Annotated in this window: 108 protein-coding genes, 5 tRNA genes and 2 pseudogenes (1 of these 115 running past the window's edge); 58 read left to right on the forward strand and 57 right to left on the reverse strand. The window is 73.0% G+C overall.

Going from position 1 to position 112,205, the window contains the following annotated elements; translation table 11 throughout:
- Positions 1-265 precede the first annotated feature (265 nt).
- The 3 genes from HCJ94_RS15155 (at position 266) to HCJ94_RS15165 (ending at position 2,116) form a co-directional block, all read left to right on the forward strand.
- Entirely contained in the window at positions 266-1,012 is a 747-nt protein-coding gene (locus tag HCJ94_RS15155; RefSeq protein ID WP_168001668.1) for a GntR family transcriptional regulator, read from the forward strand.
- A gap of 382 nt (positions 1,013-1,394) precedes the next feature.
- On the forward strand, positions 1,395-1,577 hold the full coding sequence (locus HCJ94_RS15160; RefSeq protein WP_168001669.1) for a hypothetical protein: 183 nt from the start codon (positions 1,395-1,397) through the stop codon (positions 1,575-1,577).
- 110 nt (positions 1,578-1,687) lie between these two features.
- Positions 1,688-2,116 (forward strand): hypothetical protein, encoded by a 429-nt coding sequence (locus HCJ94_RS15165; RefSeq protein ID WP_168001670.1) that lies wholly within the window; start codon positions 1,688-1,690, stop codon positions 2,114-2,116.
- Between the two features lie 127 nt (positions 2,117-2,243).
- Here HCJ94_RS15165 and HCJ94_RS15170 read toward each other — a convergent pair whose 3' ends face one another.
- On the reverse strand, positions 2,244-2,687 hold the full coding sequence (locus tag HCJ94_RS15170; RefSeq protein ID WP_168001671.1) for a GNAT family N-acetyltransferase: 444 nt from the start codon (positions 2,685-2,687) through the stop codon (positions 2,244-2,246).
- Positions 2,688-2,761: 74 nt separating this feature from the next.
- Between HCJ94_RS15170 and HCJ94_RS15175 the strand changes: the two genes are divergently transcribed.
- Positions 2,762-3,274: a potassium channel family protein gene (locus HCJ94_RS15175; protein ID WP_168001672.1), complete on the forward strand. Its 513-nt coding sequence runs from the start codon at positions 2,762-2,764 to the stop codon at positions 3,272-3,274.
- Here HCJ94_RS15175 and HCJ94_RS15180 read toward each other — a convergent pair.
- Both HCJ94_RS15180 and HCJ94_RS15185 read right to left on the reverse strand, forming a co-directional pair.
- Positions 3,201-4,814 carry an alpha/beta hydrolase gene (locus HCJ94_RS15180; RefSeq protein WP_168001673.1) on the reverse strand — a complete coding sequence of 538 codons (1,614 nt, stop codon included), beginning with the start codon at positions 4,812-4,814 and terminating at the stop codon, positions 3,201-3,203. The two genes, HCJ94_RS15175 and HCJ94_RS15180, sit on opposite strands and share 74 nt — an antisense overlap.
- Before the next feature lie 51 nt (positions 4,815-4,865).
- Positions 4,866-5,975, reverse strand: a complete 1,110-nt coding sequence (locus HCJ94_RS15185; RefSeq protein ID WP_168001674.1) for an ATP-dependent DNA ligase — start codon at positions 5,973-5,975, stop codon at positions 4,866-4,868.
- A 136-nt stretch (positions 5,976-6,111) separates the two neighbouring features.
- On the opposite strand from HCJ94_RS15185, the gene HCJ94_RS15190 reads away from it, so the two are divergent.
- Positions 6,112-6,324 (forward strand): hypothetical protein, encoded by a 213-nt coding sequence (locus HCJ94_RS15190; RefSeq protein WP_168001675.1) that lies wholly within the window; start codon positions 6,112-6,114, stop codon positions 6,322-6,324.
- A 55-nt stretch (positions 6,325-6,379) separates the two neighbouring features.
- On the opposite strand, the gene HCJ94_RS15195 is transcribed toward HCJ94_RS15190, so the two are convergent.
- Entirely contained in the window at positions 6,380-6,862 is a 483-nt protein-coding gene (locus HCJ94_RS15195) for a GNAT family N-acetyltransferase (RefSeq protein ID WP_168001676.1), read from the reverse strand.
- Between the two features lie 78 nt (positions 6,863-6,940).
- On the opposite strand from HCJ94_RS15195, the gene HCJ94_RS15200 reads away from it, so the two are divergent.
- A complete protein-coding gene (locus HCJ94_RS15200; RefSeq protein ID WP_168001677.1) occupies positions 6,941-7,441 on the forward strand; it encodes a DUF1990 domain-containing protein in 501 nt (166 codons plus the stop codon).
- Between the two features lie 69 nt (positions 7,442-7,510).
- Here the strand turns inward: HCJ94_RS15200 and HCJ94_RS15205 are convergent, their stop codons facing one another.
- From HCJ94_RS15205 to HCJ94_RS15250, 10 genes and pseudogenes are all read right to left on the reverse strand, one after another.
- Positions 7,511-8,428 carry a DNA-3-methyladenine glycosylase family protein gene (locus HCJ94_RS15205; protein WP_168001678.1) on the reverse strand — a complete coding sequence of 306 codons (918 nt, stop codon included), beginning with the start codon at positions 8,426-8,428 and terminating at the stop codon, positions 7,511-7,513.
- A gap of 338 nt (positions 8,429-8,766) precedes the next feature.
- The gene (locus tag HCJ94_RS15210; RefSeq protein WP_168001679.1) at positions 8,767-9,426 is read right to left on the reverse strand and encodes a COG4315 family predicted lipoprotein; all 660 of its coding nucleotides are present in this window, start codon (positions 9,424-9,426) and stop codon (positions 8,767-8,769) included.
- Between the two features lie 205 nt (positions 9,427-9,631).
- Positions 9,632-10,417 (reverse strand): anti-sigma factor family protein, encoded by a 786-nt coding sequence (locus tag HCJ94_RS15215; RefSeq protein ID WP_168001680.1) that lies wholly within the window; start codon positions 10,415-10,417, stop codon positions 9,632-9,634.
- The gene (locus HCJ94_RS15220; protein ID WP_168001681.1) at positions 10,414-11,109 is read right to left on the reverse strand and encodes a sigma-70 family RNA polymerase sigma factor; all 696 of its coding nucleotides are present in this window, start codon (positions 11,107-11,109) and stop codon (positions 10,414-10,416) included. The genes HCJ94_RS15215 and HCJ94_RS15220 overlap by 4 nt, the downstream gene beginning before the upstream one ends.
- Positions 11,110-11,187: 78 nt before the next feature.
- Positions 11,188-12,045 carry a spermidine synthase gene (locus HCJ94_RS15225; protein ID WP_168001682.1) on the reverse strand — a complete coding sequence of 286 codons (858 nt, stop codon included), beginning with the start codon at positions 12,043-12,045 and terminating at the stop codon, positions 11,188-11,190.
- Between the two features lie 83 nt (positions 12,046-12,128).
- Positions 12,129-13,103 (reverse strand): annotated as a pseudogene (locus HCJ94_RS15230) (hypothetical protein); the annotation flags it as partial.
- A 34-nt stretch (positions 13,104-13,137) separates the two neighbouring features.
- Positions 13,138-15,612 (reverse strand): AAA family ATPase, encoded by a 2,475-nt coding sequence (locus tag HCJ94_RS15235; protein WP_168001683.1) that lies wholly within the window; start codon positions 15,610-15,612, stop codon positions 13,138-13,140.
- Complete coding sequence (locus HCJ94_RS15240) at positions 15,612-16,760, reverse strand: exonuclease SbcCD subunit D (RefSeq protein ID WP_168001684.1); 1,149 nt, start codon at positions 16,758-16,760, stop codon at positions 15,612-15,614. The genes HCJ94_RS15235 and HCJ94_RS15240 overlap by 1 nt, the downstream gene beginning before the upstream one ends.
- 12 nt (positions 16,761-16,772) lie before the next feature.
- Complete coding sequence (locus HCJ94_RS15245; RefSeq protein ID WP_168001685.1) at positions 16,773-18,527, reverse strand: ATP-binding protein; 1,755 nt, start codon at positions 18,525-18,527, stop codon at positions 16,773-16,775.
- A 217-nt stretch (positions 18,528-18,744) separates the two neighbouring features.
- Positions 18,745-19,491, reverse strand: coding sequence for a pyrimidine reductase family protein (locus HCJ94_RS15250; protein WP_168001686.1), 747 nt, complete (start codon positions 19,489-19,491; stop codon positions 18,745-18,747).
- Between the two features lie 150 nt (positions 19,492-19,641).
- Between HCJ94_RS15250 and HCJ94_RS15255 the strand changes: the two genes are divergently transcribed.
- From HCJ94_RS15255 to HCJ94_RS15280, 6 genes are all read left to right on the forward strand, one after another.
- On the forward strand, positions 19,642-20,187 hold the full coding sequence (locus HCJ94_RS15255) for a plasmid pRiA4b ORF-3 family protein (protein ID WP_168001687.1): 546 nt from the start codon (positions 19,642-19,644) through the stop codon (positions 20,185-20,187).
- A gap of 318 nt (positions 20,188-20,505) precedes the next feature.
- Complete coding sequence (locus HCJ94_RS15260; RefSeq protein ID WP_168001688.1) at positions 20,506-21,798, forward strand: ABC transporter substrate-binding protein; 1,293 nt, start codon at positions 20,506-20,508, stop codon at positions 21,796-21,798.
- Between the two features lie 118 nt (positions 21,799-21,916).
- On the forward strand, positions 21,917-22,888 hold the full coding sequence (locus tag HCJ94_RS15265; protein WP_168001689.1) for a carbohydrate ABC transporter permease: 972 nt from the start codon (positions 21,917-21,919) through the stop codon (positions 22,886-22,888).
- Positions 22,889-22,899: 11 nt separating this feature from the next.
- Entirely contained in the window at positions 22,900-23,742 is an 843-nt protein-coding gene (locus HCJ94_RS15270) for a carbohydrate ABC transporter permease (RefSeq protein ID WP_168001690.1), read from the forward strand.
- Entirely contained in the window at positions 23,739-25,172 is a 1,434-nt protein-coding gene (locus HCJ94_RS15275) for a GH1 family beta-glucosidase (RefSeq protein WP_168001691.1), read from the forward strand. Before HCJ94_RS15270 ends, HCJ94_RS15275 begins: the two co-directional genes overlap by 4 nt.
- 79 nt (positions 25,173-25,251) lie before the next feature.
- Positions 25,252-26,298, forward strand: a complete 1,047-nt coding sequence (locus HCJ94_RS15280) for a LacI family DNA-binding transcriptional regulator (RefSeq protein ID WP_168001692.1) — start codon at positions 25,252-25,254, stop codon at positions 26,296-26,298.
- A gap of 208 nt (positions 26,299-26,506) precedes the next feature.
- Here the strand turns inward: HCJ94_RS15280 and HCJ94_RS15285 are convergent, their stop codons facing one another.
- Both HCJ94_RS15285 and HCJ94_RS15290 read right to left on the reverse strand, forming a co-directional pair.
- Positions 26,507-27,727, reverse strand: coding sequence for an acyl-CoA dehydrogenase family protein (locus tag HCJ94_RS15285; RefSeq protein WP_168001693.1), 1,221 nt, complete (start codon positions 27,725-27,727; stop codon positions 26,507-26,509).
- Positions 27,727-28,797, reverse strand: a complete 1,071-nt coding sequence (locus tag HCJ94_RS15290; RefSeq protein ID WP_168001694.1) for a phosphotransferase family protein — start codon at positions 28,795-28,797, stop codon at positions 27,727-27,729. Before HCJ94_RS15290 ends, HCJ94_RS15285 begins: the two co-directional genes overlap by 1 nt.
- 146 nt (positions 28,798-28,943) lie before the next feature.
- Between HCJ94_RS15290 and HCJ94_RS15295 the strand changes: the two genes are divergently transcribed.
- Together HCJ94_RS15295 and HCJ94_RS15300 are read left to right on the forward strand one after the other, a co-directional pair.
- The gene (locus HCJ94_RS15295; RefSeq protein WP_168001695.1) at positions 28,944-29,642 is read left to right on the forward strand and encodes an ACT domain-containing protein; all 699 of its coding nucleotides are present in this window, start codon (positions 28,944-28,946) and stop codon (positions 29,640-29,642) included.
- 106 nt (positions 29,643-29,748) lie between these two features.
- Complete coding sequence (locus HCJ94_RS15300; RefSeq protein ID WP_168001696.1) at positions 29,749-30,804, forward strand: GNAT family N-acetyltransferase; 1,056 nt, start codon at positions 29,749-29,751, stop codon at positions 30,802-30,804.
- A gap of 216 nt (positions 30,805-31,020) precedes the next feature.
- Here HCJ94_RS15300 and HCJ94_RS15305 read toward each other — a convergent pair whose 3' ends face one another.
- Positions 31,021-32,586 (reverse strand): aldehyde dehydrogenase family protein, encoded by a 1,566-nt coding sequence (locus HCJ94_RS15305; protein WP_168001697.1) that lies wholly within the window; start codon positions 32,584-32,586, stop codon positions 31,021-31,023.
- 378 nt (positions 32,587-32,964) lie between these two features.
- Entirely contained in the window at positions 32,965-33,663 is a 699-nt protein-coding gene (locus HCJ94_RS29655) for an LPXTG cell wall anchor domain-containing protein (RefSeq protein WP_205801335.1), read from the reverse strand.
- Positions 33,664-33,944: 281 nt separating this feature from the next.
- On the opposite strand from HCJ94_RS29655, the pseudogene HCJ94_RS15315 reads away from it, so the two are divergent.
- A pseudogene (locus HCJ94_RS15315) lies at positions 33,945-34,223 on the forward strand (glycoside hydrolase family 9 protein); the annotation flags it as partial.
- Positions 34,224-34,387: 164 nt separating this feature from the next.
- On the opposite strand, the gene HCJ94_RS15320 reads toward HCJ94_RS15315, so the two are convergent.
- The 3 genes from HCJ94_RS15320 to bioB are packed head-to-tail and all read right to left on the reverse strand — an operon-like array spanning position 34,388 to position 36,138.
- The gene (locus HCJ94_RS15320) at positions 34,388-34,894 is read right to left on the reverse strand and encodes a GNAT family N-acetyltransferase (protein WP_168001698.1); all 507 of its coding nucleotides are present in this window, start codon (positions 34,892-34,894) and stop codon (positions 34,388-34,390) included.
- 4 nt (positions 34,895-34,898) lie between these two features.
- Positions 34,899-35,135, reverse strand: a complete 237-nt coding sequence (gene bsaP / locus HCJ94_RS15325) for a biotin synthase auxiliary protein BsaP (RefSeq protein WP_309227290.1) — start codon at positions 35,133-35,135, stop codon at positions 34,899-34,901.
- A gap of 7 nt (positions 35,136-35,142) precedes the next feature.
- On the reverse strand, positions 35,143-36,138 hold the full coding sequence (gene bioB / locus HCJ94_RS15330) for a biotin synthase BioB (RefSeq protein WP_168001700.1): 996 nt from the start codon (positions 36,136-36,138) through the stop codon (positions 35,143-35,145).
- Positions 36,139-36,325: 187 nt separating this feature from the next.
- Here bioB and HCJ94_RS15335 point away from each other — a divergent pair, with 187 nt between their 5' ends.
- The gene (locus HCJ94_RS15335) at positions 36,326-37,462 is read left to right on the forward strand and encodes an 8-amino-7-oxononanoate synthase (protein WP_168001701.1); all 1,137 of its coding nucleotides are present in this window, start codon (positions 36,326-36,328) and stop codon (positions 37,460-37,462) included.
- Between the two features lie 85 nt (positions 37,463-37,547).
- The gene (gene bioD, locus HCJ94_RS15340; protein WP_168001786.1) at positions 37,548-38,252 is read left to right on the forward strand and encodes a dethiobiotin synthase; all 705 of its coding nucleotides are present in this window, start codon (positions 37,548-37,550) and stop codon (positions 38,250-38,252) included.
- Between the two features lie 53 nt (positions 38,253-38,305).
- Here the strand turns inward: bioD and HCJ94_RS15345 are convergent, their stop codons facing one another.
- Entirely contained in the window at positions 38,306-39,478 is a 1,173-nt protein-coding gene (locus HCJ94_RS15345; RefSeq protein ID WP_168001702.1) for a cytochrome P450, read from the reverse strand.
- A 1-nt stretch (position 39,479) separates the two neighbouring features.
- The gene (locus tag HCJ94_RS15350; RefSeq protein ID WP_168001703.1) at positions 39,480-40,148 is read right to left on the reverse strand and encodes a class I SAM-dependent methyltransferase; all 669 of its coding nucleotides are present in this window, start codon (positions 40,146-40,148) and stop codon (positions 39,480-39,482) included.
- Between the two features lie 149 nt (positions 40,149-40,297).
- Here HCJ94_RS15350 and HCJ94_RS15355 point away from each other — a divergent pair, with 149 nt between their 5' ends.
- Positions 40,298-41,158 carry a hypothetical protein gene (locus HCJ94_RS15355; RefSeq protein WP_309227291.1) on the forward strand — a complete coding sequence of 287 codons (861 nt, stop codon included), beginning with the start codon at positions 40,298-40,300 and terminating at the stop codon, positions 41,156-41,158.
- A gap of 153 nt (positions 41,159-41,311) precedes the next feature.
- Entirely contained in the window at positions 41,312-42,460 is a 1,149-nt protein-coding gene (locus HCJ94_RS15360; protein ID WP_168001704.1) for an alkane 1-monooxygenase, read from the forward strand.
- Between the two features lie 74 nt (positions 42,461-42,534).
- Here HCJ94_RS15360 and HCJ94_RS15365 read toward each other — a convergent pair whose 3' ends face one another.
- Complete coding sequence (locus HCJ94_RS15365; protein ID WP_168001705.1) at positions 42,535-43,110, reverse strand: TIGR03086 family metal-binding protein; 576 nt, start codon at positions 43,108-43,110, stop codon at positions 42,535-42,537.
- Positions 43,111-43,163: 53 nt separating this feature from the next.
- The gene (locus HCJ94_RS15370; protein WP_168001706.1) at positions 43,164-43,766 is read right to left on the reverse strand and encodes a TetR/AcrR family transcriptional regulator; all 603 of its coding nucleotides are present in this window, start codon (positions 43,764-43,766) and stop codon (positions 43,164-43,166) included.
- A 253-nt stretch (positions 43,767-44,019) separates the two neighbouring features.
- On the opposite strand from HCJ94_RS15370, the gene HCJ94_RS15375 reads away from it, so the two are divergent.
- From HCJ94_RS15375 to HCJ94_RS15385, 3 genes are all read left to right on the forward strand, one after another.
- A tRNA-Gly gene (locus tag HCJ94_RS15375) sits at positions 44,020-44,092 on the forward strand.
- A 34-nt stretch (positions 44,093-44,126) separates the two neighbouring features.
- A tRNA-Cys gene (locus HCJ94_RS15380) sits at positions 44,127-44,197 on the forward strand.
- Positions 44,198-44,209: 12 nt separating this feature from the next.
- Positions 44,210-44,284: transfer RNA gene (locus HCJ94_RS15385), tRNA-Val, on the forward strand.
- Between the two features lie 71 nt (positions 44,285-44,355).
- On the opposite strand, the gene HCJ94_RS15390 is transcribed toward HCJ94_RS15385, so the two are convergent.
- Genes HCJ94_RS15390 through HCJ94_RS15400 form a run of 3 tightly spaced genes read right to left on the reverse strand, consistent with a single transcriptional unit; the run spans position 44,356 to position 46,558 of the window.
- On the reverse strand, positions 44,356-45,231 hold the full coding sequence (locus tag HCJ94_RS15390; protein WP_168001707.1) for an NAD(P)-dependent oxidoreductase: 876 nt from the start codon (positions 45,229-45,231) through the stop codon (positions 44,356-44,358).
- Between the two features lie 11 nt (positions 45,232-45,242).
- Entirely contained in the window at positions 45,243-45,695 is a 453-nt protein-coding gene (locus tag HCJ94_RS15395; RefSeq protein ID WP_168001708.1) for an anthrone oxygenase family protein, read from the reverse strand.
- Positions 45,696-45,700: 5 nt separating this feature from the next.
- Positions 45,701-46,558, reverse strand: a complete 858-nt coding sequence (locus HCJ94_RS15400) for an LLM class flavin-dependent oxidoreductase (protein WP_168001709.1) — start codon at positions 46,556-46,558, stop codon at positions 45,701-45,703.
- Between the two features lie 189 nt (positions 46,559-46,747).
- Here HCJ94_RS15400 and HCJ94_RS15405 point away from each other — a divergent pair, with 189 nt between their 5' ends.
- The 3 genes from HCJ94_RS15405 (at position 46,748) to HCJ94_RS15415 (ending at position 49,964) form a co-directional block, all read left to right on the forward strand.
- Positions 46,748-47,893, forward strand: coding sequence for a nucleotide disphospho-sugar-binding domain-containing protein (locus HCJ94_RS15405; protein ID WP_168001710.1), 1,146 nt, complete (start codon positions 46,748-46,750; stop codon positions 47,891-47,893).
- 111 nt (positions 47,894-48,004) lie between these two features.
- On the forward strand, positions 48,005-49,354 hold the full coding sequence (locus HCJ94_RS29660; RefSeq protein ID WP_205801336.1) for a phosphopantetheine-binding protein: 1,350 nt from the start codon (positions 48,005-48,007) through the stop codon (positions 49,352-49,354).
- Positions 49,332-49,964, forward strand: a complete 633-nt coding sequence (locus HCJ94_RS15415; protein ID WP_168001711.1) for a helix-turn-helix transcriptional regulator — start codon at positions 49,332-49,334, stop codon at positions 49,962-49,964. Before HCJ94_RS29660 ends, HCJ94_RS15415 begins: the two co-directional genes overlap by 23 nt.
- Positions 49,965-50,132: 168 nt before the next feature.
- Here the strand turns inward: HCJ94_RS15415 and HCJ94_RS15420 are convergent, their stop codons facing one another.
- Together HCJ94_RS15420 and HCJ94_RS15425 are read right to left on the reverse strand one after the other, a co-directional pair.
- Complete coding sequence (locus HCJ94_RS15420) at positions 50,133-51,197, reverse strand: beta-ketoacyl synthase N-terminal-like domain-containing protein (protein ID WP_168001712.1); 1,065 nt, start codon at positions 51,195-51,197, stop codon at positions 50,133-50,135.
- The gene (locus tag HCJ94_RS15425) at positions 51,194-52,522 is read right to left on the reverse strand and encodes a beta-ketoacyl-[acyl-carrier-protein] synthase family protein (protein ID WP_309227292.1); all 1,329 of its coding nucleotides are present in this window, start codon (positions 52,520-52,522) and stop codon (positions 51,194-51,196) included. Before HCJ94_RS15425 ends, HCJ94_RS15420 begins: the two co-directional genes overlap by 4 nt.
- A gap of 253 nt (positions 52,523-52,775) precedes the next feature.
- On the opposite strand from HCJ94_RS15425, the gene HCJ94_RS15430 reads away from it, so the two are divergent.
- From HCJ94_RS15430 to HCJ94_RS15475, 10 genes are all read left to right on the forward strand, one after another.
- On the forward strand, positions 52,776-53,102 hold the full coding sequence (locus HCJ94_RS15430) for a TcmI family type II polyketide cyclase (RefSeq protein ID WP_155333338.1): 327 nt from the start codon (positions 52,776-52,778) through the stop codon (positions 53,100-53,102).
- Positions 53,095-53,550, forward strand: coding sequence for a cupin domain-containing protein (locus HCJ94_RS15435; protein ID WP_155333337.1), 456 nt, complete (start codon positions 53,095-53,097; stop codon positions 53,548-53,550). Before HCJ94_RS15430 ends, HCJ94_RS15435 begins: the two co-directional genes overlap by 8 nt.
- The gene (locus HCJ94_RS15440; RefSeq protein ID WP_168001713.1) at positions 53,547-54,824 is read left to right on the forward strand and encodes a beta-ketoacyl-[acyl-carrier-protein] synthase family protein; all 1,278 of its coding nucleotides are present in this window, start codon (positions 53,547-53,549) and stop codon (positions 54,822-54,824) included. The genes HCJ94_RS15435 and HCJ94_RS15440 overlap by 4 nt, the downstream gene beginning before the upstream one ends.
- Entirely contained in the window at positions 54,821-56,041 is a 1,221-nt protein-coding gene (locus HCJ94_RS15445; protein WP_168001714.1) for a ketosynthase chain-length factor, read from the forward strand. Before HCJ94_RS15440 ends, HCJ94_RS15445 begins: the two co-directional genes overlap by 4 nt.
- Before the next feature lie 58 nt (positions 56,042-56,099).
- Entirely contained in the window at positions 56,100-56,576 is a 477-nt protein-coding gene (locus tag HCJ94_RS15450) for an SRPBCC family protein (RefSeq protein ID WP_168001715.1), read from the forward strand.
- 24 nt (positions 56,577-56,600) lie between these two features.
- Positions 56,601-58,223 carry an FAD-dependent monooxygenase gene (locus HCJ94_RS15455; protein WP_168001716.1) on the forward strand — a complete coding sequence of 541 codons (1,623 nt, stop codon included), beginning with the start codon at positions 56,601-56,603 and terminating at the stop codon, positions 58,221-58,223.
- Positions 58,220-58,915, forward strand: coding sequence for a TenA family protein (locus HCJ94_RS15460; RefSeq protein WP_168001717.1), 696 nt, complete (start codon positions 58,220-58,222; stop codon positions 58,913-58,915). The genes HCJ94_RS15455 and HCJ94_RS15460 overlap by 4 nt, the downstream gene beginning before the upstream one ends.
- 207 nt (positions 58,916-59,122) lie before the next feature.
- Entirely contained in the window at positions 59,123-60,634 is a 1,512-nt protein-coding gene (locus tag HCJ94_RS15465; RefSeq protein ID WP_168001718.1) for a right-handed parallel beta-helix repeat-containing protein, read from the forward strand.
- Between the two features lie 101 nt (positions 60,635-60,735).
- Positions 60,736-62,070, forward strand: coding sequence for a cation:proton antiporter (locus tag HCJ94_RS15470; RefSeq protein ID WP_168001719.1), 1,335 nt, complete (start codon positions 60,736-60,738; stop codon positions 62,068-62,070).
- Positions 62,071-62,129: 59 nt separating this feature from the next.
- Positions 62,130-63,515, forward strand: a complete 1,386-nt coding sequence (locus HCJ94_RS15475; RefSeq protein WP_168001720.1) for an NAD(P)/FAD-dependent oxidoreductase — start codon at positions 62,130-62,132, stop codon at positions 63,513-63,515.
- A gap of 83 nt (positions 63,516-63,598) precedes the next feature.
- On the opposite strand, the gene HCJ94_RS15480 is transcribed toward HCJ94_RS15475, so the two are convergent.
- A complete protein-coding gene (locus HCJ94_RS15480; protein ID WP_168001721.1) occupies positions 63,599-64,627 on the reverse strand; it encodes an LLM class flavin-dependent oxidoreductase in 1,029 nt (342 codons plus the stop codon).
- Between the two features lie 277 nt (positions 64,628-64,904).
- On the opposite strand from HCJ94_RS15480, the gene HCJ94_RS15485 reads away from it, so the two are divergent.
- From HCJ94_RS15485 to HCJ94_RS15495, 3 genes are read left to right on the forward strand one after another with little or no spacing between them, the layout of a single operon-like run.
- Positions 64,905-65,762: an LLM class flavin-dependent oxidoreductase gene (locus tag HCJ94_RS15485; protein ID WP_168001722.1), complete on the forward strand. Its 858-nt coding sequence runs from the start codon at positions 64,905-64,907 to the stop codon at positions 65,760-65,762.
- Between the two features lie 7 nt (positions 65,763-65,769).
- Positions 65,770-66,999, forward strand: a complete 1,230-nt coding sequence (locus HCJ94_RS15490) for an FAD-dependent oxidoreductase (protein ID WP_168001723.1) — start codon at positions 65,770-65,772, stop codon at positions 66,997-66,999.
- A gap of 15 nt (positions 67,000-67,014) precedes the next feature.
- Positions 67,015-68,028 (forward strand): methyltransferase, encoded by a 1,014-nt coding sequence (locus HCJ94_RS15495; RefSeq protein ID WP_168001724.1) that lies wholly within the window; start codon positions 67,015-67,017, stop codon positions 68,026-68,028.
- 184 nt (positions 68,029-68,212) lie between these two features.
- Here HCJ94_RS15495 and HCJ94_RS15500 read toward each other — a convergent pair whose 3' ends face one another.
- A complete protein-coding gene (locus HCJ94_RS15500) occupies positions 68,213-69,220 on the reverse strand; it encodes a methyltransferase (protein WP_168001725.1) in 1,008 nt (335 codons plus the stop codon).
- A 183-nt stretch (positions 69,221-69,403) separates the two neighbouring features.
- Between HCJ94_RS15500 and HCJ94_RS15505 the strand changes: the two genes are divergently transcribed.
- Positions 69,404-69,592: a ferredoxin gene (locus HCJ94_RS15505; protein ID WP_168001726.1), complete on the forward strand. Its 189-nt coding sequence runs from the start codon at positions 69,404-69,406 to the stop codon at positions 69,590-69,592.
- A 121-nt stretch (positions 69,593-69,713) separates the two neighbouring features.
- Entirely contained in the window at positions 69,714-71,294 is a 1,581-nt protein-coding gene (locus HCJ94_RS15510) for a multicopper oxidase family protein (RefSeq protein WP_205801338.1), read from the forward strand.
- 16 nt (positions 71,295-71,310) lie between these two features.
- On the opposite strand, the gene HCJ94_RS15515 is transcribed toward HCJ94_RS15510, so the two are convergent.
- From HCJ94_RS15515 to HCJ94_RS15535, 5 genes are all read right to left on the reverse strand, one after another.
- Positions 71,311-71,775, reverse strand: a complete 465-nt coding sequence (locus tag HCJ94_RS15515) for a VOC family protein (protein ID WP_168001727.1) — start codon at positions 71,773-71,775, stop codon at positions 71,311-71,313.
- Positions 71,776-71,872: 97 nt separating this feature from the next.
- Positions 71,873-72,046 carry a hypothetical protein gene (locus HCJ94_RS15520; protein ID WP_168001728.1) on the reverse strand — a complete coding sequence of 58 codons (174 nt, stop codon included), beginning with the start codon at positions 72,044-72,046 and terminating at the stop codon, positions 71,873-71,875.
- Positions 72,043-72,261 carry a hypothetical protein gene (locus tag HCJ94_RS15525; protein ID WP_168001729.1) on the reverse strand — a complete coding sequence of 73 codons (219 nt, stop codon included), beginning with the start codon at positions 72,259-72,261 and terminating at the stop codon, positions 72,043-72,045. Before HCJ94_RS15525 ends, HCJ94_RS15520 begins: the two co-directional genes overlap by 4 nt.
- Entirely contained in the window at positions 72,258-72,476 is a 219-nt protein-coding gene (locus tag HCJ94_RS15530; RefSeq protein WP_168001730.1) for a hypothetical protein, read from the reverse strand. Before HCJ94_RS15530 ends, HCJ94_RS15525 begins: the two co-directional genes overlap by 4 nt.
- A 126-nt stretch (positions 72,477-72,602) precedes the next feature.
- On the reverse strand, positions 72,603-73,799 hold the full coding sequence (locus tag HCJ94_RS15535; protein ID WP_168001731.1) for a helix-turn-helix domain-containing protein: 1,197 nt from the start codon (positions 73,797-73,799) through the stop codon (positions 72,603-72,605).
- A 305-nt stretch (positions 73,800-74,104) separates the two neighbouring features.
- Between HCJ94_RS15535 and HCJ94_RS15540 the strand changes: the two genes are divergently transcribed.
- A complete protein-coding gene (locus HCJ94_RS15540; protein ID WP_168001732.1) occupies positions 74,105-76,123 on the forward strand; it encodes a hypothetical protein in 2,019 nt (672 codons plus the stop codon).
- Between the two features lie 707 nt (positions 76,124-76,830).
- On the opposite strand, the gene HCJ94_RS15545 is transcribed toward HCJ94_RS15540, so the two are convergent.
- Together HCJ94_RS15545 and HCJ94_RS15550 are read right to left on the reverse strand one after the other, a co-directional pair.
- The gene (locus tag HCJ94_RS15545) at positions 76,831-77,148 is read right to left on the reverse strand and encodes a helix-turn-helix domain-containing protein (protein WP_168001733.1); all 318 of its coding nucleotides are present in this window, start codon (positions 77,146-77,148) and stop codon (positions 76,831-76,833) included.
- Positions 77,145-77,510: a type II toxin-antitoxin system RelE/ParE family toxin gene (locus tag HCJ94_RS15550; RefSeq protein ID WP_168001734.1), complete on the reverse strand. Its 366-nt coding sequence runs from the start codon at positions 77,508-77,510 to the stop codon at positions 77,145-77,147. The genes HCJ94_RS15545 and HCJ94_RS15550 overlap by 4 nt, the downstream gene beginning before the upstream one ends.
- A 139-nt stretch (positions 77,511-77,649) precedes the next feature.
- Between HCJ94_RS15550 and asnB the strand changes: the two genes are divergently transcribed.
- The 3 genes from asnB to HCJ94_RS15565 are packed head-to-tail and all read left to right on the forward strand — an operon-like array spanning position 77,650 to position 81,509.
- On the forward strand, positions 77,650-79,509 hold the full coding sequence (gene asnB / locus HCJ94_RS15555) for an asparagine synthase (glutamine-hydrolyzing) (RefSeq protein ID WP_168001735.1): 1,860 nt from the start codon (positions 77,650-77,652) through the stop codon (positions 79,507-79,509).
- Positions 79,510-79,525: 16 nt separating this feature from the next.
- Complete coding sequence (locus HCJ94_RS15560) at positions 79,526-80,122, forward strand: nitroreductase family protein (protein WP_168001736.1); 597 nt, start codon at positions 79,526-79,528, stop codon at positions 80,120-80,122.
- A 28-nt stretch (positions 80,123-80,150) separates the two neighbouring features.
- Positions 80,151-81,509 carry an NAD(P)/FAD-dependent oxidoreductase gene (locus HCJ94_RS15565; protein WP_168001737.1) on the forward strand — a complete coding sequence of 453 codons (1,359 nt, stop codon included), beginning with the start codon at positions 80,151-80,153 and terminating at the stop codon, positions 81,507-81,509.
- Positions 81,510-81,572: 63 nt separating this feature from the next.
- Here HCJ94_RS15565 and HCJ94_RS15570 read toward each other — a convergent pair whose 3' ends face one another.
- The 4 genes from HCJ94_RS15570 to HCJ94_RS15585 are packed head-to-tail and all read right to left on the reverse strand — an operon-like array spanning position 81,573 to position 84,996.
- Positions 81,573-82,355, reverse strand: coding sequence for an SDR family NAD(P)-dependent oxidoreductase (locus HCJ94_RS15570; RefSeq protein WP_168001738.1), 783 nt, complete (start codon positions 82,353-82,355; stop codon positions 81,573-81,575).
- Between the two features lie 51 nt (positions 82,356-82,406).
- On the reverse strand, positions 82,407-83,084 hold the full coding sequence (locus HCJ94_RS15575; RefSeq protein WP_168001739.1) for an SDR family NAD(P)-dependent oxidoreductase: 678 nt from the start codon (positions 83,082-83,084) through the stop codon (positions 82,407-82,409).
- Positions 83,081-84,283: a cytochrome P450 gene (locus HCJ94_RS30215; protein WP_168001740.1), complete on the reverse strand. Its 1,203-nt coding sequence runs from the start codon at positions 84,281-84,283 to the stop codon at positions 83,081-83,083. The genes HCJ94_RS15575 and HCJ94_RS30215 overlap by 4 nt, the downstream gene beginning before the upstream one ends.
- A complete protein-coding gene (locus tag HCJ94_RS15585) occupies positions 84,280-84,996 on the reverse strand; it encodes a TenA family protein (protein ID WP_168001741.1) in 717 nt (238 codons plus the stop codon). The genes HCJ94_RS30215 and HCJ94_RS15585 overlap by 4 nt, the downstream gene beginning before the upstream one ends.
- Before the next feature lie 177 nt (positions 84,997-85,173).
- Here HCJ94_RS15585 and HCJ94_RS15590 point away from each other — a divergent pair, with 177 nt between their 5' ends.
- Positions 85,174-85,926: an SDR family NAD(P)-dependent oxidoreductase gene (locus HCJ94_RS15590; RefSeq protein WP_168001742.1), complete on the forward strand. Its 753-nt coding sequence runs from the start codon at positions 85,174-85,176 to the stop codon at positions 85,924-85,926.
- Positions 85,927-86,145: 219 nt separating this feature from the next.
- On the opposite strand, the gene HCJ94_RS15595 is transcribed toward HCJ94_RS15590, so the two are convergent.
- On the reverse strand, positions 86,146-87,981 hold the full coding sequence (locus tag HCJ94_RS15595; protein ID WP_168001743.1) for an AfsR/SARP family transcriptional regulator: 1,836 nt from the start codon (positions 87,979-87,981) through the stop codon (positions 86,146-86,148).
- A 561-nt stretch (positions 87,982-88,542) separates the two neighbouring features.
- On the opposite strand from HCJ94_RS15595, the gene HCJ94_RS15600 reads away from it, so the two are divergent.
- On the forward strand, positions 88,543-88,914 hold the full coding sequence (locus HCJ94_RS15600; protein WP_168001744.1) for an antibiotic biosynthesis monooxygenase family protein: 372 nt from the start codon (positions 88,543-88,545) through the stop codon (positions 88,912-88,914).
- Between the two features lie 83 nt (positions 88,915-88,997).
- Here the strand turns inward: HCJ94_RS15600 and HCJ94_RS15605 are convergent, their stop codons facing one another.
- On the reverse strand, positions 88,998-90,620 hold the full coding sequence (locus tag HCJ94_RS15605; RefSeq protein ID WP_168001745.1) for an FAD-dependent monooxygenase: 1,623 nt from the start codon (positions 90,618-90,620) through the stop codon (positions 88,998-89,000).
- 163 nt (positions 90,621-90,783) lie between these two features.
- On the opposite strand from HCJ94_RS15605, the gene HCJ94_RS15610 reads away from it, so the two are divergent.
- From HCJ94_RS15610 to HCJ94_RS15620, 3 genes are read left to right on the forward strand one after another with little or no spacing between them, the layout of a single operon-like run.
- Positions 90,784-92,457, forward strand: coding sequence for an acetyl-CoA carboxylase carboxyltransferase subunit alpha (locus HCJ94_RS15610; RefSeq protein WP_309227295.1), 1,674 nt, complete (start codon positions 90,784-90,786; stop codon positions 92,455-92,457).
- On the forward strand, positions 92,454-92,948 hold the full coding sequence (gene accB, locus HCJ94_RS15615) for an acetyl-CoA carboxylase biotin carboxyl carrier protein (protein WP_168001791.1): 495 nt from the start codon (positions 92,454-92,456) through the stop codon (positions 92,946-92,948). Before HCJ94_RS15610 ends, accB begins: the two co-directional genes overlap by 4 nt.
- 22 nt (positions 92,949-92,970) lie before the next feature.
- Positions 92,971-94,347: an acetyl-CoA carboxylase biotin carboxylase subunit gene (locus HCJ94_RS15620; RefSeq protein ID WP_168001746.1), complete on the forward strand. Its 1,377-nt coding sequence runs from the start codon at positions 92,971-92,973 to the stop codon at positions 94,345-94,347.
- A gap of 101 nt (positions 94,348-94,448) precedes the next feature.
- On the opposite strand, the gene HCJ94_RS15625 is transcribed toward HCJ94_RS15620, so the two are convergent.
- The 7 genes from HCJ94_RS15625 to HCJ94_RS15655 all read right to left on the reverse strand — a co-directional run bounded on the left by HCJ94_RS15625 (position 94,449) and on the right by HCJ94_RS15655 (position 99,125).
- The gene (locus tag HCJ94_RS15625) at positions 94,449-94,835 is read right to left on the reverse strand and encodes a SchA/CurD-like domain-containing protein (protein WP_168001747.1); all 387 of its coding nucleotides are present in this window, start codon (positions 94,833-94,835) and stop codon (positions 94,449-94,451) included.
- Positions 94,835-95,569 (reverse strand): SDR family NAD(P)-dependent oxidoreductase, encoded by a 735-nt coding sequence (locus tag HCJ94_RS15630; RefSeq protein WP_309227296.1) that lies wholly within the window; start codon positions 95,567-95,569, stop codon positions 94,835-94,837. The genes HCJ94_RS15625 and HCJ94_RS15630 overlap by 1 nt, the downstream gene beginning before the upstream one ends.
- A 43-nt stretch (positions 95,570-95,612) precedes the next feature.
- Positions 95,613-95,951, reverse strand: coding sequence for an antibiotic biosynthesis monooxygenase family protein (locus HCJ94_RS15635; protein ID WP_168001748.1), 339 nt, complete (start codon positions 95,949-95,951; stop codon positions 95,613-95,615).
- Positions 95,951-96,676, reverse strand: coding sequence for an SDR family NAD(P)-dependent oxidoreductase (locus HCJ94_RS15640; RefSeq protein ID WP_168001749.1), 726 nt, complete (start codon positions 96,674-96,676; stop codon positions 95,951-95,953). The genes HCJ94_RS15635 and HCJ94_RS15640 overlap by 1 nt, the downstream gene beginning before the upstream one ends.
- Before the next feature lie 20 nt (positions 96,677-96,696).
- The gene (locus tag HCJ94_RS15645) at positions 96,697-97,176 is read right to left on the reverse strand and encodes an anthrone oxygenase family protein (protein ID WP_205801339.1); all 480 of its coding nucleotides are present in this window, start codon (positions 97,174-97,176) and stop codon (positions 96,697-96,699) included.
- Between the two features lie 43 nt (positions 97,177-97,219).
- On the reverse strand, positions 97,220-97,474 hold the full coding sequence (locus HCJ94_RS15650; RefSeq protein WP_168001750.1) for an acyl carrier protein: 255 nt from the start codon (positions 97,472-97,474) through the stop codon (positions 97,220-97,222).
- Between the two features lie 97 nt (positions 97,475-97,571).
- Entirely contained in the window at positions 97,572-99,125 is a 1,554-nt protein-coding gene (locus HCJ94_RS15655) for a peptide MFS transporter (RefSeq protein WP_168001751.1), read from the reverse strand.
- 325 nt (positions 99,126-99,450) lie between these two features.
- On the opposite strand from HCJ94_RS15655, the gene HCJ94_RS15660 reads away from it, so the two are divergent.
- The 4 genes from HCJ94_RS15660 (at position 99,451) to HCJ94_RS15675 (ending at position 102,937) form a co-directional block, all read left to right on the forward strand.
- A complete protein-coding gene (locus HCJ94_RS15660) occupies positions 99,451-100,047 on the forward strand; it encodes a PadR family transcriptional regulator (protein ID WP_168001752.1) in 597 nt (198 codons plus the stop codon).
- Positions 100,048-100,232: 185 nt separating this feature from the next.
- On the forward strand, positions 100,233-101,456 hold the full coding sequence (locus HCJ94_RS15665) for an FAD-dependent oxidoreductase (protein ID WP_168001753.1): 1,224 nt from the start codon (positions 100,233-100,235) through the stop codon (positions 101,454-101,456).
- A gap of 123 nt (positions 101,457-101,579) precedes the next feature.
- Positions 101,580-102,053: a toxin-antitoxin system HicB family antitoxin gene (locus HCJ94_RS15670; protein WP_168001754.1), complete on the forward strand. Its 474-nt coding sequence runs from the start codon at positions 101,580-101,582 to the stop codon at positions 102,051-102,053.
- Between the two features lie 68 nt (positions 102,054-102,121).
- Positions 102,122-102,937: a DUF4097 family beta strand repeat-containing protein gene (locus HCJ94_RS15675; RefSeq protein ID WP_168001755.1), complete on the forward strand. Its 816-nt coding sequence runs from the start codon at positions 102,122-102,124 to the stop codon at positions 102,935-102,937.
- Positions 102,938-103,009: 72 nt separating this feature from the next.
- Here HCJ94_RS15675 and HCJ94_RS15680 read toward each other — a convergent pair whose 3' ends face one another.
- Positions 103,010-103,252: a DUF6458 family protein gene (locus HCJ94_RS15680; RefSeq protein ID WP_168001756.1), complete on the reverse strand. Its 243-nt coding sequence runs from the start codon at positions 103,250-103,252 to the stop codon at positions 103,010-103,012.
- A 151-nt stretch (positions 103,253-103,403) separates the two neighbouring features.
- Here HCJ94_RS15680 and HCJ94_RS15685 point away from each other — a divergent pair.
- Positions 103,404-103,476 (forward strand) — tRNA-Gly (locus HCJ94_RS15685).
- Between the two features lie 43 nt (positions 103,477-103,519).
- Positions 103,520-103,594, forward strand: a tRNA-Val gene (locus HCJ94_RS15690).
- Between the two features lie 36 nt (positions 103,595-103,630).
- On the opposite strand, the gene HCJ94_RS15695 is transcribed toward HCJ94_RS15690, so the two are convergent.
- Complete coding sequence (locus tag HCJ94_RS15695) at positions 103,631-106,360, reverse strand: helix-turn-helix transcriptional regulator (RefSeq protein WP_205801340.1); 2,730 nt, start codon at positions 106,358-106,360, stop codon at positions 103,631-103,633.
- A gap of 98 nt (positions 106,361-106,458) precedes the next feature.
- Here HCJ94_RS15695 and HCJ94_RS15700 point away from each other — a divergent pair, with 98 nt between their 5' ends.
- The gene (locus tag HCJ94_RS15700; RefSeq protein WP_168001758.1) at positions 106,459-106,866 is read left to right on the forward strand and encodes a hypothetical protein; all 408 of its coding nucleotides are present in this window, start codon (positions 106,459-106,461) and stop codon (positions 106,864-106,866) included.
- Positions 106,867-106,948: 82 nt separating this feature from the next.
- Here the strand turns inward: HCJ94_RS15700 and HCJ94_RS15705 are convergent, their stop codons facing one another.
- Positions 106,949-108,358: a hypothetical protein gene (locus HCJ94_RS15705; protein ID WP_168001759.1), complete on the reverse strand. Its 1,410-nt coding sequence runs from the start codon at positions 108,356-108,358 to the stop codon at positions 106,949-106,951.
- A 209-nt stretch (positions 108,359-108,567) separates the two neighbouring features.
- On the opposite strand from HCJ94_RS15705, the gene HCJ94_RS15710 reads away from it, so the two are divergent.
- Entirely contained in the window at positions 108,568-109,560 is a 993-nt protein-coding gene (locus HCJ94_RS15710; RefSeq protein ID WP_168001760.1) for an NAD-dependent epimerase/dehydratase family protein, read from the forward strand.
- 106 nt (positions 109,561-109,666) lie between these two features.
- Here HCJ94_RS15710 and HCJ94_RS15715 read toward each other — a convergent pair whose 3' ends face one another.
- A complete protein-coding gene (locus tag HCJ94_RS15715; protein WP_168001761.1) occupies positions 109,667-110,641 on the reverse strand; it encodes an Acg family FMN-binding oxidoreductase in 975 nt (324 codons plus the stop codon).
- Between the two features lie 354 nt (positions 110,642-110,995).
- On the opposite strand from HCJ94_RS15715, the gene HCJ94_RS15720 reads away from it, so the two are divergent.
- Positions 110,996-111,634 (forward strand): response regulator, encoded by a 639-nt coding sequence (locus tag HCJ94_RS15720; RefSeq protein WP_168001762.1) that lies wholly within the window; start codon positions 110,996-110,998, stop codon positions 111,632-111,634.
- 131 nt (positions 111,635-111,765) lie between these two features.
- On the opposite strand, the gene HCJ94_RS15725 is transcribed toward HCJ94_RS15720, so the two are convergent.
- Positions 111,766-112,205: the end of a sensor histidine kinase gene (locus HCJ94_RS15725; RefSeq protein WP_168001794.1), read on the reverse strand. The gene runs 1,234 nt beyond the window's last position; only the last 440 of its 1,674 coding nucleotides appear in the window; its start codon lies off the right edge, out of view; it ends in the stop codon at positions 111,766-111,768.

Raw genomic sequence — 112,205 nt, forward strand, 5'->3', positions numbered from 1 at the left:
GGCACTGTCACGGCCTGGCCTGCCGAGATCGTCGCTGTTGGGCCAGACGTTCGGCAGGAGCGGTGTGTGTATGCCCACGGGAGCCTCCCATGCTCGGGGTGAGGATCACCGGCTAGCTGGTTGCAGACCGGAAGCAGCCGGTGACGGAGCTATCCCGCAAGTTAGTGCACTAACTTGCTCTAGGCAATGGATCGGCCAAGATTTGGCGCACTAAATCGGATGTGGTCGACTGAGCGCGCAGACCGGAAAGGAGGGCACTTCCTCCATGCCCACAGCCCCTGCTTATCTGCGCATCGCCACAACCCTGCGCGGCATGATCAGTGACGGGACGCTCCGTCCCGGCGACAAGCTGCCCACCGAGGCTCAGCTACGGCAACAGTTCGGCGTGTCCACGACCGTCGTCAAAGCGGCCCTGTCGATCCTGCAAGGCGAAGGACTGATCGAGGGTCGACGCGGATCGGGCAACTACGTACGCCAGGTCCGTCGACTCACCCGGCGGGCCCACGGCCGGGACCTGCGCACCGCCACCGGTCCTACCTCACCCTTCGCCCGCGACGCCACCGCCGCCGGCCAGCGGCCTGACTGGGAGCACAGCAGCGAACACACCACCGCTACTCCTGCCGTGGCGGCCAGACTCGGGATCGACCCCGGAGATCCGGTGATGCGCACCCGCTACCGGTTTCGCTCCGACGGTCATCCCATCCAACTGTCGGAGTCCCACGAACCGCTCGCCATCACTGGAGGGACCCCGGTTGAATGGCCCGAGGAGGGCGCGGCGGTGGGCGTGGTGGCCCGTATGGACACGATCGGCGTTCGCATCGACGCTTTCGAGGAGAGGGTCACCACCAGACCGGCCAGCCCAGAGGAGATCGAGGGGCTGGAGCTGACGGCGCGCGGATCGCACGTTCTCGTCATCGAGCGGACGTACTACGCCGGGCCACTGGCGGTGGAAACTGCCGATATCGTCCTGGGCCCGCACTATGAGGTGGTGTACCGGGTGCCGGTGGACTAGGGTCGGCGCTCGGCCAATCGACATCGAGCGGGGAAATCGTGGGCGCTTCGCGATGGTCGTACAGCGTTACCTACCGGCCGGACGTGGCCACCGCGCTTGAACAGCACGTCAGGACGTATACGCCGAGGGCGCGTACTACCGCGAGGAGCCCAACCCGCTGTACGCCCTGGCTGAGGACGAGTTTCGCGCCAGACTGGACCCCACCCACGACGACAACGGGATCAACGAGCACCTGCTCGCCGGCTGGCGTGCCGCCCAGCGGCGGCCGGAAGCGGTCGACCCGGACACACTGTTCGCGGCGCAACCGGAGTCAGGCACGCACTCGATCATCGATATGGTCAACGGAGCCGCGAGTGGAACGGCTCCGTTCACCGTCACTCCGTTGAACGATGAGCAGACGCTTGAGTTCTTCGGAACCCGAACGCCCACGCCGGCTCAGGTCGTCGAGTGGATGAAGGACTTCAACCCATCGTCGATACGCGAACGCTGGCAGGGCGTATACGTCGTAAGCCAGATCGACGGCCGCCCCGCGCAGATCCACTTCACCGGCTTCTCCGGCGACTGAGCCCCACCATGGGGCTTCCCGGGACACCTGGTGGGTGGCCCGCTACCAGGTGCTCGGCGTCGGCTCGGACGAGACGTTGATTCGCCGCGCTGACCGGCAGAATGGGCGGCATGACCCCCTCGACCGGTGTGATCCGACGGCTGGTCGGCGTCTACCACGCCGACGGCGGCCTCCGTGGTGAGCTGGCGTACCTCATCGGCAAGCTCCGGGGCACCACGGAGTGCGCCCTCTGCGACATCACCCACCGGGGGTTTGGGCCGAAGCGGGAGTGGCGCGACCTCGTCCCCACCCTGGGCGTTCCGGTGCACCTGGTGCACCTCAACGAGCGCAACGCCGACGTCCACGCCGCGAGCGAGGGCCGCACGCCCTGCGTGCTCGCCGTGACCGACGGCGGGCCGGTGCTGCTGCTCGGGCCGGCCGAGCTGGCCGAGCTGGACGGCAGTGTGCACCGGTTCGTCGAGCGGACCCGGGCCGCCGCCGACGGTGCCGGGCTGCGCTGGCCCGAGTCCCGGGACGGGAGGCCGGCGCCGACAACCTGACGTCCCCGGCCGGCGGTGCCGTATCCCGCGAACAAGGTCGTGTCCCGGGCGCTCGTGCGGGGCGGTGTCGCGGCGCGCGGCCCGGCGCGCCGGGCGCCTCGCGGCGCCGAACTCGTCTCGGCCCGCTTCAGAGGGCCAGCTTCATGCCCTCGTGGCTGGCCACGAAGCCGAGGCCCAGGTAGAAGCGGTGCGCGTCGTGGCGGGACTTGTCGGTGGTGAGCTGGACCAGCCCGCAGCCTCGGGCCCGCGCCTGGTCGATCGCCCACGTCATCATCTGCCGGCCCAGCCCGCGCCCGCGCTGGTCGGAGCGGACGCGGACCGCCTCGATGAGCTGCCGCTCGGTGCCGTGCCGGCCCAGCCCCGGGATGTACGTGAGCTGCATGCAGCCGAGCAGCTCGCCGCCGGCCTCGGCGACGATGAGCTGGTTGCGCGGGTCGGCGGTGATGTCGGCGAAGGCCCGCTCGTACCGCTCGTCGACCTCGCTGTGGTCCCGTGTCCGGCCGAGCACGTCGTCGGCGAGCAGGGCGATGACGGCGGGCAGGTCGGCTCGGACGGCTTCACGGAAGATCATGCCGCTGAGCCTGACACAGGGACACCGGCGGATGTGTGAGCGGTGGTTGCGGGCAGCGGGCAGCATGGTGCCCCATGGACGTCCTCCTGCTGCCGTTCCGGTGGATCTACCGGGGGCTGGTCTGGTTCGCGAACTCGCCCCGGACGTTGATCGCGTCGTACCTGCTGATGATCGTGATCGCCGGTGTCATCTACGGCGAGGTGGAGAACCGTAGCCCCGCCGATGCGGTGTGGTGGGCGGTGGTGACCGCCTCCACCGTTGGCTACGGCGACATCTCACCGACCTCCTGGGCGGGGCGGACTCTCGCCGCGCTGCTCATCTCCACCATGGTGCTGCTGGTCATCCCCCTGATCACCGCCCACTTCGCCAGCCGGCTCATCGTGGACGACGACGCGTTCGAGCACGACGAGCAGGAGCAGCTCAAGGCGGACATCCGCCGGATGCGGGCGCTGCTGGAGGAGCTGGCCGCACGGCAGGGCATCGAGCTGCCCGAGCTGCCGCCGGATCAGCCGGTCAGCGGGCCGGGCAGCGAAGCCCCTCCCTGGGAACGGTCAACGAGATCAGGTAAGCGTCGACCGCCGCGGTGATACAGGACGTCTGCGGGTAGGCGGTGTGACCCTCGCCCTCCCAGGTCAGCACGCGGCCCACGCCCAGCATCCCGGCGAGCGCCGGGGTCTGCTCGTACGGGGTCGCCGGGTCCCCGGTCGTACCGACGACCAGGATCGGCGGCGCGCCCTCCGCCCGACCGGTCGGGTACGGGTCGCGGCCGCCGGGCCACTCCGTGCAGGTGAGCATGCCGACGGCGAGCGCCGGCCCGAACAGCGGGTACGTCTGCCGCCACCGCGTCTGGAGCTGCCGGATCTGCTCCCGGCTCGGCTTCTCCTCCTCGTCGGCGCAGTTCACCGCGAGATTGGCGTCGAACAGGTTCGAGTACGTGCCGTCGGGCTCCCGGCCCGCGTACGCGTCGGCGAGGCGGAACACGTCGGTAGGGTCGCCGCCCTCCAGCTCGTCGATCGCCCGCGCCAGCTCCTGCCAGCCCGCCTCGGTGTAGAGCGAGGAGACCACGGCGTAGAAGATCCACCCCGGAGTCGCCTCCCGGCCGCCGTCGCCCTGGACGGGGGAGACCCGCGCCTTGTCGATGGCCGACGTGACGGCCGCCCGGGCGTCGGGCGCGATCGGGCAGCGGCCGGCGTTGGCCGCGCACCACCGCGAGAAGTTGTCGAACGCCCGCTCGAAGCCCTTGGCCTGGCTCTCCGACGAGGCGATCAGGCCCATTCGCGGGTCGACCGCCCCGTCGAGCACCAGTGCCCGCACCCGCTGGGGGTGGAGCTGGGCGTACGTGGCGCCGAGCAGCGTGCCGTACGAGTAGCCGAGGTAGGTCAGCTTCTCGTCGCCCACCGCCGCCCGGATCGCGTCCATGTCCCGGGCGGCCTGCTCGGTGCCGTACAGCGGCAACTGGTCGCCGTACCGCTTTCCGCAGCCGCGCCCGATGCGCTGGTTGAGCGTGACGAAGCCGTCGAACGCCGCCTGGCTCTCCGGATCGGGGTCGTAGCCGAAGCTCGCGTCGAGGTCCTTGTCGGAGATGCACTCCACCGGGCTGGACCGGGCGACGCCGCGCGGGTCGAAGCCGACGATGTCGAAGCGGTCGGTGATCGAGGCGGGCAGCCCGCCCAGCGCCGCCCCGAAGGACAGGTAGACGGCGGTGTCGACGCCCGAGCCGCCGGGACCGCCCGGGTTGATCAGCAGCGAGCCGATCCGGTCCCGTTGTTTGGTCGAGCGGGCCCGCAGCAGCGCGATCTCGAACGTCTCCCCGGCGCCCGGGCCGGAGGTGACGCCGGTGCCCCCGCCCCAGTTGCGCGGCACCCCGATGCGGGCGCACTCGTACCGCATGCCCGGCGCCGTCCGGCCGACCAGTTCCTCGGCCACCTCCGGGCAGGCCCGCCAGGTCGGTGCCGCGCCCGGGGCCGCCGCCTCGCCCTCGACCTCCGTGCGCGGGGCGAACGCCGGCACCGTGCAGCCGGCGGCGACCAGGGTGGCCGCGAGCAGGCCGGCCAGGGCTCGGGCCCATCGGGAAACGGGCGAGGTTCCCCGACGGTCTCCGGGCCGGCGGGCGGGAGTGCGAACCACGAGCGTGCCTTTCGTGATCGGATCGTGGCCGGGCTCGGGGCTGTCCTGCCCCTAGGCCGGCCCGGACGCGGGGCCGACGCTCGCCGGATCTCCCCGCAGCACCTGGTCCACATCGAAGCGGACCGGACGGTCGAGCTGGTCGTAGCGGCACGAGCGGGGGTCGCGGTCCGGCCGCCACCGGACGAAGCGGGCGGTGTGGCGGAACCGGTCGCCCTCCATCGCGTCGTAGCCCACCTCGACGACGAGCTCGGGTCGCAGCGGCTCCCACTCCAGGTTCTTCCCGCCCGTCCAGCGGCTGACCCCGCCCGGGATGCGCTGCCCCCGCTCGTGGTCGCCGTGCACCCACGGGTGGTCGGCGCCGGCGTCCCGATAGGGCTCGAGCTCCGTCAGCAGCTCCTCGCGCCGGGCCATGGTGAACGACGCGCTCACGCCGATGTGGTGCAGCAGGCCCTCGTCGTCGTAGAGGCCGAGCAGGAGCGACCCGACCACCGGGCCGGACTTGTGCCAGCGGAAGCCCGCCACCACGACGTCGGCGGTGCGCGCGTGCTTGACCTTGAACATCAGCCGCTTGCCCGGCTCGTACGGCAGGTCGGCCGGCTTCGCGATCAGACCGTCGAGCCCGGCGCCCTCGAAGAGGTCGAACCAGCGGTGCGCCGTCTGCGGGTCGGTGGTGATCTGGGTGACGTGCACCGGCGGCCGGACCCCGGCCAGCGCCGCTTCGAGCCGGGCCCGGCGCTCCGGGTAGGGCTGGTCGAGGAAGGTCTCGTCGTCCAGGGCGAGCAGGTCGAACGCGACGAAGTCGGCGGGTGTGGTCTCGGCCAGCAGTTTCACCCGGGACGCGGCCGGGTGGATGCGCTGGGCCAGCAGCTCGAAGTCGAGCCGCGGCTGACCGCCCGGCCCGTCGCGCCGGATCACGATCAGCTCGCCGTCGACCGCGCAGCGCTCGGGCAGCTGCCGGCGCGCCTGCTCGACCACCTCGGGGAAGTAGCGCGTCATCAGCTTGCCGCCCCGGCTGGCCAGCTCGACCTCGTCGCCGTCGCGGAACACGATGCACCGGAAGCCGTCCCACTTCGGCTCGTACGTCATCCCGGGCGCGGTGGGGACCCGCGGGACGCTCTTGGCGAGCATCGGCTCGACCGGCGGGGTGATCGGCAGCTTCACGGCGACCAGTCAACCAGACGGCACCGACGACCGTGAGGAGGATCACCGCCGGTGGGCGGGTGGCCTGGCCCTCGGCGTCCCCCTTCGTCATCGCCGAGGCAATCGGGAATCCGCAGGTCAGAGCTACTTTCGCGGGGTGCCGGAGTGGGTCTGTGGGTGCTGCGGGCGGTGGCGGGTGAGCGTCGAGCTGATCCGCGGCCGATACCGGTACCGGCTGGTGCACCGCTACCCGGAGCGCTACGGCGGGGGCAAGAACGTGCTCGGCGAGGTCGGCAGCGTCGACGAGTTGGCCGAGCTGCTGCGCCGGTGCACCCCGCTGGAACTGGCCGACCTGCGCGAGGCCGCCTGACGGCGAGACCGTCTCCCGCGAGACCGCCGGACCGTGGAGACCGCCGGACGCCTGGTCAGCAGCGGAGGGGCGCCGGCTTCTCCAGCAGGGCCAGCCGGACGCCCTTCGGATCCGAATCGTGCCCCACGACCCGGTAACCGTGCCGCTGGTAGAGCCGGAGGTTGTCCGCGCTGTCGGCGCCGGTGAACAGGGCGAAGCGGCAGACCCGCGCCGCCACCACCGCCTCGACCGCCCGCAGCAGCCGCCCGCCGATGCCCCGGCCCTGCTGGTCCGGCGCGACCGACAGCCGACCCACGTGCGCGACGTCGCCCTCGACGCGGATGCGGACGGACCCGACCAGCCGGCTGCCGAGCCGGGCGGTGAGGACGGTCTGCGGCCCGGTCAGCACCGCGCGCACCTCGTCCAGCGTCTCGGTGAGCGGCGGCAGGAACGGGTCGGCGTAGCGCTGTGCCTCGGTGAGGTATGCGGCGCGCTGCACGGTCAGGATCTCCCCGGCGTCGGCGGGGCTCGCTGGGGCGATCAACGGAGGTGCGGTCACGGGCCCAGCCAACCACAGCCCGCCGGGTCCGCGGTGCCCCGCGTACCGGGGGTGAGTGTGCCGTGGCACTGTGATCCTGTGCCGGACCTGACCTACGCCGAGGTGGGTGCGACCCGTGACGGTCCGCTGCCCGCCGGTTACCACCACCTGCGGCACCGGTTCCGCCTCCCGGACGGCGCCTTCGCCGGCGCCGCCGAGGCGATCCTCACCTGGCGGCTGCACCGCACGGCCGGGGTGCGGATGCGTACGCACGCCCCGCGCGCCGCACCAGGTGTCGCCGTCACTCCCGGTCTGGGCGTCGGCCCGCTGCGGATCTGGGGCCCCTGTGCGGTCGTCTGGACCGAGGACGGCCCGGAGCGGGCCGGCTTCGGGTACGGCACCCGACCGGGCCACCCGGAGCGTGGCGAGGAGGCGTTCCTGGTCAGCCGGGATGCCGCCGGCCACGTCTGGTTCGAGGTGGTGGCGTTCAGCGTCCCGGACCGCTGGTTCGTGCGCGCCGCCGGCCCGGCGGCGCGGGGCGTGCAGCACGCGTACGCCTGGTGGCTGGGCCGGACGCTGCGCCGCCTCTGCCAGCCCTAGGGTCTGGTCGGAGTCCGCCGGTCGTCGCCCGGGCCCGCCGCAGGCCGGCCAGGGACTTCGACCCAGCTCCTAGAACCGGGCGAAGGAGCGGATCGGTGCGCGGGGGCCGAACTTCGGCGCCTGGATGCCGGCGGCCTCCAGCAGGACGCAGACGCGACCCCGGTGCCCCCGGAACGGCTCCAGCAGGGCCAGCATGCGGGCGTCGTCTCCGCGTGGCTCGCCGGCCAGTGCCCAGGCCACCGTGTTCGGCACGTGGTAGTCGCCGACGCTGACCGCGTCCGGGTCGCCGTACGCGACGCGGACGACCTCGGCGGCGGTCCACGGGCCGATCCCGGCGACGGCGGTGAGCCGGCGCGTGGCCTCGGCGGAGTCCGCGCAGCGTTCCAGCCGGTCGGCGACCGCGGCGGCTCGGCGAAGCGTGTCCGCGCGCCGCTGCTCGACCCCGAAGGGGTGGAAGACCCAGTACGGGGTGGCGGCCACCGCTGCCGGCTCCGGTGGGAGTAGCAACGGCACCGGCCCCGGAGCCGTCGCCCGGAAATGGCGGACGGTGGCGGCGTACGCCCGGTAGGCCTCCTTGCCGGTGACCTTCTGTTCGAAGATGGCCCGCAGCAGCCGGGGGAACACCTGGCCGGTGGTGGGCATCCGCAGCCCCCGGTGACGGGCCGCCAGCTCGGCCACGACCGGGTGCGCGGCGGCCAGCTCGGCGAACCCGCTCAGGTCGTCCCGGAGCCCGGCGACCGCGTCGGCCCGCTCGACGACCCAGTCGGCGCCGGGGCCGTACCCCTCGGCGACCAGGTCGCCGGCCACGGGCCGCAGGGCGAGGGTCGCCGGCCCGGCGGGGGTGCGGGTGGCCCACCAGAAGGTCCCGGCGGTGACGCGCGCGCAGGGGTCGTACGGGCTGAAGGTGAGCGACCGGACCGACGCGGCCAGCCGGTACCCGGCGGGCGGGCGCAGCACCCGGCGGGCGGAGGGTTCGGTCCCGGTCACCCGGACATGCTGCCACGCGTGGAGCCCCGGACGGACGACACCGCCGGCGCCTGGGCGCCGACGGTGTCGTCCTCACCGGGCGGACCGGCCGGAATCCGGCCGTGGGTGCGGGTTAGGGGGACCACGGCGGGCCACCTGCCGGCGTGGGCGACCCGCCGCCCACGTCCGCGCCGGGGGCTGCGTGACGGCCGGGGGACCGTCGTAGTGCGGCGCCGGCCCGGGGAACGGGCCGGCGCCGCGGTCGGACGCGTGGGCGTTGCCGGTACGCCGCGCGTCCGGATCTGGCGCGGTGGCCGGCCGGCCCTCCCTCCTCCGACCGGCCACCGGGTCCGGATGGATCAGTACGAGTAGTCCGAGTCCCCGTCCTTCTCCGCGTCCGACGGCGGCGCGACGGGCTTCGGCGTACCGGTCGGCAGGCAGGTCAGGTTCTTCTTGCCGTCCGGGGCGACCACGAACCAGGTCCCGCCGACGCCCTGGCCCTTCCACTGGCCGGGCTTCTTGTCGCCGATGTAGCGGTAGAGCGGCCAGCCGTCCAGCGTGATCTGCCGGGTGCCGTCCTGCCGGGTGATCGTGCCGACCAGGTCGTCGGCGACGTTGTTGAGCTGCGGCTCGCCGTCGGTCAACGCCGGGGGCCACACCTCCGCGCACTTGTCGACGCAGTTCGAGGCCGCCGGGTCGTTGGTGTCCTTGTCGAAGCGGTAGAGGATCCACCCGTCCTGGTCGGTGACGACGCTGCCCATCCGGGCGACCTTCTTGGCGATGAGCGTCTCGGTGAGATCGACGTTGGCGGGCGGCTGCTGGGGGGCGACGTCGTCCGCCGGCGGTGCCGCGGACGCGGTCGCGGTCGCCTCGGGTTCGACAGCCGCGGTGGGCTCGGCCGCGGCGACGGCGACCGGCTCGGCGGCGCTGGAGTTCGCCCCGTCGTAGCCCGCGGGAGCGCAGGCCGTAAGTGCGACCATCGCACTCGCGACGATGACGGTCCGCTTCATCTGTGCCACGTGCCCTCCTCATTCTTGGCAGTTCACCGGGAGATACGGGTGGCGCCCTGTCAAGGTTGAATGTGGAACAGTGGCCAATTTCACTCGTGAATCATTGAACCGATCGGGGACGGTCTTCGTGTGTGGACGCGAGAAACAATTCCGTCAAGGGAACGCCTGATCGGCACCGGCCAATGCGGCCGGCGCCGATCCTTTTCGGTGCCCGTCAGTCGATCGGGATCGTGACCAGCGGGCTCGCCACCCCGTTGACGTCCACCGACTGCACCTGGAAGTGCTTGATCTGACCGGTCGGGGTGGCGGTCGCGGCACTCAGGGTCAACTTGGTGGCGTTCGTGTTGGTGCCGTATCCGCCACCCGGGACGGACCAGGTGGAGAGAACCTCACTGGTGTTGTTGTCGCGGACCACCACCAGCCGACAGGTGCGGGGTCCGGGCAGCTTCGCCAGGATGAAATTGACGTTTGTGCCGAAGTCCTTCCTCGCGACGAAGAACGTCGCCTCCACGCCGGTCGTGGCGTCCACCTCGTCGTGCTGCTTGCCCTCGGGCAGACCCTTGTCGCCACCGACACCGGGGCCGTCCGGGCCGGTGGACCGCGGTACGGCCGGGCCGGTCGGGCCGCTGGTGGGCTCCGCGACCACGTTAGGGGGAGCGCTGTCCTCCACGATGTTGGCGAAGCCGACCCCGGTCAGACCGCCGAAGACCACGACGGCGGCGGCCGTGGCGAGCACCTGCCGGAACCGCGTCCTCCGCCGGTGCGCCCGGACCGCGACAAGCGTCCGGTCCAGCAGCGCCGGATCCGTCTGCGTCTGCTCCAGGGCGGTCATCGTCTCGCCGTCGATGCCGGAGAGCAGCCCGACCACCGGCACCATCGTCTCCAACTCGGCGGCGCAGGCCCAGCAGGTGGCGAGATGCTCCTCGAACCGCTCGGTGTCGTGCTCGTCCAGCACGCCGAGCGCGTACGCGGCGACGTCCATGTGGTCCGCCCGGCTCATTCCGTCACCCCCCTCTCCTGCAGAGCCGTGCGCAGGGCGCGCAGCGCGTAGTAGACCCGTGACTTCGCCGTGCCGAGCGGAAGGCCCAGCTCCTCGGCGGCCTCCGGGACCGTCCGGCCCCGGAAGTAGGTCGCGACCAGGATCTCCCGGTGCGACTGGCTCAGCGTACGCAGCGCGTCCGCCACCGTCATCGTGCGCAGCACCCGGTCGGTGCTGTCCGCCTCGGCGAACGCGGTCAGATCCCGGTCGTACGTCTCGGCCGGCCGGGCCTGCTCGCTGCGGTGCTCGTCGATGGCGATGCGGCGCGCCACGGTGACCAGCCAGGGCCGCAGCGAGCCCTGCCCCTGCGCGCCGAGCCGGTGCGCGTTGCGCCACGCCCGCAGCAGTGTCTCCTGGACGATGTCCTCCGCCCGCTGCCGGTCCCCACCGGTCAGCCGCATGACGAAGGCCAGCAACGGCCCGGCGTGCTCGGCGTAGAGCAGCCGGACCAGATGGTCCGAGTGGCTCGCCTCGGCGGACGGCGCCGCCTGGTGGCGTCCGGGAGCGGGTCGGGGCGTCACCGGCCCATTCTGGCGAGGGACCTGTCGTGCGTCGACCCCGCGTGCAGAGGCACTGGGCCGGGACTGGGAACGTGCGGACATCCAGCCCGTACGCACCCTGTCACCGTGCCAGCCGGCCGCCACCGCATGCATGCAGACCTCCGGGAGATGACTGCGGCCGTCCCCCCACGGGCTGGCCGTCCGTTGGTACGCACCGGGCGGCCGGACGGATCAACGGCGGATCGAGAAAATTCCCGGCGGCGGTGGCGTCGAGTCGGTGGCGTCGGCGTCGTGGACCACCGAAGCGCCGCCGGCGAAGCGGTCCAGATCCTCGCCGTCCACCACCCGGCCGGGGAACCAGTCCCCGGCGGCCCGCCGAGTCAGCTCCGCCAGCGGCGGGTCGGCACGGCCGGCGAGCAGCACGAGGTTGCCGTAGCGGCGGCCGCGCAGCACGGCCGCGTCCCCGATCAGCGCGAGGCGGGGCAGCACCGACCGGACCGTGGCCACCTGGCGGCGGGCGTGCCGCAGCGGCGGGCCGTCGGCGACGTTGGCCAGGTACCAGCCGGCCGGCCGGAGCACCCGGGCCACCTCGGCCGCGTACTCCACCGACGTCAGGTGGGCCGGGGTGCGGGCGCTGGCGAACACGTCCGCGACCACCACGTCGACGCTGGAGTCGCGGGTGCCGGCGAGCACGGCCCGGGCATCGGCGACCCGGACCCGGAGCCGGGGATCGGAGGGCCAGGGCAGCTCCCGGCGGACCAGGTCCACCAGGGCGCCGTCCACCTCGACCACCCGCTGGGCCGAGCCGGGTCGGGTGGTCGACACGTAGCGGGGCAGCGTCAGCGCGCCGCCGCCCAGGTGCAGCACGCGCAGCGGCGCGCCGGCCGGGGCGAGCAGGTCGATCGCGGCGGCGAGCCGCCGCACGTACTCGAACTCCAGGTGGGTGGGGTCGGCGAGGTCCACGTGGGACTGCGGCGCGCCGTCGAGCAGCAGCGTCCACGAGCCGGCCCGGGCCGGGTCGGGCACCAGCTCGGCCCGACCGGTGTCGACGTCCGCGACGATGCGGTCGGTGGCCCGCTTCCGGCCCATCAGCCGCGCTCGCCGGCCGCCGGCGGCTCGGGAGCGGCGGCTGGCCGGCCGGGGGGCGCGGCGGCCGGACGGGACGCCGGCAACCCGGATGCGGCGGGCGGCCGGGGCGACGCCGCGCGGGCGGCGGCGGCGAGCGCCCGGTGCAGCAGCCGGACGTCGCCGAGCAGCCGGCGCAGCTGCTTCTCCAGGCCGGCGATCGGGACCAGGTTCTGCGGGGCGCGCGGGTCCTTGTACGGAGTGGACGCGAAGCGGGGGAGGGTGACCACGGACAGGTCGGCCAGCGCGACCGCCTCGGCGACGTCGAGGTCGGCGGAGCACTCCACCCGCACGATGCCCGCCCACGGGGCGCCGTGGGCCACCGGCAGCCGCAGGTACCACGACCAGCCGCCCCAGGCGGTGCCCAGCCGGAACACCGGGGACCGCTCGCCGGCCGCCAGCCCCGTGACCACGGCCGTCAGCCGTGCGTCCAGGTACTGGCTGTGCTGGGTCTTCACGTAGCCGAGAGTGCGGGGCAGCTGCCGCCGGTTGCGCAGCGGGCCGTCCACCACCAGCAGGTCCCCGTCGATGCGGGCCGCGCCGGAGACCTCCACCTCCAGCGCGGTCAACGGCCCCTGCACGGCGGCCGGCAGCTTGCCCAGCTCGCCGGTGCCGCTCACCCGGTGCACCGGGTAGTGGACGCTGCCGGCCCGCACGTCCTCGGCGGACGGGCTGGCCGTGAACAGGCCCCGCCCGACCTTCGCGCCGGCGAGCTGCGCCGCGCCGCGCTCCAGGTCGCAGCGGACCACCCCGGCCGCGTACGAGGCGGCCAGACCCGGGTACGACCCGCCGTCGTCCTCGGCCGTCCACAGGCTGGCGTCGATCCGGCGCACCCCGTCGACCAGGAGCACCACGTCCGGCGCGCGGATCCCGCTTCGCGGGCCGATCGCCCGCCAGTCCACGGCGGGCAGCTCGTGGTCCGCCTCGACCTGGGCGCTGCTCGGCGCGGCCGGGCCGGCACCGGCGGCCTCGAACGACGCCCCGTACGCCGGATCCCAGGCGTCGACGAAGAACCGGCTCACGCGGGACGCCCCCGCATCGCGGCACCGACCGCGCTCACCGGCCGGTCCGCTCGACGCGGGCCGACCGGGCGTCCTTGCGGACCTCGAACCGGACCGGGATGCGTTCCGCGAGCGCCGGCACGTGGGTGACCACGCCCACCATCCGGTCACCCCGGGCGGCGAGGTTCTCCAGCGTGGCGGCGACCGTGTCGAGAGTGGCGGCGTCGAGCGTGCCGAACCCCTCGTCCAACACGATCGACTCCAGGCTCGCCGCCGTGGTGGACATCCCGGCGAGCTGCTCGGACAGGGCCAGCGCCAGCGCCAGCGAAGCCTGGAACGTCTCCCCGCCGGAGAGCGTGCGCACCCCGCGCCGCAGCCCGGCGTCGTGGTGGTCGACCACGAAGAACTCGCCCTTGTCGTGCACCAGGTCGTACTGGTCGCCGGAGAGTTCCCGCAGGATCCGGGAGGCACCGTCGACCAGCAGGTCGAGCGCCTCGGCGAGCAGCCACCGCTCGAAGTTGTTGGCCCGCAGGTGCCCGGCGAGCGCGCGGGCCACCTGAGCCTCCCGCTCGTACCCGGCCCGCTGCTCGCGCAGCTCGCCCGCCTGCTCCCGCCGGCGGGTCAGTTCCCGCAGCTCCGCCTCGGCACGCTCCAGGGCGACCGCGGCGGCCCGGACCGGGTCGTCGGCGACCGGCACCCCCGCGGCGGCGAGCAGACCGGCGACGCGCTCCTCCACCGCCGCCACCCGTCCCTCGGCCTCGACCACCGCCGCCGCACGGCCGGCCCGCTCGCCCCGGCGGCGCCCCGCCTCGTCGCCGGCCCAGCCGGTGAGGGCGGCCCAGGCGGCCGCCAGGTCCTCCCGGTCCGCGGCTGGCGGGCCGAAGCGGGCGAGCCCGTCGCGCGTCGCGTCGAACGCCCGCCACGCCGTCCGCAGGCGATCCTCGGCCGCGTCCACCGCGGCCCGTGCCCGCCGGGCGGCGTCCCGGCCGGCGCGCACGGCCGCCGCCGACTCCTCCAGCGCCCGGCGCAGCCGCGCGTGCTCCTCCAGCTCACGACGGAGGGTTGCCGGCTCGGCCGCGCCGGCGAGCTGGGCGTCCAACTCGGCCAGCCGCCCGTCAAGCTGCTCCTGCCGGGTCCGCGCCGCCACCAGCACCCGCTCCAGGTCGCGGGCCGCGCCGTCCCGCTCCGTCACGACGGCCTTGGCCGCCTCGCTGGCGGCGCGGGCCGCCTTGCCCGCCGCGACCGCCGCCGCCACCGCCGAGCCCGGCGGCACCGCCGGAACCCGGGCCACCGTCTGCTCGCAGACCGGGCACGCGGCACCGTCACGCAGGTGCGCGCGCAGGGCCACCGCCTGGTCGGCCGCCTTCGCCTCCTCGTGCGCCCGGAAGGCCGCCTCCAGCTCGGTCTCGGCCCGCTCGGCCGCCGCCCGTGCCGTCGCCAGCGCGGCGATGGCCACCTCGTGCTCGTCGTGCGCCGCCGCCACCGCCGCCCGGACCGCGTCCGCCTCGCCGGCCAGCTTGTCCCGGTCCGCGTACGCCTTCAGCAGCAGGCGCAGCGCGCTCTCGTCACCGGCGGCCGCCAGCTCACCGCGGAGCTTCTCCTCCCGCTCCTCGGCCAGCGCCACGACCTGGGCCGCCTCGTCGGCGCCGGACCGCGCGGCGGCCACCGCCCGGGCGAGCTCGGCCATCCCGTCCGGTGCGCGCACGGCGTCGAGCACGGCCAGGTCGGCGTCGAGGGCGGCCAGCGCCGCGCCCGCCTCCCGCGCCGCGGCACGGGCCGCCTCCCGCTCGGGTACGGCCTCCGTCACCGCCCCGGTCAGCTCCCGCATCCGGTCCACCCGGCCGGACGCCTCGGCGAGCGAGGCGTCGTCGACGTCCGCCAGGCCCGCGAGGGCCTGGTCGACCGCCTCGAACTTCGCCTCTGCCTGGGCGGCCCGGGCGGTCGCCTTCTCCCGTACCTGCTCGTAGACGCCGAGGCCGAGCAGGTTGACCAGGATCTGCTGCCGGGTCGCCGGCTTCGCGTGCAGGAAGTCGGCGAACTGCCCCTGCGGCAGCACCACGCAGCTGGTGAACTGCTCGTACGGCAGCCCGACCGCCGCCTGCACCGCGTCGTCCATCTCCGCGGCGGTGCCGGCCAGCACCTCGCCGAGGTCGTCCGGGCTCAGGCCGGTGTCCAGCCTCACCGGGTCGAAGCCCGGCGGCATGAGCTGGAGCCCCGCGCCGGCGGTCTTGACGTTGCCCCGGCTGTCCCGGCGCACCACGCGGGTCGCCACGTACCGGTCGCCCCCGGACTCGAAGACGAGCCGGACCCGCGCCTCCGTCGCCGACGGGGCGAGCGCGTTCGCCAGCCCTCGCGTGCCGCCCCAGCGGGGAACGGTGCCGTAGAGCGCGAAGCAGATCGCGTCCAGCACCGTCGACTTGCCCGAGCCGGTCGGCCCGACCAGGGCGAAGAAGTCGGCGTCGGTGAAGTCGACCGTCGTCTCGTCGCGGAAGACGGTGAACCCGGCCAGGTCCAGTCGCATCGGGCGCATCAGTGCTCGACCTCCTCGAACAGCTCGTCGAAGAGGTCCCGGACGCCCTCGTCGTCGTGGCCGCGGCTGTCCAGGTAGTCGGCGAACAGGTCCCGCGGCGACCGCCCGGCCCGCTGGGCGACGCGGGTGCCGCTGCCGGGCGCGGGCACCAGCTCCGGGTCGATCCGGATCTCCAGGGCGCGGGGAAGCAGTTCCTGCACCTCCTCCCGCAGGCCGGCGCGGGGCTGTTCCCGCACGTAGACCCGCAGCCAGGCGTCCGGCGCCTCGATCTCGGCGAGCTGGGCGAGCGTGCCCCGGACCGTCCGCAGGGCGGCGGCCGCCGGGATCGGCACCTCGCGGATCTGCGCCGCTGTCGTCGCGGTCACCTCGACCACCGTCACCGACGGGACGTTCTCCTGCTCGCCGAAGTCGACGGCGAGCGGGCTGCCGCTGTAGCGGATCGGGCACGGGCCCTGCACCCGCTGGGAACGGTGCAGGTGGCCGAGCGCCACGTAGTGTGCCGTGCCCGGGAAGACCGTCGCCGGGACGGCGTAGCCCATGACGGTGTGCGCGTCCCGCTCGCCGCCGCCGGTCGCCGCCCCGACCACCGTCAGGTGGGCGGTGACCAGGTGCACCCGGTCCGGCTCGGCGAAGCCCTCGGTCAGGCGGGCGAGGATCCGGCCGAGGTGGTCGGCGTACGTCTGGGTGGCCTCCGCGGCGGTCAGCTCGTACATCTCGACGGCGCGGATGGCGTACCGCTGGGAGAGGAACGGCAACGCGGCCAGCCGCCAGCGCTCACCGCCCGCGGTGGTCCCGTCGATGACGTGCTCGTCCGGATTCTCCCGGACGCCGCCGCGCAGGCTGATCCCGGCCGCCTCCGCCCACGGGCGCAACGCGTCCAGCGCCGGGCCGTTGTCGTGGTTGCCGCCGATCGCGACGACGTCGGCGCCGGTGCGGCGCAGCGCGGTCAGCGCGCGGGTGACCAGCCGGGTCGCCTCGGGGGTGGGCGCGGCGGTGTCGTACAGGTCCCCGGCGACGATCACCAGGTCCGGCTGTTCCCGCCGGGCGACGTCGATCACCCCGGCGAGGACGGCCTTGTGCTCCTCGGCCCGGGACCTTCCCTTGAGGACCTTGCCGACGTGCCAGTCGGAGGTGTGCAGGATCTTCACGGGTGGACCACCTCAGAACGGGATGTCGTCGTCGCCGGAGCCGCCGCCCGAGCCCACCACCGCGAACGGGTCGGCCGACTGCGTGATCGACCGGAGCGTCTGCGAGGGCGCCCGACCGGCCTCGGAGACCCGCGTCGCCCAGGCGGGGAACGGGAACTCCAGGCAGAGCGGCACCGGGATGTCGGGCTGGTTGACGAACATCGTGCCCGGCTTCGCGAGCAGGGCCCGCTGCCGTTGGGCGGGCGGGAGGAAACCGTACTCCGGGCGGGACGCCTCGGCCGGGTCGAGCCGGCCGACCACGCGGATCGCCGAGTTGGTGACGATGCGGCGCTCCACCTCGCTCGCCGTCTGCTGGGCACCGACCAGGATCACGCCGAGCGAGCGCCCACGCTCGGCGATGTCGAGCAGGACCTCCTTGATCGGGGAGGACCCCTCGCGCGGGGCGTACTTGTTCAGCTCGTCGAGCACGACGAACAGCAGCGGCTTGGCCGTGCCGGCCTTCTCCTTGCGCTCGAACTCGCTCTTGAGCGTCACGCCGACCACGAACCGCTGGGCCCGGTCCGGCAGGTTGTGCAGGTCGACGACGGTCACCTGCGCCGACTCGGCGGTGTTGATGCTGTGCGGCCGGCGGGTGGCGAGGTCACCGCGGATCAGCCGGGACAGGTCCTTCTTGCTGCCGATCAGCCGCCGCGCGAACGCGTTGACCGTGCCGAGGCCGACCGCGCTGCCGGCCCAGTCGCCCCGGGTCTCGTCGTCGTTGAGCTGCTCGACGATGTGGTCCACCAGGTCGGCGTACGTGCCGAGGCGCACACCGTCGATGCTCACGCCGCCGTCGGCGGGCTGCGCGTACCGGGCCAGGTGCGCGGCGACCGAGTGCACCACCATCGTGTACTGCTGGCGCTCGTCGTCGGCGTCGGCGAACACGTACGGCAGGAGGCGGTCGGCGCAGAACTCGGTGAGCGTCCAGTAGAAGCTGTCCACCCCGCTGAGCCGGCTGCTCACGTCCGGCGTGCCCGAGGAGTCGCCGACCCGGGGCGGCGCGTACACGCGCACGTCGGGGAAGGCGCCGGCCGTCAGCCCGAGTTGCGCGTACGCCGCCCGGGTGGGGTCGTCCAGCCGCGCGTTGGGGTGGTCGAGGAACAGCAGGTCCTCGCCCTTGACGTTGAAGATGAGCGCCTTGGCGTTGACCGCGTCCCCGCCGAGCACACCGGAGCGGAAGACCGAGTAGAGCAGGAAGGTGGCGAAGCTGGTCTTGGTGGCGACGCCGGAGATGCCGGAGATGGAGACGTGCGCGCCCCGCGTGCCGTCGAGGAAGTCGGCGTTGAGGTAGACCGGCACCCCGTCGCGGCCCATGCCCATCGGGATGCGGCGCTCCATCCGGTCGAAGTGCAGCGCGCGCGCCCGGGCGTCACCCTCCGCGCGGTGCACGACCGCGCCGGGCGACGGCGGCACGTACAGCTCGGGGTCGACCCGGGTGGTCGTGATCTCGGCGGCCTCCTGCACCTGCGCGGGCAGCGTGCCGTCGGCGATGGCGAAGACGTCGGAGTCGAACTGCGCACCCTCGTGCCGGGCCCGCACCTGGGTGACCACCCCGGCGATCGTCACCGGCTCCCGGTCCGGCAGCTCGCGCCGCGTCACCACGACGTCGTCGAGCTGGAGGTAGCTGGTGGGGGAGACCGCCGTCCAGAACTGCAGCGGCGTCGCGTCGGCGGTGCCGAGCACCCGGCCGACCTCCTCGCCCGGGCCGTCGAAACCGTCGTCGGTCATCGGGCAACTCCGCGGGGCTGAGGATGGAGGTCGGCACGCACGCCCTGCATCCTGCCCGAGACGTACGACAGGCCGCCACGCGACGCGGCGGACGCCACGCGGCTCGTCGTGGCCGCGTCCGTACCGTCGCGGCGCGACCACGGTGGGTCGAGGCCGCGGTTTCCCTGAAGTCGCGGTCCCAGCGCCGCGGGAGGCGACTATTTCCCGGGCGTACGGGTCAGGCGCGGGCGTAGCGGAGCATGAGCGTGCCGTCGGCGGCGGCGAGCACGTGGCGCAGCGGCAGGTGCCGCACCGGGCTCGCCTCGCCCGCGGTGATCCGCCCCGGTCCCGGGCCGGCCAGCAGCGGCGCGACCGTCAGGCAGGCCTCGTCGACCAGGTCGGCCGCGGTGAGCGCGCCGAACAGGTGCGGCCCGCCCTCGCAGAGCAGTTGGTCGAGGCCGCGCCGGCGCAGCTCGGCCAGGCCCGCGACGAGGTCCACCCGCTCGTCGCCGCACGGGACGAGGTCGGCCACGTCGGTCAGGCCGGGCGGGGCGGTGGCGCCCGCGCGGGTGAGCACGACCGGGCGGACCGGCGCGTCGGCGAAGGCGGCCTGGCCCGGGTCGAGGTCGAGGGAGCCGGAGACGACGACGAGTGTCGGGTACTCGGCGAGGCCGTGCTCGCGGCGCCAGGCGCGCCGCCGCTCGTCGAGGCGGACCGCCCGGTACCCCTCGTGGCGCAGCGTGCCGGCGGCGACCACGAGCCCGTCGCAGAGCATCCGCAGCAGGCCGAAGACCCGCTTGTCCGGCTCGCCGGAGAGGCCGGCCGAGTAGCCGTCGACGGTGACCGCGCCGTCGACGCTGGACACGAAGTTCACCCGAAGGTGTGGGCGGTCGGTCCGGCCGTAGCGGGCGGCGATGGCGGCGTCGTCCAGCGGGTCCGCGGACGGCTCCGGCCAGAGCGCGGAAATCGGCATTCCGACGCTCATTCGCTGGCCGGACCCGTGACCGGAGGGGTGGGCCGGGGGGTACGGTGCTGGCAGTCGCACCAGTTCCGGCCCCGACAGTCGTCGTGCCGCCTCGCCCGGCACGCTCGGCAGATCATGCCCGCAGCCTATGCCGAGGGAGGATGGGACAGCATGCCGCGTCAGATCTTCCAGCTGAGGATTTCCCTGGCCGGGGTCCGGCCGCCGGTCTGGCGCCGGGTGCTCGTACCGGGCGGGTACACCCTCGACCGGATGCACCGGGTGGTGCAGCACGCGATGGGGTGGCGGGACTGCCACCTGCACTCGTTCGAGATCGACGGCCGGCAGTACGGCGAGCCCGACCCGGACGGGGAGCTGTCCCTGCACGACGAGCTGGACGTACGCCTCGACGCCGTGGTCGGCAAGGGCAGCCGGTTCCACTACACCTACGACTTCGGCGACTGGTGGGAGCACGACCTGCTGGTCGAGGACGTCTTCACCGCCGACCCGGAGGAGCGTTACCCCGCCTGTCTCGACGGCGAGCGGGCCGGCCCTCCGGAGGACGTCGGCGGCCCGGCCGGCTACCAGGCGCTGCTGGCCGCGCTGGCCGACCCGGGGCACACCGAGCACCACCTGATGCGCGACTGGGTGGGGGACACGTTCGACCCCGCTGCCTTCGACGCCACCCGCGTCGGCACCCTCCTGCGCCGGTTCTGCTGAACCGTTTCCGTTCCGTACCGCTCCATCCGGCGGATGCCGCCGGTCGCCCGCGCGGAGAGCCAACTGAAGCGCTTCGGCGCAGGTCGCCGCAGTCCGCCTGCCGTCAAACATCCTGCCGGTAACGATCTGGGAACGCTCCCATAGGTCTATTGACACCCCCGACACCTGCCGACAATCTCATGGGAGCGTTCCCAACCGCGTGACCCGGCTCACCCGCGTCCGCCCCGGGAAACCGTCGCCGCCCCGTCGGCGCCGGTCAGCGCTACGGCACCCCCCACCACACCCGACACAGCCTCACCACTGAGAAGAGGGGTCAGGATGAGCCTCACCACGCGGCGTACCCGCCTGGCGGCCGTCGCCCTTGCCGCGATCACCGCCGTCGGCGGGCTCGCGGCCTGCGGCAACGACGACGACGCCCCGGCCGCCGGCGAGAAGCCCGACAAGCTGGTCGTCGACACGTTCGGCGAGTTCGGTTACGACGAGATCATCAAGCAGTACGAGAAGGACACCGGCATCAAGGTCGAGCTGCGCAAGACCGCCCAGCTCAACGAGTACCGGCCGAAGATCGTCCGCGCGCTCGCCACCCGCAAGGGTGCCGCCGACGTGATCGCCCTCGAGGAAGGCATCCTCAACGAGTTCAAGGCCAACCCGGCGAACTGGGTCGACCTCGCTCCGCTGGTCGCCGACCACAGCAAGGACTACCTGCCCTGGAAGTACGAGCTGGGCAAGGCGCCGGACGGCCGGCTGATCGGTCTGCCCACCGACGTCGGCAGCCTCGCGGTCTGCTACCGCCGGGACCTCTTCCAGGCCGCCGGCCTGCCGACCGAGCGCGACCAGGTCGCCGGGTTGTGGCCGGACTGGAACGGCTTCATCGAGACCGGCAAGAAGTACCGGGCCGCCACCAACAAGGGCATGCTCGACTCGGTCACCACCGCCGCCAGCGCCGTGATGTTCCAGCAGGGCGGTGACCTGTTCTACGACAAGCAGGACGCGATCGTCGCCGACAAGAGCGCGTCCGTGAAGACCGCCTGGGACACCGCGATCGCCATGGCGGACGCGAACATCACCGCCGAGACGGCGACCTGGTCGCCGGAGTGGTCGGCCGGCTTCAAGCAGGGCACCTTCGCGGCCACCTTCTGCCCGTCCTGGATGCTCGGCATCGTCGCGGACAACTCCGGCGCGGAGAACAACGGCAAGTGGGACGTCGCCCCGGTGCCCGGTGGCGCCGGCAACTGGGGTGGCTCGTGGCTCGCCGTCCCGGAGCAGAGCAAGTACCAGAAGGAGGCGGCGAAGCTCGCCGAGTACCTGACCAACGCGCAGAGCCAGGTCGCGGCGTTCAAGCTCAAGGGCCCACTGCCGACCAACCTGGAGGCGCTGAAGAACCCCGACTTCCTGAGCTACACCAACGAGTACTTCAACAACGCCCCGACCGGCAAGATCTTCGGTGACAGCGTCGCCAAGATCCAGCCGCTGCACCTCGGTCCGAAGCACCAGGCGGTGAAGGAGAACGCCTTCGAGCCCGCGCTGCGCTCGTACGAGAACGGGCAGGCCAGCAAGGACAAGGCCTGGGAGCAGTTCGTGAAGGACGCCCAGACGCAGGGCGCCTTCTGACCCCAGCACGTCGCGTGGGTGGCGTCCGGGCACAACCGCCCGGGCGCCACCGGCGGCGTCCGTTCCCCGTACCACCGCCGGCACGCCGGCCCGCGCGCCGGGCGGGAAAGGACTGAGAATGAGTCTGTCGGCCACGACGGCGCCGCCGTCACCCGCCGCGCCAACACCTCCGCCAGCCCGGCGGCACCGGTCCCGCTCGTCGTCGTTGACCCGCCTGGACCTGACGTACTCCCCGTACCTCTACATCGCGCCGTTCTTCCTGGTCTTCGGCATCTTCGGGCTCTACCCGATGCTGCGGACGGCGTGGATGTCGCTGCACGACTGGAACCTCATCGGCGACCACAGCTTCATCGGGCTCGACAACTACGCGAAGCTGGTCACCGACGAGTACTTCTGGAACGCCACGTTCAACACGTTCGGCATCTTCCTGCTCTCGACGGTCCCGCAGCTGCTCCTCGCGCTGTTCCTGGCGAACCTGCTCAACCGGACCTTCCTGCGCGCCCGGACGCTGTTCCGCATGGCGATCTTCATGCCGAACGTCGTCTCCGTCGCCGCGGTGGCGATCGTCTTCGGCATGCTCTTCCAGCGCGACTTCGGCGTCTTCAACTGGCTGCTCGGCTTCGTCGGCGTCGACCCGATCGACTGGGACGCCGAGCGCTGGAGCTCGTGGAGCGCGATCGCGTCGATGGTCAACTGGCGGTGGACCGGCTACAACACGCTGATCCTCCTCGCCGGCATGCAGGCCATCCCGCGGGAGCTCTACGAGGCGGCGGCGCTCGACGGCGCCAGCCAGTGGCGGCAGTTCTGGCGCATCACGCTGCCGATGCTGACGCCGACCTTCGTGTTCGTGGTCATCCTGTCCACCATCGGCGGACTCCAGCTCTTCACCGAGCCCCTCGTCTTCGCCAACGGCAACATCATCGGCGGCGACCAGCGCGAGTTCCAGACCCTCGCGATGTACATGTACGAGCTGGGCATCGAGAACCTGAACACCGCCGGCTACGGCGCCGCCGTCGCCTGGGCGATGTTCCTGATGATCGCGCTGATGTCGCTGGTCAACTTCCTGCTCATCAGGCGTACGGTGAAGTGAGGAGCACGGCGATGAACTCTGCCTCCCGGCGCCTGTGGCGCACCAGCCCGCTCACCTACGTGGCGCTCGTCCTCGCGACCCTGCTGTCCATCTACCCCTTCTACTACATGGTGGTCATCGCCACCCGCAGCCTGGACTCGATCAACGACGTGCCCCCGCCCTTCACGCCCGGCGGCGCGTTCGGCGACAACTTCGGCCGGGTGCTCGACAACGACGCGGCGAACTTCCTCACCGGCCTGCTCAACTCGGTGATCGTGTCGTCGGTGGTGACCCTGAGCGTGGTCATCACCGGCACGCTCGCCGGCTTCGCCTTCGCCAAGCTGCGCTTCCGTGGACGCAACGCTCTGCTGCTGGCGATCATCGTGACCATGATGATCCCCACCCAGCTCGGGCTCATCCCCCTGTGGGGCATGATCCAGGACCTGAACTGGTACGGCACCCTCTACGCGGTGACCGTGCCCTTCCTGGTCAGCGCGTTCGGGGTGTTCATGATGCGTCAGTACGCCACCCAGGCGGTCTCCGACGAGCTGATCGAGGCCGGCCGGGTCGACGGGGCGAGCACGTTCCGCATCTACTGGAACATCGTGCTGCCCGCGCTGCGCCCGGCGGCGGCCGTGCTCGGCCTGCTGACCTTCATGGAGACCTGGAACTCGTTCCTGTGGCCGTACGCGGTGCTGCCGCCGGAGAACCCCACCCTCCAGGTCTCGCTGGCCTTCCTCTCGTACGCCTACTACACCGACTACTCGCAGGTCTTCGCCGCCACCGCGGTCGGGACGATTCCGCTGGTGGTCGTCTTCATCCTGTTCGGCCGCCAGATCATCGGCGGGATCATGGAAGGTGCCGTCAAGTCGTGAGCAACCCCGCGAGTCCACCCGCTGTCGGCGTCCTCGCCGAGCGTCCCCCGCTGACCTTCCCGCCCGGCTTCCTCTGGGGCGCCGCCACCGCGGCGTACCAGATCGAGGGCGCGGCGGCCGAGGGTGGCCGGACGCCGTCGATCTGGGACACCTTCAGCCACACCCCCGGCCGGGTGGTCGCCGGGCACACCGGCGACGTGGCCTGCGACCACTACCACCGGCTCGACTCCGACGTCGCGCTGATGGCGGAGCTGGGGCTGAAGTCGTACCGGTTCTCGGTCTCCTGGTCGCGGGTGCAGCCCGGCGGCACCGGCCCGGCCAACCCGGAGGGCCTGGACTTCTACCGGCGGCTGGTGGACGCGCTGCTGGCGAACGGCATCGAGCCGTGGCTGACCCTCTACCACTGGGACCTGCCGCAGCCGCTGGAGGACGCGGGCGGCTGGCCGGCGCGGGACACCGCGGCCCGGTTCGCCGACTACACCGCCCTGGTCGCGGACGCGCTCGGCGACCGGGTGCGCTACTGGACCACGCTCAACGAGCCGTGGTGCTCGGCGTTCCTCGGCTACGGGTCCGGCGTGCACGCGCCGGGACGCTCCGACCCGGGCGACGCCGTGCGGGCCGGGCACCACCTGATGCTCGGCCACGGGCTCGCCGTGCAGGCGCTGCGGGCCGCCCGGCCGGACGCCGAGGTCGGGGTGACGGTCAACCTGTACCCGGTCACCCCGGCCACCGACTCGCCCGCCGACGCGGACGCCGCGCGGCGGATCGACGCGCTGGCCAACCGGTTCTTCCTCGACCCGCTGCTGCGCGGGTCGTACCCGGCGGACCTGATGGCTGACCTCGCGTCGGTCACCGACTTCGGGCACGTCCACGAGGGTGACCTGAAGACCATCGCCGCCCCGCTGGACCTGGTCGGGGTGAACTACTACGGCCGGCACGTGGTGGCGGCGCCGGTCGAGGGGGCGGCGCCGGAGGCGTACTGGCGGGCGCCGTCCTGCTGGCCGGGAAGCGAGGACGTGCGCTTCGTCACGCGGGGCGTCCCGGTCACCGACATGGACTGGGAGATCGACGCCCCCGGGCTCGTGGAGACCCTGCGCCGGGTACACGAGGAGTACACCGACCTGCCGCTGTACGTCACCGAGAACGGCTCGGCGTTCGTCGACGCGGTGGTCGACGGCCAGGTGGACGACGTCGACCGGCTCGCGTACTTCGACGCCCACCTGCGGGCCGCCCACGAGGCGATCAGCGCGGGCGTCCCGCTGCGCGGCTACTTCGCCTGGTCACTCATGGATAATTTCGAGTGGGCCTGGGGCTACACCAAGCGGTTCGGCATGATCTACGTCGACTACGACAGCCAGGTCCGCATCCCCAAGTCCAGCGCCAGGTGGTACGCCGAGGTGATCCGACGCAACGGTCTGGCCGCAGAATAGGCTCGGGCCAGCCATCCGGGCGGTCCCGGTGCCACACCCGTGGCGGCACCGGGACCTCCCGACGTCGGAGGAGCAGACGATGACAACGCAGCGCACCCGGTCGCTCGGGCGCCCGACCCTCGACGCGGTGGCCGCACGCGCCGGCGTCGGCCGCGGCACGGTCTCCCGCGTCGTCAACGGCTCGCCGCAGGTGAGCCCGGAGGCCCGGGCCGCGGTGCAGCAGGCGATCGCCGAGCTCGGGTACGTGCCGAACCGGGCCGCCCGGGCGCTGGTCACCCAGCGCACCGACTCGGTGGCGCTGGTCGTCTCGGAGTCCGGCGACCGGGTCTTCACCGAGCCGTTCTTCGCCGGCATCGTCCGGGGCGTCAGCTCCGGCCTGCTGGAGACACCGCTGCAACTGTGGCTCGCCATGGTCCAGTCCCCGATCGAGCGGGAGCGGGTCGAGCACCACCTGACCAACCAGCACGTCGACGGCGTCCTGCTGCTGTCGCTGCACGACGCTGACCCGCTGCCCACGTTGCTGGAGGAGCGGGGCCTGCCGACCGTGCTCGGCGGCCGGCCGGCGCGGATGCTGCAGCCCGGGGCGCAGCCCGCCTGGTTCGTCGACGTCGACAACGTCGGTGGCGCCCGGCAGGCGGTCGAGCACCTCGCCGCGCGGGGGCGGCGGCGGATCGCCACCATCGCCGGCCCCCAGGACATGGGTGCCGGCCTGGGCCGGCTCACCGGCTACAGGGAGGCCGTCACGGCCGCGCTGGGCGGCGTCAACCCGGACCTGATCGCGTACGGGGACTTCAGCGAGGGCAGTGGGGCGGCGGCCATGCGCCGGCTGTTGGAGGTGTGCCCCGACCTGGACGCGGTCTTCGTCGCCTCCGACCTGATGGCGTTCGGCGCGCTGCGTACGCTCCGGGAGACCGGCCGGCGGGTGCCCGAGGACGTCGCCGTGGTCGGCTTCGACGACGCCCCGATCGCCCGGCAGGCCGACCCGCCGCTGACCACGGTCTTCCAGCCGGTCGAGGAGATGGGCCGCCAGATGGCCCGCCTGCTGGTGTCGCGCATCCGCGGCGAGGACCTGTCCTCCCCGCACATCCTGCTGGACACCCAGTTGGTCGAACGCGCCAGCGCCTGACCCGATCCCCCGAAACGACGCCGTCCCACCCCGTCCTCGCGGCACCCCACCCCACCCACCCACCCACCCCACCCGCCGATGCCCCCTCCGCGCCGATCTTGCACTTTCGGCCCGTCTTGTGCGGCATTTGCGCCGTATGCCCGGGCAGAAAGTGCAAGATCGCCGGGGGTGGGGGGTTGGGGGTGGGGGTGGGGGTGGGGGTGGGGGGTCAGGCGGGGGTGCGCCAGCGGCGGAGTTCGCGCTTCGCCAGCGAGGACCGGTGGACCTCGTCGGGGCCGTCGGCCAGGCGGAGCGTCCGGGCCTGGGCCCACAGGGCCGCCAGTGGGGTGTCCTGGCTGACACCGGCGGCCCCGTACCCCTGGATGGCCTTGTCGATCACCCACTCCGCCATCGCCGGCGTGGCGATCTTGATGGCCTGGATCTCGGTGTGCGCGCCCCTGTTGCCGACGGTGTCCATCAGCCAGGCGGTCTTGAGCACCAGCAGCCGGGCCTGCTCGATCCGGACCCGGGACTCGGCGATCCACTCCCGCACCACACCCTGCTCGGCGAGCGGGCGGCCGAACGCGACCCGGTCCAGGGCACGGCGGCAGAGCAGCTCCAGCGCGCGCTCGGCCATGCCGACTAGCCGCATGCAGTGGTGGATCCGGCCGGGCCCGAGGCGAGCCTGCGCGATGGCGAAGCCGGCGCCCTCGGCGCCGACCAGGTTCTCCGCCGGCACCCGGACGTCGGTGAAGTCGATCTCGGCGTGCCCGCCGTGCGGCCCGTCGGTGTACCCGAAGACGTGCATGCCCCGCCGGACCGTCACACCGGGCGTGTCCCGCGGAACGAGGATCATGCTCTGCTGCCGGTGCCGGTCGGCCGACGGGTCGGTCTTGCCCATCACGATGAGGATCTCGCACCTCGGATCCATCGCCCCCGACGACCACCACTTGCGGCCGTTGACGACGTAGTGGTCGCCGTCGCGGGTGATCCGGGTGGCGATGTTCGTCGCGTCGGAGGAGGCGACGTCCGGTTCGGTCATGCAGAAGGCCGAGCGGATCTCGCCCTCTAGCAGCGGGCGCAGCCACCGCTCCCGCTGCGCCTCGCTGCCGAACTCGGCGAGCAGCTCCATGTTGCCGGTGTCCGGGGCCGCGCAGTTCAGCGCCTCGGGAGCCAGGTGCGGGCTGCGGCCGGTCAGCTCGGCGAGCGGAGCGTACTGGAGGTTGGTCAGCCCGGCGCCGTAGCGGGCGTCGGGGAGGAACAGGTTCCACAGGCCCCGCTTGCGGGCCTCGGCCTTCAGCTCGGCCAGCACCGGCGGGCGCGCCCACGGGTCGCCGGCCGCCGCGACCTGCTCGGCGTGCACCGCCTCGGCCGGGTGGACGTGCCGCTCCAGGAAGTCGGTCAGCTCGGCCCGCAGCTGCTCGGTGCGCTCGTCGTACGCGAAGTCCATCACTTCTTCTCCACCGCGGTGAGCCCGTGCGCCACCAGCGGGGCCACCAGGTCGCCGATCCGGTCGAAGCCCTCGCCGAGTGTCTGGCCCCGCGTGTGCCGGTAGTGGATGCCCTCGCAGATCACCGCGAGCTTGAAGCACCCGAGCGCCACGTGCCAGTGCAGCGGGCCGACGTCGACGTCGCTGCGGCCGGCGTACCGGTCGATCAGCTCCGTGCCGGTGGGGAACCCGGCCCGGGGGCCCAGCCCGTCGGCGACCGGGTTGCTCTCGGCGGCGTCGCTGTCACCGAGCACGTCCCAGTACGTCAGCAGCAGGCCCAGGTCGGCCAGGGGGTCGCCGAGGGTGGCCATCTCCCAGTCGAGGACCGCGCGGACCGCGACCGGGTCCACGGTGGCGAGCAGATTGTCCAGCCGGTAGTCGCCGTGCACGATCCGCCCGGTGTTGGCCCCCTCGGGGGCGGTCGCGGCGAGCCGGTCGCGCAGCTCGTCGATGCCGGGCAGCGGCCGGCTGCGCGACCGGTCGAGCTGCCCGGACCAGCGGCGGACCTGCCGGGCCAGGTAGCCCTCCGGGCGCCCGAAGTCGGCCAGCCCGACGGCCGCCGGGTCGACGGTGTGCAGGGCGGCGAGGGTGTCCATCATCGCCATCGCCAGCCCGCGCCGCTGGTCGGCGGTGAGCGGGTCGGTCTGGGCGCGGGTGCGGAACACCTCGCCGTGGACGCGCTCCATCAGGTAGAACGGCGCCCCGATGACGTCCGGATCCTCGCAGAGCAGCAGCGCCGCCGGCACCGGCACGTCGGTGGGGGCGAGCGCCGAGATCACCCGGAACTCCCGGGTCATGTCGTGCGCGGTGGCCAGCACGTGCCCGAGCGGCGGGCGGCGCAGCACCACCTCGCGCCCGCCGGCGCGCAGCAGGTACGTCAGGTTGGACTTGCCGCCGGCGATCAGCCGGGCCGACAGGTCCCCACCGGCCAGTTCCGGCCGGTGTGTCGCCAAATACGCGGAGAGCCGGTCCAGGTCAACGCCCCGGGGAGGGGCGTGTGGGGCGGGTGCGTCGACAGCCGGCTCGGTCATCCGATCAGTTGATGGCCTCTCAGCCGTGTTGTCAAGGTGGGTTTTTGCCCTCGGGACATGCCGCTGCAACGGGGGCGAAACGGTCGCGGGTCAGGCTGGGGCGTGCCTGCCGGCGGACCGCGCCGGCCCGCCGAGCGGAGGTTCACATGCTGCTGCGAGTTCGGGTCACCCTGCCGGACCGTCCGGGCACCCTCGGCCAGGTCGCGCGCACGATGGGCGTCTCCGGCGCCGACATCGTGCAGGTCGTGGTCCTGGAGCGGCTCGGCGGCCGGGCGGTGGACGACTTCACCGTGGTCTGGCCGGGGGCGGCCCGGGTGGAGCGGCTGATGGCCGGCCTCGCGGCGATCCCCGGGGTCCGCGTGGACGGCGTGTGGCGCGCGATCGGCGCGCCCACCACCACCGGGCAGGACGCGGAACTGCTGGCGCAGGTCGCGGGGAACCCCGGCGACGGGCTGGCGACCCTGGTCGACGCCGTGCCGGGACTGCTCGCCGCCGACTGGGCGGTCGCCGCGGTGGTGCCGGTCGACTGGGCCTCCCGGGCCGGCGCCGGCAGCGAGGCGACCGTCGGGCACGCCAGCTGGCGGGCTCCCGTACCCCCGCGGCTGCCCGACGTGACACCGCTGCGCGCCCGCGCGATGAGCGCGCCCGGCGGCGCCCACTTCGCCGTCGCGCCCTTCGGGCGGGCCGGGCTGGTGCTGGTCGTGGCACGGGAGGACAACGAGCCGCTGGCCGCCGCCGCGTTCCACTCCACCGAGGTGGACCGGCTCGCGCAGCTGGTCCGCGCCAGCGCCGTGATCCTCGGCGACCGGCTCGACCTGGTCGGCGCACCGCCCACGGCCGGCTGACGGCGACTGTGGCGCACACCGCACCGCCGGATCGCGAGCCGTCACCCCAGGGCAACCGGCCGGCAACAGCCAACGGCGAGGGTCGTACCGGGGAAGGGAGCGAACCATGACGCTGTGGCGAATCCGGGCCACCGTGGACGACCGACCGGGCTACCTGTCGGTCCTCACGGCGAGCCTGGCCTTGCGTGGGGTCAACATCCTCACGGTGCAGGTGCACACCACGGAGCGGGGCGCGGTCGACGACTTCCTCGTCGACGCCCCCGACTCCCTCGACGAGGCCGACCTCGTCGCCGCCGTGGAGCGGGGGCGGGGCCGCGAATGCTGGGTGGCGCGCAGCGAGGCGCGGGGGCTGGCCGACCAGCCGACCCGGGTGCTCGGGCTGGCCACCCGACTGGTGCGGGACCCGGACACGACCGGGGAGGCGCTGCGGACACTGCTCGGCGCCGACTCGGTCACCTGGCGGCCGTCGCCGGCCGGGCCCCGACCGGGGATCACCCCGACCACCATGCTGCTGGCCGACCCGGGCGGCGGGTCGTACGACCTGCGGCGCGCGGCCCCCGGGTTCACCCCGGCCGAGTACGCGCGGGCGCAGGCCCTGGTCGAGCTGGCGGCGACCGCCGCGCGCCGGTCCGCCGAGCAGGTCACCCTGGTCCTGCCCGACGGCTCGGAGCTCGGCGTACGCCCGGCGACCGGCGACGACCTGCCGGGCGTCGTCGAGCTGCACGAGCGGTGCTCGCCACGCAGCCGGCACCGCCGTTACCTGGGCGGCGCGGCCCTGCCCGCGCCGGCCCGGATGCGCCGGTTGCTCGAACCGGCGCGGGGCGTCACCCTCCTCGCCACGCCCGCCGGCTGCGGCGGAGCGGGGGAGTCGGTGGTGGCGATGGCCAACCTCCTGGCCGAGGGGGAGATGGCCGAGGTGGCGCTGCTGGTGCGTGACGACTGGCAGCGCCGGGGCCTCGGCTCGGCGTTGCTGGGCCGGCTCGTCCGCCACGCGGAACGGGCCGGGTACGCGGCCCTGGTCCTGCACACGCAGGCGGAGAACACGCCGATGCTGCGGACGGTCCGCCGTCTGGGCCGGCCGGCCCCGGTGGACCGGGACGGGTCGCTGGTCACGCTGACGGTGCCGCTGACGACGACGGCGGTGGGCCGGGCCCGCGTCTAGGACACGGGGCCCTGGGGCCCCTGGCGGTGTCTCGACGTCACCGCCCGGCCGTGCCGGGACGTCGAGTCACGAACCAGGCCGCCGGGCCGCGGGTAGGCGGCCCGGTCACGCCGGTCCCCGATGGCCGGCACGGCGGCCGACTCCCGGTGCGGGAGACGGTGAAACGGCGGGGCTCCCGGTGCGGGAGCCCCGCCCACCGCTGTCCCGAGGGCCGTCTCAGGTGGCGGGGTAGCTGCTGTAGTCGGGGAAGTTGCCGTAGAGGCGGCCGTCGCCGCCGACCGTGACCGCCTGCACCAGCAGGTCGCCGCCGACGAAGGCGCCCTTCCACGAGGCGCCCCGGCCGCCGAACGGCTCCTCCCGGTCGCCCCGCGAGCGCGGCTTGTTGATGCCGACCTTGAACGCCTGGAGGTCGACCGCGAGCTTGGCCGCCTCGTCCTCGTCGTCGCAGGCGAGCGACGCGACCAGTGCGCCGTTGGAGGCGTTCATCGCGGCGAGCAACTCGTCGGTGGTGTCGACGACGACGATCGTGTCGACCGGGCCGAACGGCTCGGCGTGCATCAGCCGCGACCGTCCGGGCGGGGCGAGCAGCACCGACGGCGCCACGTACGCCGAGGTGTCCTGCCCGTCGAGGAACGGCGCCCCGTCGAGCCGGCCCCGGTACAGCGGGACGGCGCCGCCGCGGACCGCCTCGTCGACCTTGCGGCGCAGCTCGTCGGCCTTGGCGGCGCTGATCAGCGGGCCGAAGTCCAGCTCGGGAAGCGGGTCGCCGGCCGACCAGTCGTCGCCCACGGCGAGCGGGTGGCCGAAGCGGACCGACCGCACCACCGGCAGGTACATGTCGAGGAACTGGTCGACCAGCTCCCGCTGGACGACGAAGCGGGGGTACGCGGTGCAGCGCTGCTTGCCGTACTCGAAGCCCTTCTTCAGGTGCCCGGCGAGCAGGTTCCACTGGGAGAAGTTCCAGATGCCCCAGGCGTTGAGGCCCTCCTGCTCGATGAAGTGCCGCTTGTCGGTGTCGAGCAGCGCCGCGGCCACCTTCCCGCCGTTGGAACGTCCGCCGACGAACGCGACCGCGCCGATCTCGGGAGCGCGGACCAGCACCTCGGACAGCTCCTCACCGCTGCCCGACAGCAGCGTGGCGGGCAGCCCGGCACGGCGCATCAGCGCGTGCGCGACGGTGAGGCAGACCGCGCCGCCCTGCGAGGGCGTCTTGGCGATCACCGCGTTGCCGGCGAGCACCTGCACCAGCTCGGCGTGGACGAGGACGCTCATCGGGTAGTTCCACGACGCGATGTTGCTGACCGGCCCCGGCAGCGGCTCCCGGCCGTCGGCGAGCATCCGGTCGATCTCCCCGACGTACCACCGGACGCCGTCGAGCGCCCGGTCGACGTCGGCGCAGGCCAGCCGCCACGGCTTCCCGATCTCCCAGACCAGCAGGAGGGCGAGCAGGTCGCGGTGCTCGGTGAGGGCGTCCAGGGCGTCGGTGACCCGGGCCTTCCGGTCGGCGAGGGGGGTCTCGGCCCAGACCCGGTGGGCGGTGGCGGCGTGCGCGACCGCGCCGCGGGCGGTCGCCGCGTCCAGGCGCGGCAGGTTGACCAGGACGGTGTTGTCGACCGGGGTGCGTACGGCGGCGGGCGAGCCCACCGCCTGCCAGTCGCCCTCGATCAGGTTGTGCAGGGTCGTGACGCCGTCGACCGCCGGCCCGAAGGCCTCGGGGGCGGCGGCGGCCGCGCGGGCCAGGACGTCGGACCAGGCGGTTCCGTCGGCGAGTCGTAGAGCCATCGCGATCTCCTCAGGGTCGTCCGGGGAGCGGCGGCGTCCATGGCACCGCTGGTGTCGCGTACTGTCGCCCGCCGAAAACGGGGGCGGCAACAGTACGTTCGTATGTCAGGACGCGACGTCCGCGCCCGGCCGGTCTTCCGGCGCGTTAGACGCCGCCGTCAACCGGCCTGACCTGGGCGTACGCCGACATCCCATCCATGTTGGTCGATGATGTGATGAATCTCCGGGCGCCCTTGACCGGGTTACCGGTCAGTACGGTCGTGCTCCTCCGGCGGATCAAACCTCCGGGGTGATCTTCCCCTCGGTACCTCGACGGGGGCTCGAGGAAACGACGACCGGCCGCCGGAAGTCCGGCGGCCGGTCGGGTGGTGCCTCTGGTCAGCTGGTGAACGTCACGTTGTCGCGGCGCCGCCGCAGCACGGTGAGCGCCACGCCGCCGCCGATCAGGGCGAGGCCGGTCAGCGCGATGCCGGTGCCGGCGACACCGGTGATCGGCAGGCTCGGGTCGTCCTCGCCGCCGCCACCGTTACCGCCCGGGGTCGTGGGAACGGGCGTCGTGGGCGCGGGCGTCGTTGGGGTCGGCGACGTCCGGCAGGGCTCCAGCCAGAAGACCTTGTGTTTGGCGTCGGAGGACTGGCCCTCGACCAGGTCGACGTCCAGCTTCAGGTGGTAGCCGTGCTTCTCGTGCTGCTTCAGGCCGGCCAGGTCCAGGTCGGCGGCCGACAGCTTGATGACCTCGTCGTGGTCGTTCTCCGCGCCGGATGCCGGGTCGGTGCTGATGATCTTGTTCTTGATCGACCAGACCACCTTGTCCGTGCCGGACGGAGGCTGTGCGGTCAGGGTGATGTCCGCGGCCTGGTCGGTGTCGAAGTTGAAGAACTCCAGCTCGAACTCGCAGGTGACGTGCGGCTGGTTGTCGACGTGGTCCTCGAACTCCTTGCCGTCGATCTTCACGGTGCCGTTGTCGCCGGGCGGGTTGTTGCCGCCGGGTGCGGCCCAGGCCGGTGCGGCAAGGGCAAGAGAGGCGGTGGCGGCGGCGATAACGGCCGCGCGCACCACGCGCCGACGCTGTGGCATGAGGATTCCTCCGGAAGGGGTCGAGAAGTCAAGGCATGATCGCTAAACGGTCACTGTGGGCGACATCCGACGTTCGGCTAGACATCTGCTGACCTGCTGGTTCGATTTGCCGTGGTGCGAAGATTCGTCACGCTGTGCAGGCGTGTCGATGTAACGAGATCAGCGCCTCCGGCGCTGCGTCGGTCCGGCAGCCGCCACCGTGGGTGCTCTTCACAAGTCGGCGACACGGAGATTACATTGTCGAACATCCATGGGAGCGCTCGCCACGTTCGCCGACACGGTCCAAGGCGGAGAGCGAGTACGACCGCCTCGGCACCGAGAACCAGACCACCACCCGGTCCTACAAGTGGACGATCGCCTGGGACAACAAGCAGTTCGGGGCGTACGTGCTGCTGGCCCGGCTGACCGGGAAGCAGAAGTACGTCGAGGACGCCAAGCGGTGGCTCGACTACTGGACCGTCGGCGTCAACGGCCAGCGGGTGCCGTACTCGCCGGGCGGCATGGCCGTGCTCGACTCGTGGGGCGCGCTGCGCTACGCCGCCAACACGAGCTTCGCGGCGCGGCCACCGGCGCCTGATCGCCGACGTGGTGGCACTCGGCCACGCTCGGCCGGTGACCCACCTGGTGCCGGACGGCCGGCTCACCCCGCACCGGCCGGCGAGCGGCGCCCGCCGGTTCGACGGCGGTGACGTCGTGTGGGACGGCTGACCGATGGTCCCCGGGGTCAGTCGGCCAGGTCGTCGGCGAGTAGGTCCATCAGGAGGCCGTCGTGCCAGCGGCCGTCCTCGCCGCGCTCGTACCGGCGCAGGATGCCGACCGGGCGGAAACCCACCTTCGCGTACGCGCGGATCGCCGCCGAGTTGGCCGCCGCCGGGTCGATCGTGAAGCGGTGGTGGCCGTGCTCGTCGACCAGGTGCCGGACCAGGGTACGGATGGCGTCCCCGGCCAGCCCGGCGCCGCGTACCGCCGGGTCGAGGAAGATGTCCATGCTGGCGTGGCGGTAGTCGGGTTCGTCCTCGGCGTACCACTGGATCGCGCCGACGACCCGGCCGTCGTGCTCTATCGCGTACACGGTCAGGTCGCCGTCGGCGAGGTCGGCGGTCACCGCGGCGGTGAGGTCGTCGCCGCCCCGCCACCAGCGGCGCACCTCGGGCTGGGCGCGGATCGCCGCGAGGGCGGGCGCGTCCGCGGCCGTGGCCGGCCGCAGGGTCACCGCCCGGCCCCGCAGCATCGCCTCAGCCCCGGATCTCGCCGTGCGCGACGCAGACCGCCGACCAGCCGACCGGCAGCACCTGCACCTTCATCCGGCGGCGGCAGTGCGCGCAGTACCGGGGCGGCTCCAGCTCGCGGGCCGCCCGGCAGGCCACGTGCTCGCCGACGCCGGCCGGCTCGCCGCAGCGGTCGCACCACGCGGCACCGGCGCCCGCGGTTGCCACGTCGCTCGTCGCCACCGTCGCGTCGCTCCTCGTCACCGGATGCTCACAGGGTCGCGGAGAGGGCCTTGACCGGCATCTTCAGGTCGTCGAGCAGCTTCAGGTCGTCGGTGGCCGGCCGACCCAGCGTCGTCAGGTAGTTGCCGACGATCACCGCGTTGATGCCGCCGAGCAGCCCGTCGCGGGTGCCCAGGTCGCCCAGGGTGATCTCGCGGCCGCCCGCGTACCGGAGGATCGTGCGCGGCATGGCGAGCCGGAAGGCGGCGATGGCGCGCAGCGCGTCCTTGCCCTCGACCACCGGACGGTCGCCGAGCGGGGTGCCGGGACGGGGGTTGAGGAAGTTCAGCGGGACCTCGTGCGGGTCCAGCTCGGCGAGCTGGGCGGCGAACTCGGCCCGCTGCTCGACCGTCTCACCCAGGCCGAGGATGCCGCCGCAGCAGACCTCCATGCCGGACTCGCGGACCATCCGCAGCGTCTCCCAGCGCTCCTCCCAGGAGTGCGTGGTGACGACGTTCGGGAAGTACGACTTGCAGGTCTCCAGGTTGTGGTTGTAGCGGTGCACGCCCATGTCGACCAGCTCGTCGACCTGCTCCTGGGTGAGCATGCCGAGCGAGGCGGCGACCTGGATGTCGACCTCCGCCTTGATCGCGGCGACACCCTCGCGCATCTGCTTCATCAGCCGCGCGTCCGGACCCCGGACGGCCGCCACGATGCAGAACTCCGTCGCGCCGGTCTTCGCGGTCTGCTTCGCCGCCTCCACCAGCGAGGGGATGTCCAGCCACACGGAGCGCACCGGCGAGGTGAACAGGCCCGACTGCGAGCAGAAGTGGCAGTCCTCCGGGCAACCGCCGGTCTTCAGCGAGACGATGCCCTCGACCTCGACCTCCGGGCCGCACCAGCGCATCCGCACGTCGTGCGCGAGCTGGAGGGCGGCGGGCAGGTGCTCGTCGGGCAGGTTCAGCACGGCGAGGACGCCGGCCTCGTCGAGGCCGACGCCGTTCTCCAGCACCTGGGAACGGGCCTGGTCGAGGATCTCTGGCATGGCCCGTACCCTACAAGGCCGCTCCGGCGGCGGGAAACGGCCGCGTGGCTGTCCCGAGTGCCGCACGAGCGGGAGTTGAGAGCCACGCCGCGTCGGCCCGCGCCACGCCGGGGCCGCCGTGGCCAGGTGGTACCTTCGCCCCGGCGCGAGGCGCCCGACGGGCGGGTGCCGCGGGATTGGAGTGGCGGTGGCGGACTGGCTGGCGGCGCTGGACCGTCGTGCCGAGCTGCGGGCCAAGGCGGGGCTGACGCGCACGCTTCGCCCGCGCTCCGCCGGCGACGCCGTGGTCGATCTCGCCGGCAACGACTACCTCGGCCTGTCGACGCACCCCGACGTCACGGCCGCGGCGGTGGCGGCGGTGCGGGCGTACGGGCTGGGAGCGACCGGGTCGCGGCTGGTGCGCGGCTCCACCGACGCCCACCACGCCCTCGAGGACGACCTGGCCGACTGGCTCGGCACCGACCGGGCCCTGGTCTTCTCCTCGGGCTACCTGGCCAACCTCGGCGCGGTCCGGGCGCTCGTGCAACCGCGTACGCTGCTCGTCTCCGACGCGCACAACCACGCCTCCCTGATCGACGGCTGCCGGATCTCCGGCGCGGAGACGGTGGTGACCCCGCACGCCGACGTCGCCGCCGTACGCGCCGCGCTCGCCGCCGCGCCCGGCCGGCCGGCGGTGGTGGTCACCGAGTCGGTGTTCTCCGTCGACGGGGACCTCGCCCCGCTGGCCGAGCTGCACGCGGTCACCCGTGGGCACGGCGCGCTGCTGCTCGTCGACGACGCCCACGCGCTCGGCGTGACCGGCCCGGGCGGCGCCGGGGGAGTGGCCGCCGCGGGGCTGGCCGGTGAGCCGGACGTGATCGTCACGGCAACCCTGTCCAAGGCCCTCGGCGGCGCCGGCGGGGTGGTCGCCGGCCCGGCGGAGTTCGTCCGCCACCTGGTGGAGACGGGCCGGACGTTCATCTTCGACACGGCGCTGCCCCCGGCGGTGGCGGCCGGCGTACGGGCGGCCGTCGGGCTCGCCCGCGCCGGTGACGACCTGCGGGCGGAGCTGGCCGAGCGGGCCGGTCTCGCGGTCCGCCGGCTGCGCGCCGCCGGGCTGACCGTGTCGACCCCGGACGCCGCCGTCGTGTCGATCACCGCGCCCGGCCCCGAGACGGCCACCACGTGGGCGGCCGACTGCCGGGACCGGGGCGTGGCCGTCGGTTGCTTCCGGCCGCCCTCCACCCCGGACAGCCGGTCCCGGCTCCGCCTGACCCTCAGCGCCGGCGTGCCCCGGGCGGACTTCGAGCGCGCCCTGGAGGTCATCGTGGAGTGTGCCCCGTGAGCGCGAGGTTGCGAGCCCCGCAGTCGCGAGCAGAGGTGGCACGGTGAGTGGTGCGGCCGGGACGGGAGCACCGTGGCGCGGCGTCGTGCTGGTGACGGGCACCGACACCGAGGTCGGCAAGACCGTGGTGACCGCGGCGATCACCGCCGCCGCGCAGGCCGCCGGGTTGCGCGTCGCGGTGGTCAAGCCGGGCCAGACGGGTACGGCCACCGGCGAACCGGGTGACGTTGACACGGTCACCCGCCTCGCCGCGCCGCTCACCGGCCGGACGCTGGCGAGCTTCCCGGAGCCGCTCGCCCCGCTGGCGGCGGCCCGGATCGCCGAGCTGCCGCCCCTGGAGCTGTACGCGGCGGTCGACGCCGTCCGCGAGGAGACGGACAAGCACGACCTGGTGCTGGTGGAGGGGGCCGGCGGGCTGCTCGTGCCGATGGGGTTGCGGCCCTCGGGCGAGCCGTGGACGGTCGCCGACCTGGCGGTCTCGCTCGGCTGCCCGGCGGTGGTGGTGGCGCGGGCCGGCCTCGGCACGCTGAACCACACCGCGCTCACCCTGGAGGCGCTGGAGCGGCGGGCCGTGCCGGCGGGCGTGGTGATCGGCGCCTGGCCGGCCGAGCCGGAGCTGGTCCACTGGGCCAACCTCACCGACCTCGTGCCGCACCTGCTCGGTGCGCTTCCGGCGGGGGCCGGCGGGATGGACCCGGGTGTGTTCCGGCGGTCCGCGCCGGGTTGGCTCACCCCCTCCCTGTACGGGGTCCTCGACGACTGGCGCGCCTGGGCCGAGGAGATCAGCTGAACTCCTGACCATCGTCGGCGCGCGCCCAGGTCGGGCGCCGGTGCAGTCAGCGGTCAGGCGCGGCGGATGACGAACGCGTCGGGCATCCGGAACGTGAGGTTGTCCGGGCACCAGGGCGGGCGGACCACCGTCACGCCGTCGAGCAGCGGCGTCACCTGCTCGACGACCACCGCCGCCTCCATCCGGGCCAACTGGTCGCCGACGCAGCGGTGGGCGCCCGCCCCGAAGGCGAGGTGCCGGCGTGAGCCCCTCTGCCCGGGCCGGAACTCGTCGGGCGCCTCCACCGTGGCCGGGTCACGGCCGGCGCGGGCCAGCCACAGGACGACGCTGGTGCCCGCCGGCACCGCCGTCCCGCCCAGCGTGGTGTCCACGGCGGCCACCCGGCGCCAGGTCACGATCGGCGGCTCCAGCCGCAGCCCCTCCTCGACCACGTCGGCGACCGCCACCGTGCCGGCGCGCAGGCCGGCGCGGACGGTCGGCTCGCCGGCCAGCCGGTGCAGCAGCAGCGTGAGGAACTGCGAGGTGGTCTCCTGACCGGCGACCAGCAGGAAGAACAGCGCCCCGACCACCACGTCGGGCGGGTGCCCGGCGGCGCGCAGCGCCCCGGCGAGCCCGCCGCCGGTGGCCGCGAACTCCCGCAGCACCCGGTGGAACCGCCCGACCTCCTCGGCCAGGGCGAGCTGGCGGTCGGCGTCCAACGGGGCCCAGAAGAGTTCGAGCGCGGCCCGCGCGAACTCCTTCACCGCGCCCACCGGGGCGTCCGGCAGCTCGACCAGGCGGGCCAGCACCAGCAGCGGCAGGTCGGCGGCCAGGTCGGCGTAGAGGTCGGCCGGCGTGCCGGCGTCAAGAGCGGCCCGGATGGCGGCCACCCGCTGCCCGACCAGGCCGGTGAGCCAGGGCCGCTGGGCGGCCACCTTCGCCGGGTGCAGGGCGTCGGCGACGATCGCCCGGATCGCCGGGTGGCTCGCGCCGCCGTTGTTGGCGAGGGTGGGGGGCAGGCGGAAGCGGTGCCCGGCGAGGACTCGCAGGGCGGCCACCGGGACCGGGGTGACGGCGTCGAGCGCGTTGTCCGGGCGGTACGTGGACGGATCGGTCAACACCTGCCGGACCAGCGCGTGCCGGGTCACCACCAGGTGCTCGACGCCCACGTGGTCGGCGACGCGGGCCACGTCCGGCCAGGCGGCGTCGGCCGGCTCCGCCCAGCTCCGGAACAGCACGCCGGACACGCTAACGGGCCGCCCCCGGCAGCCCGGGCCGCAGCCGCCACACCGTGGTGCGCTTCACGCGGACGCTCTCCAGCGTCTCGGGGACCGGCACGTCGTACGTGGCGACCTCGTCGAAGCGGTCGCGGGGCAGGAACGCCCGGCCCGGGTCGCCGACCAGCACCGTCGCGCCGGCCCGGGCGGCCTTCAACAGGAAGCGGAGCACCCGCTTCGCCATCACCTCGCTGTAGAAGACGTCCCCGGCGAGCACGACCTCGGCGCCGCCCGCGTCGCCGTCGAGGATGTCGCCCAGCTCGGCGTCGAGGCGTACCCCGTTGGCCTCGGCGTTGAGCGCGACGGCCGCGACGGCGAGCGGGTCGACCTCGACGGCGCGGACCGCGGCCGCGCCGGCGCGGGCCGCGGCGATGGCGACCAGGCCCGACCCGGAGGCGAGGTCGAGCACCCGCCGCCCGGTCACCAGCTCCGGGTGGTCGGTGACGTAGCGGGCGAGCGCCTGCCCGCCGGCCCAGGCGAAGGCCCAGAACGGGGGCGGCTGGGCGCTGTGGAACTCGCCCTCGGTCAGCTCCCACAGCCCGACCGCGTCGTCGGCCTGGTGCAGCCGCACCTCGGGCACGAAGGCGACCGGCGCGAGGCGCGCGTGCAGCCGGACGAAGGCGGTGGCGAGTTCGGACACCGGCAGATTCTCCCGCAGGCCGGACGACCGGCGTGTCGCGGGGAGGGCGTGACCGGTTCACCACGCAGGGTGAAACCACCCCCCGTGCTTGACGGTCCGTGCGAACACGCCCGTCTACCGGCTGCCTCCGCGCGCTCCTAGCGTCTGTCGTGGAGGCGACCGACGGGAGGGCGGAGAAGGTGACGCGGTGGCGGTACGCGTTGCGGGCCGGGGTGGTGCTGGCCTGCCTGACCGGGGTGTGCCTGGCCGCGCCGGCGCCGGCGTCGGCGGCCAACAGCACCGAGTTGAGTGGCCTGCCCGACGAGTTCCGGGCCGGTGACCCGGTGGCGACGGTCTCCGCGGTGGTCCGGCGTGACCAGGGCGGCTGCGTGAAGGTCCGCTGGTCGATGGTGCTGCGGGTGTCGGGCCTGCGGCTCGACCAGGTGAAGATGGACCGGATCGAGGAGACCGGGTCGTTCCCGCTGGAGGTGCGCACCGACGGTGACGTCGCCCGGCTGACCGACCGGCAGCTCGATCCCGGGACGCTCTGCCCGGACCGGACGGTGACGGCCAAGTACCGGTTGGCGTTCGCGGAGGACGTGAGCCGCGGGCGGGTCACGCTGGAGGCGGAGGCGTACGACGCGAACCTGCGCCTGCTGGCGCGGCAGACCGCGACCCGGACGGTGGTGGGGCCGGACGGCGAGGCGTCGCCCGGCGGATCCGCGGAGGCGTCCGAGCCGTCGGCCGAGCCCACCGAGTCGGCGGTGGATGAGACCGGCGAGGAGGTGCCCGCCGAGGACGGCGTCGCCGAGGTGCCACCGGCCGCTGGCGCGGGCCGCCCGGTCGCGCGGTCCGGTGGCTTCGGTGCGGTGCAGGCCGCCTTCCTGCTGGGTGGGCTGCTGCTCTCCCTCGGCCTCGGGCTGCTGTTGCGCCTGCGGCACCTGACGCGGACGGCGGGCGACGACCGTGGGCCGGCCCGGGACTGGGGGCGTCCGGCGAGCCGGTCGCGGGGGTGGGCGGGGGGACGCTGATCGGGGGCCGCCGGGGGTGGTGACCTGCCGTGCCACCTCCGGCGGACGTCCCGCCCATCGAACGGGTTCGACTTTACAAAACAATGGGACTTGTAAAATAGCGTGACGGCTGCCACAGTCAGGAGGACACCGGCGAGAGATCGGAGGTCGGCCATGGCCGTCGACGCGACCGTCACCCCCGGCGCCTGGCGGGACGCCCGCAAGCCACTCTGGCCGCTGGCGTTGCTCGTCCCCGCGCTGCCCTTCCTCGCCTGGCTGTCCTGGCGGGGCGGCGGGGGCGGGTGGGCCTGGTGGATCACCCCCGCCGTGGTGTTCGGCCTGATCCCGGTCATCGACCTGCTGATCGGGGACGACCGGCGCAACCCGCCGGAGGCGGCGGTGCCGCGGCTCCAGGCGGACGGCTACTACCGGTGGCTCACCTACCTGTACCTGCCCGCCCAGTACGCGGCCCTGGTGCTCTGCTGCGCCGTCTGGGCCGCCGGCGGCCTCTCCCCGCTGGCGGCGGCGGGTCTGGTCGCCACCGTCGGGGTCGTGAACGGCATCGCCATCAACACCGCCCATGAGCTGGGCCACAAGCGGGAGACGATGGAACGCTGGCTCTCCAAGGTGGCGCTGGCGCCCACCGGGTACGGGCACTTCTACGTCGAGCACAACCGGGGCCACCACACCCGGGTCGCCACCCCGGAGGACCCGGCCAGTTCCCGGCTGGGTGAGAGCTTCTGGGCCTTCTGGCCGCGTACCGTCTGGGGCAGCCTGCGGTCGGCCTGGCGGCTGGAGACCGGCCGGTTCCGCATCCGCGGCCGCAGCCCCTGGACGTGGCGCAACGACATCCTCAACGCCTGGGCGATGACCGTGGTGCTCTACGCGCTGCTGATGGTCGCGTTCGGCCCCGGCGTGCTGGTCTTCCTGGTCCTCCAGGCCGTGGTCGGCTTCAGCCTGCTGGAGGTCGTGAACTACCTGGAGCACTACGGCCTCGCCCGGCAGCGCACCGCCGCCGGCCGGTACGAGAAGGTCGACCCCCGGCACAGCTGGAACAGCGACCGTACCGTCACCAACGTCTTCCTCTTCCAGCTCCAGCGGCACAGCGACCACCACGCCAACCCGCTGCGCCGCTACCAGACGCTGCGCAGCTTCGACTCCTCGCCGCAGCTGCCGGCCGGCTACGCGACGATGGTGGTCGCCGCGCTGATCCCGCCGGTGTGGCGGCGGGTCATGGACCACCGGGTGCTCGCCCACTACGGCGGCGACCCGGACCTCGCGAACGTCCATCCGCCGGCCCGGCCCCGGTTCCGGAAGGGCTGAGGCGCACCGCAACCGGGAGCGCGGTCCCGGCCCGGCGCCCGTGGCAACGTCGCGGCGCGGCGCACACGCGGGCCCTACGGCGCCCAGTCCGGGTCGCGGCCGAAGGCGGCGATGAGCTGGTCCTGGGGGTCGGCGTCGGCCACCACGTCGACGCCCGAACGGACGAGCCGGCCCCGCCGGTAGTCGTCGATCCGCCCACGGAACCAGCGGGCGCACTCGGCCACCGCGTCGGCGTCCAGACGCCGGTCGGCGCCGATCGCCGCCGCCAGGTCCCACCCGTGCACGAGGTGCTCCGCGATGAGCTGGTGCAGGTATTCGTCGGCCGGTGTCCGGCCGGAGGAGAGGTCGACGGTGCGCTCCAGCGCCGAGGGGTGGGTGAAGGCCAGCTCCGCCTGCGCCGCCGCGTCCCGGGCCGCGGCCGCCGGGTCACCGTCGAGCTGGTCGCCCTCGTAGCGGTCGCCCACCTCCGCGATCGTGCGTCCGGCCATCAGCGCCACGCTCCACCGGTCCTCGCCGACGACGTGGTTCACCAGCGTCCGGACGTCCCAGTCCGTGCAGGGCGTCGGCGCCGCCCACTGCCCCGGGCCGACCTCCGCCACCCGGTCCGTGAACTCGGCGAGGCTGCGGCGGTACGTCTCGAGCAGGTCCATGCCTGGATTGTCCCGCCCCCGGTCACCGGCCCAGGCCGGTTTCCGCGCGCCCCTCACTCGAGCTGGGCCGGGTCGATCCCCAGCTCGCGGGCGGTGACCAGGCGGACCCACTCGGTGAACTGTCGGCGGGAGATCACCCGGTCGTGTACCGCGAGCTGCACGGCGAGGCCGTCCATCACCGCGCTGATCCGCCAGGCGGCGCCCTCCGGGTCGGCGCACTGGAAGGTGCCGTCGCGGACCCCCGCCGCGATCACCGTGGCCAGGTCCTGCCGCCAGCGCAGGTCCAGCCGCCGGGAGACCTTCTCCAGCTCCGGCGTGCGCAGCGACTCGGCCCAGCCGTCGATCCACATGGACCACGAGATCGGGCGGCCGGCCGGGGTGTAGAGCTTGACGATCCGCCGCAGCTTCGTCAGCGGCGGGGCGCTGGACCGCATCACCGCGTCCAGCCGGGCGAGATCCTGCTCGACGGCGTACGCGAACGCCTCGGCGAGCAGCCGGTCCTTGGTGGCGAAGTGGTAGAAGACCAGTGCCTGGCTCACCCCCGCGGCCTGAGCCACGTCGGAGGTGCGGGTGTTGGCCAGGCCGCGCTCCACGATCACGTCACAGGCCGTGCGCAGCAGGGCATCCAGGCGGATCTCGGCCGCACGTCTTGTCACAGCAGTAACCGTAGTCCATCCATGCGGACACGGGCCGTTACCGACCGATCCGGACACGAAGCTCAGTCGGTCGGAAACAGGACAGTTCCCGGGCGAGCGCGGCGTGGTTGTCCGGATCGGCGCAGCGTGTCGACGCGCGTCGACCCGGCGGCCGTCCCCGGCCCGGCGGGGACGCGCCGGGGACACCCCGAGTTGGCAACCGCTCGCCGGCTCGGCTAGAGTTCTCATCCGTCACCGGGAAAGCCGGGGGCACGCGGACGTAGCGCAGCTGGTAGCGCATCACCTTGCCAAGGTGAGGGTCGCGGGTTCGAATCCCGTCGTCCGCTCGGAGATGCCGCCACGCATGACGGGGGCAACCTCGGTGGGGTGGCCGAGAGGCGAGGCAACGGCCTGCAAAGCCGTGTACGCGGGTTCAAATCCCGTCCCCACCTCGGCACGGACGAGGGCGATTGGCGCAGTGGGAGCGCGCTTCCTTGACACGGAAGAGGTCACTGGTTCAAACCCAGTATCGCCCACCAGCGGAAACGAGCCCGGCACCAACGGTGCCGGGCTCGTCGCATTCCGGGCCGCAGCGCCGCCCGGCCCCTGATCAGCGCACCGGGGAGCGGGGCTCCGCGACGACGGCCGCGTCCTTGTCGCCGTCCCCGGCCCGCACCGCCTCGGTGAACCGGTCTGCCGCGCAGGCCGTCACCACCAGGCCGACGCCCCGGGCGTCCGCCTCGTCGACGGCCAGCCGCAGGTCCTTGGCCATCAGGTTCACCCGGAACTGCGGGGGCTCGTAGCTGCGGTTGCGCACCATCTCCGCCCGGAACGCCAGGGTCGGGGAGCTGAACCCGCTCGCGGTGAGGGCGGCGAGGAACCGCTCCCGGTCCAGGCCGCTGCTCTCGACGAACGCCACCGCCTCGGCCAGCGCGGCCACCTGGTTGCCGAGGATCAGGTTGAAGGCCAGCTTCAGCGTGCTCGCCGCGCCGACCGGGCCGACGTACCGGATCTCCTGCCCCAGCGTGGCGAGCACGTCGTGCGCCTCCTCCACGCCCGACCGGTCACCGGCGGTGAAGATCCGCAGCTTGCCCGCCTGGGCCATCGGCGGGTTGCCGAGGACGCAGGCCTCGATCCGTCGTACGCCCACCCGCGCCAGGCGCTCGCTGGCCTCCGCCGAGTACGCGGGCGACAGCGTGGACGTGTCCACCACCAGCGTGCCCGGTCGCAGGTAGCCGAGCATCTCACCGAACAGCACCTGCTCGACGGCGTGCTGGTCGCTGAGGCTCAGCACGACGATCCGGGCGTTCTCCACGGCCTCGCCGCTGGTGGCGGCGACACGTGCGCCCGCCTCGGCCAGGGGCGCGGCCTTCGCCGCCGTCCGGTTGTGCACCACCAGGGGGTAACCGGCGGCGCGCAGGCACCGCGCCATGCCGGCGCCCATCCCGCCCAGCCCGACGAAGGCCAGCTCTCGGTCGTGACTCATCTGTGGTCCTTTCAGAAGGCGGTCACGGCGAGGCTGTTCGCCGTGAAGGCGACGAGCGCCAGGGCGGTCCGCAGCAGGTGCCAGCGCCGCCAGACCGGGCGCGGGTCGGCCCAGTCGGCCGGGATGTCCGCCGGGTCGGTCCGGTGCACGCGCCGGTTGATCGGCACATTCCGGAAGTGCGAGACCACCGACACCCCGAGCAGGCACACGGCGGCCACCGCGATCAGCGCCCGGGGGGCCGACGCGGTCGTCCGGAACGCGAGCCAGAGGTCCAGCAGCGTGGTGCCGAGGACGATCAGCGGCATCGTCGGGTCCCAGTTGCGGCCCAGCAGGGTGTGCGCCTGCACGTACCGGTCGGGCGGCATCGCGGCCAGGGCCGGGACGGTGCTCAGCGCCACGGCGAAGAGCACCCCGGCCACCGTGCCGCTGCCGAGCAGCACCAGGACGTGCAACGTCTCGGTCACGCCGCTCACCCCAGGACGGCGTCGGCGATCAGGTCCGCCTGCGCCGGTTCCGGGACGCACGGGAAGAGGATCAGTTCGTCGCAGCCCACCGCGCGGTAGTCGGTGACGAACGTCCGCAGCTGCTGCGCGTCGGTGAGGACGCTCTTCACGGCGATGTCGGCCTTCCAGCCGAGGAAGCCGTAGTAGTCGCGCAGGTACGCGGCGGACCGGTCGGCGGCGCCGGGGCCGAGGGCCACGTAGGCGATGGCGACCAGCCGGGGCCGGTCCGTCCGCCCCGCCGCCCGCCACGCCTCCCGGGCGCGGCCGGCCAGCTCGTCGTACCCGCTGGCGGAGCTGCCGCCGGCGATCCACCCGTCGCCGTACGCGGCGGCCCGCCGCATCGCCGCCGGCGAGTGGCCCCCGACCAGCAGCGTCGGGCCGCCGTCCGGGCAGCGGGGGCCGGGGACCAGGGCGTCCGGCCCGCCGTCCCACGACCGCCGCAGCTCGCCCAGCAGCGCGTCGAGGCGCCGGCCCCGTTGCTCGTACGGGGTGCCGCAGGCCTCGAAGTCGTCCGGCCGGCCGCCGGCCGCCGCACCGACCACCAGCCGCCCGCCGGAGAGCCGGTGCAGGCTGGCCAGCTGCTTGGCCAGCAGCGCCCGGTCACCCCGGTACGCGGCGATGAGGATCGTCGTGGTCAACCGGATCCGGCTGGTCGCGCCAGCCGCGGCGGCCAGCGTCATCAGTGGCTCGTAGCCGTCGTACATCAGCCGGTCGAGCACCCCGAGGGAGGCGAAGCCGTGCTCCTCGGCACGGCGCGCCCAGGTGAGCAGATCCGCGCCGGCGATCCCCGGGATCATCGTCGGCAGCCCGATGCCTAGCTCCATGTCACCCTCTCGCGTCCGGCGGCAGGCGTGTCAGGGGCACCCAACACCAGTGCGCTGGTCGCTCGCTGGCGGCGCGGCGGGCGGGGCGGGCCGGTTGCTCGAGCCCGGCTCGACCGGCGACCCGCACCGGGCGACCGGGGTCGAGCGGTCGTGGAGGGCCCGCCCAGCCGGCGGTGCTGCCATGGGCCGATGCGGATCCTCTTCACCACCTGGGCGTGGCCCTCGCACCTGTACGCGATGGTGCCGCTGGCCTGGTCCTGCCGTACCGCCGGGCACGAGGTGCTGGTGGCCAGCCAGCCGGCCCTGACCGACGTGGCCCTGCGTACCGGCCTGCCGTTCGCCCCCGTCGGCCGCGACGTCGACGCGGAGGCGGCGTTCCGCGAGATCGTCGCCACGCCGCCCGGTGCCAACGGCGGCGGTCCGCGTGTCCTGAAGCTCTTCGCCGAGCTGGCCGACGCCATGCTGGACGACCTGGTCGACCTGGCCCGGCGCTGGCGGGCGGACCTGCTGGTGTTCGAGCCGAGCGCCTTCGCCGGGCCGGTCGCCGCCGCCGCGGTGGGCGTGCCGGCGGTCCGGCACCTGTTCGGCACCGACCTGCTCGGCGGCCGGGCCGGGCAGTTCCTGCCGGCCGTGCTCGACCCGCTCGGCGCCCGGTACGGGCTGACCGGCGTGGACCCGTTCGGCGTGGCCACCGTCGACCCCTACCCGGCCGGCCTCCAACTGCCGCAGGTCGGCTCCCGGCGGCTGCCGGTCGGCCAGGTGCCGTTCAACGGCCCCGGCGTCGCACCACCGCCGCTGCCGGAGTCCGGCGCGCGTCCGCGGGTCTGCGTCACCTGGGGTACGACGATGGGCCGCCTCGGACCGGACTACTTCCTCGCCGGGACGGTGGTGCGGGCGCTCGCCGACCTGGACGTGGAGGTCGTGGTCGCGGTGAGCCCCGACCAGCGCGCCCTGCTCGGGCCGGTGCCCGACGGGGTGCACGTGGTGGTCGGCTCGCCGCTGCACCAGGTGCTGCCCGGCTGCGCGGCCGTCGTCGCGCACGGTGGCGCCGGGTCGCTGCTCACCGCCGTCTCGTACGGGCTGCCGCAGGTGCTCGTTCCCCGGCTGCCCGACCACACGCGGCACTCCGCCCGGCTCGCCGAGACCGGGGCCGGCCTGGTGGTGCCGGCGAAGGACGCCGACCCGGCCGCGGTGGTCACCGCCCTGCGGCGGGTGCTGGACGAGCCCGGGTTCCGGGAGGCGGCCGACCGGTTGCGCCGGGAGCTGACCGCCCAGCCGTCGCCCGCACAGGTGGTGGCGGAGCTGGAGCGGCTGGTGGTGGCCGCGCCCCGCTGACCGGGGACGGTCGACCACGGTGCGAGCGGTGGTGGATCCCGCCCTGTGACCCTCGGCGGGCGTCCGGACCGGGAACGCGACGACGAGTACGAGACGTACGGGAGTGACCGAATGAATTCCACACCCCAGTTCGAGCACGAGTCCTTCGCCCGGCGGCACCGGGGTGGCATGCTGCTGGAACGGCACGGCATCGACCTCTACCCGCACCCGTTCCTCGGGTTCACGCTCGCCCCCGGCCTCCGGTCGGACATGCTGAACACCGACGACGCGGGGTTCCGGCTCTCCGACTCCCCGTACGGCACGGTGGACTCGGCGAGCTGGCTGGCATCCGGCGGTGGCGGGATCCTGCTCGGCAACTCGGTGGCCCTCGCGCTCGCCGCGTCGTCGGACTCCACCACCGTGGCGTCGTACCTGGCCGGGCTGACCGGAGTGCGGCAGCTCAACCTGGGGCTCTGCGCGGCGGTCTCGCTCCAGGAACTGGTGGCCGCGGTGCCGTTCCTGGAGAAGGCGTCCACAGTGGTCATCATCGGCGGCGGCCCGGACTTCGTGAACCTGGTCGGTTCGCTGACCCCGGACAACCTCTACGGCACGGTGTCGTACGAACGCACCTTCGACGACCTGACCCAGGTCCCGCTGTTCGACCTGGCGGTGCTCGCCGCCGGCAAGACGGTGCCCGACCTGGACGCGGTGCGCCGTCCCCGCACCACCACGCCGGCCTGGGACCTCGCCCAGGTGCGCGAGCGGATGGCCGTGGCGGCGGCACGCCGGCTGCGGGACCTGCGGGTCCTCGCCAAGGCGGTGCCCGCCGGTGCCCGGGTGCTGCTCTGCCTCCAGCCGCTGGCCTCCACCCGTACCCGCGACATCACCCCGGAGGAGCGGGCGCGCTACGACTTCGACGCGCCCGTCTTCGGCATCCTGCACAGCGCGATCGAGGAGAACTGGAAGGCGTACGCGGACGTGCTCGCCGCCGGTTGCGCCGAGCTGGGAGTGTCCTTCCTGGACCTGGCGGCGGACCGGTTCGTCGGCGACTCGTTCGCCGACACCGTGCACCTCACCGACGCCGGCAACCGGCAGGGGGCGGAGCTGATCCAGGCGGCGTTGGGCGGCGGGGGCGGCACGGCCGCCGTACCGCCGCCGCGGGTCGCGGCCGAACCGGCGCCCGTGGTGGCGGCCGCGCCGGTGGCGGACGCCGCGCCCGCCGGGGCGGACGACGACCGGACCGCGCAGCTCGCGGCGGTCGTGACGGAGATCCTCGAACTGGAACCCGGGCAGCTCACACCCGACGGCGACTTCATCAACGACTACGGCGCCGACTCCATGCTGGTCATCGACATCCTGGCCCGGATCGAGGTGGACATGGGGGTCCGCATCCCCGACGCCGACATCCCCAAGATGACGAGCCTGGCGGCGGTGGTGGCCCTGGTCGAGGAGAACGCCAATGAGACGGAAGCGGTCGCCTGACCCTGGGCAGCCGGCGGGCGGGGCCGTACGCACCGGCCCGCCCGCGCCGTCCCGGGGGCCTGGCCGGGTCGTCCTCGCCGGGGACTGGCCCGCCTCACGGGCCGCGGCGCTGCGCGCGCTGCTCACCGTCGTCGACGACCCCTGCTCCCCGGTCGACTGGCTGCTCGTCGCCGTCGGCGCCGGGCCGCCGCCACCCGGCGCGCTGCCCCGGCCGGCGCAGCCACGCCGCCCGCGGGTGGCCGTCGTCGACCCCGGCGGCCGGTGGCCGGAGGGCGCGGACAGCGACGTCTACCTCGCCGGTGACGTCGAACCGGGCGAGCTGGTGGCCGCGCTGCGGCTGGCCGGGACCGAGTTCACCATCCGCCGGGTGGCGACGCCGGCCCGGCGAGGACTCCCGGCCGGGTTGACCGGCCGGGAGGGGGAGCTGCTGCGGGCGCTCTGCGCCGGTCTGGGCAACGACCAGATCGCCCGGCAGCTGCACATCTCGCGCAGCACGGTGGAGTTCCACCTCACCCGCATCTTCCGCAAGCTGGAGGTGTCCAGCCGCGCCGAGGCCATCGTGCGGGCCCTGCGCCACGACCCGGGCCTGGCCGCCGCCGGCCGCCGCTGACGCCGTACGCGGATCCGCCGCCCGTTCCCGCTCCGCGGGGACGGGCGGCGGCGCTGCCGGCAAGATCGTGCTCGATCCAGGAAGTAGTGGCCTCGGCGCGTGTGCGCGTGTGCGAGGCCACTACTTCCAGGGTAGAGCCTGATCTTGGTGGGTGCTTCCCCCGTCGGGTCAGCCGACCGGGATCGGCACCCGGGAGCCGGGGGCCAGGACGGCGCAGGCCACCTGGCCGTCGGGGTCGATGGAGGTGACGAGGGTGACGCCGGCCGAGGGCTCCGTGTCGGCCTCGACGAGCGCCGCGGCGACGCCGAACGCCGCGGACGCGCCGTAGGTGTCGCCGACCCGCGTCGCCGGGTCCAGCACGCGTACGCCGGGCAGGACGTCGGCGAGGACCGCCGTCTCGTCGTCGGCGTACCGGCCGGGGGCGGCTGCGCCCCGGACGACCGTGGCGACGTCACCGGCGGTGACGCCGGCCTGCCGCAGCGCCCGGGTCACCACGCGGTGCAGAGCCGCCCGCCCCTCGTCCGGCTCGGGAAAGTAGCCGGCGGTCAGCGCCAGCGGGGTGGCCAGGACCCGCCGGCCGGCCCGTTCGGCGGACTCCGCGGTCTCCACCAGGAAGACGCAGCAGCCTTCGCCGGTCAGGGCGGGGGCCCGGTCGGCGGCCGTCTCCAGCCGCAGCCGGCGGGGGCTGATCGCCTCGAACGCGCCGGCCAGCACGGCGTCCGCGCGGCCGGCCGCGACCAGCCGGCGTGCGCAGCCCAGGGCGGTGAGCCCGGTCGCCCGGCCGGAGGTCACGGTGACGTTCGGGCCGCGCAGGTCGAAGCGGATGGCGGCCTGGCTGCTGGTGTAGTTCATGATGCCCGGCGGCATCAGGTTGTGGTCGATGAAGTGCGGCTTGGCCCCGGCCAGCGAGCCACCGGACACGGCCAGGTACGAGTCGAGGCTGGCCAGCGCGCTGCCGAGAACCACCCCGCGTCGGGCGGCGGGCACGTCACCCAGGTCGTACGCGGCGAGCAGGGCCCCGACCGTGCCGACGGCCAGGGCGGACGAGCGCTCCTTGAGCCGGACCCGGCGGTTCGGGGTGAAGTCGTCGCCGGTCAGCTCGGGCAGCCGGGCGACCGGTGGGGCCTCGCCGGGGCTGACGGCGGGCCGCGCGGCACGCCACCCGGCCGCGAACGGCCCGGTCCCGAGGCCGAACGGCGAGACGACGGCCAGGCCGGAGATCACCACGTTCATGCCTCGGCTCCTCGTGCCTCGGGGTGCGGACCGGCCTCGCCGGGACCGCGCAGGACCAGGGTCGCGTTGTTGCCGCCGAAGCCGAGCGAGTTGACGAGCGCGGTGCGGACGGCGGCCGGGCGGGCCACGTTGGGTACGCAGTCGACCTGGCAGTCCGGGTCGGGCTCGCGGAAGTTGACCGTGGGCGGCAGGAACCGGTGCTGCATCGCGAGCAGCGCGGCGATGGCGGTGTGCGCGCCGACGGCGCCCATGGTGTGGCCGATCATCGACTTGACCCCGACCACCGGCGGCGGGGGCCGCTCGCCGAAGACGTCCCGGATGGCACCCACCTCCATCGGGTCGCTCGCGCGGGTGCCGGTGGCGTGGGCGAAGATCACGTCCAGCTCGGCGGCGTCGACCCCGGCGTCGGCCAGGGCGCCCGCCATGCACTCGGCGACCCGTTCCCGTACCGGGGCGGTGGGGTGGTCGGCGTCGCAGTTGAGGTGCAGGCCGAGCACCTCGGCGAGGATCGGGGCACCCCGCCGCCGGGCGTGGTCGAGGCTCTCCAGGACCAGCATGGCGGCGCCCTCGCCCCACATCGTGCCGTCGCGTTCCCGGTCGAACGGCCGGCACCGCTCGTGGGCCATGGCTCCCATGCGGACGAAGCCGGCGAACGCCATGCGGTTGACCGAGTCGGCGCCGCCGCAGATCGCGTACTCGGCGTCGCCGGCGCGGATCGCGTCCACGCCGTAGCTGATCGCGTAGTTGCCGGCCGCGCACGCGGTGGGGATCGTCAGGGTCTCCACGTCGCGCAGGTCGAGCTCGGCCGCGGCGGCGGTGGCGAGGCGTCCGGGCTGGAGCAGCCGGGCGAGGTCCCCGGGCGGCACGGCGTCCGGCTCGCGCAGCTCGACCTCGGCGAGCGCGTCGAGGTCCAGCGACTGGCCGCACGTGGTGCCGACCGCGATCAGGCCGGCCTCGTCGCGGACGGCGGCGGGGTCGAGGCCCGCCTCGCGGACGGCCATCCGGGACGCCGCGGCGGCGAGGGCCGCGACCTGGCCGCTGCCCTTCGGGTCCAGGCGTTCCAGCACGGACGCCGGGTCGAAGTCGGTGACCTCGCAGGCGTGGTCGTGCGGGAAACCGGTGGCGTCCCATTTGCTGATCGGTTTCGCGCCACACCGTCCCTCCTGGAGGCCGGCGAGGAATTCCGCCCGCCCGGATCCGATGCTGGAAATGACTCCGAAACCGGTGACGACGACCCGGCCGGTCGGGTCGTCGCTCCAATTCTTCCCGTTCGTGTGGAGAACTCGGGGACTCGTCAACGCGGCCTCCGGAATGGGTGGGGACACCGGCCCCATTGTCGGCGGCGGGGACTCCGGCAACCACTGCGTAATTCCCTAGTGGCGGGTGCGCGCACCGGCCCTCACCAGGCCGGTCGCGCGATGCGCGGGCCGCCTCGTCGAGCGGCTGTCGAGGCCGGCGCGGGCCGGTGTACGCCGACCGCGCCGGTCACGCCGACCCCGCCGAAGCGTCGAGCAGCGTTCGACCGTCCCTGCCGGAGGATGCCGCATCATCGGCGGCAACGAGTGAGAGGTGATTGGTGTGCATCGAACGCTGATCGTTGCCCGGATGGCCCCTGAGAAAGCGGACGACGTGGCCAAGATATTCGCCAGCTCGGACTCCACCGATCTGCCGCGGATGATCGGCGTCACGCGCCGTACGCTCTTCCGTTTCCACGACCTGTACTTCCACCTGGTGGAGGCCGACGAGGACATCTCGCCCCGGCTGTACCAGGCGCGGAGCCACCCCCTCTACGGGCAGATCAACGAGCAGCTGTCCCACCACATCCGGCCGTACGACCCGAACTGGCGCGAGCCGAAGGACGCGATGGCCGACCCGTTCTACGTCTGGGAGGCCCCCGGTGAGTGAACTCGCGCAGACCCCGACCCGCCCGCTGCGGGTCTCCGCCAACGACGTGCCGGCGAACCGGCGGCGGGGCGGGGACATCCGCGTGGTGCTCAGCCCGAAGACGGTCGGGTCCACGTCCGGCTTCATGGGCACCCTGACCCTCGCCCCGGGCGAGTACGTGACCGAGCACTACCACCCGTACTCGGAGGAGTTCCTGCTGGTCGTGAGCGGCCGGCTCACCGCCCGGGTGGAGGACGCCGGTGAGGTCGACCTCGTCCCCGGCGAGGGCCTGCTGGTGCCGATCGGCAAGCGCCACCGGGTGTGGAACGCCGGCGCCGAGGAGGTGCGGGCGGTGTTCCACCTGAGCCCGCTCGCCCCCCGGCCCGAGCTGGGGCACGTCGACACCGAGGAGCTGCCCGCCGCCTCCGGCGGCGCCCCGGTCCCGGACGTGGGGGGCCCGCGCCGATGACCGGACACCGTCGGGTGGTCGTGACGGGCATCGGCGTGGTGGCGCCCGGGGGCATCGGGACCAAGGCGTACTGGGACCTGCTCACCGCCGGGCGCACCGCCACCCGTCCCATCACCCTCTTCGACGCCACGAACTTCCGGTCCCGGATCGCCGCCGAGTGCGACTTCGACCCGGCCGCCAACGGGCTGAGCCCCCAGGAGATCCGCCGGATGGACCGGGCGGCGCAGTTCGCCGTGGTCTCCGCCCGCGAGGCGTGGGCGGACAGCGGACTGGAGGACACCGACGTGCCGCCGGAGCGGACCGGTGTGAGCCTCGGCAGCGCGGTCGGCTGCACCACCGGGCTGGAGGAGGAGTACCTGGTCCTCAGCGACGGCGGCCGGCGCTGGCTGGTCGACCCTGCGTACACGGTGCCGCAGCTGTACGGCTACATGGTGCCGAGCACCATGGCCGCCGAGGTGGCCTGGACGGTCGGCGCCGAGGGACCGGTGTCGCTGATCTCCACCGGCTGCACGGCGGGGCTGGACGCGGTCGGCAACGGGGCCAGCCTCATCTGGTCCGGGCGAGCCGACGTGGTCGTCGCCGGCGCGACCGACGCGCCGCTGTCGCCGATCACCGCCGCCTGCTTCGACGCGATCAAGGCCACCTCGCCGGACAACGACGACGCGGCCCACGCGTCCCGCCCGTTCGACGCGAAGCGGCGCGGATTCGTCCTCGGCGAGGGGTCCGCCGTGCTGGTCCTGGAGGAGCGCGAGGCCGCGCGCCGCCGGGGCGCCCACGTGTACGCCGAGATCGCCGGGTACGCCAGCCGCAGCAACGCGTACCACATGACGGGGCTGAAGCCGGACGGCCGGGAGATGGCCGAGGCGATCCGGCAGGCCCTGGCGGCGGCCCGGCTCGACGCGTCGGACATCGACTACATCAACGCGCACGGCTCCGGCACGCGGCAGAACGACCGGCACGAGACCGCCGCGTTCAAGCGGGCGCTGGGCGACCGCGCGTACCGGGTGCCGGTCAGCTCGATCAAGTCGATGGTCGGGCACTCGCTCGGCGCGATCGGCTCGATCGAGGTGGCGGCGTGCGCGCTGGCGCTGGAGGAGCAGGTGGTGCCGCCGACGGCCAACCTGCACAATCCGGATCCGGAGTGCGACCTGGACTACGTGCCGATCACCGCGCGGGAGCACCGGATGCGGGGCGTGCTCAGCGTGGGCAGCGGCTTCGGCGGCTTCCAGACCGCGATGGTCATCACGAAGGACCGCGGGGAGGATCCGCGATGAGCCGGACGGCCGTGGTGACCGGGATCGGCGTCACCGCCCCGAACGGGCTGGGCACCGAGGCGTACTGGGCGGCGACGCTCGCCGGCCGCAGTGGCATCGGCCGGATCAGCCGCTTCGACCCGACCGGTTACCCGGTGCGGCTGGCCGGCGAGGTCCGCGACTTCGATGCCGGCACGCACGTCCCGAGCCGGCTCATCCCGCAGACCGACAACTGGACCCACCTGGGCCTCACCGCCGCCGCGTGGGCCCTCGACGACGCCGGCGCCGACCCGGCGGCCTTCCCCGAGTACGAGATGGCCGTCGTCACCGCCAGTTCCTCCGGTGGTACGGAGTTCGGGCAGCGGGAGATCGAGCGGCTCTGGACGAAGGGACCGTCGTGGGTCGGGGCGTACCAGTCGATCGCCTGGTTCTACGCGGCCACCACCGGGCAGATCTCCATCCGGCACGGGATGCGCGGCCCCTGCGGCGTGGTGTGCAGCGAGCAGGCCGGGGCGCTGGACGCCGCCGGGCAGGCGCGGGCGCTCGTCCAGCAGGGAACCCGGCTGGTCGTCACCGGCGGCACCGACGCGTCCCTGTGCCCGTACGGGCTGACCGCGCAGCTCAGCAAGGGCACGCTCAGCGGCGGCGACGACCCGGGGCGGGCGTACCGGCCGTTCGACGCCGACGCCGGCGGCTACGTGCCGGGTGAGGGCGGGGCCATGCTGATCGTCGAGGACGCCGCCGACGCGCGAGCCCGCCGCGCACCGAAGGTGTACGGCGTGATCGCCGGGCAGGCGGCCACCTTCGACCCGCGGCCCGGCTCCGGGCGGGAACCCGGCCTGCGCCGGGCGATCGAGCTGGCGCTGGCCGACGCCGGCGTCGCCCCGGCCGACGTGGACGTGGTGTTCGCCGACGCGGCCGGGGTGCCGGACGCCGACCGGGCGGAGGCGGCGGCGATCAGCGCCGTGTTCGGTCCGGGCGGGGTGCCGGTGACCGCGCCGAAGACGATGACCGGCCGGCTGTACGCCGGCGGCGCCGCGCTGGACCTGGCGTGCGCCCTGCTCGCCCTCCGGGACCAGGTGATCCCCCCGACCGTCGGGGTGGCGCGGCTGGCTCCGGGATGCGACCTGGACCTGGTGCGGGACGTGCCCCGGGAGGCGCGGCTGCGCACGGCGCTGGTCGTCGCCCGCGGGTACGGCGGCTTCAACGCCGCCGCGGTCGTCACCGCGGCGGGCTGACCGGAGCGGCCGGCCGGGTGGAAGCCCGGGCCGGTGTCGAGTGAGGAGAGACAGCACCATGGCAGGACACACGGACAACGCGATCGTCATCGACGCGCCGATGGACGTGGTGTGGGACATGACCAACGACGTGGCGTCGTGGCCGCAGCTGTTCAGCGAGTACGCCGCCGCGGAGATCCTCGAACGGGACGGCGACAGCGTCACGTTCCGGCTCACCATGCACCCCGACGAGGACGGCACGGTGTGGAGCTGGGTGTCGAAGCGCACCGTCGACCGGGAGCGCCGCGAGGTCCGGGCCCACCGGATCGAGACCGGCCCGTTCGAGTACATGAACATCCACTGGACGTACACCGAGGTCGACGGCGGGGTGCGGATGCGCTGGGTGCAGGACTTCCACATGAAGCCGCAGGCGCCGGTCGACGACGACGCGATGACCGCGCACCTGAACCGCAACACGGTGATCCAGATGAACCGGATCAAGGGGCTGGTCGAGGCCGCGGCGGCCGCGCGCGGCCCGGTGGCCCGGGCGAGCTGAGCCGACGAGCCCAGGAGGAGCAGGATGTACGACGAAGAGGTACCGGTACTGATCGTGGGCGCCGGCCCGGTGGGCCTGTCCACGGCGGTCTTCCTCGGCCGGCACGGTGTGCCCACCCTGGTGGTGGAGAAGCGGCCCAACACGTCCCGGCTGCCCCGCGCCCCGGGCCTGCAGGCGCGCACCATGGAGCTGTTCCGTGCCGCCGGCATCGGCCCGGACATCCGGGCGCTGGAGATCGGCGACTCGCACCGCTACTTCGAGGGCGGGATCCTGCGGGTCAGCACGTACTCCGACATCGCGAACGCGCAGGTGCTGGAGGCGCCGTCGCTGGACGGTCCGGAGATTAGCCCGGAGCGGGTGATGGGGTGCGGCCAGGACCGCTACGAGGTGGTGCTGGCGGCCAAGGCGCAGGAGTTCGGCTCGGAGATCCGCTTCGGCGCCCGGCTGACCGCCGTCGAGCAGGACGAGGACGGCGTGACCGCGACGGTGACCGACGAGAGCGGCGCCGAGCGGACGATCCGGGCGCGGTACCTGGTCGGCGCCGACGGTGCCGGCAGTTCGGTGCGGGGGCTGCTGGGCGTCGGGCGCTCCGGTCGCGGCTCGGTGTTCCACGCGCTGAGCATCTACTTCCGCGCCCCCGAGCTGGAGCAGATCCTCGCCGACCGGCCGTTCATCCTCTGCTACGCCACGGTGGGCGGGACGATGACCGGGCTGTCCCGGCTGCACGGCTGCGACCCGTGGCTGGCCGCGCCGGTCTACCACCCCGACCGGGGGGAGTCCCCGGAGGACTTCACCGACGAGCGCTGCGTGCGGATCGTCCGGGAGGCCGCCGGCAAGCCCGACATGGCGGTCGAGGTGATGGCCAAGGTGCCGTGGGAGGGCTCGCAGCTGGTCGCGGACCGGTTCCGGGTCGGCCGGGTCTTCCTGGCCGGCGACGCGGCCCACGTGCACCCGCCGGCCGGCGGGTTCGGCGCCAACACCGGCATCCACGACGCGCACAACCTGGCGTGGAAGCTGGCTGCCGAACTGCACGGGTGGGGCAGCTCCGCGCTGCTGGACACGTACCACCAGGAGCGGCACGCGGTGGGCTCGGCGATGGCGGAGCAGGCCATGGTCCGCAACCGGATCCGGCACGGGCAGAGCGACGGCCGCCCGGAGAAGGAGATGGTCGACGACATCATCATCACCCTCGGCTACCGCTACCGGTCCGCGGCGGTGCTCGCCGACGACCACCCGCCGGTGCTGACCGCGCCGTTGACCCTGGCCGGCGAGCCGGGCACCCGGGCGCCGCACCTGTGGCTGCGCGAGGGCACGCGGGAGCTGTCCACGATCGACCTGTTCTGGGACTCGTTCGTGCTGCTCAGCGGTGCGGAGGACGACGGCTGGCACGAGGCGGCGACCCGCCTGGCGGCGCAGACCTCGGTGCCGCTGCGGTCGGTACGCGTCGGCCCGGGCGGCGACGTCACCACGACCGGCGCCGACTGGGCGGTCGCGTTCGGTGTCTCCCCGCGCGGCGCCGTGCTGGTGCGGCCGGACGCGTTCGTGGCCTGGCGCAGCGTCGAGGGCTCCGGCGAGCCGGAGAAGGTGCTGACCGACGTGCTCGCCGAGGTGTCCGGCGCCGAGCGGCTGATCCCGGCGGCGACGTGACGGCCGGGCCGGCGACCCGGGCGCGGCCCCAGGACGAGCTGGCGGCGCTCGCGGTGCCGCTGGTGGAGCGGGTGACCGCTCACCCGTTCTGGGCGGGGCTGCGCGACGGGACGCTCCCGCCGGAGGCGCTGTGGTGGTTCGCCGAGCAGGACGCCCGGTACGTCGTCCCGGCGTACGCGCGGGCGCTGGCCCGGTGCGCGGCGGGCGCCGACCGGATGGAGCACGCCGGCCTGCTGGCCGGGGCGGCGCAGGCCACGGTGGGCTCGCTGCCCCGGCTGGACCGGGAGTTGGGCCGGCTGGCGGAGACGCTCGGCCGGACCGCCGGCTCGGCGCCGGCCGGCCCCGGGCCGGCGGTGCACGCGTACACGTCGGTCATGCTCGCGGCGCCGGTGACGTCGTTCGCGGCGGGCGTCGGCGCGCTGCTGCCGATGAGCTGGTTCCACCTGCTCGTCTCCGACGACCTGCGGCGACGCGCCGACCGCTCGTCGCGGTACGGGCCGTGGATCGAGCAGTACCTGGCGTACGACGGGTTCGCCGACTACGTCGCCGCCTGGCTGGCGATGGTCGACGAGGTCGTCGAGGCGGGCGGTGACGGGAATCGGACCCGGCTCGTCGAGTGGTTCTTGACTGGTGCTCGCTGTGAGTGGGAGTTCGCGGACGCAGCGTGGCGACGGCAGGGGTGGGCGGTGTAGCGACGGACGAGGGGGAATCCCAGCCGTCGAGCCCAGATCGAGGCGGGAAATCCACCATGGACGGGCTACCGCCCGTCCGCACCGGCCCTCGTCCCCGCAGCTCAGGGGCGGGCCGGGCACAGCCATTGGAGTCCCGTCATGACAGATACCCCTGGCCGTTCCCGAACACGTCTCCGCGGCGTACGTCGAATCGGAGGTCGGATACTCATGGTCGCCCTGAGCGCGAGCCTGGCGGCGGCGGTCACCCCCGCCTCGCCCGCCAACGCCAGCACCTGGCAGGCCCGGACGTACCACGTCGACTGCGTGGCGGGCAACGACTCGGCCGACGGCACCAAGCCGACGACCGCCTGGCGCACGCTGGCGCGGGTCAACAAGGCCACGTTCGGCCCGGGCGACTCGATCCTCTTCCTCCGCGGCACCACCTGCCAGGGGGTGCTGGAGCCGAAGGGGTCGGGCACCGCCGCGGCGCCGATCAAGGTCGGGGCGTACGGCACCGGGGTCCGACCGAAGATCGTCGCGCCGGGCACCCGGGCGGCGGTGTTCCTGCGCAACGTGCAGGGCTGGGAGATCCGGGACCTGGAGGTCACCAACCCGGGCCCGGTCGACGGGACCGCCCGGGTCGGCATCTACGTGCTGCTGGAGAACTTCGGCACCGGCAAGCACTACGTGGTGGAGAACGTCTACGTCCACGACGTGCCCGGCTGCGACTGCCTGGACCCGGCCCTGGAGAACAGCGGCGGTGTCCTCTTCGAGGCGACCGGTGACTCGGTGCCGACCACGTTCGACGGGATCCGGGTGACCGACAGCGTCGTGAGCGGCGTCGACAACGTCGGTATCGGCACGCTCTCCAGCTGGTCCAAGCGGGACATGTTCCCCGCTGGGCGCAACCACTTCATGCCGATGACGAACGTGAAGTTCCTCCGCAACACCCTGTCCAACCTGGGCGGCGACGGCATTCTTGTGATGAACGGCGTCGACTCGCGGACCGCGCGCAACAAGATCGACGGCTTCGGCCTGCGGGCCGCCCAGTCGCACGCCGCGATCCTCGCGTACAACTCCGACCGCCCGGTGCTGGAGCACAACGAGATCACCGGCGGCGCCGCCTTCCCGCCGTCGTTCTCGCTCACCGTGGACGCCGGCACCAAGGACCCGCTCTACCAGTACAACTACAGCCACGACAACAACGGGCCGTTCATCCTGTTCTGCGCGTCGTCCGGGTCGTACGCCGACGGAGCGGTCATCCGCTACAACATCAGCGACAACGACAAGGACGTGAACCTCGACGGCTTCATCATCCCGGTGGTCGCGGCGGGCTGCGACAACGGGATCACCAACTCGAAGTTCTACAACAACACGATCTACGCGCCGAACGCGGAGAACCTGGCCGGCGCGTTCCCGCACACCTCGATCGCCTTCACCAACAACATCTTCTCCGGCAAGGCGACCGGCGCGCGGATCGACGACCCGGTGGGCGTCTACGACCACAACCTGTACCAGAACGTCACCGCCGTGGCGGTCAACACCACCAACGCGGTGAACGCCGACCCGCTGTTCCGCAACCCGACCACCGACCGGCCGGCCGGTTTCCGGCTCCGGTGCGGCTCGCCGGCCATCGACGCCGGCGTGGCCGTCCCGGACAACGGCGGCCGCGACTTCTGGGGCAACGAGGTCACCGGCACCACGCCGAACATCGGCGCCTACGAGGGCCCCTGCCTCTGACACGCTCCTCCGCGGACAGCCTTACCGCGCTCCGCGCGCGGTAAGGCTGTTCCCGCATGGGCGGCGGGGTCCGGTGACCGTGACACCAACGGGAGGACGACATGACCCTGGCCACCGCGCCGCTCGGACTCATCTCCGCGGCGGACCTCGAACGGTTCCTCTTCCAGGTGGGACTGCTCCTGCTGGCCGCGCTGCTGCTCGGCCGGCTGGCCCAACGGCTCGGCCTCTCGGCGGTCGCCGGTGAGCTCTGCGCCGGCGTCCTGCTCGGGCCCAGCCTTCTCGGTCACCTGCCCGGCCTCGGCGACTGGTTGCTGCCGCACTCGGCCGCCCAGATCAACCTGCTCGACGCGGTCGGCCAGGTCGGCGTCCTGCTGCTGGTCGGGCTCACCGGAATCCACATCGATCTGGATCTGGTCCGCCGCCGCGGGGTGACCGCCGCCCGGATCAGTGCCGCCGGCGTGCTCCTGCCGGTCGCCCTCGGCGTGCTCACCGGGCTCGCCCTGCCCGCGTCGCTGATACCCGACGGGGTGGACGAGATCACCTTCGCCCTCTTCCTCGCCGTGGCGATGGGGGTCAGCGCCATCCCGGTCATCGCCAAGACCCTGACCGAGCTGCGGCTGGTGCACCGCAACGTCGGGCAGCTGATCCTCTGCGCGGTCACCGTCGACGACATCGTCGGCTGGATGCTGCTCTCCGTCGTCTCCGCGATGGCGACGACCGGCGTCCGGGCCGGCGGCATCGCGTTCTCCGTGGTGGCCCTGATCGCCATCCTCGTGCTGGCCGTGCTGGCCCGCCCGCTGGTCCGCCGGGCGTTGCGCACCGCCGCGCGCGCCGACGGCGACGACGGGGAGGCGGTGACCGTGACGACGGTGGTCGTCCTGGTGGTCCTCGCCGCCGCCGCCACGCACCTGCTGCACCTGGAGGCGGTGTTCGGCGCGCTGGTGTGCGGCATCGTGATCGGCAGCTCCGGCGCCCTCGACCGGTCGCGGCTGCGGCCACTGCGGACCGTCGTCATGGCCGTACTCGCCCCGCTCTTCTTCGCCATCGCCGGCCTGCGGATGGACGTCACCGTGCTGGCCCGCCCGTCGGTCCTGCTCTCCGCGCTGGCCGTCCTGGCCGTGGCGGTCACCGGCAAGTTCGTCGGCGCGTACGTGGGCGCCCGGATGAGCCGGCTCGGGCACTGGGAGTCCCTGGCCCTGGGCGCCGGCATGAACGCGCGCGGCGTCATCGAGATCATCATCGCCATGGTGGGGCTGCGTCTCGGTGTACTCGGCGTCGAGACGTACACGATCCTGGTGCTGGTGGCGGTGGCCACCTCGATGATGGCGCCGCCGCTGCTGCGGCTCAGCATGCGGCGGGTCGAGCAGACCGCCGAGGAGCGGTTGCGCGCGCAGGAGCACGGCATCCCGCTGCGCGGCCCGGACGTGGCGGCGTGAGCCTGACGCCTCGACCCGCGATCGACCGGACACCCATCGGCGATCATCATGCTGGCGGTATGCGCGAATCAACCCAGATTCTTGTCATCGGTGGCGGCCCGGCGGGCTCCACCACGGCCGGCCTGCTGGCCCAGGAGGGCTTCCAGGTCACTCTGCTGGAGCGGGACCGCTTCCCCCGGTACCACATCGGGGAGTCGATCCTGCCGTCCTGTCGCCCGATCTTCGAGAAGCTGGGCGTCTGGGACAAGATCGAGGCGCACGGTTTCCAGCCGAAGGGCGGCGCGTACTTCGCCTGGGGGCCGGAGGAGTGGGAGGTGCGCTTCACCGACCAGGGCTCCGACAACACCAACGCCTTCCAGGTGATCCGCAGCGAGTTCGACCAGCTCCTGCTCGACCACGCACGGTCCCTCGGCGTCGAGGTCGTGGAGGGGATCACCGTCCGCGACATCGAGTTCGACGGCGACCGGGCGGTCGCCGCCAACTGGCAGGAGACGAAGGACGCCGACAAGGGTGGCCGGATCGTCTTCGACCAGCTGGTCGACGCGTCCGGGCGCGGTGGCGTGCTGGCCACCCGGTACCTGCGCAGCCGCCGCTTCCACGACGTGTTCCGCAACGTCGCCGCCTGGTCGTACTGGAAGGGCGCCCGGCCGCTGGGCAAGGGACCGGACGGCGCCATCGCCGTCTGCTCGGTGCCCAACGGCTGGTTCTGGGCCATCCCGCTGCACGACGGGACGCTCAGCGTCGGACTGGTGACCGGCCGGGACCTGTTCAACGACAGCCGGCAGCGGCTGGGCAGCATCCAGGCCGTCTACGACGAGGCGCTGGCGCAGTGCCCGACCGTGCTGGAGATGCTCGACAGCGCCGAGCAGGTCGCCGACATGAAGGTCGAGCAGGACTACTCGTACGTGTCGGAAACCTTCGCCGGGCCCGGCTACCTGCTCTCGGGCGACGCGGCGTGCTTCCTGGACCCGCTGCTGTCCACCGGCGTGCACCTCGCCACCTACAGCGGCATGCTCGCCGCGGCCAGCATCTCCAGCGTGCTGCGCGGCGAGGTCACCGAGGACCAGGCGGCGCGGTTCTACCAGACCGTCTACCGGCACGCGTACGAGCGGCTGCTGGTGCTCGTGTCGGTGTTCTACGACAGCTACCGCGGCAAGGACTACCACTTCTACAACGCGCAGCGGCTCACCAGCGACGAGCGGGACCGGCTGCACCTCCAGGCGGCGTTCGACCGGATCATCACCGGCATCGCCGACCTCAACGACGCCGAGAACGCGTACAAGCTGGTCCAGTCGCACCTCCAGGGCGACACCAGCGGCGACCCGAACCCGCTGAACAACCTCAACCGGGTCCACGAGATGAAACAGTCCCCGTTCAACCCGGACAACGCGGTGGAAGGCCTCTACCTGGCTCTCGAACCGCGGCTGGGGCTGAAGCGCCGGTAACCGGCGGCCCGACGGCGGATCGCCCCACCTCCGCGGAGGTGGGGCGATCTCGTGTGCGGGCCGGTCCGGCGGCGCGGCGCCGGTCAGGTGTCGGCGGCCTGGCGGAGCCGGCGGAGCAGCCCCTTCGGGTCCACCAGCGGCGGCAGGGCCGCCAGGACGCCCGACACCCCGACCTCCTCCAGCCGGCGCAGGTGCGCGCCCACCTCGGCGACGGTGCCGGTCACGCCGGTCATCTCCAGCGCGAGGTCGACCAGGCCCAGCTCCTCCAGCAGCCGCGCGTTCTTGCCGCCGACCGTGTGGTCCCACACGTCGTAGCGCCGCTCCATCTCCTCCACCGCGGGCAGCAGCTCGGGCGGAACGGTGGAGCGCATGTGCGGCGACTTCAACCGCAGCGCCACGTCGGAGGCGAGCGCCGCGCCGATCTCGGCGTTCGCCTCGGCCCGGCTGTCCTTGACGGAGATGAAGCTGAAGCCCCACACCTGGACGGCGTCCGGGTCCCGGCCGGCGGCCTCGGCGGCCGCCCGGACCTGGGCGACCTTGCGGGCCACCCGCTCGGTGGACATGCCGACCGTGGTGACCACCCCGTCGGCCAGCTCGCCGGCGAGCCGCAGGCTCTTCGGGTAGTCGGCGGCGACCAGCACCGGCACGTCGCGCACCCGCTCCAGCGGTTCGGTGTCGAAGCCGTCGACCCGGGCCGAGTCGCCGCGCAGTACGGCCCGGACGGCGGTCACGTAGTCGCGCAGCTCGTGCGGGGTGGCGACCGGGGAGCGGCCGACCACCCGCCGGACGCTGCCGCCGTTGCCGACCGCGAGCATCGTGCGGCCGCCGGTCACCTCGTGCAGGGTCGAGATCGCCGTGGCGGTCGCCGCCGGGTGACGGAAGAACGGGGTCGTCACCATCGGCGTGAGCGTCGCCCGCCGCGTCTCGCACGCAGCGACGGTCAGCGACACGTACATCTCGTAGGCGCGGGCCGGCGTGTCGCCGACCCCGATGACGTCGTATCCGAGGTCATCGGCCAGTCGGACGACACTCCGGAACTCCGCGAGGTCGTCCGCCCATTCAATGATCGCTCCGAGTTTCAGGGGGCATCCCTCCGCCGGTACGGCTGGCACCGCCGGTGCGCAGCTCACGGACATTCGGCGCTGGCGCGCGACCTCCATCGGACACGACCCGCCTCGAGGGGGTGTCGAGCGCGGCCGCACCGCCGCAGGGCGGCGGGACCGTCCGGCCCCGGCGGCGCCGTGCCCGACCTGAGGTCGACCGTCGCTCGACCGGCCCTCCGGTGCGCCCGGCCACAGTGGCCGCACCGCCGCTCGGGAGGAGGGCGGTGCCGCCGGGCGCCCGGACGCTCGGCAGGAAACCCGACCGGTGAATCCCAGGGAGTCCGCAATGGATATCGGAGTCTGCCTGCCGACGACCATCCCCGGCGCGCAGGGACGACAACTGATCGAGTTCGCCCGGCGGGCCGAGCGGCTCGGCTTCCACAGCCTGACCGTCGCCGACCGCGTCGTGTACGACAACTACGACGGCATCGTCTCGCTGGCCGCCGCCGCGGCGGTGACCGAGCGGATCAAGCTGGTCACCGGCATCCTGCTGGCCGCGTACCGGCCCAGCCCGGTGGAGCTGGCCAAGCAGCTCGCCAGCCTCGACCGGCTCTCCGAGGGCCGGCTGATCCTCGGCGTGTCCGCCGGTATGCGGGAGGACGACTACGCCGCCACCGGCACCGACTTCCACACCCGTGGCCGGCGGCTCGACGCGATGCTCGAGGAGCTCCGCCAGGTCTGGCAGGGCGCCGGGCCGGTGCCTGGGGTCGGGCCGCGACCCACCAACGGCGACATCCCGATCTGGGTGGGCGGGCACTCGCCGGCCGGCCTGCGCCGGGCGGCCCGCTACGGCATCGGGTGGATCTCCCCGGGCGGCCCGCCGCACAAGTACCCGGAGCTGGTCACCAAGGTCAAGGAGCTGTGGGCCGAGGAGAAGCGCGAGGGCGAGCCGCGGATGGGGGCCAACCTCTACGTGTCGCTCGGGCCGGACGGGCAGCAGCTCGCCCTGGAGCACATGCACAGCTACTACGCCTACATGGGCCAGATGGTCGAGCACCTCGCGAAGGGCGCCATCACCGACGAGGGCAAGCTCCGCGACGTGGTCGACGGGTACGCGGCCAACGCCTGCGACGAGCTGCTGATCCTGTCCTGCACGGCCGATCCGGACCACCTCGACCGGATCGCCGCCGTGGTCCTGGGCTGACGGCGCGATGGGAAGCCAGAACGGCCGCCGGCCGCGGGTCCTCGTCGTCGGTGGCGGCGTCGGCGGGCTCTGCCTCGCGCAGGGGCTGCGCCAGGCCGGCGTCGCCGACGTGACGGTCTTCGAGCGGGACGCCTCGGCCGAGGGCCGCATGCAGGGGTACCGGCTGCGGATCAGCCCCGAGGGTGAGGCGGCGTTGCGGGAGTGCCTGCCCCGGCGGGCGCAGGACCTGCTCACCGCCACCGCCAACGACCGGCACCAGCTCGGCCTGGTGGCGTTCGACGAACGGCTCAACCCGCTGCCCGCGCCGACCTTCGACGACCCGCGCGGCGACGCGCCGGACAAGATCGACGCGGTCGACCGGGCGACGCTGCGCCGGGTGCTGCTCGCCGGCCTGGACGACGTGGTGTGCTTCGGCAAGCGGTTCGTCCGCTACGAGGAGGTCGGCGGCGAGCTGGTGGCGCACTTCGCCGACGGCGACCACGCGGTCGGGGACATCCTGGTGGCGGCCGACGGGGCGCACTCCGCCGTCCGCGCCCAGCTCCGCCCGGACGACACCACCCAGGATCTCGGCGTACGGGCGATCCTGTCCCGTACGCCCCGGGCGGCGGCGATCGAGGCGGGCCTGCCGGAGTCCCTGCGCGACCGGTTCGTCAACGTGACCGCGCCGGACGGGCTGCGGCTCGCCCTCATGCCGATGGTGTTCCGGACGCCGCCGGCGCGGGCCGCCGAGGAGCTGTGGCCGGGGCTGGACCTGGGCGTGTCCGAGGACTACTACATGTCCGTCTTCAGCGTCCACAAGGACCTGCTCGGCCTGGACGACGAGGCGTTCTTCGGGCTCACCGGCGAGCAGCTGTGCCGGCTGGTGCTCGACCGTACCGTCGACTGGCACCCGGATCTGCGCGGCGTCTTCGCCCACGCGCAGCCCGCGGAGACGTACCCGCTCGCGCTGCGGGCGACGGTGCCGGTGCGGGCGTGGGAGCCCGGCCCGGTGATCCCCCTCGGCGACGCGGTGCACCTGATGCCGCCGACCGGGGGAGTGGGCGCGAACACGGCCCTGCGCGACGCGAGCGCGTTGTGCCGGGCGTTGACGGCCGTCGCCCGGGGCGAGGCGCCCCTGGCCGAGGCGGTGGCCGGTTACCAGGCCGAGATGGTGCGGTACGCCACCGAGGCGATCGAGATGTCCCTCAAGATCGCCCGGTGGTCCATGAAGAAGATCGACGTCGGCGTTCGAGCGTAAAGGCGGGCGGTTTCAGTGACCACGACAGCGACAGACACCAGCCGGCCGGCCGGCATCCTGCGGCTGGCCAACTCCTTCTGCGACGCCAAGGCGCTGCTGACGGCGGTGGAACTCGGCCTCTTCACCACGCTGCGGGAGGGCCCGGCCAGCGTCGAGGAGACCCGGAGCAAGCTCGGCCTGCACGGCCGCGGCCTGTCCGACTGGCTCGACCTGCTGGTCGAGCTGTGCCTGCTGGAACGGGCGGACGGCCGCTACCGCAACGGCCCGGGCGCGGACCGGTTCCTGGTGCGCGGCGAGGAGTCGTACATCGGCGGCTTCATCGAGCGGTCCAACCGCAACCTGTACCCGGCGTGGGGTCGCCTGGGCGAGGCGCTGCGTACCGGGCAGCCGCAGTCCGGTAGCAGCTTCGAGGCGGTGGTGGAGAACCCGCAGATCCTCAAGCAGTTCATCCACTCCATGGACGCGCTGACCCGGGTCCTCGGGCCGCAGCTGATCGAGGCGTTCGGCGAGTGGTCGGACTACGGCTCGGTGCTCGACGTGGGCGGCTGCCGGGGCAGCCTGGCGGCGCAGATCGTCACCGCGCACCCCAACCTGGCCGGGCACGTCTTCGACCTGCCGCAGATGGAGCCGTTCTTCACCGAGCAGGCCGCCGAGAAGGGCCTCACCGACCGGCTGACGTTCCACGGCGGCAGCTTCTTCGAGAACCCGCTGCCCCGCGCGGACATCGTGGTGATGGGGCACGTGCTGCACGACTGGGACCGCGACCAGCGGAAGTTCCTGGTGGAGAAGGCGTTCCACGCGGTCAACCCGGGCGGCGTCCTGCTCGTGTACGACCGGATGCTCGACCGCCCCTCCAGCCGGGTGGAGAACCTGGTGATCAGCCTGGACATGCTGCTGGTCACCGACGGCGGCTCCGAGTACACGGTGGGCGAGCTGCGCGAGCACGCCGAGGCCGCCGGCTTCGCCAAGATCGAGGACCGCCTGCTGGGCGACGACGACACCCTGGTCGTGGCCCGCAAGGCCGCCTGACCGTCCCGAGGCCGGGGTACGCCGCGAGCGGCGCACCCCGGCCTCCTGCGTGCGTCAACCCCGCCCCACCTCTCCCGCGATCTTGCACTTTCTGCCCCGGCAAAGGCCGCACAAGCGACAAAAGAAGGGCCGAAACTGCAAGATCGCGGATGTGGTGGGGCGGGGCGCGGGGACGGGGGCGGGGTCAGGCTGGGTGGTGGCAGATCACCAGGGTTTCGTTGTCGTCCAAGGGTTGCTGGCGTATTGACGTGAAGCCTGCTGCCTTTGCGTAGCTGGCCAGTTCGCCGACCGGGTATTCCGAGCCCTCCTCGGTGACCAGGGCCATGATGAGGCTCGCCACCAGGTTGTCGACGCGGGGTGCGTGCTCGTCGAGCATCCGGTCGTGCACCAGCAGCACACCGCCCGGCCGGACCGCCCGGTACGCGGCCCAGACCAGCTCCTCGCGCTGCCAGGGCCGCCAGTTGTGCAGGATGTGCCCGAACACGACCACGTCGGCGGGCGGCAGCGGATCGGCGAAGAAGTTGCCGGCGTGGAAGCGCACCCGGTCGGCGGTGCCCAGTTCGGCCATGTGCTCGGCGAAGACCGGACCGAGCTGCGGCAGGTCGAACACGTGCCCGGCCAGGTTGGGGTGCGCCAGGACGAGTTGGCCGACCAGACTGCCCCGGCAGCCGCCCACGTCGAGCACCGAGCCGTACGCCGACCAGTCGATCGCGTCCAGCAGCCGCGGGATCAGCGGGCGCAGCACACCGTCCATCATGTGCGCGTACCGCCGGAGCCCGGCCGGGTCGGCGAGCATGCCGGCGAAGTCCTCCGCCGGCGTGCGCGGCCGCCCGGTCCGCAGCGTCTCGGTCAGGCCGTTCCACACCGGGTACAGGTTGGCCTTGGCGCCGCGCAGGAACCCGGTCACGTCCTCGGGCCCCCGGCCGGTGAGGAACCGGTCGACGTCGTCGGCGTTGTGGTAGCGGCCGTCCTCGACGTACAGCAGGTCGAGCGCCACCAGCAGGTTCAGGAAGTCGTCCAGCCCACGCCCGTGCAGCCCCAGCCGGTCGCGGATCTCCCCGCCGGTGGCGGGGGAGTCCCGCAGCGTACGGAACAGGTCCAGCTCGACCGCCGTCAGCAGCGCCTGTGACTCGCAGAAGGCGTTGCCGAGGCGGAGCAGGCGAGCGGGGGACGCGGTGACCGTACCCGTCATCGGGCGGCTCCCTTCGGGGCGCGGACGGAGGACGCCCCCGATGGTGCCGGCCCGCCTTGGAACGCCGCTCGACGCGCGGCTGTACCGGCTCTCGAGTCTCCTGTCGCACGATCGGGCGCGCGCGGCGGGCTCCGGTGGACGCCGGCCGCGACGGACCGGACGACACGGCGATCGGTGGTCATCATGCGTGTGTTTGCGACCAAGGAGACCTGCGCGGTGAGCAGCCTCTGCGTCTACCAGGCGCCGGAGGTCTTCGACCAGGACGAGGAGGGCCAGGTCGAGGTGCTCGACCCCGAACCGCCGGCCGAACTTCACGAGGATGTACGGATCGCGGTACGCGGGTGCCCCACCCAATCCATTCGCGTCGAGTAATCTCATCCGCACGTAGCGTACGGACCGCGGTGCACCCGGCCGGTAGTCTGCCGGGTGCACCGCGGTCGCGCCCGTCCGGCCCTGTCACCGGCCCCTCGGCCGCCTCACGATGGAGACACCGTTGCTGGCGAGTTCCCCGCAGGACACCCCCGCCCAGGCGACCCCACCGGCCGAGACGGCCGGCCGCCGCCGATCCACCCGGCGCCGCATCCTGAAGGCGGGCCTGATCGGCGTGCCGGCCGTCCTGGCCGTAAGTGGCGCCGGCTTCGGCATCTGGTACGCGGTCAGCGACGTCGACACCGTCGGCGAGGTCGACTTCACCAACCCGCTAGCCATCCCACCGCTGCTCACCGGCCGCCAGGAGGGCGGGCGGCGCGTGTTCGACCTGACCGCCACCGCCGGTGAACGTCGGCTGAAGTCCGGCCGGGCCACGACGACGTGGGGCTTCGACCGCGGGCACCTCGGCCCGACGCTGCGGGCGACCCGCGGCGAGACGGTACTCGTCAACGTCCGCAACGACCTGCCCGAGACCACCACCGTCCACTGGCACGGCATGCACCTGCCGGCCGCGATGGACGGTGGCCCGCACCAGCCGATCCGAAGCGGCGAGACCTGGTCGCCGACGTGGAAGATCGACCAGCCGGCCGCGACGCTGTGGTACCACCCGCACCCGCACGGCCGCACCGCCCACCACGTCTACCGGGGCATGGCCGGGCTGTTCATCGTGGACGAGCCGGCCGCCTCGGCCGCCCGCCTGCCCTCCCGGTACGGCGTCGACGACGTCCCGGTCATCGTGCAGGACGTCAACCTCGACGACGACAACCAGCTCGACGAGGGCTACTCGCGGATCGCCGACGTCGGGATCCTCGGCGACACCCTGCTGGTCAACGGCACCGTCGGGCCGTACTTCACGGTGACGACCGAGCGGGTGCGGCTGCGCCTGGTCAACGCCTCCCCGGCCCGCGTCTACAACTTCGGGCTCTCCGACGACCGGCCGTTCGCGCTGGTTGGCACCGACGGCGGTCTGCTGCCCGCCCCGCACACCACCGAGCGCGTCCAGCTCTCCCCGGGCGAGCGGGCCGAGATCGTCGTCACCGCACGCCAGGGGGAGCGGATCGTGCTGCGCAGCTACCCGCCGGCGCTCGGCCTCGACCCGATCAACAGCCGGATCACCGGCGGCGACGACCGGTTCGACGTCCTCGAACTGCGGGCCGCCGACCAGCTCAGCCCGTCGCCCGAGCCGGCCGCCACCCTGGCCGACCCGCCCCGCCTGGGCGTGGACGCCACCGCACCGGCCACCCGCCGCTTCGAACTGGCCGGCACCACCCAGATCAACGGCCTGGCCATGGACATGAACCGCATCGACTTCGGAGTCGTTCGCGGCACCACCGAGGTGTGGGACGTCATCAGCCCGTTCCCGAAGCCGCACAACTTCCACGTGCACGGCACGCAGTTCCAGGTGCTCTCGGTCAACGGCGTCGCGCCGCCGCCGGAGCTGGCCGGCTGGAAGGACACCGTCTACACGACGCCCGAGGTGCCGATGCGGCTGGCGGTGCGGTTCAGCGAGTACGCCGACCGCAACGTCCCCTTCATGTACCACTGCCACCTGCTGCTGCACGAGGACAAGGGCATGATGGGCCAGTTCGTCGTCACCGAGCCCGGCCAGACCCCCGGCACCCCACCGCACACCGACCACAACTGAGGCCTCGACAGAGACTTCAGTCGGCGTGACGTGCGGCTCCGGTGCCGAAGCCGGGGCGGGTCTCCCGCTCGGCCAGCGGCTCCAACTCCTGGAACAGGGTGATCTGGAGTCCGGCCGGTGCCTCCAGGCGGGCGTTGAGCGAGCGCCACGGCGTGACCGTGGGCGGGGCGAGCTCGGTGGCACCGGCCGTGGTCGCCTCCCGCGTACGTGCAGCGGTGTCGTCGACTTCGAACGCGACGCGGATGCGGGGCGCGATCTGACGGCCCACCTCCACGTCGTCGATCATCCGCTTCTGCGCCGGGTTGGCGATCTCCAACGTGGCTCGACCGGCGTCGAGGATCACCACGCGGGCATCGCCCTCACCTTCGAAAGCCGCCTGCTCAGGCAGGCCCAACACGTCCCGGTAGAACGCCACCGCCTCGGCGTAGTCCTCGGCCTCCACGACCAGCCGAAGCTGCCGTACCCGATTCCCGTCGGTCATCGTGCGACAGTAGGTCGAGCCGGCAGCAGCCGGCCACCCCCTTGACTGTGCCCGGGGCACAGCCAGGCATGCACGTCGCTGGGCCATGATCGGGAGCTCAGATGAGGCGCTGAATGCGCACCTTGGGCTGCTCGTTCCTCAGGTGACCCTGCTTGTGCTGGCGGACCTGCTCGTTCCAGACCTCCTGGTCGTAGTCGGGGTCCGGCGGGATCCACTTGTGCGAGCCGTCGCTGTAGTGGAACTTCTCGTCCCCGGGGCGAAGGATGCTCACCGGAGCCAGCCGAGGAACCGCCGGTGCAGCGTGCCGGCGGGCACCCAGGTCAGGTCCTCGGTGGCGCGGACGAGCTGCGCTCCCAGGTAGAGGGCCAGGGACACCGGAGCGTCCGCGTACTCGGCTCGCAGCTCCCGCCGGCGGGTGGGGCACGGCCACGGAGCGCCGCAGCCCCCGCAGCTCCAAATCGGCAGCACCGGCCCGTGGGTGGTCACGCGCCCCGCTCCACGGACCGTGCCGTTGGCATGCGATCAGCCGGCTCACCATCCGTCCCGGATCGTTGCGACGTTTTGCGTGCCTGTCCCAGCAGGCGCTGTCGGGCCGCCTCCTGCTCACGTGCCTGGATGCGCTGTCCGGTGCCGGAGGTGACCGGCACCGACGGAAAGAGCCACCTGGCGAGTCGTCGCAGCAGCCCGATGAACGCCTTCACGGTTCCGCTCCCTCCGTTCGGAAGGTGCGGATCCGCTGCCGACGGATGGCATTCTGCGTCCCGCGCCTCGTCCAAGGAGGACAGCGTCACCCCACGTGGAGTGTCGATCCAGACCGTGACTGTCCGCTAACTGGCTGTCCCGTCCGCTGTTGACTGACGGCGCGGCCCATACTCGGTGCACAGCTCGCGCAGGGCCGCTGCCTCCGGCACGCCGGCCCGTTCCACCTTCGCCAACAGTTCGGCCGCCCGCCACCAGTTCGAGGGCACGACCCGCCCGGACGAGACAGCCTCCGCGCCCAGAGCGGTCGCCTCGTCGAGCTGGCCCGCGGCAACCAGGGCAAGGCCCAGGTCCAGGCGCGCCGACGCGGACCGGCGGGGTCGTGCCCCACCGTCCCCGTCCGGGTCCAGATCAGCGAGTACGGCCCGAGCGACCTGCTCCGCACCCGGGTCACCCGCCCACGCCAACGTCGTCGCCGTATAGGCGGCGGCCTTCGCCGGGTCGTAGCGATAGTGGTGTTCGGCCCGCTCGGGAACCGGCAGGTTCGCGGTCAGCCGTTCCACTCGGTCCAGCGCGTGGCGGGTCGCACGAACGTCACCCATCCGCGCCCACGCGCGCGCCTCCTGGGCGGTGGCCTGAATATGGGCGGAGCTGCCCTTCGGGGCGACCTGTTGGGCCTCAAGGGAGAGGCCGAGCGCCTTGCGGTAGTCGCCCTGGGTGAGCACATCCCAGGCGCGGGTCTCCAGGCACCATCCCTGGATCTCAGCGTGCTCGGCATGATTGGCAAGGTCGAGAGCGGCCTTCAGATGCGCCCTCGCCGCTGCTCGTTGCTGTAGGTCGATGTGAACGGTGGCCCGTAGCACTGCGAGCCAGCCGCCGGCGACCAGGAGGCGGCGCTGCTGGGCGAGCGTGACGCGCCCGTCGAGTAGACGCACCACGTACGCGAGGTGCCGTCGTACCAGCGGCAGCAGGTCGGCCGGTGCCAGGGTCGGGTAGGCGCTGGCGAGGTCGTCGACGCCCTGCTCAATCCGGTCGAGGACGTCTCCGCTGACATCGCTGGCGGTGACTCTCAGACGTAGCTCGGTGGCCTCGGCGGCGTGGTCGACGGGCACCTCAACGAGGCGAGCGAGCGCACCGCCCGCGTCGAGCACCTGATCCAGGTGGCGAGCGGTGTCGACGGTCGGAGCCTTGAGTCCGATCTCCAACTCGTGCAGGTGGCTCTTGCTTCGGTGGGCCAGCTGGCCGAGGGACCGCAGGGACAGTCCGCGTCGCTCACGAGATTCGCGTAGTGCTACGCCGAAGCGGGGATCCACCGATGGGACCATTGCGCTTGCTCCAAGGAGAGGACTCGTTCCGCCGCTCCGCCGGCCGAGGAGCCGGCGGGCCGGTCAACAACGACCTTACCTCGTTGACGCTTGGACCTATATCGCCATGTACGAAGCGGCGCTCTTCAATCACCGAACGGTCTGACGGACTGGGCCAAGAGCCTTACGCTGCCGACTTTCGTTTCCCCTCTAGCGCAAGCTAGCTGCTAGGACTGTCGCCTTAACGACAGTTACCTTCAGTGTGACCGCGTTCACGCCCAGTCTCAGGTGGCATTGCAAGAGCGTTCATATTGTGTGCCGGATGGGTGGAGGTGGATGTGGTTACAGGCTTGAAGCAGACGTCGGTCAAGGCCGATGGCACCCGTAACGCCCAACAGTACAGCGCAAGCGAAAACGCCTACACCGGCAATCCACTCCCGTCGCCGTCATCGACCTTCGCCATCTCGGCCATGCTTGTCGGCCTGTTGGTCTTTCTGGTTGCTGGCACGCCTCCCGTTTGGGGCGCAGGGGTAAAATGGACGAGTCGGGCACTTGCGCTCGTGCTGCTCGTCCTGTTGCTAGTTTGGCATTTTCGGCGGCGCTACTACCGGCCGCAATGGCAGTCGCACCGCCGTACCAGGGTGTGGCAGCTCCCAGGCAACCAGGCGTATGTGCTCCAGAGGAGTGCGGGTCAAAGCAGGGCGAGCGCCAAATTGAGCGAGGCGGACGCTGTGCGCCTCAGGGTCTTTACGAGAGCGATCATCTACCCTGCGGCCTACCGTCAGCGGATAACAGAACGGTATGAGCCGGGCCAGCGCACGTTGGTTCAACGTGTCACCATCGACGCACAGATTCCTGGGCGCGAACTGCGGCAGATCCTCAATCCCCGAGATCTTCTCAATGGTCATGTGCGCACCACGAGTGCGCCCCAGCAAAGGACTGCGACGGCGAGCCAGGAAATATCCGCAGTCTCGGCTGAGTCTACGCGTGCAAGCGAGCAAGTGATACTGTTTCCGATCCTGGTTCCCCGTAAGGGTGAGATGGTAGACAACTTGCGCATCCTTGCAAGTGACGGAAGCGCTCTCCCAACCCTCTCCTACCGGCAGTATCTGCAACTCGTTGCAGAGGCTCTCAGGACATTGCTGGACATCTCCTACGGCCGCGACATTTCAGAAGGTGCTCAGAGTGAGGCGATCGAGGCTGAGATCATGGCGTTGGCCGACGCGATGCAACGTGCAGCCCCGGACGGCAGATATGAGAGCAATTCAGGAGCTGACGCCATTCGCCTCCTCGGTGCTGGCGACACGAACGGCGAGGTAGCCAACAAGGGGGCCTTGACGCTGGCGGCGCAACTCATCACCAAGCTCACATCTCACTACGCGGTGGTAGCTGCTGTTCCGTGCCCGCCGGACGGCAGATTCGTCATCTCCTACGAAAGATTGATGACGCCGACTCTCGAACTCGCTCCCCTGAAAGAGGGCGTCCTTGCGTGGTTTAAGGCAAGAGCGCGCCTGTTCTTTGGATCGAGGCCGGTGGACTTCTCTGTTTCACTTGATAATGCATGGACGACTCAAAGCTACCACCTGGTTGTGGACGCTGAAGACAAGGTCTTCGTGGGCGTTCAGGAGGCGCCTGCTCTCATTCCGTACTTCACTGCCCACTGGAACCGTCTCGCCAAATCGGCGGCGGAGGGCGATTCGCAGCCCATCGCACGTGCGGCGCGACTCACAACTCCGCCACCGTATTACCGATTCCAGCGGCGGGCCGGTCAACGGTATGCGCATTTCTATACCAGGTTCTTTCCGGAGCCTCGGGAAGACCTCAAGGAGGGAACGCAGGTCCCGGAAGTTCGGTTCCGTTTCTACGAGGTGCCGCCAGGATCGGTTTTTCGTGCGGTTATTACGGCGTCGGCTGCCGCCTTGCTGATTTGGCTTATCGGCTTCGTTGCGTCGAGGAAGACTGATCCCGGCACCGACGTGCCGGCGTTCCTCCTCGTTTTTCCAGCTATAGCTGCCGCATGGCTGGGCTTCGACGGTCAACCGCGGCGCCTCCTTGAAGGTACTCTTGCCGCCCGCCTTTCTCTGGTTACGACGGTTCTCTCGTCCATCGCCGCTAGTGGGCTTTACATGATTAACAAGGCCCAGTTGCCACACCTCGCGTGGGACAACTTCTTCGGTATTCAGGTGCTGGGCATAGATTCCCTGGCATGGAGCGCGCTAACGATGGTTGCTATTGTTAACGCGTCCTGCATTAGCTACATATACCTAGCTAGGACGTGGGAATTCATGCATCTATCGAGCCGCCCGAGCCAGTTTGACTCGCCAAAGGAGTTCCTTGTGGACTAGCCTGACACGGACTGCTACTGTGTGCGTGCGAAGAGTTAATACGTAGCTTCACGCATAGGTGATCTTGCTCTGGCTCCAAGTGTGCGTGAAACTTGCAGGATGGACAGCTCAAGAAGGAGGCGCAGATGATGTCAAATGACTCGGAATACCATGTGTCATCACACGACTGGCCTGCTGGCACGAGCGACAGTGACTTGACCCTGGAGCAGGCCAACGAGGTCTTCGAACTCTTCGACAAGTTCTATCCCCTGGCAGTGCAGGGCCTGGCCAAGGTTTCGGTCCCTCCAGAGAAGCGTCAGAAGTAACGGGCGATCGACCGGCGCAACAACCTGCCGTAGTCGGACGGGCGGATGGGGTCCGGACCCCTCTGCCCCCGCCGCTGCCGAATCGCTACCGCCGAGTGTGGGCCTCGTTGGCTCATTAGGTCGTCCGACGTGACTGTCAGAGGCAGAGGTGTCGGGTTCGGCAACGAGCCGACTCATCTGCGCGTAGGTCTCCGAAGTGGGATTGGTCAGACGCTTCGCGTTCTCGAAGTGTTGGTACGCCCGGTTGCCGTGTATCGCGGCTGAAGCTCGGCGATCCGCGACTCCGGCAGCGACAGCCGCTCGTGCGTCGCCGGCGCTGCCGACCCTGGCTCGACCCCTGACCGGAATACTCTCCGTCGACTCCTGCCCACCGTCACCTCACTCCGTCGGCGACGTCCTGCCTTACGCGATTGCCGCGATGTCGCCGTCGTCGAAGTAGATCGCCTGGTGAAGGCGACCGCCGAGGGCAGCAGCGTAGCGGGCGAGCACATCCTGGCCCGAGATCTTTCCCTGCTCGATCTGCGAGACGCGGCCCTTGGTGACCCCCATGCGGTCGGCGACCTGTTGCTGGGTCAGTCCGCGAGCACGACGAACCTCGGCCAGGCGGTGCCCGATCACGGTGGCAACGAGTTCCTGCTTGCCGGCCTCTACCGCCTGCTCGCCGCCCGCCCGCTCGACGTATTCGGCGCGGATGTCCTTCCACCGCTTGTAGCTGCTCATGGCCTCCCATCCTCCTTCTCGGCGCGCTCCTTCAGGTACATCTCGTAGCGATGCTCAGCCAGGGGGATGGCTTCCCGGTACCAATCGTTCCACCGTCCGGCCTTGTCTCCGGCGACGAGCAGGATGCTCGAACGCCACGGGTCGAAGGCGAACAGGATGCGAACCGTGCCGGGGCGAAGCTCCTTCAGGTTGGCTATCGACGATCCATGGATAGTGTCGACCAACGGTCGGCCGAGCCCGGGACCGGCCTCGGCCAGCAGGTCGATCGCCTGCACGACTCGTGTGTAGGTGGCCGGATCCAGGCTGTCGATCCAGTCGCGGACCTCGTCAACGAGGTAGACATCCCACTCCTCAGCCGCCACCTGTCCGAGTATAGCGAATGGTAAACCACGTGGCCGAACATCATCTGCGACCGCCTCCCGTCGAGTCGCCGTCGAGGTGGCGTGGAACGCCGCCCGGCAGGCTCACGCGTAGTCGGACGCGAGGCGAGGGGTGATGCGCATGTGCGGCATCGTCGGCTGGGTGGACTTCGGGCGTGACCTGACGGGGGAGCGCGCGACACTGCGGGCGATGACGGACACCCTGACCAACCGCGGGGTGGACGACTCCGGGGTCTGGATCCGGGGGCACGCCGCCCTCGGGCACACCCGTACCGCCATCATCGACGTGGCCGGCGGCGCGCAGCCGCTGACCGTCGAGCAGGACGGCCGCGAGGTCGCGACGATCGTCTACAACGGCGAGGTCTACAACTTCAAGCAGCTGCGGACGGAGCTGCGGGCGCGGGGGCACGAGTTCCGTACGCGCAGCGACACCGAGGTGATCCTGCGGGCGTACCTGGAGTGGGGCGTGGAGTGCGCGGCCCGGCTGGAGGGGATCTTCGCGTTCGCCATCTGGGACCTGCGCCGCCAGGAGCTGGTGCTGGTCCGCGACCGGCTCGGCGTGAAGCCGCTCTTCTACGCCCGCCGCCCGGAGGGCATCCTGTTCGGCTCGGAGCCGAAGGCCTTGCTGGCCAACCCGCTCGTCCGGCCGGTGGTGGGGCTCGACAACCTCCAGGAGCTGTTCGCCACCGCCAAGCGGCCCGGCATGTCGGTCTTCCGTGACCTGCGGGCGGTGCTGCCCGGCACCACGCTGACGATCAGCCGGGCCGGGATGGCGCAGCGGCGGTACTGGGCCCTGGAGGCCCGGCCGCACACCGACGACCTGGACGGCACGGTCGGGCACATCCGGGAGTTGCTGCACGACATCGTGCTGCGGGAGCTGGAGTCGGAGGTGCCGCTGTGCACCGCGCTCTCCGGCGGGGTCGACTCCAGCGCCGTCTCGGCGATCGCCGCGTACTGGCGCTGGAAGCTCGACGGCGAGCGGATCCGCACCTTCGTCACCACGTTCGACGACTACGCCACGTCCTTCCAGCCCGACGACGTCCGTTTCGCTCCGGACGAGGTGTTCGCCGACGAGGTCGCCCGGCATCTCAAGTCCGAGCACGTCCGCATCCAGCTCAACACCCGCGACCTGATGGACCGGGCCGCCCGCGACGCCGTCCTGTGGGCGCAGGACATGCCGACCACGCTCGGGGACATGGACACGTCGAACTACCTGACCGCGCGCCGGATCAAGGAGCACTCGACGGTCGCGCTGAGCGGCGAGGTCGCCGACGAGATCTTCGGCGGCTACAGCTGGATGTACGACCAGCAGCTCCTCGCCGCGGACATGTTCCCCTGGGTGGCCAAGGAGTACCTCATGCCCGGGTCGCCGCGCGGTCAGGGCCGCGGCCTGTTCGACCCGGGTTTCATGGCCAAGCTGGACCTGGGCACGTACTACCGGGACCAGTACCGGACGGCCCTCACGGCGGCGCCGTACACCGGGGACGAGGACGACACCGAGCGGCTCATGCGGGGCATCACCCACGTCACCCTCACCTGGTGGCTGCCCATGCTGCTCGACCGCGACGACCGACTCGCCATGGCCAACGCGCTCGAACTGCGGGTCCCCTACGGCGACCACCGCCTCGTCGAGTACCTCTACAACACCCCGTGGCGGCTCAAGACCTTCGACGGCCGCGAGAAGAGCCTGCTCCGCGCGGCCGCCCGCGACCTGGTGCCCCACTCGGTGCTCGACCGCGCCAAGAGCCCGTGGCCGGTCACCCAGGATCCGGCGTACGCCGAGATGCTCCGCGGCGAACTGTCGGCGCTGGTGAACGACCCGTCCTCGCCGTCGCTGCCGCTGCTCGACCTCCCCGCGGTCCGGGCCACCCTGGACCGGCCCTCGGAGATCGCCCACCAGTGGGTGAGCCGGATGAACATCGAGATGGTGCTGCAGTTCGACGCGTGGCTGCGGCGGTACGACGTGCAGCTCGCGATCTGACCCCGAGGGAGTTTCCATGGACTTTCCCGACGTGCTGCGCCGCCGCCAGATGGTGCGCAGCTACACCGACCAGCCCGTCGCCGACGACGCACTCGACCGGATCGTGGGCGCGGTGCGGCGGGCGCCGAGCGCCGGCTTCAGCCAGGGGTACCGCCTGGTCGTCGTCACCGACCCGGGGCTGCGGCAGAAGGCCGCCGACATCGCCGAGGCCCGCTACGTGGAGCTGGGCTTCCCCCGCTGGATCGCGTCCGCGCCGGTGCACATCTACGTCGCCACCCGCGAGGCGTCCTACCACGAGCGGTACGGCGGCGAGGACGTCCGCCCCGGCTGGTCGGAGATCCCCTGGCCGGTGCCGTTCTGGTGGTTCGACTGCGGCGCGCTGTTCATGCTGCTCCAGCTCGCCGCCATCAACGAGGGCCTCGGCACCGGGTTCGTCAGCTCCGTCTACACCGACGAGCTGAGCGCGCTCGCCGACGTGGTCGACCTGCCGGCGGACGTGTCGCTGACCGGCATCATCACGATCGGCCACGAGGACCGCAGCAAGCGGATGCCGGTGCCGCCGAACGCGGCGCGCCGCAAGCCGCTCGACGACGTCGTGCAGTGGCGCCGGTGACCGCGCGTACGGGAAGGCGGGAGGGCCGATGAGCCAGCGCGTCCTCGTTCTCGGTGGCGGCATCGCCGGCACGGCCGCCGCGATCGCGCTCGCCCGGCGCGGGCACCCGGTGACGGTGGTGGAACGCGACCCGCCGCCGGCGGACCCCACCGCGGACCCGTTCCTGCACTGGCCCCGGCGCGGCGTGCCGCAGTTCCGGCTGCCGCACGGCTTCTCCGCCCGCGCCCGCAACCTGCTGCTGCGGCACGCCCCCGACGTCCTGGCCCGGCTGCGGGCCAACGGCGTCGAGGAGATGAACCTGTTCAAGCGGCTCATCCCGGAGGACCAGTGGGTGGCCGCCGACGACACGTTCACCAACGTGTGGGCGCGGCGGGCCGTCTTCGAGCTGGCGTTGCGGCTCACCGCCGAGGAGGAGCCGGGCGTCGAGTTCCGCTGCCCGGCGGTGGTGAACGGCCTGCGCTTCGACTGGACGAGCGCCGGGCCCCGGGTCGCCTCGGTGCGGCTGGCCGACGGCGACGTGCTCACCGCCGACGTCGTGCTGGACTGCCTCGGCCAGCGGTCCCCGATGTCCCGCTGGCTGGCGGCCGAGGGGATCCGGGTGCCGACCGAGGTGCAGGACTGCGAGACCGTCTACTACAGCCGCTACTTCCGCTTCACCGACACCTGCGAGCTGCCCCGGACCTCGGTGGCCACCCTGCGGGGCGAGTTCGCCGACGGGTGGTTCATCGGCTTCCCGGGCGACCACGACACGTACGCCTTCTCCTTCGAGTGTCACCCCGACAACCGCAACGCCCGCGCGCTGCGGCACACCTCGATCTGGGAGGCGGTGGCCCGGGGGATCCCGGCGCTGGCGCCCTGGGTGGACCCGGCCAACGGCACCCCGCTCGAAGGTGTGCAGGTCATGGCGGGCAACCGCAGCCTGCGCCGGCGGTACGTGATCGACGGTCAGCCCGTCGTCCTGGGCCTGCTCTCGGCCGGCGACTCGCTCTGCGCGAGCAACCCCGCGTACGGCTGGGGCTCGGCGATGGCGTTGACGTACGCGTTCGCCGCCGGCGAGGCGGTGGACGTCGGCGGCGGCGACCCGGTGGCGACGGCCCTGGCGTACGACGCGGCGACGGCCCGCGAGGCCGACGCCGTCTACCGGGAGTCGGCGTCGATGGACCGGGCCCGCATCTACCGGATCACCGGCCAGCCGGTGCCGGACGAGGACAAGGCGGAGATGGCCCGCCAGGACCTGATCTCGGCGGCCCTCTCCGGCGGTGTGCTGCACGACCTGGAACTGGGCCGCGCCTTCAACCGACGCGTCAACCTGGTCGGCCCGGCCGACGCGGTCCTGGACGGCACCGACCTGGTCCGCCACGCCGAACGCCTCCGCACCCCCGCCTGACTCCCCCGGACGTGGAGCGGCCCCCGAGCGCCCGTGGGCGCCGGGGGCCGTGTTCGTGGGCCGTCAGTTGGGGCGTTGGTAGCGGGACGGGGGTGCCATGCCGGCGTCGATGGGCAGGTCGACCCCGGTGACGCTGCGGATCCGGCCCGAGGCGAACAGGACCACCAGCGCGGCGATCTCCTCCGGCTCGATCATCTCGCCGGTGGCCAGGCCAGCCATCTTCGGCACCATCGCCAGGAACTCGTCCGGCGTCATCCCGGCCTTCTCGGCGATGTGCGGGTTCGTCCACAGCCGGGTCTTCACCGGACCGGGGGAGATGGTGTTGACCCGTACGCCCTGGGCGGCGAACTCCGCCGACAGCGCCTTGCCGATGTTGGCGACGGCGGCCTTGGCGGCCGAGTAGTGCGCGAGCCGCGGGTCGGCCATCGTGCCGTTCATCGAGCCGATGTTGACGATCGTGCCCTTGCGCTCGACGAGGCTCGGCAGCGCCGCCCGGGTCGCCCGGATCGTCGTCATGACGTTCAGCTCGAATGTCTGCCGCCACACGTCGTCGGTGATGTCCCGGAAGCCGGGGGCGAGCATGACGCCGCCGCCGACGTTGTTGACCAGGATGTCGATGCCGCCGAACTCGGTGAGCGCCCGCTCCACCAGCAGCTGCGGCCCCTCCTCGGTGACCAGGTCCACGGTGAGGGTGTGCGGGGTGGCCTCCTTCAGCTCGGGGCTGACGGTCCGCGCGCCGCCGTAGACGTCGGCGCCCGCGGCGGCGAGCGCCCGCACCACGGCGAGCCCGATACCGGCGCCGGCCCCGGTGACCACCGCCTTCTTGCCGGACAGGTCGATCTGCATGCTCGGTCTCCTGTTGGTCGAAGGGTGCTGCTTGTCGACGCCGTCCCGCGGCTACTGCGGGACGCGTCGCTCGGTGAGGAACTGTCCGGTCGGCCCGCTGGCGGGCAGGGTGGCCACGTCCGCGATGAACCGGGCCGGCACCTCCGGCGGCGTCGTCATCTGCGGCATCATCCGGGTCCGGACCCGCCCGGGGTTGACGGCGTTGACCAGTACGCCGGTGCCGGCGGTCTGCCCGGCGACCAGCGCGGTGAGCCCGTTCAGCCCGCTCTTGGACAGCGAGTAGCCGGGCGCGCCGGGAAAGAGGGCGCCGCCGAACTCCGCCGTGGTGCCGCTGGAGACCACCACCACCCGGCCCCAGCCCCGCTCCACCATGCCCGGCACGAACGTCTGGAGCACCCGCCAGGTGCCCAGCAGGTTGACCCGCAGCGTCTCCTCGACCAGGTCGAGCGGGGCGGTGAGCGGGCCGGTGCCAGCGTCGAGCAGCACGCCGGCGTTGCAGACCAGGATGTCGACCGGCCCGACGTCGGCCGCGGCCTTACCGACGCTGTCCGGGTCGGTCACGTCGAGCTGCTGCCCGCGTACGCCGGGGCCGAGCTCGGCCGCCGTCCCGGCGGCGGCCGCGGCGTCGCGGGCGGTCACCGTGAGCGCCAGCCCGCGGGCGTGCAGCTCGGCGGCGACCGCCCGGCCGATGCCCCGGTTGGCGCCGGTGACCAGAGCGTGGCGGTTCACCAGGTCACCGGGACCTCGCTGAAGCCCTCCATGAAGCCGCCGAGGGCGCGGGGGAGTTGGGCGGCCGGCACGGCCAGCCGGATGTCCGGGAACCGGCGCAGCAGCGTCTCCGTGGCGACCTGGAGCTCCATCCGGGCCAGCGCGGCACCTACGCAGTAGTGGATGCCCGCGCCGAAGGTCATGTGGTGGTTCTCCGGGCGGCGGATGTCCAGGTTGAACGGGTCGGTGAAGACCTCCTCGTCCATGTTCGCCGACTCCTCGGAGAGCAGCACGCTGGAGCCCTTCTTGAGGATCGTGCCGTCGGACAGCTCGATGTCCTCCAACGCGTACCGCAGCGTGCCGATCGAGGAGCCCATGATCTGCGTACGCAGCAGCTCCTCCACCGCCGACGGCACCAGCGAGTAGTCGGCCCGGATCTCCTTGACCAGGTCCTGCCGGTGCAGCAGCACCGCGGTGCCGGTGCCGATCTGGCTCGCCGTGGTCACGTAGCCGGCGATGAGCAGGCTCCGCGTCCAGTGGTGCAGCTCGTACTCGGACAGCCGGTTGTCGTCCTCATCACGGACCTTGATCAGGCTGGTGATGAGGTCGTCCTCGCCGGGGTTGGCCCGCTTGTACTCGATCAGCTCGACCAGGTACTGCCACAGCTCGCTGCGGCACCGCTCCACCTCGTCCGGCGGCAGCTTGGTGACGGACAGGAAGCCGTCGACCAGCGACCGGAACCGGTTGCGGTCCTCCGGCGGGATGCCGAGCAGCTTGCAGATCACCAGGATCGGCAGCGGGAAGGCGAGCGCCTCGTTGAGGTCGGTCGGCTTCGGGCCGGCGGCCATCGCGTCCAGCAGCTCGTCGGTGACCTGCTGGGCGTACGGGCGGAGCAGCTCGATCCGGCGGGCGGTGAACGCCCGGGTGACCAGACCGCGCATCCGGGTGTGGTGGGGCGGGTCGCCGTCGATCTTCGGGTCGACGAACAGCTCGTTGTCGGCGGCGATGCGGGCTACGTCCGGGCGGGCGACGTTCTTGCTCAGCCGGGGGTCGGCGAAGAGGCTGCGGACGTCGGCGTAGCGGGTCACCATCACGGCGGTGTCGCCGCTGGGCAGGCGGACCTCGACGAGGGCCTGCTCCCGCAGGCCGCGCAGCGCCTCCGGGACCTCCATCGGCGGGGTCCACGGGAAGGGGTAGGGAACCGGGGCCTGGGCAGTCATCTCGTGCCCTCTCTCGTTGACTCCTCGAACGGCAGCCGCCGGTCCCCACCGTCTGAAAGGGACGCGGTGCAGGACTCGGCGAATGCCCATTCGTAACGGATGCTGATGGAGAACTGCTCGATGAGATCGGCCCGCTCCCGGGCCGTACCGTTCTTGCCGACGTCGTCGGCCATGTCCAGGAACGCCTGCACGGCGTACCGGTAGGACTCCCCGGGGTGGTAGGCCTCCACCCAGGGCCGGTAGCGCGAGTCGGTCACGGTGTCGCGCAGCAGCCGGTTGGAGACCTCGGCGTTGAACCACACCATCGGCAGCAGCGCGCCCACCCCGCCGGCGAAGGAGTCGGCCGTCGCGGCGGTGAGGAAGGCGGTGTGCGCCCGGGTGACCGGGTCGATCGGCGGGTCGCCGAGGGTCTCCGGCAGGCCGGTCGTCGCGGCCAGGGCGGCACTGTTGGCGCGCAGCCGGTCGCGCGCGTCGAGGGTTCCGGCCACCGACTGGCCGAGCAGCAGGGTGTGCGCGTCGGCGTCGGCCGCTGCCGCGCAGCGGGCCAGCGCCCGGGCGTACGTCGGGAGGAGGTACCCGGTGTCCTGCGCCAGGAAGTGGGCCAGCGCCGCCGGTGGCAGTGACCCGTCCCGGATCCCCGACCAGAAGGGGTGGTCCTGCACCTTGCGCAGCACCGGATCGCGGATCTCCCGCAGTTCGTCGTGCAGCGGCATCGGCCGTCCTTAAGTCCAGGCGGGATGGTCGCGGCGGACGCTATCGGGGGTGGCTTGACCCCGGCTGGAGCAGACGCCGGCCCTGGTGGCGCCGTCCCGAGCCGGCGTCGAGCCCGGCGACGGAGAGTGACCCTCTGGCACGGCCGTGCCGGTCGACGACGTCGTGAGGGGTACGCCATGGATCTCGGCCTGACGGACAAGCGGGTGCTGGTGACCGGGGCGACCCGGGGCATCGGCCGGGCCACCGCACGGGCCTTCGCCGACGAGGGCGCCCGGGTCGCCGTCACGTACCACACCTCCGAGGCGGCCGCCGAGCAGGTGGTGAAGGAACTGGGCGGGGAGGAGCGGGCGCTCGCGGTGCCGTACGACCTCGCCGACCCCGCCTCCGTACGGGCGGCCGTGCGCCGTGTCGAGGAGCGCTGGGGCGGGGTCGACGTCCTGGTGGCCAACGCCCAGACCTGGGTGTGGATCAATCCGGAGGACCTTCCGGCGTACGAGGACCTGCCGCTGGACGAGTGGCTGGGGCGGTTCCGGGAGAACGTCGAGGGCCACCTGTGGACGGTGCGGGAGGTGCTCCGCGGGATGCGCCGGCGCGGCTGGGGCCGCGTGGTCCTGCTCTCCTCGGTCACCGCCCTGCACGGCAACCCGGGGTCTGAGGTCTACGGGGCCGCCAAGGCGGCGCTGCACGGCTTCGTCCGGGGCCTGATGTGGACCCGGGACGGTGTGCTGGCGAACGTGGTCGCTCCCGGCGGGACGCTGACCGAGAGCCTCGACAACGTCGACCCGGAGCTGGTCGCGCAGGCCGCCCGGGACACCCCGAGCGGCCGCCTCAGCACGGCGGAGGACGTGGCCCGCCTGGTGGTCTTCCTCGGCTCGGCAGCCAACGGCAACGTCAACGGCGAGATCGTCCGGACCGCCGGCGGGCGGTGACCGGCCCGATGGGCGGTGCCCGGCGCGGCGGCTGGCGACCGGCGGGCGGTGACCGACGCAGCGGACCGCGGGGCGGCGCGACGGGCCCGGCGGGACGGCCGGGCCCTGAGCCCGGCGGGACGACCGGGCGGCGGGTGGGACGGGACGGGCGGGTGACGGTGCCACACCGGCGGGACGGCCGGTCGGTGGTGAGGCTGACTCCGGCACCCGTCCGCGAGCTCAGACGTTCGTGCCGAGCCGTGGCTCGATGAACTCGTGGTTGAGGCGTTCCCGCGCGTACAGGCGGGTCAAGCGGTGCAGCTGGTAGCGGACCACGCCCTCGTCCGCCCGCGCCTCCAGGAGGTTGCAGGCGACCAGGCGGCCGAGCTGCGTCTCCACGGTGTCGGCGGCGCTGCCGAGCAGGTTGGCCGCGGTGGCTGCGGTGAAGTGCGGCGGCGGGAGCAGGCTGAGCAGGCGTAGGGCGCTGCGGTCGTGCGGCTCCAGCCGGTAGTAGGTCTCGTCGTAGTTGGTGCGGACGTCGAACTCGGCGAACCGCAGCTGGTCGAGCGCGGCCGGCCCGGACTCGATCAGGCTGGCCATCTTCCGCAGCGACCAGGTCGGTGCGGCGGCGAGCCGGGCGCCGACGCAGCGCAGCGCCAGCGGCAGGTGGCCGCACCGGTCGGCGATCCGCTCGGCCTCCTCCGGCTCGGCGTTCACCCGGGACGGGCCCACCATGGCCCGCAGCAGGGCCACGGCCTCGCCGGTGGTCATCACGTCGAGCTTGGTGACCTGGACGCCGGGCAGGACCTGAAGGCCCCACCGGCTGGTCACCACGACCGCGCTCTCCGGCGTCGCCGGCACGAGCGGGGCGATCTGGGAGGCGGTGGCCGCGTCGTCGAGGACCACCAGGAGCCGCCGGCCGTTGGTCCAGGTGCGGTAGAGGCTGCTCCGCTCCTCCACGGTCGGCGGGATCTGCTGCTCCGGCACGCCCAGCGCCCGCAGGAACGCGGCGAGGACGTCCAGTTGTGAGGTCGGGTTGCGGGACGAGCCCCGCAGGTCGGCGAAGAGCTGCCCGTGCGGGTACCGGGCCTTCTCCAGGTGCCCGACGTGCAGCGCCAGGGTTGTCTTGCCGACACCGGTCAGCCCGCAGATCGACACCGCGGCCGGTGCCGTCCGGTGTTCCTGCCCGGCGGCGAGGACGGCAGTGACCTGCCGTACCACCGCCTCCCGGCCGGTGAAGTCGGGTACGTCCGGCGGCAGTTGCGCGGGCACCGCCGTACGGGCCGGGGCCCGCTCGGTCGACGTCGCGGGACGAGGCGCCGGGCGGCTCTCCGTCGGCTCGGCGTTGAGCAGGGACCGGTGCAGCCGCTGGACGGCCGGGGACGGTTCCAGCCCGAGCTCGTCGATGAGCAGTTCCCGCAGCCGCCGGTAGACCTCGAACGCCTCGTACCGCCGGCCCGACCGGTCCAGCGCGGTCATCAGGTTGGCGTGGAACCGCTCGTGCAGCGGATAGCTGCGGACCAGTTCCTTCAGTTCGCTGATCAGTTCCTCGTACCGGCCGAGCTGCATGTCCGCCTCGATGCGCATGCCGAGCACCCGGAGCTTGTTCTCCTCGAGGCGGGTCGTGTGGGCGGAGAGGATCTCGCCGGCGTTGACGCCGAGCAGGGCCGGGGCGCGCCAGAGCGCGAGAGCCTCGGTGAACAGTTCGCTGGCGCGTTGCGCGTCGCCGCGCTCCCGTTCGAGTCGGCCCTGCTGGGCGAGCCGTTCGAAGTGACATGCATCGATGTCATCGTCGTCGACGTCCAGCAGGTAGCCGCAGGACTGGGTGTGCAGCCGCGCCAGCCCGGACGGGTCCAACACGTCCTTGCGCAGCTTGTAGATGTACGTCTGGAGGGTTGTCATCGCGCTGTCCGGCGGATTGTCCCCCCATAATTCGTCAACGAATTCGCTGACCTGCACAACCTGGTTACGGCGCACCAGAAGAAAAGCCAAGACCTGGCGAACCTTCGGTGCGGTCGGGGTGATATCCCGGTCCTCGTGAGTAACGGACAATGGGCCAAGAATGCGGAACACCATTCAGCTCCCCCAGGAAATGGTGCGGCGTTAACGCTCGTCCGAAAGACGGGACATTGACGGGCAATTGTGGTGGTGGATCAACCCCCAGACAACTTGTCCAGTCTTTCGGCGGCATGATCGACATGCTCCGTGGCGCAACTGCTACAGACTGTAAGTTGCGACCCCAGCACGGTCAAGGTTTCGTGGGTCAACTGTCCGACCTTTCCCGCGGGTAGGTTCCGTGCTAATCGCGCGTGGCGTGCAGGCGTCGACAAAATGTCGCTTAGCGTCTAGCGGGATCGGGTGAGTGGCGCATAATCCGTAGTTCCAGCGGCACTCTGGACAAAAACCGTCATCTATGTTGTCCTTTTTGCGCCGCTCGACGGGAATGATGCTGACGCCTCCTATTTCCACCCGCGCCGGCGTCCGGCGGATGTCGAGTCCGCCTCGAGAACCGGCCCCGCCGGGGCCGGGAGACCGAGCCCGGCTTCAGCCGCCCCCCAGCGGGTCGGGGTGTCCTGTGGAGGCGGCCCCGGGCGGGGCCGCCGCCACGCCGTGGCGCACGAGGGAGGGGTGGCCCGCATGTCCGACCAGGTGGCACGGTCGACGTCCGACGAGGCCGGACCGGAGGGCGCCGCGCCGGCCGGACCACACCGGGTGCGGGTCCTGGTCTACGCCGCCGCGCCCTCGGGTGAGCCGGACGCGGTGGCGACCGCGTACCACCGCATCAGCCGCGACCTGGCCGGAACTCCCGGCCTGCTGCGCAACGAGCTGCTCCGCGCGGCCGACGACGACCGCGCGTTCGTCGTGATGAGCGAGTGGACCAGCCTGGACGCCTTCCGCGACTGGGAGGCCGGGGCGGCCCACCGGGGCACCACCGCGCCGCTGCGCGACTACCAGCGCGTACCCGGCCCCCGGCCGTTCGGCGTCTACGAGGTCACCGCCACGTACTGAGGCGGGCCCTTCACGTACCGATCCGGTGGGCGTTCGGGACCGCCCACCGGATCGTCGCGTTCGGCCCGCCGGACCGCACCGCGTCAGTCGGCCCGGCCGAGCACCGTCCGCAGAGCCTCGCGTAGCGCGGCGGCGGGATCGACCACCGAGTCCCCGCAACACCAGGCCACGTGGCCGTCCGGCCGCAGCAGCGTCGCCCCGGCGGCGTCGTACCGGGCCGCGAAGACGCCCTCAACGTCCACCAGGTCCGCGCCGGCCGCCGCCGACCCGATCCGATACGCCCGCAGCGGCACCGACAGCTCCCGGGCCACGAGCGATCCCACCCCGTCCCAGCGGACCGCCGCGCTCCCGGTCAGCAGCACGAACGCGTCGTGGCACAGGTCGTGCACCGAGATGCGCCGCCCGCCGCGGTCCAGCCACAGGTGCGGCGCCCGCAGGCCCGGCTCGGCACGTGCGGTCAATTCCCGCCCGTACACCGTGTCGTGCGCCGCACCGACCGTCGCCGCGGACCGGTACCGCTGTCCGAGGGTGCAGAGCACGTCGTCGACGTCCTCGGTCCCCGGGTCCTCGCCGAAGCGGGCCCGCTGCCGCGCGACGGTGATGTCGGCCAGGGCCAGGGCGACCGGCCGGCGCTCCGCCTCGTACGTGTCCAGCAGGCCCTCGCGGGCCCATCCGCCGAGCACACCGGCGAGCTTCCAGGCCAGGTTGTGGGCGTCCTGGACGGCCGCGTTGGCGCCCATCGCGCCGGCCGGCGGCCAGACGTGCGCCGTGTCGCCGACGAGGAACACCCGCCCGGCCCGGAACCGGTCGGCGACACCGACCGCCTCCTCCCAGGCGGCGACGTCGAGCACCTCCACCGGCCGGTCGGTCCCGAGGAACGACCGGGCCAGCTCGCGACAACGGTCCGGGGTGAACGACTCCGCCGGGGTACGCGCCGGGTCGAAGCTCACGCTCATCGCCCACTGGTCCGGGACCGACGTCGTCAGGAACGACCCCAGCCCGATCTCGTCGTTCACCACGATCCAGAACATCGCCCGCTGGCGGACGATCCCGGTCAGGTCGGCCCGGACCAGGAACGTCACCCAGTGCTGCGTGACACCCGGCCCGGCGCGGTCGATCCCGACCGCCTCCCGGGTCCGCCCACGGAAGCCGTCCGCGGCCACCAGGTAGCGGGACCGGACGGTACGCCGGTCGCCGCTCGTGACGTCCTCGATGACCGCGGTCACGCCGTCGTCGTCGGCCTCCACCGACACGCACCGGGTGCCGAAGCGGATGTCCGCCCCGCGCTCGCGGGCCGCGTCGACGAGGATCGGCTCGACGCTGCGCTGGTCGGCCATCACGAACTCGGCCGGGGTCAGCTCGGGCAGCGGCTTGCGTGTGTCGTCGGCCAGCAGCCAGGTCCACTCCCCGCTGAGGGTCTCACAGCGGACCACTCCCGCCTCGTCGTCGAACGGCCGGCCGGCCCGCCGGATCAGGTCCTCGACGCCGAGCGGCCGGTAGAGCTCCATCGTCCGCTGGTTGATCCCCCGTGCCCGGCCCTGGACCGAGATGCCCGGGTGCCGGTCCACCAGCACCGACGCCACCCCGTGGTGAGCGAGGAACAGCGCCGACGCGAGGCCGGCGTAGCCACCTCCGACCACCAGGACGGGCGTCGTCTCGTCGTACGTGTCGGCGGGCTCCCGGCCCACCGCCCGGTCGCTCGGCATCCGCGTCCTCCCTCTCCGGCGGCCGCGTGCCGCCCGTGCGGCCGCGCCCGCACAGCAGGATCACGGCCGGTCCTCGAGAGCCGGTGGACGTCCGCGCCGGTGGCGGCGCCCCGGTTCAGCCCGCGTCCAACACGCCTTGAGGCTCCGGAGTCAGGCTTCCGGTGTGACCGTCTCCACACTGCCCCCATCCGCGCCGGAGTGGGTCAGCTGCGGCACCTGCCGGGGCCTGACCTACGGCCCGCGCTTCGACCGGGACCTGCGGGTGTGTCCCGGCTGTGGCCACCACAGTCGACTCACCGCCGGTCAACGCATCGAGCAGCTGCTGGACCCGGGATCCGTCCGGCCGCTGGAACCGCCGGCGGTGAGCGAGGACCCGCTCGGCTTCGTGGACTCCCACCCGTACCCGGACCGGCTCCGCGCCGCGCGCGGTGCCACCGGCCTGGCGGAGGCGGTCACCTGCGTGACCGGGACCCTGATGGGCCATCCGCTGGTCGCGGCCGTGATGGACTTCCGGTTCCTCGGCGGCAGCCTCGGCGTCGGGGTCGGCGCGGCCATCACCGCCGCCGCCGAGACCGCCCGCGACACCCGCCGCCCGCTGCTGCTGGTCACCGCCTCCGGCGGGGCGCGCATGCAGGAGGGCGCGCTCGCCCTCATGCAGATGGCGAAGACCAGCCAGGCGATGGCCGAGCTGGACGAGGCGGGCATCCTGACGATCTGCCTGGTCACCGACCCGACGTACGGCGGGGTGGCGGCCTCCTTCGCGACGCTCGGCGACGTCGTCATCGCCGAGCCCGGCGCCCGCATCGGGTTCGCCGGCCGGCGGGTGATCGAGCAGACGATCGGCCACGAGCTCCCGGAGGGCTTCCAGACCGCCGAGTTCCTGCTGGCCCGCGGCCTGCTCGACGCGGTGGTGGCGCGCTCGGCGCTGCGCCCGACCCTCGCCCGGCTGCTGGCCGCCGCCGCGCCGGGCACCCCGTCGGCGGCGGTCCCGACCCGGGTACCCCTCGTTCGCGACCCCGCCGAGCTGCCCGTCCGCGAGCCCGCCGACGTGGTGGCGGCGGCGCGGCACCCCCAGCGCCCCACGACCCTCGACCACATCGCCCAGGTCTTCGACGACTTCCTGGAACTGCGCGGCGACCGGAGCTCGGGCGACTGCCCGGCGATCGTCGGCGGGATCGGGCGGCTCGACGGCCGGCCGGTGGTCGTGATCGGCAGCCAGAAGGGCCGGGACACGGCCGAGCGCATCCAGCGCAACTTCGGCATGGCGCTGCCGGAGGGCTACCGCAAGGCGGCCCGGCTCATGCGGCTCGCCGCCAAGCTGGGCCTGCCGGTCGTGACCCTGGTGGACACCCCGGGAGCCCATCCCGGCGTGGACGCCGAGGAGCGCGGGCAGGCGTGGGCGATCGCCGAGACGATCCGCCTGATGTCCGGGCTGCCGGTGCCCGTCGTCGCGGTGGTGACCGGCGAGGGCGGCAGTGGCGGCGCGCTGGCCCTCGCGGTCGCCGACCGCGTCCTCGCCTGCGCCGGCGCCATGTACTCGGTGATCAGCCCGGAGGGGTGCGCCGCGATCCTCTGGAAGGATCCGGCCGCCGCGCCCCGGGCCGCGGCGGCGTTGCAGATCGGCGCCCGGGACCTGCTGCGTCACGGCATCGTCGACGCGGTGGTACCCGAGCCGCCCGACGGCGCGCACGAGGACCCGGTCACCGCGGCGGACCTGCTGCGGGCCGCGCTGATCGAGTCCCTTCAGGAGATCGCCGCCGTCGCGGCGACGGATCTGGTGGCCCGCCGCCGGCGACGGTTCCGGCGGTTCGGCACCGAGGAGTCGAGGTGGACATGACCAACGAGGTGACCGACACGACCTCACACGGCATCGACGAGCTGTGCCGGCAGGCGACACAGCTCGCGCGTACCGCCCCGACGCCGTTGCGCAGCGTCCGGGTGCAGGCCGGTGAGCTGCTGGTGGCGCTGGAGTGGCCAGACACGCCGGCCGGCGCGCCGGTCGTGGTGGCGGCGCCCGCCGCGGCAGCGGCCGCCGCCGGTGACCCGGGGGAGGCGCCCCCGGCGGACGGCACGTTCACCATCTCGGCGCCGCTGGTGGGCACCTTCTACCGGGCTCCCGGGCCCGGGGCGCCGCCGTTCGTCGAGGTGGGCCAGGACGTGGCGGCGGGCCAGCAGGTGGCGATCGTCGAGGCCATGAAGCTCATGAACCCGGTGGAGGCCGACCGGCCCGGCCGTGTGCTCGAGGTGCGCGTGGCCGACGGCACCCCGGTCGAGTACGGCGAGGTGCTCTTCGTACTGGCGCCGCCCCCCGAGGCGGACGCGCCGTGACGCGGACCAGGAGGTAGGACACGTGTTCTCGACCGTGCTGATCGCGAACCGGGGCGAGATCGCGCTCCGGATCGCACGGACCTGCCGGGAGATGGGCATCCGGACCGTCGCGGTCTGCTCCGACAGCGACCGCGACTCGGCCATCGCCCGGTACGCCGACAAGTGCGTCCGGATCGGACCGTCCGCGGCCCGGCTCAGCTACCTGAACCCCGCCGCCATCGTCACCGCCGCGCTCCAGAGCGGCGCCGAGGCGGTGCACCCGGGCTACGGGTTCCTCTCCGAGGACCCGGACTTCGCGGAGATCTGCGAGGCCAACGGGCTCACCTTCGTCGGCCCGTCGGCCGCGCTGCTGCGCCGCCTCGGGGACAAGGCGCAGGCCCGCGAGATCGCCCGGGCGGCCGGTCTGCCGGTGCTGCCCGGCAGTTCCCGCTCGCCCGCCTCGCTGGAGGAGGCGCGGGAGGTCGCCGCCCTCATCGGGTACCCGGTCATCATCAAGGCCACGGCGGGCGGCGGCGGCCGGGGGATGACCGTGGTCCGCGACCCGCGCGAGTTCGGCCGCTCCTGGGCCCGGCTGCGGGCGGTGGCCCAGGCCACCTTCAACGACCCCCGCCTCTACCTGGAGAAGTTCCTGGAGAACGCCCGGCACGTCGAGGTGCAGGTGCTGGGCGACGGCAACGGCGACGTCATCCACCTGGGGGAGCGCGACTGTTCGGTGCAGCGGCGCCGCCAGAAGCTCGTCGAGGAGACACCGGCGCCGGGCCTGCCCGGTGAGCTGGCCGAGCGGATCCGCGCGGCGGCGGTGCACGCGGCCCGGGAGGTCCGCTACGCCGGCGCCGGCACGTACGAGTTCCTGGTCGGCGACGACGGCGACTTCGTCTTCATGGAGGTCAACTGCCGGATCCAGGTCGAGCACCCGGTCACCGAGCAGGTGACCGGCATCGACCTGGTCCGCGAGCAGCTGCGGGTCGCCGCCGGGTACGGGCTGTCGGTCACCCAGGAGGACGTGCAGCCGCGGGGCGTGGCCATCGAGGTGCGGGTCAACGCCGAGGACCCGGAGCGGGGCTTCCTGCCCACGCCCGGGGTGCTCGACGAGTTCCTGCCGCCGAGCGGGCCGTTCGTCCGGGTGGACACCCACGGCTTCCCGGGTTTCCGGGTCACCGCCGACTATGATCCGCTGCTCGCCAAGGTGACCGTCTGGGCGCCGGACCGGCGGCAGGCGATCGAGCGGGTCGACCGGGCGCTGGCCGAGTTCCGGGTGACCGGTCGCGGGGTGCACACGACCCGCGACTTCCTCCGCCGGGTGGTGGCGAACCCGGTCTTCCGGGCCGCGAAGCACACCACCGGCCTGGTCGACGAGATGGCCGTCGAGGACGCCGAGCGGTTGCGTCTCGCCGGCTGACGACGAGAACGAAGGCCCCGTCCGTGGGCGGGGCCTTCGTCGTGGGCACGCACGAAAGCGGCGGACCGGGAACTTCCGGTCCGCCGCATCCGTCGGTGCGGTCAGTTGGGCTGCGGTGGCACGTACTCCTCGCGCGACAGCTGCGAGATGCAGCGCATGGTGGCGTTGCGGAAGTACGACTGGAAGCCCTCGGTGGTCTTCGTGTCCCGCTGCTCGGCGAGGTACGGGGCGAGCTTGCTCTCCAGCGTGTGCACGCCCTGCTGCTTCGCCATGTGCCGGCCGATGGCGGCGAAGTCCCCCTGGTAGTGGATGACCCGCACCATCAGGTCGTCCCGGATGAACACCGCGGTGCCGAGCAGTTCGCCCACCTCGGTGCCGTCCTCGTCCCGCAGCACCGGCGAGTCCACCCGCCGGAAGTTCGCGAAGATCTCCGCGATCTCCTCCTCGTGACCGGGCTTGACCCGGTAGGTGATGGCGGCGTACGGCATCAGATTCCTCCGTCCACGTGCAGGATGCTCCCGCTGACATAGCGGGACTCGTCACCGACGAGGAAGAGCACCGGCCCCGCCACCTCGTCGGGTTCGCCCAGCCGGCGCAGCGCGGTCATTCCCTTGATCAGCTCCGCGACCGGTGGCGGCGGGCCGCCGCCGGGTTCGGTGACGATCACCCCCGGGGCCACCGTGTTGACCCGGACGCCCCGGTCGCCGACCTCCCGGGCCACCGAGCGGGTCAGCCCGACCAGCGCCGACTTCGACGCCGCGTAGTGCGCGCTGTGCGGGCGCCCGCGCAGCGCGGCCGACGCGCCGACGAGGACGACCGAGCCGCCGTCGACGATCAGCGGCAGCGCCGCCTTCGTCACCAGGAACGCGGCGGTCAGGTTGATGTCGACGACCCGTGCCCATTCCTCGGGCGTCAGCTCCTCCAGGGCGGCCCGCCCGTCGACGCCGGCGTTGTTCACCACGGCGTCCAGGCCGCCGAGCGTCTCCCGGCAGACCTCCACCAGGCGGGTGACGTCCTGTTCGTCGGTGACGTCCGCCTGGACGACGCGGTGGCCGGCGCCCTCCTTCTCCAGCTCCCGGGCGAACTCCTCGGCGTGCTCGCGGTCGTGGCCGTAGCACACCACCAGCCGCGCGCCGGCCCGTGCGGCGGCCAGCGCGGTGGCGCGGCCGATGCCGCGCGTACCGCCGGTGATCAGGATCCGTTTCGCGGCGAGCGAACCCACGTCGGTGCCTCCCTTCGTCGTGCCGTGGTGGGGACGGCCCGGGTCACCGGGCCGCCGCCGCGCCGGTCATCCCGTACACGACGCGCATGGTCGTCATCGACCCGCCGGACCGGTACGGGTGCAGCTTGGTGCGGTGCTCCACGTGTGCCTCGCTGTGCTCGAACTCGCGGAAGCGGGGCTCGTCGACCCAGTCGCTGACCACGTAGTAGACCGAGTCCTCCTCGGTGCTGCGGGACAGCCAGTGCCCGAGGTTCGCCGGGTGCTGCACGATCGTGCTGCCGACCTTGTGCCAGGTCTGCTCGAACTCCCGCTCCATGCCGGGGTGGATGTTCATGCGCAGCATGACGCGGAAGACCTCCGACCGGTCCTCGTCGGCGGCCATCAGATCCCCCCGTCGACGTTGATGGTCTCGCCGTTGACGAAGCTCGCGCTGTCGCTGGCGAGGAACCGGACCACGGACGCGATCTCGTCGGCCTCGCCGAGGCGGCCGAGCGGGATCAGGTTCTTGTAGCGCTCCAGCACCGCCGGCGGCGTCTCGGCCTCGGTCTGCACCGGGCCGGGCGCGACGACGTTGACGCGGATGCCCTGCGGACCCAGCTCCTTCGCGAGCGAGCGGGTGAGCCCGATGAGGCCGGACTTGGCGGCGGTGTAGTGGGCGCGCAGCGGGATGCCGACGGTGGCCACCCGGGAGCCGACGTTGACCACCGACGCGCCCGCGCCGAGCAGCGGCAGCGCCGCCTGGATCACCCGCGCCGCGGCGGTGAGGTTGCTGTCGACGACCGACTTGAACTCGTCCAGCGGGAGCTTGGCGAACGGCACGTGGCTGATCACGCCCGCGTTGTTGACCACCGCGTCGAGGCGCCCGAACCGCAGCCGGGCCTCCTCGATCAGCGCGGTGACGTCCTCGGCCTTGGTGACGTCGGCCCGGACCACCTGGTGGGTGCCGGGGGTGGCCTTGAGTTCCTCGACGAGGCTGCCGACCGCCTCGCTCTCCGTCCGGTAGCAGGTCACGACGTCGGCTCCGGCGCGGGCGAAGGACAGCACGATCGCCCGCCCGATGCCCCGGCTGCCGCCGGTCACCAGCACTTTCTTCCCGGCAACGTCCACGGTGTCTCCTTCCCAGGGGTTCACGGACTCGCCGTGGTGGCGAGCAGCACCGCCACGGCGCTCACGTTCACGACGAACGCCAGCACGGCCAGCGCCGTGCGCAGCAGGTTCCAGTTCCGCCAGCGGACCCGCGGGTCCGCCAGCGCCCAGTCGGCGGGCGGGCGCTGCGGGTCCAGCGACATGACGTACCGGTTGATCGGCACGTTCTTGACGACCGAGATCACCATCACCACCACCAGCAGGGCGCCGGCGGTGCCGAACAGCGTCCGGGCGGTGGCGTCGTCGGCGGTGGCGACGAGCACCAGGTCCAGGACGCAGGCCGTCGCGTTCAGCGCCGGCATCAGCGGGTCGTACCGCTTCCAGAGGAACTGCACGGTCCCCACGTACGTCTGGTACGGCACGGCCAGGGTCATCGGCGCCAGGCCGATGACCGTGGAGACCATCACCCCCACCGCCACGCCCTGGGCGACCAGGGCGACCGCCAGCAGCAGGGGTGTCACGTCGACCCACCCGGTCCGGGGCCGACCGGCCGTACGGTCACCGTCACGGCACCACCGCGTGCCGGTTGACGTAGTCGACGAGGCGGGCCGGGGTGGTCAGCTCCGTCACGTCGTCCTCGCGGACCTTCACCCCGTACTCCTGCTCGATGCGGGCCGTCAGCTCCAGCACCGCGAGCGAGTCGTACCCCAGGTCCTGGAACTCCAGGTCCCCGACGTCGCCGTCGAGGTCGACCGACTCGTCGACGCCGGCGCTCTCGCGCAGCAGACGCCGTACGTCATCGAGGTTGATCTTCGTCACCACTGACCCCTTCCCTGCCCGGCCGGCCCGGTCCGGGCCGGCTCCAAGGTTTTCGGCTGGACGTCGAGACTCCGTGGAGGCCCGCTCGGGCCGCCCGTCACTGCTGGCCCGCGGGGCGGGCGGCGCGCGGCGCGGGCACCGGCGCGGCCGGGCGCGGCGCGTCGTCCACGAACGGCGCGTTCAGCCGGCGGCGGAAGGCCACGAACAGGGCGCCGATCGCGAGCGCGACCACGGCGAGCGAGAGGTAGTACACCGGCCCGGAGACCACGTCGATCAGCGCGCCGACCTGGGCGCTCAGGCCGCCGCCCAACGCGGCGAAGAGCCAGTAGACCCCGATCGCCTGGCCCAGGAAGGCACGCGGGACGAGGTCCGCGATGGCGCTGATGCTCACCGCGGCCACCACGATCTCGCCCAGGGCGTGCAGCAGGTAGACCGAGAGCAGCCAGAGCGGCGACACCCGGTCGCCACCGGCCGCGAGCGCCGCCGCCGCCGTCATCACCAGGAAGCTCACGCCGGCCAGCAGCAGACCGAAGGCGAACTTGTCGGGTACGGCGACCCGCGCGCCGAGCCGGGTCAGCTGCCAGGCGATCAGCGGCGCGAGCAGCAGCATGAACAGCGGGGTGGCGCCCTGCAGCCAACTCGCCGGGAACGTGAAGCCGAAGATGGTGCGGTCGGTGGAGTCCTTGGCGAACAACGTCAGCACCGAGCCGTCCTGCCCGGCCAGCAGCCAGAAGATGGTGGCGGCCAGCATCAGCCGCAGCATCACCGACAGGCGCCAGCGGTCGTTCCCGGTCAGCTCCGGGTTGCGGCGCAGCCGCCGGTACGCGCCCCACGGCGCGGCGATGAGCAGGAGGCCGACGATCCCGAGTGCGGCCTGCGGCGGGACCACCCCGGCGCTCAGGCCGACGACCAGCAGCAGCACGAGGACGCCGACGACCGGCAGTAGGCGGTGCAGCAGCGCCCGGCGTTCGGCCGGCGACAGCGGGCGGGCCCGGTGGGCGCCCGCCGTGCCGAGGGCGCGCCGCCCCGCGGCCGTGGTGAAGACGCCGACCGCGACGACGGCGCCGATGGTGGCGAAGGCGAGCCGCCAGCTCACCCGCTCGCCGATCGCGCCGATCACCAGCGGCGCCAGCAGGCCGATCGCCTGGATGCCGACGAAGAACGCGGCCAGCGTGGCCTCGCGCCGCCCAGGGGTGCCGGCGAGCATGTTGACCAGCGCCTGGTGGTTGGGCTTGAACAGGCCGAAGCCGGCGGAGATGAACAGCAGGCCGATCAGGGTCAGCGGGGACGGCGGCAGCGCGAGGGTGAAGCAGCCGAGGGAGATCAGGGCGAGCCCGGCCACCATCGCGCGCTGCTGGCCCAGCACCCGGTCGGCGAGCCAGCCGCCGGGCAGCGCGAACATGAACGTGATGCCGATGAAGGCGCCGAACAGGGCGGCGCCGCTGCCCGCGCTCAGGCCCAGCCCGCCCTGGCCGGTCGGGGCGACCGCGTACAGCACCAGGATGGCCTGCATGCCGTAGAAGCCGAACCGTTCCCACAGCTCGGCCACGAACAGGCTGCGGAACCACCCGCTGGTGAACAGTCGGTCGGTCGGGTCGGTGCGGGGCGGCGGGACGGCCGCCGCGGCGGGGGACCTGGTCGTGTCCACCATGGGAGGTCACCTCCGGCTCGGGGGCGAATGGGGTTTGGTGCCTGCGTCGAAGTCCCGGCGCGGCCGGGTGGTCACTTCGAGTCCGGCCGTAGCGTCGGGCAGTGGTGTCGCGCCCGGATCGAGCGTCACTGGACCCGGGCTCGCGGGTCGTGGGCGCCGTCCGAACGCGGGCCGAGTGGTCGTCAGCGCCCTCCGGACGCGGGTCGAGCCGCCGTCGGCCGGCGGGCCCCAGACTCTCGATCACTGTCCGCATCCCGACGACCGCGAATGGTTGACATCGAATGGTCGATCCTGGATAGTCGATATCGACCTTTAGGAGTGCTCAGTGGAGCGACGTCGTCGCGTGCCGAACCCGTTGGCGCTGGCCGTTCTCGCCTGGCTGCTCCTGGAGCCGATGCACCCGTACGAGCTGGGGCGCCGGCTCCAGCAGAGCGGCAAGGACCGGCACATCAAGTTCACCCGGAGTTCGCTCTACATGGTGGTCGAGCAGCTCACCAGGGCGGGCTTCATCGTCGAGCGGGAGACGGTGCGCGACGGCCAGCGGCCGGAACGCACGGTCTACGAGATCACCGACGAGGGGCGTCACGAGTTCCACGACTGGCTGCGCGCACTGCTGGCGCAGCCGCGGGAGGAGTACCCGCACTTCGCTGTCGCGCTGTCGCTTCTGAGCCTGCTCCCACCCGACGACGTCGTCGAGGTGCTGCGGAAGCGGCTGGCGGCGCTGGGCGTCAAGATCGACGAGAGTCGCGCCGCCACCGACGAGGCCCTCGCCCGGGGCGTCGAGTGGTACTTCCTCGTCGAGGAACGGTACGCACTCGCGCTGATGGAGGCGGAGAGCGCGTTCGTCACCGAGCTGATCCAGTCGCTCACCGCGCCGGGCTACGTGAAGTCCTGGCAGGAAGCCATGGGGAGCCGTGCATGACCGCCGCGCCCAGTGGCCGGTGGTCGCAGGCGCTCCGCTGTGACACCTCTATGACGTCATCCAGACGTCAAAATGTCCTTGACTGACGTCACGCCTGATGTCATCGTGAGGTCACGCACCGAATCCAGTCGTTTCACAGCGCCGGGTCACCTGAAGTCCTGGCCGGAGACCATGGGGAGTCGTACATGACAGCCGCAAAGAGGGCGCTGGTCATCGGGGGTGGCGTCGCCGGCCCGGTCGCCGCGATGGCGCTGCGCAAGGCCGGCATCGAGGCAACGGTCTACGAGGCTTACCCCTCGGTGGCCGACGGCATCGGTGTCACACTGACGCTCGCCCCCAACGGGGTGGAGGCGATGCGCCTGGTGGGCGCCGACGACGCCGTACGGTCCATCGGTCTTCCGATGAACCGCACGGTGGTCAGCGACGGCTACGGGGTCCGCATCGGCGAGTTCCCGCACGTCTCGGTCCAGCCGACCACGCTCGGCGTCTGGCGGGACGAGCTGTCCCGGGTGCTGCACGAGCGCGCGGAGGCGCAGGGCGTACGCATCGAGTACGGCAAGCGCCTGGTCGACGCCAAGGAGACCGCGGACGGGGTCGTGGCCCACTTCGAGGACGGCACCACCGCCACCGGCGACGTGCTGGTCGGCTGCGACGGCGTGCGGTCGCGGGTGCGGACGCTGATCGACCCGAACGCGCCGCGCCCCACGGTGATGCCGCTGCTCAACTTCGGCGCCGCCGCCGACTACGCGGTGCCGGACGCCGACCCGGACTCGATGTACTTCGTCTTCGGCAAGAAGGCGTTCTTCGGGTACTGGGTCCAGCCCGACGGCCGGACGGCGTGGTTCGCCAACGTGCCGGACAAGCGCCCGATGACGTTCGCGAAGGCCAACGAGATCTCGGCGTCGCAGTGGCTGCGCGAGTTGCGCGCGACCTTCGCCGACGACGTGCCGGCCCGCCAGGTTGTCGAGCACACCAGCCCGGAGGCCCTGGTCGCGATCGGGTCGATCGAGAGCATGCCGTCGCTCCCGCACTGGTACCGAGGCCGCATGGTGCTGGTCGGCGACGCGGTGCACGCGCCGTCGCCCAGTTCCGGCCAGGGCGCGTCGATGGCCACCGAGAGCGCCGTCCAGGTGGCCCGCTGCCTGCGGGACTTCGAGGATCTGCCGAGCGCCTTCGCCGCGTACGAGAAGCTGCGCCGCGAGCGGGTCGAGAAGATCATCCTGCGGGGCAAGCGCACCACGAACAGCAAGACGGTCGGCCCGTTCGCCAAGACGATGATGCGGATCATGATGCCGCTCGCGCTGAAGACCTTCCTCAACCCGGAGAAGACCCTCGGCCCCGAGCAGCGTTACCGCATCGACTGGGACGCCCCGGTGACGTCGGAGGTGCAGGTGCCCGTCCGGGCTTGAGGGGCATGAAGCGTGGGGCGGTCGGACTGGCGGGGCCCGGCCGCCCCCGTTCGTATCCGGCATGACGTCATTCTGACGTCAGAAACCCTTGACTGACGCCACGCATGACGTCATCATGGTGTCATGAACCTCGCACCGTACCTCGCCGATCTCGACGCCGCCCTCGCCCGCACGGCGGCCGCCGGGGACGACGAGACCCGCCGCACCGCCGCGCTGCTGGCCGCCGCGCTCGAACCCGCGGCCCGGCTGGCACTGCTCACCGCCCTGTCCGATTTCGCCGCCGAGGTCACCGACCGGCTGGCGGGGCCGGTCGTCGAGGTCCGGCTCGACGGCCGCGACGCTGCCGTCGTCGTCACCGATCTTCCGGAACCCGAGGAGTCCGCCACCGAGCCGCCGGTGCTGGAGGCGTCGGGGGAGACCAGCCGCGTCACCCTGCGGCTGCCCGAGGAACTGAAGGTCCGGGCGGAGGAGGCCGCCGGCGCGCAGGGCGTCTCGCTCAACACCTGGCTCGTCCGGTCCGTGCAGGAGTCGCTGGAGCGGCGCGGCCGCCGGTCCGGCCTCGTCCGAAGCCGGATCAGCGGCTGGGTCGTCGGCTGACCCGCACAACCACCGTCCCACCGACCACGCGGTGCACCCGCGCCGCCTCGACGAAGGAAGGGTCCGCGATGGCTGACATCGACTCCACCGTCCGCATCGAATCGTTCAACTGCCCCGAGCCGGCCGACATCCAGGTCCACCTCAGCGCTGGCGAGGCCCTGGTCGAGCTGGTGGAGACCGACGCCGTCACCGTCGCGGTGTCGCCGGCGTCCGGTTCCACACCGGCCGACGCGATCGCCGACGTCCTGCGTGGCACGACGGTCCACTTCACCCGGGGCCGGCTGGTCGTGCAGCCGCCCCGCCGGCGGCTGCGGCCGGTGCCGGTACGCGTCGTCGTCCGGGCCCGGCCGGGCTCGAAGATCCAGCTGACCGGCAGCGACGCCCAGTTCACCGTCAGCGGGCGGGCCGGCTCACTCGAGCTCCAGTCGAGCGGCGGCGGCCTCACCGCCGACCGGGTCGACGGCAAGTGCAAGATCCGGAACGGGGACGGGTCGCTCCGGCTCGCCGAGAGTGGCGGCCAGCTCGACGCCCGCATCGGGCAGGGGCATGTCGAGATCGGCCGGATCAGCGGCGGCGGCGCCCGGCTCACCACGGGCGCCGGCACCGTGAGCATCGGCACCGTCGAGGCCGACCTGTCCCTCACCACCGGGGCCAACCGCATCGCCATCGCCGAGGCGGTCACCGGCCGGATCCAGGTCCGCACCGGGCCGGGCTCCATTCGCGTGGGCGTCCGCCCGGGCGTCACCGCCCGCGTCGACCTGTCCAGCCGCAGCGGTACGGCCCGCAGCGACCTGCCGGTCAGCCAGACCGCGAGCGGTAACTCGGCCCTGCGGATCGAGGCGGCCAGCACGAGCGGCGACGTTCTGGTGACCACGGCCTCCTGACCGGATCCCGGACACGGGCGCGCCGGCCACCGTCGCAGGTGGCCGGCGCGTCCCGCGTGGCAGGGGGTCGAATCAGAGCGGCGGGGCGATGTCGCGACGCTCCTCCACCCGCCGGTACTCGACCGGCTCGTCGCTGGTGCTGACGACCGTCCGCCGGCGGCCCCACACGAGCGTCGTCATGATCAGGCCGAGCACGCCGGCGGCCATCAGGATCCAGCCGACCACGTCGAGGTCGATGCCGGCGAGCGTGGCGTCCAGGGCGAAGGTCAGGATCGCGCCGAGCGCGAGCAGGAAGATGCTGGTGCCGATACCCACGACAGCCTCCTTCTTCGGGATGTGGTGTGCTGTCGACCGGGTTCTGTACCCAGGGCGCGACCTGCGCAACCACGCCGGGAACGGGGTGGCCGCCGGGCGATCTTGGTGGTCGGGTAGAGTGGAGCCCGTCGCCGGGGATATCCGGCGGCACGCGGACGTAGCGCAGCTGGTAGCGCATCACCTTGCCAAGGTGAGGGTCGCGGGTTCGAATCCCGTCGTCCGCTCGCGAACCGCCCACCCGCTGAGCCGGGTCGGGATGGGCGCCACGGGCGATTGGCGCAGTGGGAGCGCGCTTCCTTGACACGGAAGAGGTCACTGGTTCAAACCCAGTATCGCCCACCACGATCATGAAACGGCCGCGCTGTGCGCGGCCGTTCGTCATTCGCCGGAGGCGGCCCGGGTGATGGTCGCCAACTGGGACCGGGACGTGATGCCGAGCTTGGGGAACGCCTTGTAGAGGTGGTACCCGACCGTCCGCGGGCTGAGGAAGAGCTGGGCGGCGATGTCGCGGTTGGAGGCGCCACCGGCGGCCAGCCGTACGACCTCGCGTTCCTGGGGCGTGAGCACACTGAGCGGGTCGCCGGCCTTGCGGGGCGCGGCCGGCACGTCCCCGGTCGCGCGCAGCTCGGCACGGGCCCGTGCGGCCCACAACTCCGCACCGAGTCGGTCGAACGTCTCCAGCGCGCCGCGGAGCTGCGCTCGGGCGTCCGCCCGCCTCCGGGCCCGGCGTAGCCACTCACCGTACGCGAGTCGCGTCCTCGCCCGCTCGTACGGATTACCGTCGCCCTCGTGCCGACGAACGGCGTCCACGAAGTGCGTCTCGTCCTGGTCGACGAGCGCCCGGCAGCGCAGGGCGACCGCGTCCGAGGCCGGTTGGCGGACGTGCCGCGCCCAGGTCAGGTAGCGCTCGAGCGGCTGCCGGGCCCGGTCCGACCGGCCACTGCGGACGGCCGCCTCCACCTCGTCGGCGGCGCAGAGGACGCCGAACCCGCCCGGCGGGACGGCCGCCAACTGTTCCAGGGCGGCGTCGGCGTTCCCCAGGCTGAGTTCGAGCCGGCCGAGCGCCCAACGCCCGATGGTCGCGGCGACAACCAGCCCTCGGCCGTCGGCCTGCCGGACACCCTCCTCGGCCCGGTCGCGACATCCCGCCACGTCCCCCTGATGGGCGAGCACCCAGGCGAGGCAACAGGTGAGATGGGTGACCCGGTGCTGGTGACCCAGATCCGTCGCCAGTCGCAGCCCCGCGTCGAGTGTCGCCGTCGCCTCGCCGTACCGGCCCAGCAGCCCCTGGGCGAACCCCTGGTCCTGCAACGCGAACGCCAGCCAGCCGATCATCCCGCTGGCCCGGCAGTCCGCCACGACCCGCGCGGCGATCTCCTCGCAGAGCGCGGCGCGGCCCGCCGGGAGGCAGGCGCCGGCGGTGAAGGTGAGCCCCGGTACGCCCAGCCCCACCAGCGCCGGCGAGTCGAGCACCCGCCGTACGCGGTCCGCTCCACCGGCGATGTCGCCGCTCAACAACCGGGTCAGCCCGACCGCCTGGCCGACCAGGGCGTGTGTCGACGTCCCGAGGTGGCCGGGCGGTGCCGTCGACACACGCGAACTGAGGGCGGGCAGTTCCTGGAGCGACGCGACCGCCTGCTCCGCCACCGGCGCGTCACCGGCGAACCAGGCACAGCGAACGGCCTCCACCAGCAGCCAGGTGGCCTGCTCGGTGGCGTGGGCCGCCACGCGGGGAACGGCGTCCAGGATGATCCGGCCCGCCGCCAGCGGGGTGCCCGACTCGACCTCGCGATGGGCGCGGACCTGCGTCAGCGCCACGGTCATCGCCGGGTCGTCCAGGTCCGGCGTGGCCCGGTCGGCGAGTCCGGCCGCGCGACCCATCAGGCCGGCGTCGCTCGCGGCCAGCGCGGCGGCGGCCAGCCGCGCGGACCGGCGTACCGGATCGGCGGTGAGCTCGGCGGCCCGCTCGTAGGCGGCGGCCATGGCGGCGTGGCCGCCGCGGTCACGGGCGCGACCCGCCGCCTCCTCCAGCCGTCGTGCGACGTCCTCGTCGGGACCGAACGCGGCGGCGGCCAGGTGCCAGGCCCGCCGGTCGGTGGCATCCACCGAGGTCGCGCTGGTCAGGGCGTCGGCGAGAGCCCGGTGCGCGGCGAGGCGCGCGGTCACGGGGGCACTCTGGTAGGCGGCAGCCCTGATCAGGGGATGGCGGAAGCCGACGGTCGACCCTCTGATCTCGATCAGCCGGCTCCGCTCGGCCGCTTCGAGGCCGGCGAGGGAAGCGCCGGCGGCGACCAGCGTCGCCAGCTCGCCGGAGCCGTCCGCCGCCGCGATCAGGAGCGCGGTGCGCGTGGGCTCGGGAAGCGCGGCCACCTGTGCGTGGAACGCCTCCTGAACCCGGTCGGCCACGGGCATCGCCCCCACCGGCGACAGTCGCCCCGCCCGCTGTTCCGGACTGAGCGCGGCGGGCAGCTCGATGAGCGCCAGCGGGTTGCCGTCCGACTCCCGGATGAGTCGTTCCCGGACCTGCGGCGGAAGGTCGGCGGGGAGCAGGGCGGCGGCCGAAGTGTCGTCCAGTCCGTCCAACCGGCGCTCCGGCAGGCCGGTGGCCGGAAAGTCCGGGCGGGCGGCGAAGACCATGACGACGCCGTCCGCGTCGAGTCGGCGTGCGGCGAACACCAGGGCGTCCATGGACGCCTGGTCGAACCACTGCGCGTCGTCGACGAGACAGAGCAGCGCGCCGTCCCCGGCCAACTCGGACAGGAGACTCAGCGTGGCCAGACCGACCAGGAACCGGCTGTCCGGCGGGGCGTCGCGCAGCCCGAGTGCACCGCTGAGCGCGGTCGCCTGGGCGTCGGGCAGCGCGTGGATCCGGTCCAGCCCGGTGCGCAGGAGCAGGTGCAGCGCGGCGAACGGCAGTGCCGCCTCCGACTCGATCCCGACGCCGCGCACCACCCGCATGCCGGCCGCCTGCTCGGCGGCGTACGCCAGGAGCGCCGACTTGCCGATCCCCGCGGGGCCGCGAAGGACCAGGGCGCCGCTCCGGCCGTCCCGGGCACCGTCCAACAGCCGGTCGATCTCCGCCTGTTCCTCGGCCCGTCCGTGCAGCACGACTGGCAACCTACCGTCACGATGACGGATTCGGCATGGCCGCGATCTCCGTAGCTTCGTGATCAGACGCACGTCAGCCCCACGAAGGGACCTTCGAGATGACCACCATCGCCAGCACCGGCCGGACCGCCGACGACGCCAGGCTGCTTCGCTTCGCCCTCAAGCAGGACGCGATCGGCTCGGGCGCCAACGGGGTCGTCTACCTCGCCGCCGCGGCGATCTTCGGCGAGATGTTCGGCCTGCCCGCCGCCTTCCTCTACCCGATCGGTGCGTTCCTGATCGCCTTCGCCGCCGGTCTGCTCCTCCTCGCGTCGAGGCCGGCCGTGAGCCGGCCCGCCGTGGCTGGCGTGATCGCCGTCAACGTCGCGTGGGTGGTCGCGAGCGTCGAGCTGCTCGTCGCCGGCTGGTTCCCGTTGACCGCACTCGGCACCGCGCTCGTGATCGCACAGGCGGTCGTGGTCGCCGGGTTCGCCGCGCTCCAGGTCGCCGGCCTCCGCAGAGCCTGAACCGCCGCGCCTCGGTGCCCGCTCCATCCGGAGCGGGCACTGTGCGTCGGCGGCACCCGGCCGCCGTCCCGGCCTCGCCGGGTCAGCGCACCGCGGACCGCAGGTGCTCGGCCCAGCCGGCCTCGAAGTCCGCGTACGACATGCCGAGCACGCTCCGGGTCACGTCGCCGATCGGCGTGCCCCGGTAGTGCTCGGTGACGAGCTGGAAGACCTTCTGCTCGCCGTGGCGCTCCGCGATGTAGCTCATCGCCGAGTGGCCCAGCCAGTAGTGGTAGCTCAACCGTCCCTCCGTCTCCCAGGCCGCGTTGCCGGGCAGGTCCTGCCGGAAGTCGTACGAGCGGAGGATCCTCGTCGACTCGGCGGTGCGGTCGCTGGTGGTGAACGCCTTCCGGCCGTGGGCCAGGTACTCGGCGAACCCCTCGACGACCCAGCTCTCCGGGCCGTCCAGCGCGGTCGCCCCCCGGCCACGCTTCAGCAGCACGTTGACGATGGCGTGGGCCAGCTCGTGCCGGAAGATCTCCAGCTCCCGGTCGCCCTTGGTGAAGTGGTACTCGTCCGTCACGTCGATCACCACGCGGCTGGTGCCCACCTCGGGCGCGGACGCGTCCGCACCGTCGATCGCCCCGGCCGGCGGCACCGGGATCGCGACCCCGGACTCGGTGGGCGTCTCCTTCGTCGTCCGGTAGAGCGAGCCCAACTCCTTCTTGCCCTTGACCAGGGAGATGACGAAGCCCTGCGGCGCCGTCGCGTCGACGCCGCCGGCCTGCCAGGCGGCCAGGTCCTCCGTCGCCGCGCGCTCGGCGACCGGCGCGTACCGCTGCGCCTCGGCCTTGAGCGACTCGTCGACGACGAGCACGGTGTGCGGGGTCTTCTCCACGTGGATGGCGCGGCCGGTGTCCCACGGTGCCGGGTAGTAGGTGGTCATGTCCCGGGCGGGGCCGTCGACGAGGGCGCCACCGACGGCGGTGACCTTCAACGGGGCGTCCGTGCCGGCGCGGGTGACCGTCCACTTGTACAGCTCCTCGACCGGCGTCGGGTCCATGCCCTCGAACCGGTGCACGAACGACACCCGTACGTCGAAGGTGCCCTCGGTGGCCGTGCTGGCGCCGAACTCCTCGTACCGTGCCTCGGCCAGGGGCAGCTTGGTGAGGTTGTGGAACAGCGTGGTCTGCCGGGCAACCAGGTCCTTGTCGCCCGGGTCGAACGGCGCCAGGTACGCCCCGAGGTCCCGCTCCCTCAGCGCCCGGGTGTGCTCCGCCAGCAGCGTGTCGATCTCGTCCGAGCCGGCTGCCGTGGTGGAGGAGGAACGGTCCAGGTAGACCGAGACGGCGACCACCGAGCCGACCAGCAGCACCAGCAGGGCCACCCCGACCGCGCCCAACGCGACCCACAGGCCGCGCCCCGATTTGTGGGGCGGTGGCGGCACCGGGGCGGGTGGCTGGGCCCAGGGTGGGGCGGGCGGGCTCGGGACGGAGGGGTGGCCCTCGGTCATGGCGGGTCCTCGCTCGGGTCGGTCGGACCGGGGGAGGCTCCACGATCGACCGTTCCCCCGGACGGGCTCGCGTCATTATTCCTGCCGCCGCCGTCACTGTCCGTCCCGGCCCGGCGACGGAGGCCACGGCGCGGTGTTCTGCCGTCGGCAGATCCGCTGACGGTGAACGCGGTGCCGGACCGGGCGCGCCGACCGGCAGAGTGGAGCGCATGAGACTGCTGGTGCTGGGTGGTACGGGATTCGTGGGCGGAGCGACGGTCGCCGAGGCGGTGCGTGATGGCTGGTCGGTGACGGTGTTCAACCGGGGCCGGCACGGGACCGTACCGTCCGGTGTGGAACGGCTGCGGGGCGACCGGACCGCGCCCGGTGGCCTGGCCGCCCTCGCCGGCGGTGAGTGGGACGTGGTGGTCGACACCTGGGACGGGGCGCCGCGGGCCGCGGGGGAGACGGCCCGCGCCCTGGCCGGGCGTGTCGGGCGCTACGTCTACGTCTCCAGCGGCTCCGTCTACGCCGAGCCGGTGGAGCCCGGATCGGCCGAGGACGCCCCCGTCGTCGACGCCGCGCCGGACGCGGACGACGCCGACTACGCGTCCAACAAGGCCGGTGCCGAACGCGCCGTGCGCGAGGTGTACGGGGAGAGCGCGCTGATCGCCCGTGCCGGTCTGATCCTCGGCCCCGGCGAGGACATCGGCCGGCTGCCGTGGTGGCTGGAGCGCGTCGCCCGGGGCGGGGACGTGCTGGCGCCGGGCCCGGCCGACCTGCCCCTGCAGTACATCGACGCGCGCGACCTCGCCGCCTTCCTGCTCGATCCGGTTGTGCCCGGCGGGACGTACAACGTGATCAGCCGTACCGGCCACGCCACGATGGGCGCACTGCTGGACGCCGCCGTCACGGTGACCGGGGCCGGCGCGCGGCTGCGCTGGACCGACCCCGAGGCGATCCTGGCCGCCGACGTGGAACCGTGGAACGACCTGCCGGTCTGGATCCCGCAGGGGCATCCGTACCGCTGGTTGCAGGAGCGCGACGTCAGCCGCGCGTACGCGGCCGGCCTGACCTGCCGCCCCGTCGCCGAGACCGTCGCCGACACCTGGGCCTGGCTGCGGGCGGTCGGCACCGTGCCGCCCCGGGCCGGCCGCCCGCAGCGCGCCCCGGTCGGCCTCGACCCGGCCCGGGAGGAGGCCGTCCTGGCCGCCGCGCGCTGACCGTGCCGGTGCCTGCCGCTGCGTGCCGAGGGCCCGCCACCTGCCAAACCGGGCCGCTGGTCGCGGACCGGGCGGCCGGCGGTGCCGCCGTCGCGCGCCTGCCGGGTCAGGCCTGCGGCACCGGCAGGTCGAGCACCTCGTCGACCGGCCGGCGGGGGGTCGGCCAGCCGGGCTGGCCGAAGCCGACGCGCAGCACCATCTGCGGGGTGCCGAACCGCCCCAGCGACAGCCGCAACTGCTCGCGGGCGGTCGGCACCTCGATCGGCTGGGACAGCATCGACGCCGACAGGCCCGCGTCGGTGGCGGTGAGCAGGACCCGCTGCAACGCCTGCCCGGCCACCACCTGGTCGACGGCGGTGTTGCCGGTCGAGCCGAGCACCGCCACGAGGGGCTCCGGCTCGAAGTCGCGCCCGGGGGCCCGGTCCCGGCCGCCGAAGCCGCGCGACGGCAGCAAATCCTGCGGCTCGTCCTGCGGGCCGCCGGCCGAAGCCGGCACTCCGTCGGGGGCGGGCTCGGCGCGGACCCACTGCTCCCGCTCGGCCCGGTAGGCCGGATCCCGCTCCAGCACCCGGTGCGCGCCGCGGGCGATCTCGGCGAACGCGTTCACCGCGCTCACCCCGACCAGCAGCTCCAGCCAGCACCCTTCGGCCCGGGCCGCCTCGGTGAGGCGCCACCGCACGTCCGCCGGGACGGGGTCGGGCCAGAACGGGGCGCGGTTGCTGAACCGGCGGGGGATGGCCGCGTACAGGGCCTGCTCGGCGGGGGTCGGGTGGCGCGGCACGTCCGGCACCAGCCGGGCGACCACGTCGGGCTCGGCCGGGTACGGGCGCAGCCGCGCCGTCGCCGGCGTACCGGCCACGGCCAGGGCGAGCCGCAGGTTGAACAGCGCCGCCCCGCAGGCGATGCGGACACCCCACCCGCTCGGGTCGGTGGCCGGCAGGCGCCGGGACGGGTCGACCAGGATCTCGATTCCGCCGTCGCGCAGGCGGAACCGCCACGGCTGGGTGTTGTGCAGCGAGGGCGCCCGCACGGCGTCGGTCGCGGCGGCACGTAGCTGCTCGACGGTGTAGCCGGCGTCCATGGTGTCGCTCCTTCCGTGGCGGCTGGTGCAGCCCTCGGTGGGTTCCTCCCCACGGTGCGTCACGTCAGGGCCGCCCGAGCAGGGCCGGACGTCCCGTCCCACCAGGACCCACCGCCCCCGCCGCAGCTCAGCGTGCCCAGGCCCCTTTCCGCCTGGCCCACCACGGACCGCCCCGGCTCCCCTTCCGCGATCTTGCACTTACGGCCCCTGGTTCATGGAGATTTGCGCTCTTTGTCGGGGCGGAAAGTGCAAGATCGCGGGGAGGTGGGGCGGGTGGGGCGTGTCGGTCGGGCCGGGGGGCGGTCAGGACTTTCGGCCCGTGCGGGGTGTGGCGGGGGCGGGTAGAAAGGAGGGGTGATCCGCGTGTTCCTGCTCGACGACCACGAGGTCGTCCGTCGTGGCCTGGCCGACCTGCTCACCAGCAGCGGTGACATCGAGGTGGTCGGCGAGTCCGGCCTGGCCCAGGAAGCCGCGCGGCGGATCCCGGCGCTGCGCCCCGACGTCGCGATCCTCGACGCGCGGCTCCCCGACGGCAGCGGCATCGACGTGTGCCGCGACATCCGGGCCGTGGACTCGTCGATCAAGGGCCTGATCCTCACCTCGTACGAGGACGACGAGGCCCTGTTCGCGGCGATCATGGCCGGAGCCGCCGGGTACGTGCTCAAGCAGATCCGCGGCACCGACCTGGTCGACGCGGTCCGGCGGGTGGCGGCGGGGCAGTCGCTGCTCGACCCGGCGATCACCACGCGGGTGCTGGAGCGGATCCGCAGCGGCGTCGAGCAGCCCCGGGAGCTGAAGTCGCTCACCGAGCAGGAGCGGCGGATCCTGGAGTACGTCGCCGAGGGCCTCACCAACCGCGAGATCGCGGGCAAGATGTTCCTCGCCGAGAAGACGGTGAAGAACTACGTCTCGAGCGTGCTGGCCAAGCTGGGCCTGGAGCGGCGGACCCAGGCCGCTGTGCTCGCCACCCGCCTCCTCGGCAAGACCCACTGACCACCCGGCGGGGCCTCGACGCCGACCGCCCCTGGAAGATCACGCTCGAACACGGATGTAGTGGCATCGCACGCGGCTGAGACCACTACATCCAGGTTGCAGCACGATCTTGGCGCGGGGCGCGGGGCGCGTCAGCCCTGCAACGGCACGCACCAGTGCAGGCGGGTGCCGTGCGGGGCGACCGGCCGCACCTCGAACGTGCCGCCGTGCCGCTCGGCGCGTTCGCGCAGGTTGACCAGGCCGCCGCGCGCGGCAGCCGGGTCGCAGCCGACCCCGTCGTCGGTGACGGTCACCGCGACCTGGCCGGCGTCCACGCGGACGGCGACGGCGACGTGGTGGGCCTGCGCGTGGCGTACCGCGTTGGACAGCGCCTCCCGCAGCACGGCCGTGAGGTCGGGGCGGACCTCGTCGGGGACGGCGCTGTCGATCGGGCCGGCCAGCTCCAGGGCCGGCCGGAACCCGAGCGACTCCGCCGCCACCTCGACCGCCTCCCGGATCTCGGTGCGCAGCGCGGCGCTCATCGGCGTGCGCAGCTCGAAGATGGTGCGGCGGATGTCCTTGATGGTGGCGT

This window comes from Micromonospora thermarum (assembly GCF_012034245.1).
Taxonomy (GTDB): Bacteria; Actinomycetota; Actinomycetes; order Mycobacteriales; family Micromonosporaceae; genus Micromonospora; species Micromonospora thermarum.

Bases quoted from the DNA above. Each gene is read 5' to 3' on its own strand.
- HCJ94_RS15155 (WP_168001668.1), top strand. From the start codon at position 266: ATGCCCACAGCCCCTGCTTATCTGCGCATCGCCACAACCCTGCGCGGC.
- HCJ94_RS15165 (WP_168001670.1), top strand. From the start codon at position 1,688: ATGACCCCCTCGACCGGTGTGATCCGACGGCTGGTCGGCGTCTACCAC.
- HCJ94_RS15170 (WP_168001671.1), bottom strand. From the start codon at position 2,687: ATGATCTTCCGTGAAGCCGTCCGAGCCGACCTGCCCGCCGTCATCGCC.
- HCJ94_RS15175 (WP_168001672.1), top strand. From the start codon at position 2,762: ATGGACGTCCTCCTGCTGCCGTTCCGGTGGATCTACCGGGGGCTGGTC.
- HCJ94_RS15215 (WP_168001680.1), bottom strand. From the start codon at position 10,417: ATGAGCCGGGCGGACCACATGGACGTCGCCGCGTACGCGCTCGGCGTG.
- HCJ94_RS15220 (WP_168001681.1), bottom strand. From the start codon at position 11,109: ATGCATGCGGTGGCGGCCGGCTGGCACGGTGACAGGGTGCGTACGGGC.
- HCJ94_RS15225 (WP_168001682.1), bottom strand. From the start codon at position 12,045: ATGGGCCGGAAGCGGGCCACCGACCGCATCGTCGCGGACGTCGACACC.
- HCJ94_RS15235 (WP_168001683.1), bottom strand. From the start codon at position 15,612: ATGCGCCCGATGCGACTGGACCTGGCCGGGTTCACCGTCTTCCGCGAC.
- HCJ94_RS15245 (WP_168001685.1), bottom strand. From the start codon at position 18,527: ATGACCGACGACGGTTTCGACGGCCCGGGCGAGGAGGTCGGCCGGGTG.
- HCJ94_RS15250 (WP_168001686.1), bottom strand. From the start codon at position 19,491: ATGAGCGTCGGAATGCCGATTTCCGCGCTCTGGCCGGAGCCGTCCGCG.
- HCJ94_RS15255 (WP_168001687.1), top strand. From the start codon at position 19,642: ATGCCGCGTCAGATCTTCCAGCTGAGGATTTCCCTGGCCGGGGTCCGG.
- HCJ94_RS15260 (WP_168001688.1), top strand. From the start codon at position 20,506: ATGAGCCTCACCACGCGGCGTACCCGCCTGGCGGCCGTCGCCCTTGCC.
- HCJ94_RS15265 (WP_168001689.1), top strand. From the start codon at position 21,917: ATGAGTCTGTCGGCCACGACGGCGCCGCCGTCACCCGCCGCGCCAACA.
- HCJ94_RS15270 (WP_168001690.1), top strand. From the start codon at position 22,900: ATGAACTCTGCCTCCCGGCGCCTGTGGCGCACCAGCCCGCTCACCTAC.
- HCJ94_RS15280 (WP_168001692.1), top strand. From the start codon at position 25,252: ATGACAACGCAGCGCACCCGGTCGCTCGGGCGCCCGACCCTCGACGCG.
- HCJ94_RS15285 (WP_168001693.1), bottom strand. From the start codon at position 27,727: ATGGACTTCGCGTACGACGAGCGCACCGAGCAGCTGCGGGCCGAGCTG.
- HCJ94_RS15290 (WP_168001694.1), bottom strand. From the start codon at position 28,797: ATGACCGAGCCGGCTGTCGACGCACCCGCCCCACACGCCCCTCCCCGG.
- HCJ94_RS15295 (WP_168001695.1), top strand. From the start codon at position 28,944: ATGCTGCTGCGAGTTCGGGTCACCCTGCCGGACCGTCCGGGCACCCTC.
- HCJ94_RS15300 (WP_168001696.1), top strand. From the start codon at position 29,749: ATGACGCTGTGGCGAATCCGGGCCACCGTGGACGACCGACCGGGCTAC.
- HCJ94_RS15305 (WP_168001697.1), bottom strand. From the start codon at position 32,586: ATGGCTCTACGACTCGCCGACGGAACCGCCTGGTCCGACGTCCTGGCC.
- HCJ94_RS29655 (WP_205801335.1), bottom strand. From the start codon at position 33,663: ATGCCACAGCGTCGGCGCGTGGTGCGCGCGGCCGTTATCGCCGCCGCC.
- HCJ94_RS15320 (WP_168001698.1), bottom strand. From the start codon at position 34,894: ATGCTGCGGGGCCGGGCGGTGACCCTGCGGCCGGCCACGGCCGCGGAC.
- bioB (WP_168001700.1), bottom strand. From the start codon at position 36,138: ATGCCAGAGATCCTCGACCAGGCCCGTTCCCAGGTGCTGGAGAACGGC.
- HCJ94_RS15360 (WP_168001704.1), top strand. From the start codon at position 41,312: ATGGCCGTCGACGCGACCGTCACCCCCGGCGCCTGGCGGGACGCCCGC.
- HCJ94_RS15365 (WP_168001705.1), bottom strand. From the start codon at position 43,110: ATGGACCTGCTCGAGACGTACCGCCGCAGCCTCGCCGAGTTCACGGAC.
- HCJ94_RS15390 (WP_168001707.1), bottom strand. From the start codon at position 45,231: ATGAGTCACGACCGAGAGCTGGCCTTCGTCGGGCTGGGCGGGATGGGC.
- HCJ94_RS15400 (WP_168001709.1), bottom strand. From the start codon at position 46,558: ATGGAGCTAGGCATCGGGCTGCCGACGATGATCCCGGGGATCGCCGGC.
- HCJ94_RS15405 (WP_168001710.1), top strand. From the start codon at position 46,748: ATGCGGATCCTCTTCACCACCTGGGCGTGGCCCTCGCACCTGTACGCG.
- HCJ94_RS29660 (WP_205801336.1), top strand. From the start codon at position 48,005: ATGAATTCCACACCCCAGTTCGAGCACGAGTCCTTCGCCCGGCGGCAC.
- HCJ94_RS15415 (WP_168001711.1), top strand. From the start codon at position 49,332: ATGAGACGGAAGCGGTCGCCTGACCCTGGGCAGCCGGCGGGCGGGGCC.
- HCJ94_RS15420 (WP_168001712.1), bottom strand. From the start codon at position 51,197: ATGAACGTGGTGATCTCCGGCCTGGCCGTCGTCTCGCCGTTCGGCCTC.
- HCJ94_RS15440 (WP_168001713.1), top strand. From the start codon at position 53,547: ATGACCGGACACCGTCGGGTGGTCGTGACGGGCATCGGCGTGGTGGCG.
- HCJ94_RS15445 (WP_168001714.1), top strand. From the start codon at position 54,821: ATGAGCCGGACGGCCGTGGTGACCGGGATCGGCGTCACCGCCCCGAAC.
- HCJ94_RS15450 (WP_168001715.1), top strand. From the start codon at position 56,100: ATGGCAGGACACACGGACAACGCGATCGTCATCGACGCGCCGATGGAC.
- HCJ94_RS15455 (WP_168001716.1), top strand. From the start codon at position 56,601: ATGTACGACGAAGAGGTACCGGTACTGATCGTGGGCGCCGGCCCGGTG.
- HCJ94_RS15465 (WP_168001718.1), top strand. From the start codon at position 59,123: ATGGTCGCCCTGAGCGCGAGCCTGGCGGCGGCGGTCACCCCCGCCTCG.
- HCJ94_RS15470 (WP_168001719.1), top strand. From the start codon at position 60,736: ATGACCCTGGCCACCGCGCCGCTCGGACTCATCTCCGCGGCGGACCTC.
- HCJ94_RS15475 (WP_168001720.1), top strand. From the start codon at position 62,130: ATGCGCGAATCAACCCAGATTCTTGTCATCGGTGGCGGCCCGGCGGGC.
- HCJ94_RS15485 (WP_168001722.1), top strand. From the start codon at position 64,905: ATGGATATCGGAGTCTGCCTGCCGACGACCATCCCCGGCGCGCAGGGA.
- HCJ94_RS15490 (WP_168001723.1), top strand. From the start codon at position 65,770: ATGGGAAGCCAGAACGGCCGCCGGCCGCGGGTCCTCGTCGTCGGTGGC.
- HCJ94_RS15500 (WP_168001725.1), bottom strand. From the start codon at position 69,220: ATGACGGGTACGGTCACCGCGTCCCCCGCTCGCCTGCTCCGCCTCGGC.
- HCJ94_RS15505 (WP_168001726.1), top strand. From the start codon at position 69,404: ATGCGTGTGTTTGCGACCAAGGAGACCTGCGCGGTGAGCAGCCTCTGC.
- HCJ94_RS15515 (WP_168001727.1), bottom strand. From the start codon at position 71,775: ATGACCGACGGGAATCGGGTACGGCAGCTTCGGCTGGTCGTGGAGGCC.
- HCJ94_RS15535 (WP_168001731.1), bottom strand. From the start codon at position 73,799: ATGGTCCCATCGGTGGATCCCCGCTTCGGCGTAGCACTACGCGAATCT.
- HCJ94_RS15545 (WP_168001733.1), bottom strand. From the start codon at position 77,148: ATGAGCAGCTACAAGCGGTGGAAGGACATCCGCGCCGAATACGTCGAG.
- asnB (WP_168001735.1), top strand. From the start codon at position 77,650: ATGTGCGGCATCGTCGGCTGGGTGGACTTCGGGCGTGACCTGACGGGG.
- HCJ94_RS15560 (WP_168001736.1), top strand. From the start codon at position 79,526: ATGGACTTTCCCGACGTGCTGCGCCGCCGCCAGATGGTGCGCAGCTAC.
- HCJ94_RS15565 (WP_168001737.1), top strand. From the start codon at position 80,151: ATGAGCCAGCGCGTCCTCGTTCTCGGTGGCGGCATCGCCGGCACGGCC.
- HCJ94_RS15570 (WP_168001738.1), bottom strand. From the start codon at position 82,355: ATGCAGATCGACCTGTCCGGCAAGAAGGCGGTGGTCACCGGGGCCGGC.
- HCJ94_RS30215 (WP_168001740.1), bottom strand. From the start codon at position 84,283: ATGACTGCCCAGGCCCCGGTTCCCTACCCCTTCCCGTGGACCCCGCCG.
- HCJ94_RS15585 (WP_168001741.1), bottom strand. From the start codon at position 84,996: ATGCCGCTGCACGACGAACTGCGGGAGATCCGCGATCCGGTGCTGCGC.
- HCJ94_RS15590 (WP_168001742.1), top strand. From the start codon at position 85,174: ATGGATCTCGGCCTGACGGACAAGCGGGTGCTGGTGACCGGGGCGACC.
- HCJ94_RS15595 (WP_168001743.1), bottom strand. From the start codon at position 87,981: ATGGTGTTCCGCATTCTTGGCCCATTGTCCGTTACTCACGAGGACCGG.
- HCJ94_RS15600 (WP_168001744.1), top strand. From the start codon at position 88,543: ATGTCCGACCAGGTGGCACGGTCGACGTCCGACGAGGCCGGACCGGAG.
- HCJ94_RS15605 (WP_168001745.1), bottom strand. From the start codon at position 90,620: ATGCCGAGCGACCGGGCGGTGGGCCGGGAGCCCGCCGACACGTACGAC.
- accB (WP_168001791.1), top strand. From the start codon at position 92,454: ATGACCAACGAGGTGACCGACACGACCTCACACGGCATCGACGAGCTG.
- HCJ94_RS15625 (WP_168001747.1), bottom strand. From the start codon at position 94,835: ATGCCGTACGCCGCCATCACCTACCGGGTCAAGCCCGGTCACGAGGAG.
- HCJ94_RS15635 (WP_168001748.1), bottom strand. From the start codon at position 95,951: ATGGCCGCCGACGAGGACCGGTCGGAGGTCTTCCGCGTCATGCTGCGC.
- HCJ94_RS15655 (WP_168001751.1), bottom strand. From the start codon at position 99,125: ATGGTGGACACGACCAGGTCCCCCGCCGCGGCGGCCGTCCCGCCGCCC.
- HCJ94_RS15665 (WP_168001753.1), top strand. From the start codon at position 100,233: ATGACAGCCGCAAAGAGGGCGCTGGTCATCGGGGGTGGCGTCGCCGGC.
- HCJ94_RS15670 (WP_168001754.1), top strand. From the start codon at position 101,580: ATGAACCTCGCACCGTACCTCGCCGATCTCGACGCCGCCCTCGCCCGC.
- HCJ94_RS15675 (WP_168001755.1), top strand. From the start codon at position 102,122: ATGGCTGACATCGACTCCACCGTCCGCATCGAATCGTTCAACTGCCCC.
- HCJ94_RS15700 (WP_168001758.1), top strand. From the start codon at position 106,459: ATGACCACCATCGCCAGCACCGGCCGGACCGCCGACGACGCCAGGCTG.
- HCJ94_RS15705 (WP_168001759.1), bottom strand. From the start codon at position 108,358: ATGACCGAGGGCCACCCCTCCGTCCCGAGCCCGCCCGCCCCACCCTGG.
- HCJ94_RS15710 (WP_168001760.1), top strand. From the start codon at position 108,568: ATGAGACTGCTGGTGCTGGGTGGTACGGGATTCGTGGGCGGAGCGACG.
- HCJ94_RS15715 (WP_168001761.1), bottom strand. From the start codon at position 110,641: ATGGACGCCGGCTACACCGTCGAGCAGCTACGTGCCGCCGCGACCGAC.